Annotated in this window: 90 protein-coding genes, 1 tRNA gene and 1 pseudogene (1 of these 92 only partly in view); 50 read left to right on the plus strand and 42 right to left on the minus strand. The window is 57.6% G+C overall.

What is annotated here, in order from left to right; translation table 11 throughout:
- Positions 1-974 carry the 5' portion of a PTS mannitol transporter subunit IICBA gene (locus tag ACE3MN_RS00825; protein ID WP_024359732.1) on the minus strand. 937 nt of this gene lie to the left of the window's left edge, so the window shows 974 of its 1,911 coding nt (coding positions 1-974); the start codon lies at positions 972-974; the stop codon falls past the left edge of the window.
- A gap of 535 nt (positions 975-1,509) precedes the next feature.
- On the opposite strand from ACE3MN_RS00825, the gene ACE3MN_RS00830 reads away from it, so the two are divergent.
- From ACE3MN_RS00830 to selB, 5 genes are all read left to right on the plus strand, one after another.
- On the plus strand, positions 1,510-1,881 hold the full coding sequence (locus ACE3MN_RS00830) for a DUF3302 domain-containing protein (RefSeq protein ID WP_004137769.1): 372 nt from the start codon (positions 1,510-1,512) through the stop codon (positions 1,879-1,881).
- A gap of 3 nt (positions 1,882-1,884) precedes the next feature.
- Entirely contained in the window at positions 1,885-3,021 is a 1,137-nt protein-coding gene (locus tag ACE3MN_RS00835; protein WP_024359733.1) for an HlyD family secretion protein, read from the plus strand.
- Positions 3,022-3,112: 91 nt separating this feature from the next.
- Positions 3,113-3,721, plus strand: a complete 609-nt coding sequence (locus ACE3MN_RS00840) for a glutathione S-transferase (protein WP_024359734.1) — start codon at positions 3,113-3,115, stop codon at positions 3,719-3,721.
- 95 nt (positions 3,722-3,816) lie between these two features.
- Positions 3,817-5,205, plus strand: coding sequence for an L-seryl-tRNA(Sec) selenium transferase (gene selA, locus ACE3MN_RS00845; protein ID WP_024359735.1), 1,389 nt, complete (start codon positions 3,817-3,819; stop codon positions 5,203-5,205).
- On the plus strand, positions 5,202-7,043 hold the full coding sequence (selB, locus tag ACE3MN_RS00850) for a selenocysteine-specific translation elongation factor (RefSeq protein WP_024359736.1): 1,842 nt from the start codon (positions 5,202-5,204) through the stop codon (positions 7,041-7,043). Before selA ends, selB begins: the two co-directional genes overlap by 4 nt.
- A gap of 107 nt (positions 7,044-7,150) precedes the next feature.
- On the opposite strand, the gene ACE3MN_RS00855 is transcribed toward selB, so the two are convergent.
- A complete protein-coding gene (locus ACE3MN_RS00855; RefSeq protein WP_004137777.1) occupies positions 7,151-9,112 on the minus strand; it encodes a glycoside hydrolase family 127 protein in 1,962 nt (653 codons plus the stop codon).
- A 10-nt stretch (positions 9,113-9,122) separates the two neighbouring features.
- Positions 9,123-10,523 carry an MFS transporter gene (locus ACE3MN_RS00860; RefSeq protein WP_049099778.1) on the minus strand — a complete coding sequence of 467 codons (1,401 nt, stop codon included), beginning with the start codon at positions 10,521-10,523 and terminating at the stop codon, positions 9,123-9,125.
- 254 nt (positions 10,524-10,777) lie between these two features.
- Between ACE3MN_RS00860 and ACE3MN_RS00865 the strand changes: the two genes are divergently transcribed.
- Positions 10,778-11,581: an AraC family transcriptional regulator gene (locus tag ACE3MN_RS00865; RefSeq protein WP_024359739.1), complete on the plus strand. Its 804-nt coding sequence runs from the start codon at positions 10,778-10,780 to the stop codon at positions 11,579-11,581.
- A gap of 106 nt (positions 11,582-11,687) precedes the next feature.
- On the opposite strand, the gene araD is transcribed toward ACE3MN_RS00865, so the two are convergent.
- From araD to yiaK, 8 genes are all read right to left on the minus strand, one after another.
- Entirely contained in the window at positions 11,688-12,386 is a 699-nt protein-coding gene (gene araD, locus ACE3MN_RS00870; protein WP_004137783.1) for an L-ribulose-5-phosphate 4-epimerase, read from the minus strand.
- Positions 12,380-13,240, minus strand: coding sequence for an L-ribulose-5-phosphate 3-epimerase (locus ACE3MN_RS00875; protein ID WP_024359740.1), 861 nt, complete (start codon positions 13,238-13,240; stop codon positions 12,380-12,382). The genes araD and ACE3MN_RS00875 overlap by 7 nt, the downstream gene beginning before the upstream one ends.
- Positions 13,233-13,895 carry a 3-keto-L-gulonate-6-phosphate decarboxylase UlaD gene (gene ulaD, locus ACE3MN_RS00880; protein WP_004137786.1) on the minus strand — a complete coding sequence of 221 codons (663 nt, stop codon included), beginning with the start codon at positions 13,893-13,895 and terminating at the stop codon, positions 13,233-13,235. Before ulaD ends, ACE3MN_RS00875 begins: the two co-directional genes overlap by 8 nt.
- Entirely contained in the window at positions 13,892-15,397 is a 1,506-nt protein-coding gene (locus ACE3MN_RS00885; RefSeq protein ID WP_049099781.1) for an FGGY-family carbohydrate kinase, read from the minus strand. Before ACE3MN_RS00885 ends, ulaD begins: the two co-directional genes overlap by 4 nt.
- Before the next feature lie 77 nt (positions 15,398-15,474).
- The gene (locus tag ACE3MN_RS00890; protein WP_004137789.1) at positions 15,475-16,794 is read right to left on the minus strand and encodes an MFS transporter; all 1,320 of its coding nucleotides are present in this window, start codon (positions 16,792-16,794) and stop codon (positions 15,475-15,477) included.
- Between the two features lie 51 nt (positions 16,795-16,845).
- On the minus strand, positions 16,846-17,775 hold the full coding sequence (locus ACE3MN_RS00895) for a DUF4862 family protein (protein WP_049130406.1): 930 nt from the start codon (positions 17,773-17,775) through the stop codon (positions 16,846-16,848).
- A 13-nt stretch (positions 17,776-17,788) separates the two neighbouring features.
- Positions 17,789-18,253 carry a YhcH/YjgK/YiaL family protein gene (locus ACE3MN_RS00900; RefSeq protein ID WP_024359744.1) on the minus strand — a complete coding sequence of 155 codons (465 nt, stop codon included), beginning with the start codon at positions 18,251-18,253 and terminating at the stop codon, positions 17,789-17,791.
- Positions 18,254-18,264: 11 nt separating this feature from the next.
- Entirely contained in the window at positions 18,265-19,263 is a 999-nt protein-coding gene (gene yiaK, locus ACE3MN_RS00905; RefSeq protein ID WP_049099782.1) for a 3-dehydro-L-gulonate 2-dehydrogenase, read from the minus strand.
- Positions 19,264-19,465: 202 nt separating this feature from the next.
- Here yiaK and yiaJ point away from each other — a divergent pair, with 202 nt between their 5' ends.
- A complete protein-coding gene (gene yiaJ, locus ACE3MN_RS00910) occupies positions 19,466-20,299 on the plus strand; it encodes an IclR family transcriptional regulator YiaJ (RefSeq protein WP_128804969.1) in 834 nt (277 codons plus the stop codon).
- A 118-nt stretch (positions 20,300-20,417) separates the two neighbouring features.
- On the plus strand, positions 20,418-20,906 hold the full coding sequence (locus ACE3MN_RS00915) for a 4Fe-4S binding protein (RefSeq protein WP_024359746.1): 489 nt from the start codon (positions 20,418-20,420) through the stop codon (positions 20,904-20,906).
- Between the two features lie 101 nt (positions 20,907-21,007).
- Here the strand turns inward: ACE3MN_RS00915 and avtA are convergent, their stop codons facing one another.
- Both avtA and ACE3MN_RS00925 read right to left on the minus strand, forming a co-directional pair.
- Positions 21,008-22,267: a valine--pyruvate transaminase gene (gene avtA, locus ACE3MN_RS00920; RefSeq protein WP_004137799.1), complete on the minus strand. Its 1,260-nt coding sequence runs from the start codon at positions 22,265-22,267 to the stop codon at positions 21,008-21,010.
- Positions 22,268-22,440: 173 nt separating this feature from the next.
- Positions 22,441-24,474 (minus strand): alpha-amylase, encoded by a 2,034-nt coding sequence (locus ACE3MN_RS00925; protein WP_004137801.1) that lies wholly within the window; start codon positions 24,472-24,474, stop codon positions 22,441-22,443.
- 315 nt (positions 24,475-24,789) lie between these two features.
- Between ACE3MN_RS00925 and ACE3MN_RS00930 the strand changes: the two genes are divergently transcribed.
- Complete coding sequence (locus ACE3MN_RS00930) at positions 24,790-25,617, plus strand: protein bax (RefSeq protein ID WP_071530269.1); 828 nt, start codon at positions 24,790-24,792, stop codon at positions 25,615-25,617.
- 60 nt (positions 25,618-25,677) lie between these two features.
- Here the strand turns inward: ACE3MN_RS00930 and xylR are convergent, their stop codons facing one another.
- The 4 genes from xylR to xylF form a co-directional block, all read right to left on the minus strand.
- Positions 25,678-26,856: a D-xylose utilization transcriptional activator XylR gene (xylR, locus tag ACE3MN_RS00935; protein WP_004126484.1), complete on the minus strand. Its 1,179-nt coding sequence runs from the start codon at positions 26,854-26,856 to the stop codon at positions 25,678-25,680.
- 122 nt (positions 26,857-26,978) lie between these two features.
- Complete coding sequence (xylH, locus tag ACE3MN_RS00940; protein WP_004137802.1) at positions 26,979-28,160, minus strand: xylose ABC transporter permease XylH; 1,182 nt, start codon at positions 28,158-28,160, stop codon at positions 26,979-26,981.
- Entirely contained in the window at positions 28,138-29,679 is a 1,542-nt protein-coding gene (locus ACE3MN_RS00945) for a xylose ABC transporter ATP-binding protein (RefSeq protein ID WP_102650149.1), read from the minus strand. The genes xylH and ACE3MN_RS00945 overlap by 23 nt, the downstream gene beginning before the upstream one ends.
- Positions 29,680-29,743: 64 nt before the next feature.
- The gene (xylF, locus tag ACE3MN_RS00950) at positions 29,744-30,736 is read right to left on the minus strand and encodes a D-xylose ABC transporter substrate-binding protein (RefSeq protein ID WP_024359748.1); all 993 of its coding nucleotides are present in this window, start codon (positions 30,734-30,736) and stop codon (positions 29,744-29,746) included.
- Between the two features lie 374 nt (positions 30,737-31,110).
- On the opposite strand from xylF, the gene xylA reads away from it, so the two are divergent.
- The 3 genes from xylA (at position 31,111) to yiaB (ending at position 34,512) form a co-directional block, all read left to right on the plus strand.
- Positions 31,111-32,433 (plus strand): xylose isomerase, encoded by a 1,323-nt coding sequence (gene xylA / locus ACE3MN_RS00955; RefSeq protein WP_219192370.1) that lies wholly within the window; start codon positions 31,111-31,113, stop codon positions 32,431-32,433.
- Positions 32,434-32,508: 75 nt separating this feature from the next.
- Positions 32,509-33,963, plus strand: a complete 1,455-nt coding sequence (xylB, locus tag ACE3MN_RS00960) for a xylulokinase (protein WP_375364231.1) — start codon at positions 32,509-32,511, stop codon at positions 33,961-33,963.
- A 168-nt stretch (positions 33,964-34,131) separates the two neighbouring features.
- A complete protein-coding gene (yiaB, locus tag ACE3MN_RS00965) occupies positions 34,132-34,512 on the plus strand; it encodes an inner membrane protein YiaB (protein WP_082237894.1) in 381 nt (126 codons plus the stop codon).
- Here yiaB and ACE3MN_RS00970 read toward each other — a convergent pair.
- Positions 34,509-35,504, minus strand: a complete 996-nt coding sequence (locus ACE3MN_RS00970; RefSeq protein ID WP_049130418.1) for an acyltransferase — start codon at positions 35,502-35,504, stop codon at positions 34,509-34,511. The genes yiaB and ACE3MN_RS00970 overlap by 4 nt on opposite strands.
- Positions 35,505-35,684: 180 nt before the next feature.
- Between ACE3MN_RS00970 and ACE3MN_RS00975 the strand changes: the two genes are divergently transcribed.
- From ACE3MN_RS00975 to ACE3MN_RS00995, 5 genes are all read left to right on the plus strand, one after another.
- Positions 35,685-35,990 (plus strand): YsaB family lipoprotein, encoded by a 306-nt coding sequence (locus ACE3MN_RS00975; protein ID WP_004137809.1) that lies wholly within the window; start codon positions 35,685-35,687, stop codon positions 35,988-35,990.
- Between the two features lie 127 nt (positions 35,991-36,117).
- Complete coding sequence (gene glyQ, locus ACE3MN_RS00980) at positions 36,118-37,029, plus strand: glycine--tRNA ligase subunit alpha (protein ID WP_004126458.1); 912 nt, start codon at positions 36,118-36,120, stop codon at positions 37,027-37,029.
- A 9-nt stretch (positions 37,030-37,038) separates the two neighbouring features.
- Positions 37,039-39,108, plus strand: coding sequence for a glycine--tRNA ligase subunit beta (gene glyS / locus ACE3MN_RS00985; protein ID WP_024359752.1), 2,070 nt, complete (start codon positions 37,039-37,041; stop codon positions 39,106-39,108).
- 329 nt (positions 39,109-39,437) lie between these two features.
- Positions 39,438-39,590 carry a type I toxin-antitoxin system toxin HokA gene (hokA, locus tag ACE3MN_RS00990; protein WP_004137811.1) on the plus strand — a complete coding sequence of 51 codons (153 nt, stop codon included), beginning with the start codon at positions 39,438-39,440 and terminating at the stop codon, positions 39,588-39,590.
- Positions 39,591-39,893: 303 nt separating this feature from the next.
- Positions 39,894-41,513 (plus strand): ATP-binding cassette domain-containing protein, encoded by a 1,620-nt coding sequence (locus ACE3MN_RS00995; protein ID WP_203260170.1) that lies wholly within the window; start codon positions 39,894-39,896, stop codon positions 41,511-41,513.
- A 98-nt stretch (positions 41,514-41,611) separates the two neighbouring features.
- Here the strand turns inward: ACE3MN_RS00995 and cspA are convergent, their stop codons facing one another.
- The 3 genes from cspA to ACE3MN_RS01010 form a co-directional block, all read right to left on the minus strand.
- Positions 41,612-41,824: an RNA chaperone/antiterminator CspA gene (gene cspA, locus ACE3MN_RS01000; protein ID WP_004126446.1), complete on the minus strand. Its 213-nt coding sequence runs from the start codon at positions 41,822-41,824 to the stop codon at positions 41,612-41,614.
- 262 nt (positions 41,825-42,086) lie between these two features.
- The gene (locus ACE3MN_RS01005; RefSeq protein WP_004126445.1) at positions 42,087-42,380 is read right to left on the minus strand and encodes an HTH-type transcriptional regulator; all 294 of its coding nucleotides are present in this window, start codon (positions 42,378-42,380) and stop codon (positions 42,087-42,089) included.
- A 236-nt stretch (positions 42,381-42,616) separates the two neighbouring features.
- Positions 42,617-43,975 carry an MFS transporter gene (locus ACE3MN_RS01010; protein WP_049130421.1) on the minus strand — a complete coding sequence of 453 codons (1,359 nt, stop codon included), beginning with the start codon at positions 43,973-43,975 and terminating at the stop codon, positions 42,617-42,619.
- 441 nt (positions 43,976-44,416) lie between these two features.
- Between ACE3MN_RS01010 and ACE3MN_RS01015 the strand changes: the two genes are divergently transcribed.
- The gene (locus tag ACE3MN_RS01015; RefSeq protein WP_004126443.1) at positions 44,417-45,127 is read left to right on the plus strand and encodes a DUF3053 domain-containing protein; all 711 of its coding nucleotides are present in this window, start codon (positions 44,417-44,419) and stop codon (positions 45,125-45,127) included.
- A 50-nt stretch (positions 45,128-45,177) separates the two neighbouring features.
- Here the strand turns inward: ACE3MN_RS01015 and ghrB are convergent, their stop codons facing one another.
- From ghrB to ACE3MN_RS01045, 6 genes are all read right to left on the minus strand, one after another.
- Positions 45,178-46,149 (minus strand): glyoxylate/hydroxypyruvate reductase GhrB, encoded by a 972-nt coding sequence (ghrB, locus tag ACE3MN_RS01020; protein WP_004137815.1) that lies wholly within the window; start codon positions 46,147-46,149, stop codon positions 45,178-45,180.
- A gap of 24 nt (positions 46,150-46,173) precedes the next feature.
- Positions 46,174-47,454, minus strand: coding sequence for an MFS transporter (locus tag ACE3MN_RS01025; RefSeq protein ID WP_116944349.1), 1,281 nt, complete (start codon positions 47,452-47,454; stop codon positions 46,174-46,176).
- A 101-nt stretch (positions 47,455-47,555) separates the two neighbouring features.
- Positions 47,556-48,494, minus strand: coding sequence for a sugar kinase (locus ACE3MN_RS01030; RefSeq protein ID WP_064343312.1), 939 nt, complete (start codon positions 48,492-48,494; stop codon positions 47,556-47,558).
- Positions 48,495-48,497: 3 nt separating this feature from the next.
- Positions 48,498-49,247 (minus strand): sugar phosphate isomerase/epimerase family protein, encoded by a 750-nt coding sequence (locus ACE3MN_RS01035; RefSeq protein WP_004137816.1) that lies wholly within the window; start codon positions 49,245-49,247, stop codon positions 48,498-48,500.
- 108 nt (positions 49,248-49,355) lie between these two features.
- Complete coding sequence (locus ACE3MN_RS01040; protein WP_004137817.1) at positions 49,356-50,372, minus strand: LacI family DNA-binding transcriptional regulator; 1,017 nt, start codon at positions 50,370-50,372, stop codon at positions 49,356-49,358.
- 93 nt (positions 50,373-50,465) lie between these two features.
- Positions 50,466-51,128 carry an OmpA family lipoprotein gene (locus tag ACE3MN_RS01045; RefSeq protein ID WP_004126414.1) on the minus strand — a complete coding sequence of 221 codons (663 nt, stop codon included), beginning with the start codon at positions 51,126-51,128 and terminating at the stop codon, positions 50,466-50,468.
- Positions 51,129-51,295: 167 nt separating this feature from the next.
- Between ACE3MN_RS01045 and ACE3MN_RS01050 the strand changes: the two genes are divergently transcribed.
- Positions 51,296-53,626 carry a molybdopterin guanine dinucleotide-containing S/N-oxide reductase gene (locus ACE3MN_RS01050; RefSeq protein WP_082237891.1) on the plus strand — a complete coding sequence of 777 codons (2,331 nt, stop codon included), beginning with the start codon at positions 51,296-51,298 and terminating at the stop codon, positions 53,624-53,626.
- Here the strand turns inward: ACE3MN_RS01050 and ACE3MN_RS01055 are convergent.
- Both ACE3MN_RS01055 and tag read right to left on the minus strand, forming a co-directional pair.
- Positions 53,589-54,035, minus strand: coding sequence for an N-acetyltransferase (locus ACE3MN_RS01055; protein ID WP_102650193.1), 447 nt, complete (start codon positions 54,033-54,035; stop codon positions 53,589-53,591). The two genes, ACE3MN_RS01050 and ACE3MN_RS01055, sit on opposite strands and share 38 nt — an antisense overlap.
- Complete coding sequence (tag, locus tag ACE3MN_RS01060) at positions 54,013-54,594, minus strand: DNA-3-methyladenine glycosylase I (protein ID WP_004137820.1); 582 nt, start codon at positions 54,592-54,594, stop codon at positions 54,013-54,015. Before tag ends, ACE3MN_RS01055 begins: the two co-directional genes overlap by 23 nt.
- A gap of 159 nt (positions 54,595-54,753) precedes the next feature.
- On the opposite strand from tag, the gene ACE3MN_RS01065 reads away from it, so the two are divergent.
- From ACE3MN_RS01065 to ACE3MN_RS01145, 17 genes and pseudogenes are all read left to right on the plus strand, one after another.
- Positions 54,754-55,398: a hypothetical protein gene (locus tag ACE3MN_RS01065; RefSeq protein WP_049086997.1), complete on the plus strand. Its 645-nt coding sequence runs from the start codon at positions 54,754-54,756 to the stop codon at positions 55,396-55,398.
- A 305-nt stretch (positions 55,399-55,703) separates the two neighbouring features.
- Complete coding sequence (locus tag ACE3MN_RS01070) at positions 55,704-56,906, plus strand: MFS transporter (protein WP_064343309.1); 1,203 nt, start codon at positions 55,704-55,706, stop codon at positions 56,904-56,906.
- A 241-nt stretch (positions 56,907-57,147) separates the two neighbouring features.
- Positions 57,148-58,836: a kdo(2)-lipid A phosphoethanolamine 7''-transferase gene (gene eptB, locus ACE3MN_RS01075; protein ID WP_004137822.1), complete on the plus strand. Its 1,689-nt coding sequence runs from the start codon at positions 57,148-57,150 to the stop codon at positions 58,834-58,836.
- A gap of 89 nt (positions 58,837-58,925) precedes the next feature.
- Positions 58,926-59,002: transfer RNA gene (locus ACE3MN_RS01080), tRNA-Pro, on the plus strand.
- 649 nt (positions 59,003-59,651) lie between these two features.
- Positions 59,652-61,259 carry a dipeptide ABC transporter periplasmic-binding protein DppA gene (gene dppA, locus ACE3MN_RS01085; RefSeq protein WP_024359760.1) on the plus strand — a complete coding sequence of 536 codons (1,608 nt, stop codon included), beginning with the start codon at positions 59,652-59,654 and terminating at the stop codon, positions 61,257-61,259.
- A 107-nt stretch (positions 61,260-61,366) separates the two neighbouring features.
- Positions 61,367-62,386, plus strand: a complete 1,020-nt coding sequence (gene dppB / locus ACE3MN_RS01090; RefSeq protein ID WP_004126390.1) for a dipeptide ABC transporter permease DppB — start codon at positions 61,367-61,369, stop codon at positions 62,384-62,386.
- Between the two features lie 9 nt (positions 62,387-62,395).
- Positions 62,396-63,298: a dipeptide ABC transporter permease DppC gene (gene dppC, locus ACE3MN_RS01095; RefSeq protein ID WP_004126388.1), complete on the plus strand. Its 903-nt coding sequence runs from the start codon at positions 62,396-62,398 to the stop codon at positions 63,296-63,298.
- 10 nt (positions 63,299-63,308) lie between these two features.
- Positions 63,309-64,292, plus strand: a complete 984-nt coding sequence (gene dppD, locus ACE3MN_RS01100; protein ID WP_004126385.1) for a dipeptide ABC transporter ATP-binding protein — start codon at positions 63,309-63,311, stop codon at positions 64,290-64,292.
- Entirely contained in the window at positions 64,289-65,302 is a 1,014-nt protein-coding gene (gene dppF / locus ACE3MN_RS01105) for a dipeptide ABC transporter ATP-binding subunit DppF (RefSeq protein WP_024359761.1), read from the plus strand. Before dppD ends, dppF begins: the two co-directional genes overlap by 4 nt.
- 711 nt (positions 65,303-66,013) lie before the next feature.
- The gene (locus ACE3MN_RS01110; RefSeq protein WP_102650195.1) at positions 66,014-66,571 is read left to right on the plus strand and encodes a cellulose biosynthesis protein BcsO; all 558 of its coding nucleotides are present in this window, start codon (positions 66,014-66,016) and stop codon (positions 66,569-66,571) included.
- A gap of 1 nt (position 66,572) precedes the next feature.
- Positions 66,573-67,365: pseudogene (gene bcsQ, locus ACE3MN_RS01115) on the plus strand (cellulose biosynthesis protein BcsQ).
- A 20-nt stretch (positions 67,366-67,385) separates the two neighbouring features.
- Positions 67,386-69,497 (plus strand): UDP-forming cellulose synthase catalytic subunit, encoded by a 2,112-nt coding sequence (gene bcsA, locus ACE3MN_RS01120; protein ID WP_004132651.1) that lies wholly within the window; start codon positions 67,386-67,388, stop codon positions 69,495-69,497.
- Positions 69,494-71,896, plus strand: a complete 2,403-nt coding sequence (gene bcsB / locus ACE3MN_RS01125) for a cellulose biosynthesis cyclic di-GMP-binding regulatory protein BcsB (protein ID WP_375364233.1) — start codon at positions 69,494-69,496, stop codon at positions 71,894-71,896. The genes bcsA (ACE3MN_RS01120) and bcsB (ACE3MN_RS01125) overlap by 4 nt, the downstream gene beginning before the upstream one ends.
- Complete coding sequence (locus ACE3MN_RS01130; RefSeq protein ID WP_375364234.1) at positions 71,893-75,945, plus strand: cellulose synthase subunit BcsC-related outer membrane protein; 4,053 nt, start codon at positions 71,893-71,895, stop codon at positions 75,943-75,945. Before bcsB (ACE3MN_RS01125) ends, ACE3MN_RS01130 begins: the two co-directional genes overlap by 4 nt.
- A complete protein-coding gene (gene bcsD / locus ACE3MN_RS01135; RefSeq protein ID WP_024359766.1) occupies positions 75,945-76,421 on the plus strand; it encodes a cellulose biosynthesis protein BcsD in 477 nt (158 codons plus the stop codon). The genes ACE3MN_RS01130 and bcsD overlap by 1 nt, the downstream gene beginning before the upstream one ends.
- Before the next feature lie 11 nt (positions 76,422-76,432).
- On the plus strand, positions 76,433-77,431 hold the full coding sequence (locus tag ACE3MN_RS01140) for a glycosyl hydrolase family 8 (RefSeq protein ID WP_032711096.1): 999 nt from the start codon (positions 76,433-76,435) through the stop codon (positions 77,429-77,431).
- 265 nt (positions 77,432-77,696) lie between these two features.
- Positions 77,697-77,804: a type I toxin-antitoxin system toxin Ldr family protein gene (locus tag ACE3MN_RS01145; protein ID WP_004132660.1), complete on the plus strand. Its 108-nt coding sequence runs from the start codon at positions 77,697-77,699 to the stop codon at positions 77,802-77,804.
- A gap of 83 nt (positions 77,805-77,887) precedes the next feature.
- Here ACE3MN_RS01145 and bcsG read toward each other — a convergent pair whose 3' ends face one another.
- The 3 genes from bcsG to bcsE are packed head-to-tail and all read right to left on the minus strand — an operon-like array spanning position 77,888 to position 81,311.
- Entirely contained in the window at positions 77,888-79,564 is a 1,677-nt protein-coding gene (gene bcsG, locus ACE3MN_RS01150) for a cellulose biosynthesis protein BcsG (protein ID WP_004132662.1), read from the minus strand.
- Positions 79,561-79,758: a cellulose biosynthesis protein BcsF gene (gene bcsF / locus ACE3MN_RS01155; protein WP_004106715.1), complete on the minus strand. Its 198-nt coding sequence runs from the start codon at positions 79,756-79,758 to the stop codon at positions 79,561-79,563. The genes bcsG and bcsF overlap by 4 nt, the downstream gene beginning before the upstream one ends.
- Positions 79,755-81,311 (minus strand): cellulose biosynthesis protein BcsE, encoded by a 1,557-nt coding sequence (gene bcsE, locus ACE3MN_RS01160; protein ID WP_024359768.1) that lies wholly within the window; start codon positions 81,309-81,311, stop codon positions 79,755-79,757. Before bcsE ends, bcsF begins: the two co-directional genes overlap by 4 nt.
- Positions 81,312-81,478: 167 nt before the next feature.
- Between bcsE and bcsR the strand changes: the two genes are divergently transcribed.
- The 9 genes from bcsR (at position 81,479) to ACE3MN_RS01205 (ending at position 97,566) form a co-directional block, all read left to right on the plus strand.
- Positions 81,479-81,667: a cellulose biosynthesis protein BcsR gene (bcsR, locus tag ACE3MN_RS01165; RefSeq protein WP_004126335.1), complete on the plus strand. Its 189-nt coding sequence runs from the start codon at positions 81,479-81,481 to the stop codon at positions 81,665-81,667.
- Between the two features lie 11 nt (positions 81,668-81,678).
- The gene (gene bcsQ, locus ACE3MN_RS01170; RefSeq protein WP_375364235.1) at positions 81,679-82,416 is read left to right on the plus strand and encodes a cellulose biosynthesis protein BcsQ; all 738 of its coding nucleotides are present in this window, start codon (positions 81,679-81,681) and stop codon (positions 82,414-82,416) included.
- A complete protein-coding gene (gene bcsA / locus ACE3MN_RS01175) occupies positions 82,413-85,031 on the plus strand; it encodes a UDP-forming cellulose synthase catalytic subunit (protein WP_024359770.1) in 2,619 nt (872 codons plus the stop codon). The genes bcsQ (ACE3MN_RS01170) and bcsA (ACE3MN_RS01175) overlap by 4 nt, the downstream gene beginning before the upstream one ends.
- A gap of 10 nt (positions 85,032-85,041) precedes the next feature.
- Positions 85,042-87,375 carry a cellulose biosynthesis cyclic di-GMP-binding regulatory protein BcsB gene (gene bcsB / locus ACE3MN_RS01180; RefSeq protein WP_221026768.1) on the plus strand — a complete coding sequence of 778 codons (2,334 nt, stop codon included), beginning with the start codon at positions 85,042-85,044 and terminating at the stop codon, positions 87,373-87,375.
- Between the two features lie 3 nt (positions 87,376-87,378).
- Entirely contained in the window at positions 87,379-88,488 is a 1,110-nt protein-coding gene (gene bcsZ, locus ACE3MN_RS01185; protein ID WP_024359772.1) for a cellulose synthase complex periplasmic endoglucanase BcsZ, read from the plus strand.
- The gene (gene bcsC, locus ACE3MN_RS01190) at positions 88,470-91,955 is read left to right on the plus strand and encodes a cellulose synthase complex outer membrane protein BcsC (protein WP_375364236.1); all 3,486 of its coding nucleotides are present in this window, start codon (positions 88,470-88,472) and stop codon (positions 91,953-91,955) included. Before bcsZ ends, bcsC begins: the two co-directional genes overlap by 19 nt.
- A 436-nt stretch (positions 91,956-92,391) precedes the next feature.
- Positions 92,392-94,398 carry a biofilm formation regulator HmsP gene (hmsP, locus tag ACE3MN_RS01195; protein ID WP_049090205.1) on the plus strand — a complete coding sequence of 669 codons (2,007 nt, stop codon included), beginning with the start codon at positions 92,392-92,394 and terminating at the stop codon, positions 94,396-94,398.
- A 154-nt stretch (positions 94,399-94,552) separates the two neighbouring features.
- Positions 94,553-95,839 carry a dicarboxylate/amino acid:cation symporter gene (locus tag ACE3MN_RS01200; protein ID WP_004126321.1) on the plus strand — a complete coding sequence of 429 codons (1,287 nt, stop codon included), beginning with the start codon at positions 94,553-94,555 and terminating at the stop codon, positions 95,837-95,839.
- A gap of 221 nt (positions 95,840-96,060) precedes the next feature.
- A complete protein-coding gene (locus ACE3MN_RS01205; RefSeq protein ID WP_098066182.1) occupies positions 96,061-97,566 on the plus strand; it encodes a pitrilysin family protein in 1,506 nt (501 codons plus the stop codon).
- A 186-nt stretch (positions 97,567-97,752) separates the two neighbouring features.
- Here the strand turns inward: ACE3MN_RS01205 and ACE3MN_RS01210 are convergent, their stop codons facing one another.
- A complete protein-coding gene (locus ACE3MN_RS01210; protein WP_004134245.1) occupies positions 97,753-98,688 on the minus strand; it encodes a sugar kinase in 936 nt (311 codons plus the stop codon).
- 195 nt (positions 98,689-98,883) lie between these two features.
- On the opposite strand from ACE3MN_RS01210, the gene ACE3MN_RS01215 reads away from it, so the two are divergent.
- On the plus strand, positions 98,884-100,935 hold the full coding sequence (locus tag ACE3MN_RS01215; protein ID WP_154975480.1) for an AsmA family protein: 2,052 nt from the start codon (positions 98,884-98,886) through the stop codon (positions 100,933-100,935).
- A gap of 49 nt (positions 100,936-100,984) precedes the next feature.
- Here ACE3MN_RS01215 and ACE3MN_RS01220 read toward each other — a convergent pair whose 3' ends face one another.
- From ACE3MN_RS01220 to ACE3MN_RS01230, 3 genes are all read right to left on the minus strand, one after another.
- Positions 100,985-102,307, minus strand: a complete 1,323-nt coding sequence (locus ACE3MN_RS01220) for an MFS transporter (RefSeq protein ID WP_004134247.1) — start codon at positions 102,305-102,307, stop codon at positions 100,985-100,987.
- A gap of 270 nt (positions 102,308-102,577) precedes the next feature.
- Positions 102,578-103,609, minus strand: a complete 1,032-nt coding sequence (gene yhjD / locus ACE3MN_RS01225) for an inner membrane protein YhjD (RefSeq protein WP_004134249.1) — start codon at positions 103,607-103,609, stop codon at positions 102,578-102,580.
- A gap of 250 nt (positions 103,610-103,859) precedes the next feature.
- On the minus strand, positions 103,860-104,759 hold the full coding sequence (locus tag ACE3MN_RS01230; RefSeq protein WP_064343303.1) for a LysR family transcriptional regulator: 900 nt from the start codon (positions 104,757-104,759) through the stop codon (positions 103,860-103,862).
- A gap of 119 nt (positions 104,760-104,878) precedes the next feature.
- Between ACE3MN_RS01230 and ACE3MN_RS01235 the strand changes: the two genes are divergently transcribed.
- Together ACE3MN_RS01235 and ACE3MN_RS01240 are read left to right on the plus strand one after the other, a co-directional pair.
- The gene (locus ACE3MN_RS01235; RefSeq protein ID WP_024359778.1) at positions 104,879-105,637 is read left to right on the plus strand and encodes an SDR family NAD(P)-dependent oxidoreductase; all 759 of its coding nucleotides are present in this window, start codon (positions 104,879-104,881) and stop codon (positions 105,635-105,637) included.
- Between the two features lie 359 nt (positions 105,638-105,996).
- Positions 105,997-106,605 (plus strand): DNA-binding response regulator, encoded by a 609-nt coding sequence (locus ACE3MN_RS01240; protein ID WP_024359779.1) that lies wholly within the window; start codon positions 105,997-105,999, stop codon positions 106,603-106,605.
- Here the strand turns inward: ACE3MN_RS01240 and ACE3MN_RS01245 are convergent.
- The 4 genes from ACE3MN_RS01245 to ACE3MN_RS01260 form a co-directional block, all read right to left on the minus strand.
- On the minus strand, positions 106,602-107,030 hold the full coding sequence (locus tag ACE3MN_RS01245; protein ID WP_024359780.1) for a lysozyme: 429 nt from the start codon (positions 107,028-107,030) through the stop codon (positions 106,602-106,604). The two genes, ACE3MN_RS01240 and ACE3MN_RS01245, sit on opposite strands and share 4 nt — an antisense overlap.
- A 75-nt stretch (positions 107,031-107,105) precedes the next feature.
- Positions 107,106-107,633, minus strand: coding sequence for a GNAT family N-acetyltransferase (locus tag ACE3MN_RS01250; RefSeq protein WP_189095100.1), 528 nt, complete (start codon positions 107,631-107,633; stop codon positions 107,106-107,108).
- A 68-nt stretch (positions 107,634-107,701) separates the two neighbouring features.
- A complete protein-coding gene (locus ACE3MN_RS01255; protein ID WP_004134262.1) occupies positions 107,702-109,354 on the minus strand; it encodes an alpha,alpha-trehalase in 1,653 nt (550 codons plus the stop codon).
- A gap of 266 nt (positions 109,355-109,620) precedes the next feature.
- The gene (locus ACE3MN_RS01260) at positions 109,621-110,769 is read right to left on the minus strand and encodes an iron-containing alcohol dehydrogenase (RefSeq protein ID WP_224232922.1); all 1,149 of its coding nucleotides are present in this window, start codon (positions 110,767-110,769) and stop codon (positions 109,621-109,623) included.
- 121 nt (positions 110,770-110,890) lie between these two features.
- Between ACE3MN_RS01260 and ACE3MN_RS01265 the strand changes: the two genes are divergently transcribed.
- Positions 110,891-111,514 (plus strand): glutathione S-transferase family protein, encoded by a 624-nt coding sequence (locus ACE3MN_RS01265; RefSeq protein ID WP_189095102.1) that lies wholly within the window; start codon positions 110,891-110,893, stop codon positions 111,512-111,514.
- A 51-nt stretch (positions 111,515-111,565) separates the two neighbouring features.
- Here ACE3MN_RS01265 and gorA read toward each other — a convergent pair whose 3' ends face one another.
- Together gorA and ACE3MN_RS01275 are read right to left on the minus strand one after the other, a co-directional pair.
- The gene (gene gorA, locus ACE3MN_RS01270) at positions 111,566-112,918 is read right to left on the minus strand and encodes a glutathione-disulfide reductase (protein WP_024359784.1); all 1,353 of its coding nucleotides are present in this window, start codon (positions 112,916-112,918) and stop codon (positions 111,566-111,568) included.
- Positions 112,919-112,989: 71 nt separating this feature from the next.
- Positions 112,990-113,832, minus strand: coding sequence for a 23S rRNA (adenine(2030)-N(6))-methyltransferase RlmJ (locus tag ACE3MN_RS01275; protein ID WP_009651758.1), 843 nt, complete (start codon positions 113,830-113,832; stop codon positions 112,990-112,992).
- A gap of 185 nt (positions 113,833-114,017) precedes the next feature.
- On the opposite strand from ACE3MN_RS01275, the gene ACE3MN_RS01280 reads away from it, so the two are divergent.
- On the plus strand, positions 114,018-115,289 hold the full coding sequence (locus ACE3MN_RS01280) for a phosphatase PAP2 family protein (protein ID WP_224232923.1): 1,272 nt from the start codon (positions 114,018-114,020) through the stop codon (positions 115,287-115,289).
- Positions 115,290-115,343: the final 54 nt, after the last annotated feature.

The raw sequence follows: 115,343 nt of genomic DNA on the forward strand, positions 1-115,343 counted from the left end.
ACGGCCATCGCGGCGACAATCGCGGCGATGTTAGCGAAGTAGGCGCCCTTCGGCGTCATTGCCAGCACGGCCAGGATGGAGCCCGGAGAAGCCGGAGAGACCAGACCACCGTTGAGGATGGTCAGCGTGAACACGCCGGTCATCCCGCCGAGGATAACGGCCAGAATCAGGCGCGGGTTCATCAGCACGTACGGGAAGTAAATCTCGTGGATACCGCCGAGGAAGTGGATGATTGCCGCACCGCCCGCGGACTGTTTGGCGCTGCCGCGGCCGAAGAACATATACGCCAGCAGGACGCCCATCCCCGGACCCGGGTTAGCTTCGATCAGGAAGAAGATGGATTTGCCCAGCTCGTGGGATTGCTGAATACCCAGCGGCGAGAAAATACCGTGGTTAATGGCGTTGTTGAGGAACAGGATTTTCGCCGGTTCAACAAAGATAGACGCCAGCGGCAGCATCTCGTGTGCCACCATGAAGTTAACGCCTGCGGCCAAAATTTTCGACAGGATTTCAACCGCCGGGCCAATGCCGAGGAACGCCAGAATGGCGAGGATCATACCGATGATGCCTGCGGAGAAGTTATTCACCAGCATCTCAAAACCGGATTTAATCTTACCGTCTACCCAGACGTCGAATTTTTTAATTGCCCAGCCGCCCAGCGGGCCGGCGATCATGGAGCCGAGGAACATCGGCATATCCGCGCCGACGATAACGCCCATGGTGGTAATCGCGCCGACTACGCCGCCGCGCTCGCCGCCAACCAGCTTACCGCCGGTATAACCGATCAGCAGCGGCAGCAGATAGGTGATCATCGGACCAACCAGCTTCGCCAGCGTTTCGTTCGGTAACCATCCTGTCGGAATGAATAGAGCGGTGATAATACCCCACGCGATAAACGCGCCGATATTTGGCATCACCATATTGCTGAGGAAACGACCAAAGCTTTGCACTTTGATCTTGATATCGGATGACATAAAACACCCCTTCTTCTGTTTTTGCTATCGGCAGGCTGAAAGCCCGAGGCTTGTTGTTAATAAGGCGGCAGAGGTAGCCGGGCCCTGAGTGATAGTGCGAAATCTGGCACTGAATCGTTAAGCTGTCCAGTCGATGGATTTTTATGTGATACAGATCACATGAATATAGGGCGATGATGGTCTTTTGTGGTGATCTTCATCACAAAATAGGTGTGTAAAAAAACAACAGACCGGGTTTTTAGGGGGTGTTATGCATTTTTATGTGATGAAAATCACAAATTTACTTTGGCATTTTGTTATTTGTTTGTGATGTATATCACAAAATATTTTCACCCGGATTTAACCTGGTGTGATCTCGCGCAGGTTATGCCGCGTTCCGCTTGCCGATGCGTCATTCAGCAACGCGATCTGCTCAAGAACATTTTAGTCGTCAATGGCGAAAATGAAACGGGTGAATTATGCTCAGTTTGTCGGCCATTTTTTTATCCGGCCCGACACACATCTTAAAAATAATTAGCGTAAATCCGAGGAAATTATGTTTCTCAATTATTTTGCGCTCGGCGTTCTGATCTTTGTATTTCTGGTGATTTTTTATGGAATCATCATTCTCCATGATATTCCTTACCTGATCGCGAAGAAACGTAATCACCCGCATGCCGATGCGATTCACGTCGCAGGCTGGGTGAGTCTTTTTACGCTGCACGTCATCTGGCCGTTTTTATGGATCTGGGCCACGCTTTATCGGCCTGAACGCGGCTGGGGCATGCAGCACGGGCGGGATGGGGCGCCGTCTGAGGCGGCGGAAGAGGAGGGCGAAATCAGCGAACTGCGCCAGCGGGTTATCGCGCTCGAGCAGCAAATAACCGGTCTTCGACTGTCAGCTCAACCTCCTTCGGTGGAGAAATAACTCATGGATCTACTGATTATTTTGACCTATGTGGCGATTGCCTGGTCGATATTTAAAATATTTAAGATCCCGGTAAATAAATGGACGGTTCCCACCGCGGCGCTGGGTGGCGTATTTATTGTTAGCGCGCTTATCTTATTAATGAACTACAACCACCCATATACCTTTACCGCGCAAAAAGCGGTTATTTCTATTCCTATTACGCCGCAGGTCACCGGGGTGGTCAGCAGCGTCACGGATAAAGCCAATCAACGGGTTAAAAAGGGAGAGGTGCTGTTTACCATCGATCCGGCGCGTTATCAGGCCCGGGTGGACAGGCTACAGGCCGACCTTGTTACCGCGCTGCACAGTATTAATACCCTTAAAGCCCAGCTTTCTGAGGCTCAGGCCAATACCACCCGCGTTTCGGCGGAGCGCGATCGCCTGTATAAGGATTATCAGCGCTACCTGAAAGGAAGCCAGGCGCGGGTCAATCCGTTTTCGGAAAGCGATATCGATAATGCCCGGCAAAATTATCTGGCCCAGGATGCGATGGTGAAAGGGTCGGTCGCGGAGCAGGCGCAGATCCAGAGCCAGCTCGATAGCATGATAAACGGTGAGCAGTCGCAGGTGGTTAGCCTGCGCGCACAGCTGGCGGAGGCGAAATATAACCTCGATCAGACGACCGTGCGCGCGCCCAGCGACGGCTATATCACCCAAGTGTTAATTCGTCCCGGAACCTATGCCGCCTCGCTGCCGCTGCGCCCGGTGATGGTCTTTATCCCCCAGCAAAAACGGCTGATTGTGGCGCAGTTCCGGCAAAATTCGCTGCTCAGGCTGGAGAAGGGCGACGATGCCGAAGCGGTGTTCAACGCGCTGCCGGGCCAGGTCTTTCGCGGCAAGCTGGTGAGCATCCTGCCCGTCGTGCCGGGGGGAACGTACCAGGCGCAGGGCACGCTGCAGGCGTTGACGGTGACGCCGGGCACCGACGGCGTGCTGGCGACCATTGAGCTGGAGCCCGACGCCGCCGTAGATGCCCTGCCTGACGGTATTTACGCCCAGGTGGCAGTCTACTCCGATCATTTCACCCATGTTTCAGTGATGCGCAAGGTGCTGCTGCGGATGACCAGCTGGATGCACTATCTCTATCTGGACCATTAGCGGGGTCGGTCTGGCATGAGGTGATTTCTCTCTCTGCTATTTGCCTGCGACTGCGCCATACTGACTACTTTGTTGGCGAAAGGAGCAGGCAATGAAACTGATCGGCAGCTACACCAGTCCCTTTGTGCGCAAAATTTCCATCATACTGCTGGAAAAAGCGATTCCCTTCGAGTTCGTCAACGAATTCCCTTACCACGAGACCAACGGCGTGGCGCAGTACAATCCGCTGGGAAAAGTACCCGCGCTGGTCACCGATGACGGTGAATGCTGGTACGACTCGCCCATTATTGCGCAATATCTGGAGCAGCTCGGCATCGCGCCGGATATGCTGCCTGCGGCGCCGAAGGCTGCGCTGAAATTGCGTCAAATTGAAGCGCTGGCTGATGGCGTGATGGAAGCTGCGCAAATGCTGGTACGGGAGAAAACGCGCCCTGCGGCCCAGCAGTCGGAAAGCGAACTGCTGCGCCAGCGTGAAAAAATCGCGCGCGGTCTTGATGCGCTGGAAGGGTATGCGAATGACGGCACGTTACGTCCTGAGGAGGTCAATCTGGCGACCATTTCGACCGCCTGCGCCATCGCTTATCTCAACTTCCGCCGCGTCGCGCCGGGCTGGTGCGCCACCCGACCGAAGCTGGTTCGGCTGGTGGATTCCCTCTTTCAGCGCGCCAGCTTTGCGCGCACCGAACCGCCGGTGAGTTGACCCAGACGGGTAACAGTTTTTGCGCGGAGGTATTACAATTGCCGCTCATTTGTTGACTCCCTCTCCCGGCGGGAGGGGGGAAAATAGGTTCATTCATGACTAGCGAAATTCGTGCGCTTTATACCCGGCTTCCGGCCATCGACCGTTTACTCCGCGACCCCGCATTTTCACCGCTGCTGATGCAATATGGTCACTCCCAGACGGTGGCGCTGCTGCGTCAGATGCTGGACGAGGCGCGGGAATATATCCGTCTGAACCAGGCGCTGCCGGGCTGGTGCGAAGCGTGGCTGATGGAGACCTCGCGTCGTTTGAGCCAAACGCAACAGAGCGCGCTGCGCCCGGTGTTCAACCTGACCGGCACCGTGCTGCACACCAATCTTGGCCGGGCGATTCAGGCGGAAGCGGCGGTGACGGCGGTTGCCCAGGCGATGCGCGCGCCGGTGACGCTGGAATACGATCTTGATGATGCCGGACGCGGCCACCGCGACCGCGCGCTGGCCGATCTGCTTTGCCGGATCACCGGCGCGGAGGATGCGTGTATCGTCAACAACAATGCTGCAGCAGTGCTGCTGATGCTGGCGGCAACCGCCAGCGGCAGCGAGGTGGTGGTGTCGCGCGGCGAGCTGGTGGAGATCGGCGGCGCGTTCCGTATTCCTGACGTGATGCGCCAGGCGGGCTGCGTCCTGCATGAAGTCGGAACCACGAACCGCACCCATGCGAAAGATTATCGTCAGGCCGTTAATGACAATACCGGCCTGCTGATGAAGGTGCACACCAGCAACTACAGCATCGAGGGCTTTACTAAAGCAGTCGATGAGGCGGCGCTGGCGGAGATTGGCCGCGAACTGAATATCCCGGTGGTCGCCGATCTTGGTAGCGGCTCGCTGGTGGATTTAAGCCAGTACGGCCTGCCGAAAGAGCCGATGCCGCAGGAGATGATTGCCGCCGGCGTCAGCCTGGTGAGCTTCTCCGGCGATAAGCTGCTGGGCGGCCCGCAGGCGGGAATTATTGTCGGAAAGAAAGCGCTGATCGCCCGTTTGCAGAGCCATCCGCTCAAGCGCGCCCTGCGGGCGGATAAAATGACCCTCGCGGCGCTGGAGGCCACGCTGCGCCTCTATCTGCACCCGGAAAAGCTGGCCGCTGAACTGCCGACCCTGCGGCTGCTGACCCGCCAGGCGGAGGCGATCCGCCAGCAGGGCGAGCGCATTCAGGCCGCGCTGGCTGCGCATTATGCTGATTTTGACCTGCAGGTTGAGCCATGTCTGTCGCAGATCGGCAGCGGTTCGCTGCCGGTAGACCGCTTGCCCAGCGCGGCGTTGACCTTTACTCCGCGCGATGGCCGCGGCAGCCGGCTGGAAGCCCTGGCGGCGCGCTGGCGTCTGTTGCCCGTGCCGGTTATTGGCAGGATCTACGATGGCCGCCTGTGGCTGGACCTGCGCTGTCTTGAGGATGAACCCCGGTTTATGGAGATGTTATTGAGATGATTATTGCCACCGCCGGACACGTTGACCACGGCAAAACCACGCTGCTACAGGCGATTACCGGCATCAACGCCGATCGCCTGCCGGAAGAGAAAGCGCGCGGGATGACTATCGACCTGGGCTACGCCTACTGGCCGCAGCCCGACGGGCGGGTGCTGGGTTTTATCGACGTCCCCGGCCACGAAAAATTTTTGTCCAATATGCTGGCCGGCGTCGGCGGTATCGATCACGCGCTGCTGGTGGTGGCCTGCGATGATGGGGTGATGGCGCAGACGCGCGAGCACCTGGCGATCCTCCAGCTCACGGGGAAGCCGACGTTAACCGTGGCGCTGACCAAAGCGGACCGCGTAGAAACGGCGCGGGTTGAGGAAGTGAAGGCGGAGGTCGAGGCGGCGCTGGCGGAGTTCGGCTTTACCGGCGCGACCCTGTTTACCGTCGCGGCGACGGAAGGCCTGGGTATCGCCGGGCTGCGCGATCATCTCCTGCAGCTTTCCGCGCGCGCTCACCCACAGCATCAGCGTTTTCGCCTGGCGATCGACCGGGCGTTTACCGTCAAAGGCGCGGGGCTGGTGGTCACCGGGACGGCGCTTTCCGGCGAAGTTAACGTTGGCGATACGCTGTGGCTGACCGGCGTCGATAAACCGATGCGCGTGCGCGGGCTGCACGCGCAGAATCAGCCGGTGGCGAAAGCGTGGGCCGGTCAGCGCATCGCGCTGAATATTGTCGGCGATGCGCAAAAGGAGGATCTTAACCGCGGCGACTGGCTGCTGGCGGTACCACCGCCGGAAGCCTCTGAACGGGTCATTGTCGAACTCCAGTGCCATACGCCGCTTAGCCAGTGGCAGCCGCTGCATATCCACCACGCCGCCAGCCATATTACCGGCCGCGTATCGCTGCTCGAAGGCGCGCTGGCGGAGCTGGTTCTCGATACGCCGCTGCGGCTGGCGGATAACGACCGTCTGGTGCTGCGCGATATTTCCGCGCGCCTGACGCTGGCCGGCGCGCGAGTGGTGACCCTCAATCCGCCGCGCCGGGGCAAGCGTAAGCCGGAGTATCTACAGTGGCTGCGCGCGCTGGCCGCCGCGCAGGGCGATGACGTCCAGGCGCTGGATATTCATCTGCAGCGCGACGCGGTGCGCCTCGATGATTTCGCCTGGGCGCGTCAGCTCAGCGACGAGGGGCTGAAGGCGCTGATTAACCGTCCTGATTACCTGCAGGCGGGCAATAGTCTGCTGAGCGCCCCGCTTGCCGCGCGCTGGCAGCGGAAACTGCTCGACGCCCTGGCGCGTTACCACGACCAGCATCGCGATGAGCCCGGGCCGGGCCGCGAGCGGCTGCGGCGTATTGCGCTGCCGATGGAAGATGAGGCGCTGGTGCTGCTGTTGATTGAGCAGATGCGCGAAAGCGGCACTGTTCACAGCCACCACGGATGGCTGCATCTGCCGGAGCATAAAGCGGGCTTTACCGACGAGCAGCAGGCCATTTGGCAGCGGGTGGTCGGGCTGTTTGCCGATGAGCCATGGTGGGTGCGCGATCTGGCGCGGGAAGCCAACGTGGAAGAGTCGTTAATGCGAGCGGTATTACGCCAGGCGGCGCAGCAGGGGATGATTACCGCGATCGTCAAAGATCGCTACTATCGCAACGATCGGATTGTGGCGTTTGCCAAAATGATCCGCGAGCTGGATCTGGAGAGGGGATCAACCTGCGCGGCGGATTTCCGCGATACGCTGAACGTCGGGCGCAAGCTGGCGATTCAGATCCTCGAGTATTTCGACCGTATCGGCTTTACCCGCCGTCGCGGTAATGACCATATCCTGCGCGATAAGGCGCTGTTTCTTTAGCATAAGCAGGTTGTCCCGGGTCGCGGCGTGAACGCCTGACCCGGGCTACGATAAGGCACAAACCTTGTTGCCCCGGTAAGCGCAGCGCCACCGGGGAATCCTCACACTTACGCTTCCGCTTCGTTCACCCAGATACGCATCTCGCCTTCGCCGCGGTTGGCCCAGCTAAACCACGGGATGAAGGTCAGCAGGTGCGGCTGACGGCTGGACGGCGCGCGATCGTAACGCCACAGCGCCTGCTGCTCGGCATCTTCCGCCGTTTGCTTATAGCCCGGCGCCTGGAGAAGTATCTTGCGGGCAAAAATCCCTTTGCCTTCTACAGTGATAAATCGGGCGTCGCGCGGCAGCTGCAGGTTATGCAATTGCTCGCCGTTATCCGCCTGCTCCAGGCAGTAAACCAGCGGGCCGCGCTGGACGGCGACCTGACCTGCCTGGTGGCGCACCAGCGGGTTACCATAAATGCGGCGCACCGGCATCGGCAGGGTTAACAGCAGCGTGTCGCCCTCCTGCCAGAGATGGCTGATGTACAGATACCCTTTGCGTACGTCCTGCGTAACCGGCGCGCCGTTGAGCGTCACCTGCGGCTTATCGCACCAGTCCGGCAGGCGCAGGGCCAGGGTATGATGCACAGGTGACGATGAATCGATGACTATCTGCACCTGTTCCTGCCACGGATAGTTGCCGCTGATGCGCAGGCGCAGCGCCTCATTGCCCACCGGGATCTCCGCGCTATTGCCGATATACAGGTTGATGTACAGGGCATCGTCGTGCGGCGTGTAGATATAGTGTCCCAGCGAGGTCAGCACGCGGGCAATATTCGGCGGGCAGCACGCGCAGCCGAACCAGCGCTGGCGGACGGGCTTAACGTGATCGTAAATATGGTTGAATTTTAAGGATTTTGGATGCACTTCCAGCGGATTGACGTAGAAGAAGTGCTTGCCGTCGAGCGCCATGCCGCCCAGCACGGTGTTATACAGCGCGCGCTCCATCACGTCGGCATATTGGCTGTCGGCTTCCATCTCCAGCATCCGGCGGGCAAACATCATCAGGCCAATGGAAGCACAGCTTTCGGCATAGACCGTGTCGTTTGGCAGGTCATAGTCGCTGCTGAAGGCCTCCCCGCTGCTCTGCGAGCCGATGCCGCCGGTGATATACAGCTGACGCTGGGCCATATTTTTCCACAGGCGCAGGCAATCCTGGCGCTTGCCCTCGTCCTGACTTAAACGGGCGAGGTGGGCAACGCCGGCCATCAGATAGACGAAACGCACCGCGTGGCCGATGGCGACCGGCTGTTCGGAAATCGGCTGATGCGCCTGGCTGTAGGGCTTATCCATCACCATCCACGCCGGACCGTAGGTGTTCCAGTAAGAGGTTTTGCCGCGCTTCTCATATTCGATATCGTAAAAATGCGGCTGCGTGCCGCGCGCCTCAACGAAGTACTTCACCAGCGCGATATAGCGTGGCTCCTGAGTGACGTCGTACAGGCGCATTAACGCCAGCTCGATTTCCGGATGGCCAGGGTAGCCGTGCAGCTGGTTCTCTCCGGGGCCAAACACGCTATCGATGTGGTCAGCGAGGCGGCAGACGACTTCCAGCAGACGACGCTTGCCGGTGGCCTGGAAGAAGGCGACGCCCGCTTCAATCATGTGGCCGGCGCAGTACAGTTCGTGGCATTCGGCGAGGTTAGTCCAGCGCTCCTCGGGCGCTTTGACCGTGAAATATGTATTCAGATAGCCATCTTCACACTGGGCGGCCGCGACCAGTTCAATTACCTCGTCGGCGGTTTTTTCCAGCTCGGCGTCCGGCTTCTGGCACAGCGACCAGGCCACCGCCTCCAGCCATTTCGCCACGTCGCTGTCCTGAAAGACCATGCCGTAGAATTCGCCCTCCTGTCGCCCGGCGGCGATGCGGAAGTTCTCTATTGCATGGCTAGGATCCGCCTCTTCGATGCGGTCGTTAAGCGCATCCCACTGGTAGGGGATCACCACATCGCGCACCAGCTGCTGGTACTGGCCGAGGAACGGATCGTTGATTTTCAGTTTGTGCAGATCGACTTCCATAACGGGCATGACGGACTCCTTAAGGCTGAACGTGACGCGTGCGCAGGTCGCTGGCAATGCGCGCCATCATCGGATTGTTAAGCTTGCAGGCGCGAATAGTGAAGGCCAGCAGTAGATGGAACAGGGCGGGCAGCAGGGTCTCCATTGAGGAGATGCCCGCCAGGGATGAGGCCGTTTGGTTTTCCACGCCCGGCTGGTAAGCCACGTAGATAAACACGACGCTGATAATGCCGGCGCTGGAGGCCCATGCCAGCTTGATAAAGAACAGGTTAAAGGCGAAGTTCATACCGGAAGAGCGCACCCCGGTTTTCCATTCGCCGTAGTCGTCGGAGAAGGCCATCAGCGAAAAGTGCAGCGGCAGGGTGAAGCCGAGAATAATGCCGTTGCCGAGGATGACGATCAGCCACAGGGTCTGGTATGCCGCCCCGGTTGGTAAAAACCACATCGCGACGGCCAGCGCAGCCAGCGCCAGGTTGGTGTAATAGTAGAGTTTGACGGTATCGAAGCGGCGCGACAGCATATTGATGATCGCGGAGCCCGCAATCGAGGCGAAGGTCACCATGGTGAAGAACAGCGAGGTGTAGCCGGTGGAGCCGCCCAGCACGTAGGTGATGAAGTACATATAGCCGCCGCCGCGGATATTAAAAACGTTAATCAGCAGGAACGACATCACCAGCATCAGCAGCAGCTGGTCATTATTGCGCAGGCCGGCGATGTGCTCGCGCAGGGTAAATTTTCCCATCACATCCAGCGAGACGCGTTCGCGAACCCAGAAAAAGCAGCACAGGAACATCGCCACCGCGATGGCGCAGAGTACGGCGACGCCGTACTGATAGCCCTGCGCGGTATCGCCCTTGCCGAGCGCTTTCACCAGCCACGGCAGCCCAACGGAGACTAAGAAACCCGCCACGCCGCACAGCACAAAACGCCATGCCTGACATGAGATAACCTCGGTATGGCGCGTGGTCATGGTGTTGATCAGCGCGCAGTAGGGGACGTTAATCGCGGTGTAGCTCACCGAGAGCAGCAGATAGGTGCCGAACGCCCAGGCGATTTTTACCCCCATGCTGGCATCGGGCACGGTAAACGTCAGAACGCCGATAACGCCGATCGGCACGGCAATCCACAGCTGCCAGGGACGAAAGCGCCCCCAGCGGCTTTGGGTACGGTCGGCCAGCACGCCCATGATAGGATCGGAAACGGCGTCAAAAACGCGCAGGGCCAGAAACAGGGTTCCGACCAGCGCGGGCGTCAGGCCGAAGACATCGGTATAGAAAAAAGTCAAAAAGTTCATGATCAGGCAGGTAATCACCGTCCCGCCCGCGTCGCCAAGTCCGTAGCCTATTTTTTCCCGTAGGGATAGTTTGTCGTCCTGGACGCGCCGTGCTAAATCGCTTGTAGTAATCGGAGCCGAAGTCATAAATAACTCCCGGAGATGATGTGCGGAATAATATCCCGCTGAGGCGCGGGCTTTAATTGTGTTATTTGCAAATTACGTTATTTATTCTGCACGAAATATGGGGGGCAACAAGGGAATGAAAAAGTATAAAAAGAGGACGATTCCGACCTGATGATAAAAATGTGATTTCGATCCGGCAGAACCCTATTTTATCGTGAATAATCAATGGCAATGAGAGGTTATTTATGATGAAAAAAGCGGAATGTTGAATATCTATGCTTGAATTATCCATGTCACTTCCGATTAAGGTGCAGAACGGCGGGTTGTTTATTTCCCGCGGCGTCGGCAGCCATCCGGCTCGTCAGCTTCACTCCTGGGAAATAATCTTTGTGGAAAAAGGGACATTAACGATTCGCGAAAACAACAAAGTTTTTAGCGTGAATGCCGGGGAAAGTTTGCTGCTCTGGCCGCAGCGATTACATGTGGGGATCGGACTGTTTCCGTCAGATTTAAAATTCTACTGGCTGCATTTTGAAGTGACGTCGGGTGAGGGTGATGCGCTGCTTTCTATTCCACAACATATGCGCGTTAATGACCCGCAGTATATTATTTCACTGTTTCGTCAATTCTTACGCGAGCAGGAAAATATTCATCGTAGCGTGGCGCTGGAGCTGATCCTGCTGCTGATTTTGCAGCAAATTTCGGCGGCAGCAGGCGAACAGCCCGCCGACAGTCCCGGCAACGCGCTGGCGTGGAGAGCGCAGCAAATCATTCGTACCCGGTTTCATTTGCCCCTTTCCGCATCCACGCTGGCGCAGGAGCTGCACTGCAACGCGGATTATCTGGGGCGCGTTTATCGCCATGCTTTCCGGCTGACGTTAACCGAAGCGCTGCACCGTCAGCGGGTAAGGGCGGCGGAAAAGCTGCTTATCAGCGATTCCCTGTCGCTTACCGAGGTGGCGATGAAATGCGGGTTTAACGATGTCGGCTATTTTCGCAAGATTTTCCGCAAGCACACCAGCCTGACGCCGGCGGCGTGGAAGCGTCGTTACTGCAAGGAACATATTAATTCGGCGTAGGGTTGATGGGTTTTTCCCGTCGGCGCTGTGCTGCCCGGGCTACGGGACCGCAGACGGCCGGTAGCCCGGATAAGGCGTTAGCCGCAATCCGGGGAGTTCCGCGGGACTAGTTTTGCCCGTAATAGGCGTTCGCGCCGTGTTTACGCAGATAGTGTTTATCGAGCAGTTCAGACTGCATATCCGGCAGCTGTGGCGCCAGCTGGCGCGAGAAGAGGCCCATGTAGGCGCACTCCTCCAGCACCACGGCGTTATGTACGGCGTCGGCGGCGTCTTTACCCCAGGCAAAGGGGCCGTGTGAATGGACCAATACCGCCGGGATTTGCGCCGGATCCAGGCCGCGCTGTTCAAAGGTTTTGATAATCACCTCGCCGGTCTGATACTCATACTCGCCGTTAATCTCCTCAACGGTCATCCGTCGGGTACAGGGGATCGCGCCATAGAAGTAGTCGGCGTGGGTGGTGCCCCAGGCGGGGAGATCGAGCCCGGCCTGCGACCAGATCGTCGCGTGGCGGGAGTGGGTATGCACGATCCCGCCGATCTGCGGATAGCGGCGATAAAGCGCCAGATGCGTTGGCGTATCTGAAGAGGGTTTTTTACCGCCTTCAACGACTTTACCGCTGGCCATCTCTACGACCACCATATCGTCGGCGGTCATCACCTCATATTCGACGCCGGAGGGCTTAATGACCATCAGCTTGCGCGTTTCATCGACCGCGCTGACGTTGCCCCAGGTAAAGGTGACCAGGCCGTGTGCGGGGAGGGCCAGGTTTGCCGCCAGTACCTCGGCTTTCAGTTGTTCTAACATGTGAATCCCCCTTCCTGCATCCGTGATTCGATCCAGCGCCGGGCCTGGATAATCTCCAGCACCGGCTCGCTGGCTTTCTCCGTCCACATCTCAATCAAAAATGAACCGCGGTAGTTCAGCTCGCGCAGCGTCTTAAAAATGCCGACAAAATCGACGCATCCTTCGCCGAACGGCACGTCGCGGAACTGGCCAGGGCTATCGTCGGTCACGGGCAGCGTATCTTTCAGGTGGATGGCGGCGATACGATCGATGCCCAGCTTCAGCTCGGCGGTGACGTCGTTTCCCCAGGCGCTGAGGTTGCCGACGTCCGGGTAGACGGTAAACCACGGTGACGAAAGCATCTCGTCCCACTTTTTCCATTTGCTGATGGAGTTCATAAAGGCGGTGTCCATGATCTCCACCGCCAGCATTACCTGCGCGGCGGCGGCCTGTTCTACCGCCCAGGCCAGCCCTTCGGCAAAACGCTGCCGGGTGCCTTCATCATGCTCTTCGTAATAGACGTCGTAACCCGCCAGCTGGATGGTGCGGATCCCCAGATCGCGCGCCAGGCGGATGGCTTTGGTCATAATCTCTCGCGCCCGATCGCGTACCGCTTCATCGCGGCTGCCAAAGGGGAAACGGCGATGGGCGGACAAGCACATCGAGGGAATGGCGACGCCGGTTTCCAGCATCGCGCTCACCAGCGATGCGCGCTGGGCCGGGGTCCACTCCAGGCGCGAAAGGCGTTCATCGGTCTCGTCCACCGACATTTCGACAAAATCAAAACCGCAGCTTTTGGCCAGTACCAGCCGCTCAGGCCAGCTGAGATCCTTCGCCAGCGCTTTTTCATAAATACCTAACGGGTGGTTACGCATGCTGTTCTCCCCAGATAGCGTCGATTTGCGCGTGGAATTCGGCGGCAACCCGCGCCGGATGGGCGGCGCCTGCCAGCGCGCGCCCGGCAATAAAGGCTTTGACGTTGATATCTTTGAACAGCGGTAGATCGGCTGGGGTAATGCCGCCGGTAATCGACAGCTCAAGGCCAATATCGGACAGCGCTTTCATGCGCGCCAGATCCGCCTCCCCCCACTGCTGCCCGCTGGCCTGGGCATCGCGTCCGCGATGGTAAATTGCCTGATGGACGCCGGTACGGTACCAGGCGCGGGCGTCATCCAGGGTCCAGTTGCCGAACAGCTCCATCTGAATTTCACCGCCGCAGGCCTGGGCCACGGCGTGGCCTTTCTCGACCGTGGCGAGCGGTGCGGCGCAGATGATGGTCATCCAGTTGGCGCCAGCGCCAAAGGCCTGCTGCGCCAGGGTTTCACCGGCGTCGGCGACTTTCCAGTCGGCGACGATGATCTTCCCCGGACACTGGGCGCGCAGGGCTTTAACCGCGCTAAGCCCTTCGGTTAAGCAGAGGATGGTTCCCGCCTCCACAATATCAACGTGATCCTGTAGCAGGGCGACATCGCGCTGCGCAGCCTGAAGGCTGGTGTGGTCGAGCGCCAGCTGCAGTAATGGTCGGCTCATAATGCGTGCTCCTTAATACGGGCGTGATAGCCCTGTAGTGCTTCAATCAAATGCAGGTAGTGGCGGTATTTGCGCTGATAGCGCGCGTGGGCGGTCATATCGGGTAGCAGCGTGCGTACCGGGTGCTGCCGGGCGCGCCGGGCTTCGCTAAAGCTGCGGTATACGCCGGTGCCGACGCGAGCGGCGAGGGCCGCGCCAAAGCAGCCGGTCTCTTCCACCTGCGGGAGTTCAATGCGTAAGCCGCTGACGTCCGCCAGCATCTGCATCCAGACGTCGGAGTGCGCCGGGCCGCCGGTGACGCGCAGGGCCTGAACGTTTGTAAAGCGTTCGCGCATACGGTTGAGGTGGGTCATATGGCTAAATACCACGCCTTCATAAACCGCCTGCAGCAGGTGCGCGCGGGTATGCAGCGCCTGCATGCCGTAAAAGCCGCAGGTCATCTCCAGCCCGGCGTTGCTGCCGTAGAGAAACGGCAGAAAAAACAGCTCGCTCCCGGCTTTCGGCAGGCTGGCGACGGCCTGATTGATCTCATCGAACGAGAGATCGCCCCACTGGGCGGTAAACCATTCGAGGTTGCCGGACGAGGTCGGGCTGGCTTCGTGAACGATATACTGGCCGTCATTGACGTAGCGGCCATAGACGTAAGGGTGGGCCTCATGGTCGCGCAGGCCGTGAGCGATACCGCTGGTGACGGCCCAGGTCCCCATCACCGCATTGAGGGTCGACTCATCCTCAATCCCGGCGCAAAGGGCGGTGGAGACCACGTCAAACAGGCCGCCAACGACGGGAGTACCCGCCGCCAGACCGGTTAAAGCGGCTGCCTGAGCGGTGATCTCCCCGCAAATTTCGGCTGACCCTACAACGGGGGGCAGCGCGCTATCGATTTCACCGATGCCCAGCCACTCGGTCAGGCGCGGGTCGTACTGGCCCATGGCCATGTTGTAGAGGTTGGACTCGGAGATGTTGCTCTCCTCGCAGCCCTTCGCGCCGGTTAAGCACCAGCGCAGATAGTCATGCCCCATCATCACGCAGCCAATTTGCGCGTAGCGCTGGGGTTCATTCTCTTTTACCCAGCGCAGCAAAGAAGCCGGATGTCCGGTCCATAGCGTCTGGCGGGTAACGGGATAGAGCCGTTCGGGAATACGGTCCCGCTGCCAGCGCTGAACGATTTTCAGCGCCCGACGATCGGAGGAGAGGATGGCGTTACCCAGCGGCCGATCCTGCTTATCGAGGAGAAAGAGGCCCTTACCCTGAGCGGAGATGCCCACGCCTTTAATCTGTTCGCCGGATACACCTGCCTGCTGTAATAGCCCGGCAATGGTCGCCGCGCAGTGTTGCCAGAGCTGGCGCATGTCGCGTTCGGCGTAACCCGGCAGGGGCGACATCGTCCGTAGCGCTTGCCGCACAATGCCATGTTCATGACCTTCGGCGTCATATAAACCGGCTTTCAGATAGGTGCCGCCGCAATCAATACCCAGCCAGAAGGCCTGTTTCTTGCTCATCTTTCGCATCTCATTGTTACCGGTTGAACCCGGCATATTTCGCAGGCCCGGCAGGCGCAGCGCCGCCGGGCTCGAGTTTACGCAGTGCGTTTATGTGGATTTATCGTCTTTACCGGCGCAGCACCGGCATCGCATTTCGCCGGCAGCAGCAGCGCCATCAGCGCGGCCAGCGCCAGGGAGATCGCCAGGCAATAGACGCCGGCGTCTTTGCTGTACAACGTGATCAGCACCCCGACCGCATAAGGGCCACAAAATCCGCCGAGGTTGCCAAGCGCGTTGATAACCCCGCGCGCGCCGCCCGCCATTTCCGCGCTGAACAGACGTGCCGGGATGGTCCAGAACACGCCAGCCGCCGATTGCAGGAAGAATCCGCAGCCGACCAGCGCGGCATAGGAGAGCCAAATTTGGTTTTTCAGCGCCACCGACAGGAACATGCACAGAGCGAAGCCAATCAGCGGCAGGCAGACGAACAGCTTGCGTTTACCGGTTCGGTCTGAAAGGGAGGAAAACAGGAACATCCCGGCAATGGCGCCGACGTACGGCAGAATGGCGAGCATGCCGACCTGCCCCATGCTGCTATGGGTCAATTCTTTCAGAATGGTGGGTAGCCACAGGGTGTAGCCGTAAATGCCGGTCTGGTAGAAGAAGTTCAGGGCGATAAGCTGCCACATGGTTTTGTCGGAGAGAACGGCGCTCAGAGAGGCGTTTTTCACCTCGGTGCCGGCAATGGCTTTTTGCTCCGCGGCCAGCGTCTCGACCAGATAGCGCTTCTCTGCTTCGGAAATCCAGCGCGCTTCCTGCGGACGGTCATAGATGGTGTATGCCCACAGAACCAGAACAACCAGCGAGAGCAAACCTTCGATAATAAACAGCCAGCGCCAGTCGAGAACCGTGATAATCCAGCCTGAGAGCGGGGCGGTGATAATCCCGGCAATCGGCACAAACATAATGACAATCGCGTTGGCGCGACCGCGTTCAGCGTCGGGGAACCAGTTACTGATCATCGTGAGAACGACCGGCAGCATACCGCCTTCCGCCACGCCCAGTAAGAAGCGCAGGGCCAGCAGCTGGTACTGATTGGTAATTAACCCCGTCAGCACGGAGATGACCGCCCAGGCGACCAGCGACCAGCCGATAAATTTCTTACCGCTACCGTGAACGGCAATTTTCCCGCCGGGAACCTGTAAAAATAGATAACCGATAAAGAAAATACCGCCCGCCAGCCCCGCCATGGTGGCGGAAATACCTAAGTCGGCATCCATACCTCCGGGCATCGCAAAGGCAATATTGACCCGGTCCATATAAGAAATAATACAAGTGATCAGTATAGGCGGAATGATTCTTAACCAGCGCTGGCGCGGTATATCTTTGGTTGTAGAGTTAGAGGTTATATTCATCTTTATAGTCTCGTAATATTAAAAATATTCTGGTGATGAAGGTGATTATTATTATTGTGCTTGTTTTAGCGCGGAGATGCCGTCGCGTAATATCGCGATGCGATGATCAACGTTTGCGCTGGCATTAATTTCCAGTAATTTAATGCCTGAAAATTGCAGGGGGGCGGTTCCTGCGCAGGCAAATAATTCACGAGCGTGTTCGGTGGTCATCAGGCTCTGCGGGCAGAAAGGCGCGAACGGCGCGTGTAAATCCTGCCATTCGCCGTACTCGCCGGTTTGCGTCGTGCCAGAAAACATCAGCGCGCCGAGCTTTCCTGCCCGTTTTACCTGCTGCGTATGGGTGAGCGGTAGCACGGTATTCCGCCCTTCAATGGCCGAACGCGCCCAGTTAATACAAATGCTAACGTCATAATCGGCAATGGCTTCCAGCACGTTTTCTAACGGCAAAAATCCTTTGCGCGGCGCGCTGCCGGTCATCGCGTCGCAGTGCTCCAGCACCAGCTCGCAGGACCAGTCCCAGCGGGTAATTTCTTTTAATGAACGGGCAAAGGCGTCGGTAGCCTGAGCCACGTTGGCATTGCCCGCCAGCGGGGCGGCGTGAAGCTCAAGGGCAATGACCTTTCCGGCGGTAGTGCCATTGATTTTAGCGATCTTCTGCTGCAGGTGGCGATAGTACTCCACGCAGGCTTTGCGCTGCGTTTCGTCGCTGGACGCCAGCCCAAAGCCGCCGTTTTCACCGCGGCGGCGCATGGTTTCCATGATGGCGGTAACGACAATCTGCCAGTGTCCCGGGGTATGGCGCAATAACCACTCGTCGCCGAGCGGATGAAGATGTTCAAGGCAGGGTTGCTCCAGCCCGCGAATATCCGGGGTGTCGGAGAGCTGCCGCCAGAATTCCGTCTCTTCCTCTTCACTCTTTTGGTGAAATGAGGGTGCACAGGGGTACGCACCGATAATGTAACCGGTATTATTCGAATTCATTTTGTGCTCCTTCTTATAAAACTGAAATAGCGACCTTAACGACTATTTTGCGGATCGGCGTGGCTACAGTTTTATTACATCCAGGACGATGAACATCTTGTGGGAAAAATATCGCATAGTTGCCTGGCGTCATTTCAAAGAACGATTCATGTTCGCTGTCGTGATAGAAAATAATATCGCGCTGTTCTAACAAAGATTCGCTGATTTGATTATTGCCGGTATCAATGGCGATACCGATTTTTTCTTCGCCCGATGCCAGAAACTGGATATCCAGATAGCGACGGTGGACCTCCGGACGATTTTCAGCGGCATCGCGAGTGGTTAAGTCGATAACCTGCGCGAAGATGTTTTGGCCGTCGATTTCCACGACGCCGGGTGCTAGCGCGTGGAAATCCGTCGTGCGCAGGAACTCAAGCGCCCGCTCAATGGCCGCGGGCAGACGACACGGATTAGGTTGAGCAATATGACCAAAAATCATGGGTGAGCTCCTTACAGCGCCTGAATTTTGGCCCATACGCTGTCATCGACGGTAATGCCGTTGCGGCGGTTTTCATCCAGCAGACGGGTAAATTCATGGCCAGGAAGACGGACCGCCACATTTTCATCGGCGCGCTCGGCGGTGGTGATGAAATCCATAATCCGTTGCAGCTTGGCGTCGCGGGTTGCGCCGTCGATCAGCTTATCCACTTCAATAGCGATGAAGATCTGCGAAACGCCATATTCATCGCTGTTTTCCTGGGTCACTTCGGCAACCGACGATCCGTTGGAGAGGAGGGTGGCAATCATATCCAGCACGATCGACAGGCCGGAACCTTTCCAGTAGCCCATGGGTAATATGCGGCGATTTTTCTCGATCGTCCCCGGCTCTTTGGTCAAACGACCGTCATCGTCGAATCCGCCGTCCACGGGCAGTTCGCGGCCGGCAAGGCGGTTAACCTCCAGCATGCCGTAGGAGAACATCGACATCGACATATCCACCATGGTGATCGGCGTCGACGGAATGGCGACGATCAGCGGGTTGGTACCGATACGGCACTCTTTAGCGCCCCACGGCGGCATAACGGCGATGGAGTTGGTCCAGCAGATACCGATGTAGCCTTTTTCCGCCGCCTGCCAGCCGTAGCTGCCGCCGCGCATCCAGTGGTTAGCATTACGTAAGGCGACCAGGCCGATACCGTGATCGGAGGCCAGCTCAATGGCCCGATCCATCATCTTTTTCGCCGTCAGGTTGCCGATGGAACGCTGAGCATCCCACTGTTCGATGGCGCCGAGGCTGGTCACCCGCTGCGGTTTGGCTTCAGGAATAATGTCGCCGTTATCCAACTGCTGGATGAAGCGAGGAAAGCGGTTCACGCCGTGAGAATAGACGCCGGATTCGGTGGTGCGGGCAAACATTTCTGCGCAGGCATCGGCGGTTTCCGCGGCGACGCCACGCGCCAGCAGTACCCGATTGAATGCCTCTTTTAACTGCTCAAACGTGACTTTCATTGCTGTTTCCCTGGTCAGAGTTGATCGCTTTTTTATCTCTAAATTTCACTATGCGAAATCTGATTTCAAATATAGCGATCAATTTTTGTCAGATCAACGGGCAGCGTTATTTTTAAAAATCATAAAAATCATAAAGTTGTGTTTTTTCGGTTCAGATCGTGAACTGAAACACACTTTGCGCTACCATCTGAACGCGACAAAAATGGGAGCGGAAGCGATGGGCACAAAAGAGAGCGAGAACACGCAAGATAAAGAGAGGCCTGCCGGAAGTCAGAGCCTTTTTCGTGGGTTGATGCTAATTGAGATCCTGAGTAATTATCCAAATGGCTGTCCACTGGCGCATCTGTCGGAACTGGCGGGACTGAACAAAAGTACCGTTCATCGCTTATTACAGGGGCTGCAGTCCTGCGGGTACGTGACGCCTGCCCCGGCGGCGGGGAGCTATCGTCTGACGACAAAATTTATCGCCGTTGGCCAAAAGGCGTTGTCGTCGCTGAATATTATCCACGTCGCGGCGCCGCATCTTGAGGCGCTTAACCTGGCCACCGGCGAGACGGTGAACTTCTCCAGCCGTGAAGATGACCACGCGATCCTGATTTATAAGCTGGAGCCGACCACCGGTATGCTGCGTACGCGCGCCTATATTGGCCAGCACATGCCGCTGTACTGCTCGGCAATGGGCAAGATTTATATGGCGTTTGGCCATCCTGACTACGTTGAGAGCTACTGGAATTCACACCAGGAGATTATTCAGCCGCTGACCCGCAATACCATTACCGGCTTGCCTGCGATGCATGATGAACTGGCGCAGATCCGCGAGCGAAATATGGCGATGGACAGGGAAGAGAACGAGCTGGGCGTGTCGTGCCTGGCTGTCCCCGTTTTCGACATTCATGGGCGCGTGCCTTATGCCATTTCTATCTCCCTATCAACATCGCGCCTCAAGCAGGTGGGAGAGAAAAATTTACTCAAGCCGCTGCGCGATACGGCAGAGGCGATTTCTCGCGAACTGGGCTTTTCCGTGCGGGAAGGTTAAGGCAAATGACCAGATAATCCCGGACATCTGAGAGAAAACGCCGCTGACTCCATTCAGGATCAAGGCGCGGAAGCGGTTTTTTCTGGCACTCTGCGTTTTTATCCCCAATGGAGCAAGGATGAATCGGTTTATTCTCGCGGATGCGGAAAAGTGCATCGGCTGCCGTACCTGTGAAGTCGCCTGCGTGGTTTCCCATCAGCAGGACCAGGACTGTTCTGGCGTCTCCGCCGCGCGCTTTGCGCCGCGGATCCGCGTGGTGAAAAATGATGAACTCTCGACGGCGACGCTGTGCCGCCAGTGCGAAGATGCGCCCTGCGCCAACGTCTGCCCCGAGGGCGCAATCCGCCGAGAAAATTCGGTCTGGCGCGTAGATCAACGCCGCTGCATCGGATGCAAAAGCTGTATGGTAGCGTGCCCCTATGGCGCGATGACCGTGATGCGGGTGGAGGAGGGCGTACAGGCGCTGAAGTGCGATTTATGCAGCCATCGCGACGAAGGCCCGGCCTGCGTGGCGGCGTGCCCGACCCAGGCGCTGCGCTGCATGGAGCCGATGGAGCTGGAAAGAATAGCCGCTGAACGTCGCCAGCGGATGGCGCTGGCGATGTAGCGTGTTTCCCGGAGGCGGCGCTGGCGCGCGTGTTCGGGCTATGGGACGTGTAGCCCGGCTAAACGCAGTGCGAGCCGGGAATAGATCTGGCTTATTCGGGCCTATGACGGGTCCTGTTCACGCCAGGCGCGTTCAACTTCTTCGGCGAGAATCCTCACGCCCGCTTCAATTTTCTCCGGGTCCGGCACGTAGTTCATGCGCATGCATTGATGCGTGTGTGGCCATGGCTTATCCAGGCCCGGGAAGAAGTAGTCGCCCGGCACCATCAGGACGCCGCGCTTTTTCAGGCGCTGGTACAGCAGCTCGGTAGAAATCGGCAGATCCTTAAACCACAGCCAGAGGAAAATCGCCCCTTCCGGCTTATGAATCAGGCAGCGATCTTCCGGCAAATAGCGGCGAATAATGGCGATAGTCTCCTGCACGCGCTGATAATAGAACGGCTTTATCACCGTTTCTGACAGGCGCAGAAGATCGTTGCGCTTAATCATCTCGCACATCATGGCCGGCCCCATTCCACCGGGGGCGAGGCTGATAATGCCGTTCATATTGCTGATGGCGGTGATGATTTTTTCGTTAGCGATGATAATCCCGCAGCGGCTGCCCGGCAGGCCCAGCTTGGAGAGGCTCATGCACAGCACGATATTCGGATTCCACAGCGGCCTGGCGTCGCTGAAAATAATCCCCGGGAACGGAACGCCGTAGGCGTTATCAATCACCAACGGGATGCCGTGCTGGTTGGCCAGCGCATCCAGCTTGATCAGCTCATCGTCGGTGATCACGTTACCGGTTGGGTTGGTGGGGCGGGAAACGCAGATCATTCCCGTCTCGTCCGTGACCTGCAAATGTTCGAAATCCACGTGGTATTTAAACTGTCCCTCCGGCAGCAGTTCAATGTTCGGGCGAGTGGCGACAAACAGATCTTCTTCGAGGCCGGAATCGGCGTAGCCAATGTACTCAGGCGTCAACGGAAACAGCACTTTACGGGTGGTTCCATCCGCACGACGGCCTGCGAAGAGGTTAAACAAGTAGAAAAACGCGCTCTGGCTGCCATTTGTCAGTGCAATATTCTGTGGTTCGATCTCCCATCCCAGTTCGTCGCGCAGCATTTGTGCCAGCAGGGTCAGCAGCTCGCTTTTACCCTGCGGACCGTCATAATTACAAAGCGCATCAAGGGCTTTGCCGCTGTTCAGCATATCGGCCAGCAGGCTATGGAAGTAATCATTCATTTCCGGAATCTGCGCGGGATTGCCGCCGCCCAGCATGATGGCGCCCGGCGTACGCAGGCCGTCATTGAGGTCTTCCATCAAGCGGGTGATGCCCGAATGACGGGTAAATTTGTCGCCAAAAAGTGAAAATGTCATCGCGATTAGTCTGTCGGTATTCCAGGAAAGTGGGTAACCATAACGCCAGCGCAGATAGGGTGCAAATCGAGGTATCAGGAAGATATTTTGTTTTTATTCTGTGAGAGAAAACATTTTTGGATGTTTATCCTGAAAAAGCTCCCCGGACGCCAGGGGAGCCGTGGGTCAGAAAGCTACTGCTGACCTGCCCATACCACCATCACTTTGTCATCGCCGTTCTCGCGAATAAAGCCGTAGCCTTTCGCCATCGATAGCGTGGTTTGTTTACCCATGCCGATCGCCGGGTGACGGGCGCGGAACTGGCCCAATTTCTCCCAGTGGGTCACGCTGCGCGCGGCTTTTCCGCTGACGTCCTGCCAGTTCATATCTGAACGCGTACCCTGAAGCGGATCGGAACCTGTCGGGCCGAACGGCCGTGAGGATTCATCGCCGTAGAAGATCTGCACTGCGCCGGGCGCGAGCAGCAGCAGTTCCGCCGCCGTGCTGCCGCCTTCGCGGAACAGGCTGGTATCATGCGAGGAGAGATAGCTTAACACGTTGAAATCCTGAAGCTTATCCGCCATATGTTGCCAGGTCAGGTCGATATTCGCCAGGCAGCTTGTCGCTTTTGCCGCCTGATCCTGATAATCAAAGTTCAGCATGGCGTCAAAGCCGTGGCGATAGTAGTCGCTCTGCATCACGCCGTGGCCCCAGGCTTCGCCGGTCATCCAGAACGGCGCGTTATCCAGCGCTTTGTCCGGGTTCGCTTTCTTCCATTCCGCCAGCGCTTCGGTGGCCTGAGTTTTTAACTGCAGCCAGGCCGCCTGCTCGACGTGCTTGGCGGTATCGACGCGGAAGCCGTCGATGCCGTAGTCGCGTACCCATTGGCTCAGCCAGTGGGTCAGATAATCGCGCGGCGTGTAGCCTGGGATCGCTTTGGCCGCGGTATCCGGCTTATGGCGATAGAAGTTCGGCAGGCCCGATGGCTCCGTGGATTCGGTTTTCAGATCCGGCAGGAAGGCCAGCGACATGGTCAGGTCGTCAAAGCCGGGGTTGTCGTAGTCGCCGATATCGGTGCGGATCCATTTTTTACCCCACCATTTCTCCCATCCGGCTTTATCGCTAAAGTTGATGTAATCGTTAAAGCTGTGCCAGCTTTGTCCCGCGCGGGGCTTCCAGTCTGTCCAGCGCTCTCCGAGGGTCTTTTTCAGTTCATCCCCCTGGATGTACAGCGAGCCAAACTGAAACTCCTGCATATCGGCCAGGGTCGCGTAGCCGGTGTGGTTCATCACCACGTCGAACAGAATGCGGATCCCACGCTTGTGGGCCTCATCGACGAGGCGGCGCAGATCGTCTTCCGTCCCCATATTGGCATCCAGCTTCGTCCAGTCCTGGATGTAATAGCCGTGATAGGCGTAATGCGGGAAATCGCCTTTCGTACCGCCGCCGACCCAGCCGTGGATTTGTTCCAGCGGCGAACTGATCCATAGCGCGTTAACGCCGAGCTGCTGGAGGTAATCCAGTTTGCTGGTCAGGCCCTGGAGATCGCCGCCGTGGAAGGTGCCAATTTCCTGCATGCCGTCTTTATGGCGACCATAGCTATTGTCGTTGGCCGGGTTGCCGTTGACAAAGCGATCGGTCAGGACGAAATAGACGGTGGCGTTATGCCAGTTGAACGGCGCGGCGGCTTCCGTATCCGCGCGTTCAAGCAGCAGCAGACCATTGCTATTAAACGCCGGCTGGAGGGTAATTTTACCGCCGCTGACGGTCGCGATATTGCCGCTGTAGAAGTCGCGAACTTGACTGCCTTCGGCAAAGGATTTGCTGACGTCAATGGTGAGCGGCTTGCCATCCCATTTCGGGCACTGCTTGATCTGCGGCGCGGCGGCGGTGGAGGTCTGTTTCTCTTCCAGAGAGACCATCAGGGTTGGCGTACCTGAACGGGTATCGACTTCCAGGGTATAGCGGCCATCGCGGAAGACGCGCCACTGCGGCGCCGGATCGCGGCAAGGCTCCATAGAGAGCATCTGGTTGAGCTTGATCGCGCCGGCAGGCTGCCAGCACTGTTGGTCAAACGTAATCCGCAGAGGGCGCGTACCCTTTGCTACCTCGTTTTGACTGATAAATCTGCCGGTGCCTTCTTCGGTAAAGGCGGGGAAATCTGCGGTAGTCCAGGCGGCGAAGGCCATCCCAGGCACCAGCAGCGACGCAAGCGCAGCGAGTTTCATTCCGGAGTCCTGTGTGCGGTTTTTTGTTCAGTTTGCGCGTCCGGTAGTCCCATGAACTCATCCCAGCGGCGCTTTTCCAGGGAGGATGGAAAAGGGTGAGTGATCGCGTTCAAAAAATGAGCAAAAAATGAGAGGGTAGTCGCATTTTTGTACTGTTGTCAGGAGGCGGAAACCGATTTCAGATGACAGCTTTTCGGAATTGGACTATTTCTGTGGGTGCGTCATCTGGGTATTTTTGATACTATTCGCGATTCAACTATCGATTTTTTGTGAAAAACAAGGCGTTGGAATGATTGCATCCGACCAGGAGACCTAATGATATCGACTCCCATTCGACGATATGGGGCCGCGATACTCATGTTACTTACCTGCATATTTTCAGGTAGTGTGCTGGCAACAACACACACAGCAACAACGAGTCATAAAGCCCCAATCGTTAAGAAGAAAAGTACCGTTAAAGTAAGCAAGGTAAGCAGTAAACAAGAGTATTCTCGCAATAGTGTAAAGAGCAGTTCACTTCCTGATTTGCGAAAATACCCTTCCGGGACACCAAGGAAAAAAGCGTTTCTCCGGACGGTAATGCCTTATATTACGAAACAGAATCAGGTGATTACCGCCGATCGTAACTGGCTTGTTTCCAAACAGTACGATGCGCGCTGGTCGCCGAGCGAGCGTACGCGGCTGAAAGAGATCGCCTCTCGCTATAAAGTGAAGTGGTCCGGCAATACTCGCCATATTCCATGGAATTCGCTGCTTGAGCGCGTCGACATTATCCCGAATAGCATGGTCGCTACCATGGCAGCGGCGGAAAGCGGCTGGGGAACGTCAAAGCTGGCGCGGGTGAACAACAATCTGTTTGGTATGAAGTGTGGCGGTGGAAACTGCCGCGGCGCGGTGAAGGGCTACTCCCAGTTTGATTCGGTGGAAGAGTCCGTTCAGGCCTATGTCAGAAATCTGAATACGCATCCGGCCTACTCGTCGTTCCGTAAATCGCGTGCGCAGCTGCGTAAAGCCGATCAGGAAGTGACCGCCAGCACGATGATTCATAAGCTGAAGGGCTATTCGACCAAAGGGTCAAGCTATAACAACTATCTCTTCGCGATGTATCAGGATAACCAGCGGTTGATAGCCGCACACATGTAATTGCTCTTGCATGTCACCATTAATGCCCGGCGCGTAAGCCCGGGCATTTTTCTTTGCGCGCTACATCATCACTTCGCTGTGCCGGTCGCGGTACTCCTTCGGCGTCACGTCGTACTCTTTCTTAAACACTGAGTAGAAATACTGCAGCGAGGGATAGCCGCACATCTGCGAGATTTCGTTAATCGAAAGGGTGGTCGATACCAGCAGGCTACGGGCTTTTTCCAGTTTTTCGCTGTGGATCACCGTATGAATGGTCTCGCCCACTTCTTCTTTGAAGCGCTTTTCCAGATTCGAGCGGGAAATGCCTACGGCGTCCAGCACCTGCTCTACCTTAATCCCTTTACAGGCGTGGTTACGAATATAGTGCATCGCCTGAATAACCGAGGGATCGGTGAGCGAGCGGTAGTCGGTGGAGCGGCGCTCAACCACGCGCATCGGCGGGATAAGCTGGCGCTGAAGCGGTAGCTCTTCATTCTCCAGCAGGCGATGCAGCAGCTTTGCCGCCTGATAGCCCATCTGGCGTGTGCCCTGCGCAACGGAAGACAGCGCCACGCGCGACAGGTAGCGAGTAAGCTCTTCGTTATCTATGCCAATAACGCACAGCTTTTCCGGTACCGGAATATGCAGGCGCTCGCAGGCCTGTAATACGTGGCGGGCGCGGGCGTCGGTAACGGCGATGATGCCGGTTTGCGGCGGCAGGGTTTGCAGCCAGTCGGCGAGGCGGTTTTGCGCATGCTGCCAGTTTTCGGGCGCCGTCTCGAGACCCTGATAGACCACGCCGCGATATTTCTCTCTGGCGACCAGCTGGCAAAACGCGTGTTCGCGCTCGGCGGCCCAGCCCTTACAGCTGGAAGCGGGCAGGCCGTAAAAGGCGAAGCGGTTGATGCCTTTTTCTTTGAGGTGCAGAAAGGCGCTCTCGACCAGCGCGGCGTTGTCGGTGGCGATATAGTGAACCGGCGGATAGCATTCCGGCCGGTGGAAGGAGCCGCCAACGCCGACAATCGGCACATTGACGTCGATCAGCAGATTTTCAATTTCCGGATCGTCATAATCAGCAATGACGCCGTCGCCTAACCACTCCTTAATGTTTTCAATCCGCGCCCGAAAATCTTCCTCAATGAAGATATCCCATTCCAATTGCGATGCCTGGAGATATTCGCCAACGCCCTCAACGACCTGACGGTCATAGGCCTTGTTGGCGTTGAATAACAGCGTAATACGGTGACGCTTTTCAAACATAGTGTTGTTCCTGGTCTCTCTTGCAGGCCATACAATACCGGCCAATGCCCGGATTATTTCAAGTTACTTGTGCCTAAGTTTGGCTGTAGCGCAAATAATTCGGGCATTTTTTTTCACTGTCCTCAGTTCCGACGTTTAGTGGCTGAATCCATCCACACCGCGAGCAATAAAATGACCCCTTTGACGATGTACTGCCAGAAGGTGGCGACATCCATCATGCTCATGCCGTTATCCAGCGCGGACATGATGAAAGCGCCCATGACCGCGCCCGCGACGCTGCCGATGCCGCCGGCCAGGCTGGTACCGCCGATCACGCAGGCGGCGATGGCGTCCAGTTCGGCGATGTTGCCGGCGGAAGGGGAACCGGCGCCCAGGCGCGAGCTGAGAATCAACCCGGCGATCGCCACCATCAGGCCGTTAATGGCGAACACCGCCAGCTTGGTGCGCTCCACGCTGATACCGGATAAACGCGCGGCCTCCAGATTGCCGCCGATGGCGTAGATGCGCCGCCCGAACGCGGTACGGGTGGCCATAAACATGCCCGCCAGCAGCAGCGCGGTGAGAATCAGTACCGGCGTCGGGACGCCGCGATAGTCGTTTAACAGCCAGATGGCGCCCAGCACGATAACGGCGGTGATCGTCTGGCGGCCGACGGTTGAGGCGGAGGCGGGCGTGGAGAGGCCCAGAGCCTGGCGTCGCATACGGCCGCGCCACTGCCAGATAATAAACGCCGCCATACCCAGCACGCCGATGCCAAAGCCAATACCATCAGGCAGATAGCTCTGGCCGATTTGCGACATCGCCGGACTGGTGGGAGAAACGGTGGTGCCGTTGGTGATGCCTATCAGAATACCGCGAAATGCCAGCATCCCGGCGAGCGTCACGATAAACGAGGGGACCTTACGATAGGCAACCCACCAACCGTTCCAGGCCCCCAGCAGCAGACCCAGGACCAGGGTAACCACAATCGTCAGCGGTAGCGGCCAACCGAGCCAGACGTCAAAAATCGCCGCCGCGCCGCCGAGCAGGCCCATCATTGAGCCCACGGAGAGATCGATTTCGGCGGAAATAATCACAAACACCATGCCGACCGCGAGAATGCCGGTGATAGCGGTCTGGCGCAGCAGGTTGGAGATATTACGCGCGCTCAGATAGGCGCCTTCGGTGGTCCAGGTGAAAAACAGCATAATGGCCACGATAGCGGCGATCATCACGAATACCTGGAGGTTCATCCCCTTCAGCCCTGACAGCGCGCCGGCGGCAGGCGGGGTGAGTTTCATTTCAGACGACGTGTTCTTCGACATGGCGTTCGCTCCTCAGTGCGGCTTCCATTACCTGTTCCTGGGTCAGGCCCTGGTTGATCAAATTAGCCTTCAGTTTGCCCTCATGCATCACCAACACACGGTCGCTTAGGCCAAGCACTTCGGGCAGCTCGGATGAAATAACAATGACGGCGATCCCCTGCTGCACCAGCTGATTAATCAACTTGTAGATTTCGTACTTGGCGCCGATATCGATGCCGCGAGTCGGCTCATCGAGTATCAGAATGCGCGGGTTCAGCAACAGGCAGCGGGCGAGGATCGCCTTTTGCTGATTGCCGCCGCTCAGACGACCGATCGCCAGCTCCGGCGACGAGGTTTTGATCTTCAAACGCTGGATGGATTGCTGAATACAGTGCTGCTCTCCGGCATCGTCAAGGCCGCTTAGCGGACCGGTAAACTGGTTTAACGCGGCGAGGGTGATGTTTTTACCCACCGCCATAACCGGCACGATGCCGTCTTTCTTTCTGTCTTCCGGCACCATGGCAATGCCCTGGGCGATAGCCTGCTGGCAGGTGTGAATCGTCACCGGTTGACCATCAATAAAGATTTTTCCCTGCCAGCGGCCCGGCCAGACGCCGAACAGACACTGCACCGCTTCGGTTCGGCCCGCGCCGACCAGCCCGGCGATCCCCAGAATTTCGCCGCGCCGCAGCGAGAAGGAGACGTCATTGACGCGCTTAATGTGGCGATTCACCGGATGCCAGGCCGTCAGGTTCTCCACCCGCAGGATTTCATCGCCGCAGCTGTGGGCTTCGCTCGGGTAGAGGGCGGTAAGCTCGCGGCCGACCATCATGGTGATAATGTCATCTTCGCTCATGCCGTCAGCGTTGCGGGTGCCGATATGCTGCCCATCGCGGATCACGCAGATGGTGTCGGAGATGGCTTTGACTTCATTGAGCTTGTGGGAAATGTAAATGCAGGCAATACCGTGATTTTGCAAATCGCGAATAATATTCAGCAGAATTGCCGTCTCTTGTTCCGTTAATGAGGCGGTGGGTTCGTCGAGAATTAACAACCGCACCTGCTTGTTCAGCGCTTTTGCTATTTCAACCAGCTGCTGCTGACCAAGGCCTAAATCGCCGACGCGGGTGTCGGGTGATATGGCTAAATTGACCTGGGCCAGCAGCTTCTCGCAGCGCAAAGTCATGGTTTCATAATCCAGCAGACCGTGGCGGGAGATCTCCGCGCCGAGAAAAATGTTCTCCAGCACGGTCAGATGTTTTACCAGCGCCAGCTCCTGATGAATGATGGCGATACCTTTGCGCTCGGTATCGCGAATATGGCCCGGCTGCAAAGTTTCCCCGGAAAAAATAATTTCCCCCTCATAGCTACCGTGCGGATATATTCCGCACAGTACCTTCATGAGCGTCGATTTCCCGGAGCCGTTTTCTCCGCACAGCGAGACGACTTCCCCGGCGTTAAGCCGCAGACTGACATTATCAATCGCCTTCACCGTACCGAAGGTTTTAGTTATGTTTTTCATTTCGAGTAACCAGGACATAGAGGCTCCGCATAAGCGATATCCGGCTGGATGGGGCAACGCCCCCGGAAGAGGGCGTCAGAGATTACAGCTCGCTTTTTTTGTGGAAACCGTCCTTGATCACCGTCTGGTCAATATTGTCTTTATTGACCTCAATGGGGGTCAGCAGCCGTGACGGGACATCTTTCAGCCCGTTGTTGAGCGTTGAGTCGGCCTGCGGCTGCCTGTCGTTGCCCAGTTCGACGGCGATTTCAGCCGCGGTGGTGGCAAGGGTGGTGATAGGTTTATAGACGGTCATCGTTTGGGTGCCGGCGATAATGCGCTTCACGCCGGCGAGGTCGGCATCCTGTCCTGATATAGCGACTTTGCCTGCGAGTCCCTGGGCGCTTAATGCCTGGATGGCGCCGCCGGCGGTGGCGTCGTTGGAGGCGACGACCGCATCAATTTTGTTGTTGTTGGCGGTCAGGGCGTTTTCCATAATTTTCAACGCATTTTCCGGTAACCATCCGTCGACCCACTGATCGCCGACGATTTTAATTTTCCCTTCATCAACATAAGGCTTGAGGACTTTCATTTGTCCGGCGCGGAAAAGCTTGGCATTATTGTCTACCGGCGAGCCGCCCATTAAGAAATAGTTACCCTGAGGCACTTTATCGACCAGACTTTGCGCCTGCATTTCACCCACTTTTTCATTATTAAATGAAATATAAAAATCAATATCGGCATTATTGATAAGACGATCGTAGGCGAGAACTTTAATTCCCTCCTGTTTGGCCTCTTTTATGACGTTGCTCAGCACCTGGCCGTTATAGGGAATAATCACCAGAACGTCGACGCCGCGGTTGATCATATTTTCGATTTGCGACATTTGCGTTTCTTCGTTGCCATTGGCTGACTGGACGAATACTTTTGCACCTAATGATTCAGCTTTGTTGACAAAAATATCGCGATCTTTTTGCCAGCGTTCAAGACGCAGGTCGTCAATCGCCATGCCAATTTTAACTTCTTTAGCAATGCCCGACAGGCTGGTGAGGAGGAGTGAAGCGCAGAGCGTTAGGCAAAGGTTCTTTATCTTCATAATAATAACACCTTTTTTGTAAAGTGCAGGATAAGACGAACGATAAAAATAAACGGCCTGATACGTAGCAGATTTTTAACGCGGAAAGGAGCGCTGGCAATTATCTATGCTTATTTTGCCGTTATGAAATTTTGTTTATTTGTTAATTTATGACCGCGATCGTACTTTAATAATTAGTTCTCACCGTATTTCATTGATCTCTCGTGGCGGAAGCGGCGGAATGAGGCCGCTGACGTATTATTTTTGCGACCTGGCGCACGTTTGTGGATTCTCTCAATCACGGTGTGAAATAACGTAATTGAGGAAACTAAAAAGAGAATTCTATATTGGCTTATGACTTATTACTCGCCGCATCCCTGAATATGGAGTTCATTATGCAGACCTATTTTGATCAGCTCGATCGCGTTCGTTATGAAGGCCCGAAATCCGCTAACCCACTGGTTTTCCGTCATTACAACCCGGATGAGCTGGTGCTGGGCAAACGGATGGAAGACCATTTACGCTTTGCGGCCTGCTACTGGCACACCTTCTGCTGGAACGGTGCCGATATGTTCGGCGTGGGCTCCTTTAACCGCCCGTGGCAGCAGCCGGGTGAAGCAATGGAAATGGCGAAACGTAAAGCCGATGTCGCTTTTGAGTTTTTCCACAAACTGAACGTACCGTACTACTGTTTCCACGACGTTGACGTTTCTCCTGAAGGGGCATCGCTGAAAGAGTATGCCAATAACTTCGCGCAAATGGTTGATGTGCTGGCGGAAAAACAGCAGCAAAGCGGCGTCAAGCTGCTGTGGGGCACGGCAAATTGCTTTACGAACCCGCGTTACGGCGCCGGTGCGGCAACCAACCCGGATCCGGAAGTGTTCAGCTGGGCGGCGACCCAGGTGGTGACCGCGATGGATGCGACCCACAAACTGGGCGGTGAAAACTACGTCCTGTGGGGCGGTCGCGAAGGCTATGAAACCCTGCTGAACACCGACTTGCGTCAGGAACGCGAGCAGATTGGCCGCTTTATGCAGCTGGTCGTTGAGCATAAACATAAAATCGGCTTCCAGGGTACGCTGCTGATTGAACCGAAACCGCAGGAGCCCACCAAGCATCAGTACGATTACGACGCGTCTACCGTCTACGGCTTCCTGAAACAGTTCGGCCTGGAAAAAGAGATTAAGCTGAACATCGAAGCGAACCATGCGACGCTGGCTGGCCACACGTTCCACCACGAAATTGCTACCGCCATCGCCCTCGGCCTGTTTGGTTCCGTTGACGCTAACCGCGGCGACCCGCAGCTGGGCTGGGATACCGACCAGTTCCCGAACAGCGTTGAAGAGAACGCGCTGGTGATGTACGAAATCCTTAAAGCGGGCGGCTTCACCACCGGCGGCCTGAACTTTGATGCTAAAGTGCGTCGTCAGAGCACCGACAAATACGACCTGTTCTACGGCCACATCGGCGCGATGGACACCATGGCGCTGGCGCTGAAAGTTGCTGCCCGTATGATTGAAGGCGGCGAGCTGGATAAACGCGTTGCCAAACGCTATGCCGGCTGGAACGGCGAGCTGGGTCAGCAGATCCTTAAAGGCCAGATGAACCTGGCGGACATCGCCCAGTATGCCACTCAGCATAACCTGGCGCCGCAGCACCAGAGCGGCCATCAGGAACTGCTTGAAAACGTGGTTAACCGCTACCTCTTTGATCGCTGATGATGGCGAAAATGCCCGGCGGGTCCGGGCATGGGTTTAACCGATGCTTTATTCCCGTCAGTAAGGAGAGGCCGTATGTATATCGGGATTGATCTGGGCACCTCGGGCGTTAAGGCTATTCTGCTCAACGAGCAGGGGGAGGTCGTGGCTTCGCACACCGAAAAGCTCAACGTGTCGCGTCCGCACCCTTTATGGTCTGAACAAGATCCAGAGCACTGGTGGCTGGCGACGGACAGCGCGATGAAAGCGCTGGGGGCGCAGCACTCTTTGCGCGCGGTTAAAGCGTTAGGCATTGCGGGTCAGATGCACGGTGCGACGCTGCTCGATAAGCAACAGCGCGTCCTGCGCCCGGCGATCTTGTGGAATGATGGCCGCTGCGGCGAGGAGTGCGCGCTGCTGGAAGAGAAAGTCAGCCGTTCACGACAGATCACCGGCAATCTGATGATGCCGGGATTTACCGCGCCGAAGCTGCTGTGGGTGCAACGTCACGAGCCCGAGATTTTTAGGCAAGTCGATAAGGTTCTGCTGCCAAAAGATTATTTACGTTTGCGTATGACTGGCGAATTTGCCAGCGATATGTCCGATGCCGCCGGAACGATGTGGATGGACGTGGCGCGCCGCGACTGGAGCGATGAAATGCTCGCCGCCTGTGGGTTGAGCCGCGATAACATGCCCGCGCTTTTCGAAGGCTGCGAAGTAACGGGCTCGCTGCGCCCGGCCGTCGCGCAAGCGTGGAATATGCCGGAAGTATTGGTGGTGGCCGGCGGCGGCGACAACGCGGCGGGAGCGGTTGGCGTGGGTATGGCGGATGCGGGCCAGGCGATGCTGTCGCTGGGGACCTCAGGCGTCTACTTTGCCGTCAGCGACGGCTTTCTTAGCAAACCGGAAAGCGCCGTTCACAGCTTCTGCCACGCGTTGCCCGGGCGCTGGCATCTGATGTCGGTCATGCTGAGCGCGGCTTCCTGCCTCGATTGGGCGGCGACCTTAACCGGCCTCGGCACGGTTCCGGCGCTAATTGCGGCGGCGGAAGCGGCGAACGACGATGCCGATCCGGTCTGGTTTTTGCCTTACCTCTCGGGTGAACGCACGCCGCACAACAATCCGCAGGCGAAAGGCGTCTTTTTCGGCCTGACTCATCAACACGGTCCGGCGGAGCTGGCGCGGGCGGTGCTGGAGGGAGTCGGTTATGCCCTGGCGGACGGCATGGATGTGGTTCACGCCTGCGGCGTCAAACCGGAGAGCGTCACGCTGATTGGCGGCGGCGCGCGCAGCACCTACTGGCGGCAAATGCTGGCGGATATTAGCGGCCAGCAGCTTGATTTCCGCACCGGCGGCGATGTCGGACCGGCGCTTGGCGCGGCGCGGCTGGCGCAGCTGGCGCTGCATCGAAATGTCGCGTTTTCCGATCTGCTCCCGCAGCTCCCGCTGGAACAGGCTCATCTTCCGGATGCCGAGCGCTTTGCGCGTTACGCCCCCCGTCGGGAAACTTTCCGCCAGATTTATCAGCAGCTTTTACCGTTGATGTCCTGAAACATTCGCCCCTGTTCATGGGGCGAATTCATCTAATGAATGTTTTTAAAAACATCTAGTTATCGAGTGTATTGATATATTCCGAATTTGTCGTTTCAGATGTGAAAAGTGCGGATAATCACGTTCTGGCAGTACACAATGGGGCCTGTCTTATGCCAGGGAGGCTTCATGAAAAATAATATTATTCCTAAGCTATTGATGTCCCTTGGGGCACTGGTTTATCTGCTGGGGATCTGGCGCACCTGTCCGTTATTTAGCGGCAAGGGCTATTTCCTCGGCGTTCTGGTGATGGGCATGTTCGCGATTTTAGCGCATCAACGCACGTTGCGGGAGAAGGCGCCAGACGATGGTTTTGCTTCGCTATGTCGCCTTGTGCTCCTGCTGTCGGTCGGTTTACTGATGGTCGGCGCCTGGTTCGTACCCGCCGGATGGGATGAGAAGATCATCTACGTGGCGGCCTGGTTTGTGTGCTTATACGGCGTTTCCGCGATGCCTCATAAGGCGCTGGCCGCACAGATGGCGCAGAAAGATTCCTCAGAACGGCCTTAACTGACAAAGCGGCGGACATCAAAGCGCTGAACCAGCATCGAGAGCAATAAACTTCCCAGCAGCGCAGCGCTGAATATCCAGACAATATCCAATAATGGCCAGCGGGACAGCGCCAGTCCGCTGGCGCGGAGCGCGTGGATAATCAGCGCATGAAAGCCGTAAATACCTAACGAATGGCGTGCAATCAGCGCAATAAGCGGCAACTCACGCCTGGTCAGCGTATTTTTTACCAGCGTCAGAAGCGCTATCGCGCAGACAAAAACCGCGGGGCCGCAGTATAAATACCAGGTATCGCCAAAGTCGCCGCGCCAGCGCAGTTCGTGCAGCGTGCCGCGTGATATGACCCATACTCCCGCGATGAATAGGCCAGCGCAGAGCGCAGTCAGCCATTTTTTATCACTATTCATCATGCCGATTGCCCGCCCTAACACGCCGTACATCACATAGTAAAACGTATCCCCGTTGATATAGAGATTGACCGGCAGCCACTCGACTCCTCCCGCTTTCACCGTCACCATATTAGGGTTCGCCAAAAGCCCGACGATCGCCATCAGCGCTAGCAGCATCTTGCCGCTCACCGGTTTGACCTGAACCAGCGGCGAAAGCAGGTAAATGACAACGATAGCGAAGAAGAACCACAGATGATAGAACACCGGTTTTTGCAGCAAATTCTTCAGCGATAGCTCAACGTTGATGTGGGTAAACAGGGTGATATAGAGCAGCGACAGCGCGCTGTAAAAGAGGATGCACAGCGCGATGCGCAAAAAATGCCGGGGCTGAGCGCTGCGCTCGCCGAAAAACAGATAGCCTGAAATCATGAAAAACAGCGGCACGCTGACGCGAGACGCGGAGTTGAGGATATTGGCAACATCCCACGTCAGCAGGCTGATGGTGTGCGGGTGCGTGATATACCAGGCGGTGCTATGAATCATGACGACCATCAGGCAGGCAATACCGCGCAAATGGGTAATCCAGTGTATTTTTTCCTGCATCAGTACCTCTGTTTCTCTTTCTCAGACAGGGTCTGACTGCCCTTATCCGCTTGTATCGCAGTGGAATAATCCGAGTTTTTCGTCATAGACTTGTCGAGGTGTGGTCCAATTCGCACAATGAGCCGGTTATTTAACGTAACCTGCACGATAACAATTTACTAACAAGGCGGTCGAGAAAAAATGGTGATGAAATATGCGTTTTCTGGACTGCTGCTGTGCATGCTTGCGGGCTGTAGCGCACCGCCGCCTCAGCCAGCGCAGAAGGCGCAAAAAGCGCGGATAACGCCGCAGGCGACCCTCAATATGGCGCAGCTGTGCAAGGATAATGCCGCCGTACGTTACAGTACAGGCGCGCGTCAGATTGACGTCAGCCATTTCGAGCAATTCCGGGGGAGCTACGAGCTTTCGGGCAAGACTGCGCGGAATGAACGCTTTATCTGTTCTTTTGATCCGGACGGGCAGTTTTTGCATCTTTCCATGCGCTAAATGCGCCCGCGGTGGCGCTTATTTCCGCAATTTTCCCTAAACAATCCCGTTTCATACTGTATATCTCGCAGCCAGCGGGTATACTGGCTCCTTCCTTTAAATCCACACGTATCCAGCACGAAATCATATGCAAAAGTTTGATACCAGGACCTTCCAGGGCCTGATCCTGACCTTACAGGATTACTGGGCTCGCCAGGGCTGCACCATTGTTCAACCACTGGACATGGAAGTCGGCGCAGGCACTTCTCACCCAATGACCTGCTTACGCGCATTGGGCCCAGAGCCGATGGCAACCGCCTACGTGCAGCCTTCCCGCCGTCCGACCGATGGTCGCTACGGTGAAAACCCGAACCGTTTACAGCACTACTATCAGTTCCAGGTGGTGATAAAACCCTCTCCGGATAATATCCAGGAGCTGTACCTTGGGTCTCTGAAAGAGCTGGGTATGGATCCGACCATCCACGACATTCGCTTCGTCGAAGACAACTGGGAAAACCCGACGCTGGGCGCCTGGGGTCTGGGTTGGGAAGTGTGGCTGAACGGTATGGAAGTCACGCAGTTCACCTACTTCCAGCAGGTTGGCGGCCTGGAGTGTAAGCCGGTAACCGGCGAGATCACCTACGGTCTGGAGCGCCTGGCGATGTATATCCAGGGTGTCGACAGCGTTTACGATCTGGTCTGGAGCGATGGCCCGCTGGGTAAAACTACCTACGGCGACGTGTTCCATCAGAACGAAGTGGAGCAATCCACCTACAACTTCGAATACGCCGACGTGGACTTCCTGTTCTCCTGCTTCGAGCAGTATGAGAAAGAAGCCCAGCAGCTGCTGGCGCTGGAAAACCCGCTGCCGCTGCCTGCTTACGAACGCATTCTGAAAGCCGCCCATAGCTTTAACCTGCTGGACGCGCGTAAAGCCATCTCCGTCACCGAGCGTCAGCGCTATATTCTGCGCATTCGCACCCTGACCAAAGCAGTGGCTGAAGCTTACTATGCTTCCCGTGAAGCCCTTGGCTTCCCGATGTGCAACAAGAATAAATAAGAGGCGGCCATGTCTGAGAAAACTTTCCTGGTGGAAATCGGCACTGAAGAGCTGCCACCAAAAGCCCTGCGCAGCCTGGCTGAATCCTTCGCTGCGAACGTGACCGCGGAGCTGGATAACGCCGGCCTCGCGCATGGTAAAGTTGAATGGTTCGCCGCGCCGCGCCGTCTGGCGCTGAAAGTGGCGAATCTGGCGGCTGCGCAAGCAGACCGTGAAGTCGAAAAACGCGGCCCGGCGATTGCCCAGGCGTTTGACGCAGAAGGGAAACCGAGCAAAGCGGCTGAAGGCTGGGCGCGCGGCTGCGGTATTACCGTCGATCAGGCTGAACGTCTGGCGACCGATAAAGGCGAATGGCTGCTGTATCGTGCCCACGTGAAAGGCGAGAGCACCGAAGCGCTGCTGCCGAACATGATCGCCACCTCGCTGGCGAAGCTGCCGATCCCGAAACTGATGCGCTGGGGCGCGTCTGACGTGCACTTCGTGCGCCCGGTTCACACCGTGACCCTGCTGCTGGGCGACAAAGTGATCCCGGCAACGATTCTGGGCGTACAGTCCGACCGGATTATTCGCGGTCATCGCTTTATGGGCGAAGCGGAATTCACCATCGATTCTGCCGATCAATACCCAGAAATCCTGCGTGAGCGCGGTAAAGTAATTGCGGATTACGCTGAGCGTAAAGCCAAAATCAAAGCCGATGCCGAAGAAGCGGCGCGCAAAATTGGCGGCAACGCCGATCTGAGCGAAAGCCTGCTGGAAGAAGTCACTTCCCTGGTGGAATGGCCGGTGGTGTTGACCGCGAAGTTCGAAGAGAAATTCCTTGCGGTACCTGCCGAAGCGCTGGTTTACACCATGAAGGGCGACCAGAAGTACTTCCCGGTTTACGACAACGCGGGCAAGCTGCTGCCGAACTTTATCTTCGTGGCCAACATCGAGTCGAAAGATCCGACCCAGATTATTTCCGGTAACGAGAAAGTCGTGCGTCCGCGTCTGGCGGATGCTGAGTTCTTCTTCAATACCGACCGTAAAAAACGTCTGGAAGATAATCTGCCGCGTCTGCAAACCGTGCTGTTCCAGCAGCAGCTGGGTACGCTGCGCGACAAGACCGATCGCATTCAGGCGCTGGCCGGCTGGATCGCCGGGCAGATTGGCGCAGACGTTAACCACGCAACCCGCGCGGGCCTGCTGTCCAAGTGCGATCTGATGACCAACATGGTCTTCGAATTCACCGATACTCAGGGCGTGATGGGGATGCACTACGCGCGCCATGATGGCGAAGCGGAAGATGTGGCGGTTGCCCTGAATGAGCAGTATCAGCCGCGCTTTGCCGGTGACGCCCTGCCGTCAAATCCGGTAGCCTGCGCGCTGGCGATTGCCGACAAGATGGATACTCTGGCGGGTATCTTCGGGATTGGTCAGCACCCTAAAGGCGACAAAGACCCGTTCGCGCTGCGCCGCGCCGCGCTGGGCGTGCTGCGCATCATTGTTGAGAAGAACCTCAATCTGGATCTGCAGACTCTCACCGAAGAAGCGGTGCGCCTGTACGGCGATAAGCTGACGAACGGCAACGTAGTCGATGATGTTATCGACTTCATGCTGGGACGCTTCCGCGCCTGGTATCAGGACGAAGGCTACACCGTCGATACCATTCAGGCGGTACTGGCGCGTCGTCCGACCCGTCCGGCAGACTTCGATGCGCGCATGAAGGCAGTTTCGCACTTCCGTACCCTCGAAGAGTCCTCCGCGCTGGCGGCGGCGAACAAGCGCGTTTCCAATATTCTGGCGAAATCGGACGTTACGCTGAACGATATCGTTCACGCCTCCGTATTGAAAGAAGCGGCTGAAATCAAACTGGCAGGCAATTTAGTCGTGCTGCGCGATAAGCTGCAGCCGTACTTCGCCGAAGGGCGTTACCAGGATGCGCTGATCGAGCTGGCGTCCCTGCGCGAGCCGGTTGATGAATTCTTCGAGAACGTGATGGTCAACGCCGAAGACCAGAACGTGCGCGTGAACCGTTTGACGCTATTGTCCAAATTGCGCGATCTGTTCCTGCAGGTAGCGGATATTTCCCTGTTGCAGTAAGCGTATCGCTAATAATAAAAAAAACCTGCCTCAGAGCAGGTTTTTTTATGCGTAAACTATAAATAAGCGAACCATTAATAATTCTCTAAGTAATATTTTAGATCAATATATAGCTTCAGGAAAAATATTTTAGGAATATGCCAACGTAGTCTGGTCAGATATTTACGGTAGAATGCTGGCGGGTGCTTGAGACTGTTTGTCTCAGGCGTTTAGCGGGAGACAGACAGAGAAAAGCCCCACCTGATGATAAATCAAAGTGAGGCTTCCCTATGCATGAACACCATAAGAGTAGCCTCTTACCTGTTGGAAATCAACACCGGAGGCGAGGAGTGCCGCAAAAGTATCTGTTGTTTGGCTTAATGGTGATTTGCTTCACTATTTTATTATTCACCTGGATGGTTCGTGATTCACTGTGTGAATTACAGGTCAGACAGGGGAATATCGAGCTGGTGGCATTCTTAGCCTGTGAAATTAAACGGTAAGAGCATCTGGCGGGGAGCGATTCCCGCCAGACTTACGGCGTTAGGCATTTTCAATGCACCCTTTCGTTTTTCATCAAATAAATATTTTGCCTCCTGATATCAGGAGGCTTTTTTTTCGCTTTTATGGAATGTTGAAAAAACAGGCTTGAAATTTGCACCGGTGTGTGGCTATCCTATGCCCCGACGAATTCCTCGTCTTACCGGAGAGCACGCGCCAAATGAACAAACACGACTGATGAATCTCATGCCTTGCTTCGCGCTATTGGCGAGCAGGGGAAGTATTGATTTCATTCAGGAGTGCTTATGGCTCATTGTGCCCAATCCCCCTCTTTTCTTTTGCATCAGGTCACCTGTCAGTTTGCGACGGGAGATTCGCTTTTTGGTCCGCTGAATTTATCGCTGGAAGGCTCCCTCTGCGGGCTTGTCGGGCGCAATGGCGTCGGTAAAACCCGGCTGTTGCGTTTGCTGGCGGGCCTGGACTCGCCGTCGAGCGGCCATATCGAACGTATGGTTTCGGTAAGCTACGTTGCTCAGCAGCATGCTTTGACTCCTGATACGACGCTGGCGGAATGGCTAAGCTTCGAATTCGTTTTTTCTGCTCTGGCGCGTCTTGAACGAGGCGAAGGGCGAGTTGACGATCTCGAACGTCTTGATGGCCTTTGGGATCTTCCGGATCGTTTGAATGCAGGCTTCCTGGCCGCTGGCTTAGGGGAATTTTCTCCCGCACGGCCCGCCTCTTCGCTGAGCGGCGGCGAAAGAGTGAAGGCGCAGCTCTGCGCGGCATTTTTGTCCGGTGCGGATTTTCTCCTGCTTGATGAACCCACCAACCATCTCGACCGACAAGGCCGGGCGTGGTTCTATCAGCAGCTTGAGCAATGGCGCGGTGGCGCGCTGATCGCCAGCCATGACCGCGAGCTGCTGGCCCAGATGCCGCGCATCCTCGAGCTGACGCCTGCAGCTTTGCGTAGCTACGGCGGCAACTATGCGGATTATCAGCAGCAGCGTGAGCTGGAGCAGCAGGCGGCTCGCGCCGCGCTGGAGCATGCTGTCATTGAACGGCGGCGTACTCGCGCAAGGATGCACAAAGAGCACGATGCCTGTCTGCGGCGCTCCGCGCAGACGTTGCGTACTATCGACACGCTAAATATCGCTTCATTCGAGCGGGTAGCTTACAAAGGCGCGGCAAAAGAGCGCCCCGGAACCCTTAAGCGCCAGCATCGTGAACAACGTAGCGCGCTAAATGATGCGGTGGTTCAGGCGCGTGAGCGGGTAGAAGAGGACAATCCGGTGATGTTTACTCTGCCCGGTAGCCAGGTCGCTGCGGGAAAACAGGTGCTGGAGCTGGAAGCGTTGCGGCTGGCGTATGCGCCTATGGCGCCGCTGGACTGGCGCATGGATGGGCCGATGCGCGTGGCGCTACGGGGTCCCAACGGCTGCGGTAAGACGACGTTGCTTAAAACGCTGCTGGGCCTGGAGCCGCCGCTTTCAGGACGCTGCCGCTTATCGGTAAACGCGGCGTATCTGGACCAGCATCTGACCCAGCTTGATCTGTCATTATCCGCAATGGCGCACCTGAATCTCGGCGATACGCCTTTGGAAGAGGGCGTGCTGCGCAGCCAACTGGCGCAGCTACAGCTGGGGACGGACAAAGTCCATCTGCCGCTATCGGCCCTTAGCGGAGGAGAACGCCTGAAGGCGGCGCTGGCCTGCGTGCTCTGGCGGCGGGAAGCCACGCAGCTACTGCTGCTGGATGAGCCCACCAATCATCTCGACCTGGCGTCCACGCAGGCAATTGAAACAGCGCTGGCGCAATTTCCCGGCGCGATGCTGGTGGTGTCGCATGATGACGCCTTTTTACAGGCGCTGAAGCTGACCCACTGTCTGGAATGGCGGGAAGACGGATGGCGCTTTGAGCGGCGATAAATGCAAAACCGCCATCCGTGGGATGGCGGTTTCTTGTCGCACAAATAAAAAAATCCCCGCCGTTTGGCAGGGACTTAAGAATTTTGAGCTTTTTAAGCTTACAGGCTGGTTACGTTGCCAGCTGCCGGGCCTTTAGCGCCGCTTTCGATAGTGAAGGAAACTTTCTGACCTTCGTCCAGAGATTTGTAGCCTTCGTTCTGGATGGCAGAGAAGTGTACGAACACGTCTTTAGAACCATCGTCAGGAGTGATGAAGCCGAAGCCTTTGTCAGCGTTGAACCATTTTACGATACCAGTCATTTTACCGGACATAGTGAATTACCTTTAAAAAAAATAAATGAGCCTTTCGGCGTTACGGTCTGGACTACAGATTTGAAGCGATAAAGGGAAAGTTCACTACCGGGGTATCAACGGATAACCTTTGAAGGACTGCTCTATTCGAATGCTCTGTGGTCTTTACATCAAACCTGCGAGCATTAACGCATGTTCACGTTGTGATAGCAAACTTTTTTTTTCGTTGGCATGAAAACGGTCCTTTATCAGGACCGTTAGCCGAAACCAATAAACGCTAAAATTATGAGTCGATAAGCTGTCTTGAAAGCTGCGGATTCGCCTGTATCAGGCGCATCAGCTTAAGCTCTGTGGGAGAGGGCTTCACGCGTCTCGATTCCCACTCTTGTACCATTGCTACACTGACGCCCATGGCGCTGGCAAAATCATCTATCTTCAGCCCGGTACCTTTGCGTAGCTGGTCAAATTCAATGCTTGCGGCGGGCTTACGCGTCAGCGAGGCCGCCTGGGCCTGATCTTTAAAAATAATTTGTTCAAGGTTGCTCAGCAGTTCAAATGCAGGATCTTTATATTCCATTGAGAACTCCTCTCTTTCATACGGCGGAGGGTGAATTGTGTAGAGCCTCTTAAGAATAGTCGGAAAAAAAAGTGAGGAATGATTACCGTGGTAATTATTTATGACCTGGGGTTCTTTACGTCCGTTTCAGGCGGTATAACGTGCTGAAAAGTAATAGACAGAGCCGTTAAGCAAATTATTGTAAACAGATAAGAAGAAAAGCGGAAAAGGCCAGCGCGCGCCCGCTGGCCGGTGTATTACGCCTTTTGCAGCTTCTTCACATCGCCTTGCGAAGCCGCGGGTTGCCGCTGGCCCAGCTTATATTTGACCAGCAGCGCGATGGCCGACAGGAAGGCCGGGATAGCCAGCAAAGAGAAAATCGTTTCGAAAGAGAGCTGGGCCTGCATCAGGAATGCGCCGCTAAAGGCGCCGAGGATACCGCCAAAGCGGCCAATCCCTAACATCCAGGCCACGCCGGTCGCGCGTCCCTGGGTGGGGTAGAAACCGGCGGCCAGCGCAGGCATTGATGATTGCGCGCCGTTCATAATGCTGCCGGCGATAAAGACCATTATTCCCATCAGCAGCAGGTTATGGGTTGAGAAACCAACCAGGCAAACGAATACTCCGGTCAACAGCCAGCCCACGGCAACCACTTTGTTTGGGTTGAGCTTATCCATCAGCGCGCCGAGGATGAGCACGCCAATACCGCCGCCCAGCGGGAACAGCGCGGTGATAATGGAGGCCTGGCTCATCGTCGCGCCGGTTTCGCGTATCAGCAGCGGCAGCCAGCTGGTCAGCAAATAGAAGATCAGCAGGCCCATAAAGTAGGTCAGGCAGAGCATGACGGTGCCGACGGCGTAGCGCGGAGAGAAAATCACGCCGATGGATGATTTCTCTTGTATCTGGCCCGCTTCGCGTAGCTCAAATTCAGCCTGCTCGGGAACCGGCGCGATACGGCGCAGAATCGCGGCGATACGCTGGGCAGGCTGGCGTTTGACCACCATATAGCGCGCGGATTCCGGCAGAAGAAAGATCAGCACTACCGCCAGCAGCAGCGGCATCACGCCGCCAAGCACCAGTACGCTTTGCCAGCCGTAGTGGGGGATCATCCAGGCGGAGAGGAAGCCGCCCAGCGAGGAGCCCATCGGAAAGCCGACGAACATCAGGTTAACCATCAGCGCCCTACGCCGCTCAGGGGCATATTCGCTCATCAGCGTCGCGGCGTTCGGCATGGCGGCGCCCAGCCCAAGGCCGGTGAGAAAACGCAGCAGCGTCAGCTGGTTAAGGCTGGTAGCAAAGGCGGTCAGCAGGCTGAAGCCGCCGAAAACCACGATGGACATAATCAGAACTTTTTTCCGCCCAACGCGGTCGGCGAGCGGTCCGGCGGTCAGCGCGCCGACCGCGAGCCCGACTAAGGCGGCGCTCATCACCGGGCCTAACGCCGATTTTTCGACGCCCCATTCCTGCACCAGGTCAGAGGCGATAAAGCCGATTATCGCGGTATCGAATCCGTCCATCGCGACGGTGATAAAACATAAGGCCAGAATCATCCACTGGTATTTCGTGAAGGGATGTTCATTGATAAAAGCCTGAATATCGATGGTTGTTTTCTTCATGCGGCATTCCTGGCAGGCAGTGCGGGGGACAGAGATAGATTATTGTTATCTCCCTCGCGGTCGTTGATGTTGTTTGTGCGATTATCGAACAAAGAGCCGTTAATCGCTCATTTAATAAAATCATCGAACGGCGGTTCAGGCAATGTGGGGGAAAAGGGAAGCGTGCGATTATCGTCCGCTTTACGGGCAGTTCGGGAGTAAGGTTAAAGTAATCGTAGTAAAATCAGCTTATTAGATAAATCCGCTGCGCGCTGAACGATGGTGGTAATTGTGATGAACTTAACAGAGGGTACCGCCGCGCGCTAAAACGTCGAAAACCCGGTTTTAAAGGCGGAAGATTATCAGGAAAAGGTATCCTGCAAGGCCGACCTGGACTATCCTTGTCAGCGTCTGACACGTGTGTGTCTGTTTGCGCTTTTTTTGGCTGAAAGGAGTAAAAAAATGGCGACAGGAAAGTCCTGCTCTCGCTGGTTTGCGGCTATTGCAGCCCTGTTAATGGTGGTTAGCCTGAGTGGGTGTTTTGATAAAGAAGGCGATCAGCGCAAAGCGTTCATCGACTTCCTGCAAAATACGGCAATGCGTAGCGGCGAACGTCTGCCGACGCTGACCGCCGATCAGAAAAAACAGTTTGGGCCTTTCGTTTCCGATTACGCGGTGATTTACGGTTATTCACAGCAGGTGAGCCAGGCGATGGATGCGGGTTTGCGTCCGGTGGTTGATAGCGTGAACGCGATTCGCGTACCGCAGGATTATGTTACCCAGCGCGAACCGCTGCGTCAGGCAAACGGCGCTTTGGGCGTACTGAGCCAGCAGCTGGAGAACGCAAAAATACAGGCGGATGCCGCCCACGGCGCGCTGAAACAGGGTGACGATCTCAAGCCGGTCTTCGACCAGGTCTATAATAAAGTCGTGACGGCCCCGGCGAATGCGCTACAGCCGTTAATCCCGGCAGCGCAGGTATTTACCCAGCAGCTGGTGCAGGTGGGTGATTTTATCGCGCAGCAGGAGACTCAGGTCAGCTTCGTGGCGAACGGTATTCAGTTCCCGACTTCGCAGCAGGCCAGTCAGTATAATACGCTGATTGGGCCGCTGGCCGCTCAGCACCAGGCCTTTAATCAGGCGTGGACAGCGGCAGTTAACGCGACTCGTTAACCGTTCTGACAACCCGGGCAAGGCTTCACCTTAGCCCGGGTTTTCTTTTCTTATTTCACCTGCGGGTTCACGCAGTTCTTCTCAACGCTGCCGTTCAGGGCATCAATCAGATTATCCACCGCGCAGGCCGCCATATTGTAGCGAGTCTCATGCGTGGCCGAGCCAATATGCGGCAATGCGACGACGTTCGGCATGCTCAGCAGCGGGGAGTCTTTCGCCAGCGGCTCTTGTTCAAAAACGTCCAGCCCGGCAGCATAAATTTCACCTTCCTGCAGCGCCGCAATCAGCGCCTTCTCATCCACCACCGGGCCGCGCCCGGCGTTAATAAAGATGGCGGAGGACTTCATTTTGGCAAACTGCGCTTTGCCGAACAGGTGATGAGTCTCTTCGGTCAGCGGCAGGATCAGACAGACAAAATCTGCTTCCTGCAGCAGGGTATCGAGATCGCAGTAGCGGGCGTTAAAGCGCTCTTCCGCCTGCGGGTGCTGGCGGCGGGCGTTGTAGAGAATGGGCATGCCGAAGCCCGCGTGGGCGCGCTGGGCAAGCGCCATCCCGATACGCCCCATACCGACGATGCCGAGGGTTTTATGGTGCACATCGTTGCCAAACCAGTCCGGACCGATGCTTTTGGTCCACTCGCCGGCCTTCACGCGGTTAGCCACTTCAACCACCCGACGCGCGGTGCTCAATACCAGCGCCATAACGGTATCGGCGACGGTTTCGGTCAGTACGGTCGGGGTGTGCATCAGCAGCACTTTACGCGCATTCAGCGCATCGACGTCGAAATTATCGTAGCCGACGGAAATGGTCGAAGTTGCACGAAGCTTGGGCATTTTCTCCAGTAACGCAGTATCGACTTTTTCGCTGGAACCCAGCAGACCTACCGCCTCAGCAAACGCGGCGGCGTGCTGTGAAACGGTCTCCGGACGCAGGTTTTTCACCTGCGTGACGGTAAAGTGTTGTTCCAGACGCTGTTGCAGGTCGTCGGGAAGCGTTTTGTAGAGAATGACTGACGGCTTCATGCGGTTCTCCGTTGCGTTAATGTTTCAGGCGTGACGTGCGCCGAGCGGAAGTTTTTGATTATTAGCAGGCTTAACAATCAAAGTAAGCCATACCGAGACGAAAAGCGCCACTCCCATAAAAATGTACGAGGCTGACGGGCTGCCGGTGGTGCCGTTCAGGTAGCCGACAAACCATGAGCCAAAGAATGAACCCAGCGCGCCCATGCTGTTAATCAGCGCCATGGCGCCCCCGGCGACGTTACGCGGCAGCATCTCGGGAATGATGGCGAAGAACGGCCCGTAGGGGGCGTACATCGCCGCGCCGGCAATGACCAGCAGGGTATAAGAGACCCAGAAATGGTTAGCGCCGACGGCCCAGGAGCCAATAAACGCGAAGGCGGCAATCAGCAGCAGCGGCCAGACGAATAGCTTGCGGTTCTGCATTTTATCGGAGGCCCAAGAGACCACGATCATGGCGATGGTTGCCGCCAGGTAGGGGACGGATGAGAGCCAGCCGACCTCGACCATGCCCATATTCTCGCCGGCGCTGCGGATAATTGACGGCAGCCACAGCACGAAACCGTAAACCCCGATGCTCCAGGCGAAATACTGCATGCACAGCAGGACCACGTTACGCGAGCGGAAGGCCTCACCGTAGTTGCGCACCGGTTTGATACCCTGCTGTTCGCGCTCCAGCTGCTCCTGCAATGCGGCCTTTTCGCTTTCCGCCAGCCAGTTGACCTGAGACGGTTTATCTTTTACCAGCACCCACCAGCAGAAGGCCCAAATCACCGCCGGAACGCCTTCAATAATAAACATCTCCCGCCAGCCGAAAGCCTGAATCAGGTAGCCGGAGACCACCGACATCCACAGCACCGTCACCGGGTTGCCGAGGATCAGGAAGGTATTGGCGCGCGAGCGTTCGGATTTGGTAAACCAGTTGCTGATGTATATCAGCATCGCCGGCATGACTGCGGCCTCGACCACGCCAAGGATAAAGCGGATCGCCGCCAGCGCGGGAATATTGTGCACCATCCCGGTCAGTGAGGCGCAGGCACCCCACAGGATCAGGCAGATGAAAATGAGTTTACGTACGCTGCGGCGTTCGGCATAAATCGCGCCGGGGATCTGAAAGAAGAAGTAGCCGAGGAAGAACAGCGCCCCCAGCAGGGAGGAGATACCTTTGGTGATCCCCAGGTCTTCAGTAATTCCGGCCGCCGAAGCGAAGCTGAAGTTAGCGCGGTCGAGGTACGCCAGGCTATACGTGATAAACACGATAGGCATGATGTACCACCAGCGTTTTGTTGCATTCGTTGAACTATTCATAGGTTTGCCTCTGTGAGTGAGGTGACGCTCATCATAGAAAAGATCCGTTACGCCGCGCTGCTGGTAGGGTACAGAACGGCCTGACGTTGTGCTGAATCGACTTACTCGCCCAGCGCCTCGCGCGTGGGTAATCCTTCGCTATCGCCCTGAACCTGAATGGCCAGTGAGCCGATTTTGTTTCCGCGTTTCACCGCCTGCCGCAGCGGTTTTCCTTCCAGCAGGGCGCTAATCACGCCGACGGCGAAACCATCGCCCGCGCCGACGGTATCGACGACGTTATCCACTTTTATCGCCGCCACGGCTCCCTGTTCGCCGTCGGCGGTTTTATACCAGGCGCCGTCGGAACCGGTTTTAATGATGACCGCACGCACGCCGTGGCCGAGGTAAAAGTCGGCGATGGCTTCCGGCGTTTGTAGGCCGGTCAGAATCATGCCCTCTTTTAAACCCGGCAGAACCCAGTCGGCCTGAAACGCCAGCTGGTTAAGCTTCTCGACCATCTCGGCTTCGCTTTTCCACAGCGTGGGCCGCAGGTTGGGGTCGAACGAAATCGTTTTTCCCTGCGCTTTCATCGTGCGCGCCGCGCGCTCCAGCAGGGCGTATGAGCTTTCCGACAGCGCGGCGGCCACGCCGCTTAAGTGCAGATGCCGGGCGCCGGCGAAGTATGATTCATTAAAATCCTCCGGCGAAAGATGGCTGGCGGCGGAGCCTTTGCGGAAATACTCCACAATGGGATCGGTTCCATTTTCGACTTTAGATTTCAGCTGAAAGCCGGTAGCGTAGCGGTCATCGATGCTCACGCCGCGGGCGTCGATTCCCTCTTTCGCCAGCGCGTTGAGGACGAAGCGGCCAAAGCTGTCCTTGCCGACGCGGCTTACCCAGCCGACGCTCAGGCCGAGGCGGGCCAGTCCGGTCGCCACGTTCAGCTCCGCGCCCGCGACGCGCTTCATAAAGTGCTCTACAGCAGACAGCTCGCCGGTCTCGGTGGCGACAAACATCGCCATGGCTTCGCCTATCGTGATGACATCTAACGCTTTTTGCATAACTTAATCCTCGCGCAGCAGGTTGACGTAGCGGCGGGTCACGGCCGTCAGGTCATGGCCAGTCAGCGGAAATTCAATCCCGCGCGGGGCATCGGCGGGCAGGTTATCGAGCAGCGCCAGCCAGCGCCCGGAGGCTTCATCCGGCGGCACGGCGCGAAAGTGCGAATGGTGCGGCTCTGCCGCCTTAACATGAATATAGCTGACGGCCGGGGCCAGGTGGCGCGCGGCCTCTTCCGGCGAGTCGCCGACCCATAGCCAGTTGCCCATATCAAAGGTGAGAGTGATCGGCAGCTGGTTAACCCGGCAGGCGGCTTTGAAGCGCTGCATCGGCGCCAGCTGGCCGCAGTCGGTTTGATCGTTTTCCACCACCAGCGCCATGCCGCTCTCGCGCAAAATATCGCGCAGGGTTTCCAGGCCATGGTGGTGGGTAAAATGGCCCAGCGAGAGCTTTAGCCACAGCGCGTTAAGGGTTTGCGCTTCCTGTAAAAGATCGGAAAGATGGGGGTTAAGCGCTCCGTCTGCGGCAAACAGGGCTTCCGGCGCGGAATAGCAAACCAGCAGGCCGCGGCGCTCAATATCGGCGGCCAGCTCCGCCAGGCGGTTCAGCTCATCCGCGCTGAACAGTTCCCGGCGGATCTCTACGCCGTCGGCGCCGGAACCGGCGATAAAGGGCAGTACGGCGGACTGCCCGCCCAGCGCTTTAACATGGTCATTCCCGTACGCGGCGGTCACGACAATAATCTTTCTGGCCATTCCAATACTCCCGACGATAATCTGATGCGTTGTTTATTACGCTAGATGGTATCGGTTCCAAAGCAAAGGCCAGGATGTCTAATTTATGATCGCCATCACGAAGGATCGTTAGCGGGAGGTGGAGCCTCTGACGATCAGCTCGCCGGAAAACACCCGTTCGCGGACCGGGTCGTTGCTGCCTTCAATCCGGCGCACTACCTGTTCGACGGCGGCGAAGCCAATCTGCCAGGTCGGCTGTTTAAGGGTGGTGATCCCCACGCCCGCCAGTTCGGCCCACTCCAGTTCATCGAAGCCCAGCAGGCCGATATCGCTGCCCCAAATCAGGCCAACGCGTTTAAGCGAGCGCGCCACCTGCAGGGTCAGCGCGCCGTTGGCGGAAATCACCGCCTTGCGCATGCCGCGATGGTGGGAGTGGAAATGGCGCAGGACGTTATCGAGCATCGCGCCATCATTCAACGGTACTTCGGCGTTTTCCGCGATGATACCGCTGTGGCGCTGTAGTGTCTGGCGAAAGGCGCTCAGACGCTCGCGGCGGGTATTGACCGAGCCAAGGGGTTCGCTGAGGAACAGCAGGGCTTCGAAACCTTTTTCCACCAGGTGTTCGGTGGCGGTAGTGGCGGCCTGAGTATTATCGAGGCCGACGACATCGCAGGCGAATTCCGGAATCTTGCGGTCGATAAGCACCATCGGCAGCGCCGACTGCTGCAGGCGGTTCAGGCCGTCCTCGCGCATCCCGACGGCGTTGACCACGATCCCTTCCACCTGGTAGCTGCGCAGCAGATCGAGGTAGTGCAGCTCCTGGTCCAGCTCGTTGTTGGTATTACATACCAGCAGGGTGAAACCCTTTTCGCGACAGGCGGCTTCAATGCCGCTGAGCACGTTGACCGAGTAGGGGTTGGTGATATCGGCGATGATCAGGCCAATCAGCCGGGTGCGGCCATGCTTCAGGCCGCGGGCCATCAGGCTGGGACGATAGTCGAGCTCGGCAATGGCTTTTTCAATCCGCCCCAACAGATCGTCGGAAAGCAGATGCTTTTCGCCGTTCAGATAGCGTGAAATGCTGGTTTTGCCGGTCTGTGCGGCTTTCGCCACATCGCTAATGGTTGCTCGCGCCGCTTTCGCCATGGTGGCTTCCTTTGCTGAAATCTGCACACACCTTAGCGCGAAAATTCGCTATATCAAGCATTTTGCCCGGCGACTCACCGGGCAAAGCGGGCATTACTGCAGCGGGCTGAGGGTAATTTCGACGCGGCGGTTCTGCGCTTTACCTTCCGCGGTGCTGTTGCTGGCGATCGGATTCGCCGGACCCATGCCGGTAGTGCGGATGCGGTTAGCCGCTACGCCCTGAGTGATAAGCGCGCTGGCGACGCTCTCCGCGCGCTGCTGAGAAAGACGCATATTCAGATCCTGGCTGCCGGTGCTGTCGGTGTAGCCAACCACGTTAACGGCGGTTTTCTCATACTCTTTTAGCACCATCGCTACCCCGGTCAGGGTATTGGCGCCCGCCGGTTTCAGGTTGGCGCTGCTGCTGTCAAAGGTCACATTGTTTGGCATGTTCAGCACGATATTGTCGCCGTTTCGCGTCACGCTGACGCCGGTTCCCTGCATTTTCTCGCGCAGCTTCGCTTCCTGCACGTCCATATAGTAACCAATGCCGCCGCCCAGCGCCGCGCCGGCCGCCGCGCCGATCAGCGCGCCTTTGCCGCGGTCATGTTTGGAAGAAGAGAGCACCCCTACGCCTGCGCCGACTAACGACCCAATGCCCGCGCCGATCCCGGATTTACCCGCTTCGCGCTCCCCGGTGTAGGGGTTGGTGGTACAGCCAGAAATAGCCAGTGCGCCGCTAACGACAGCCGCAATCATGAGTACGCGTTTTTTCATCTTATTTCCTTAATCCTTTTTATTCTTTGCCACAGCGACCGTGACGGTTGATTATGACGCGCGAAACCGGAGAAAATTCCGCAGAGAGCATCTCAATTTGTAAATAACATTGAACGGCTGAATAACGTGCCGTCACCACACCTGCTATCGCTGACCAGGAGCCCGCATTGCCAACCTCATCCGCCACCAAAACTATCCTCACCGCAGCCCACTGGGGGCCCATGCTGGTCGAAACCGATGGCGAGAACGTCATCTCATCGCGGGGGGCGCTTGATACCCCTTTCGCCAACTCGCTGCAAAGCGCCGTGCGCGATCAGGTGCATAGCAAAACCCGCGTACGGTACCCGATGGTGCGTAAGGGGTTTCTCGCCTCGCCTGAAAACCCGCAGGGCGTGCGCGGGCAGGATGAGTTTGTGCGGGTAAGCTGGGATCGGGCGCTGGATCTGATTCACGCCCAGCACCGCCGAATTCGCGAAAGCTACGGCCCGGCGTCGATTTTTGCGGGCTCCTACGGCTGGCGCTCAAACGGCGTGCTGCACAAAGCGGCGACCCTGCTCCAGCGCTATATGAGTCTGGCGGGCGGCTATACCGGACATCTGGGCGATTATTCCACCGGCGCGGCCCAGGCGATCATGCCGTACGTGGTTGGCGGTAATGAGGTTTATCAGCAGCAGACCAGCTGGCCAATGGTGTTGGAACATAGTGATGTGGTGGTGCTGTGGAGCGCTAACCCCTTAAATACGTTAAAAATCGCCTGGAACGCTTCCGACGAACAGGGTATTCCGTGGTTCGACCGTCTGCGCCAGAGCGGGAAACGGGTGATCTGCATCGATCCGATGCGATCGGAAACGGCGGAATTCTTTGGCGACGCGGCGGAGTGGATCGCCCCGCATATGGGCACTGACGTCGCCCTGATGCTCGGTATCGCCCATACGCTGGTCGAAAACGGCTGGCAGGATGACCCATTTTTGGCCCGCTGCACCAGCGGCTATGACGTTTTCGCCCGCTATCTGACCGGCGAGAGCGACGGAACGGCAAAAACGGCGGAATGGGCGGCGGCGATCTGCGGCGTCAGCGCGGATAAAATTCGCGAACTGGCAAAACTTTTCCACGAAAACACCACCATGCTGATGTCCGGCTGGGGCATGCAGCGCCAGCAGTTTGGCGAACAAAAACACTGGATGCTGGTGACCCTTGCGGCCATGCTCGGCCAGATCGGCACCGAAGGCGGGGGTTTTGGCCTTTCCTATCACTTTGCCAACGGCGGCAACCCTACGCGGCGTGCGGCGGTGCTGGGCTCAATGCAGGGTAGCGTGGCGGGCGGTACCGACGCGGTAGAGAAAATTCCGGTCGCGCGCATCGTTGAAGCGCTGGAGAACCCCGGCGCCGCTTATCAACATAACGGGATGGAGCGTAGCTTCCCGGATATTCGCTTTATCTGGTGGGCGGGCGGCGCCAACTTTACCCACCATCAGGATACCAACCGGCTGATCCGCGCCTGGCAAAAACCGGAGCTTATTGTGATTTCAGAATGCTTCTGGACCGCGGCGGCGCGCCATGCCGATATCGTCCTGCCCGCGACGACCTCGTTTGAACGCAACGATATGACCATGACCGGGGATTACAGCAACCAGCACCTGGTGCCGATGAAGCAGGTGATCGCGCCGCGCGATGAAGCGCGCGATGATTTCGCCGTTTTTGCCGACCTCAGCGAGCGCTGGGAAGCGGGCGGGCGGGAGCGCTTCACCGAGGGTAAAAACGATCTGCAGTGGCTGGAGACGTTTTACCAGATTGCCGCCCAGCGTGGGGCGCAGCAGCAGGTTACGCTGCCGCCGTTCGCCCAGTTCTGGCAGGATAATCAGCTGATAGAAATGCCGGAGGAGCCCGCAAACGCACGCTTTGCCCGCTTTGCCGCCTTCAGGGCCGATCCGCAGGCGAACCCGTTGAAAACCGCCAGCGGTAAAATTGAGATTCACTCGCCGACCATCGCCGGGTATGCCTATCCGGATTGCCCGCCGCATCCGATGTGGCTGGAGCCGGACGAGTGGCATGGCAATGCGCAGGAAGGTCAGCTTCAGGTGCTGTCAGCGCATCCGGCGCACCGCCTTCACAGCCAGCTCAACCATACGTCGCTGCGCGAGCGCTACGCGGTGGCGGGCCGTGAACCGTTAACCCTTCATCCGCGCGATGCGCAGGCGCGCAATATCGCCGATGGCGATCTGGTACGGGTATGGAATTCACGCGGTCAGGTGCTGGCTGGCGCGGTAGTGACCGACGGTATCCGCCCTGGGGTTATCTGCCTGCATGAAGGAGCATGGCCCGACCTTGACCCTCAGGCGGGGATCTGCAAAAACGGTGCGGTGAACGTGCTGACCAACGATATTCCGACATCGCGGCTGGGCAACGGCTGCGCCGGAAATACGGCGCTGGCCTGGCTGGAAAAATATACCGGTCCCGAGCTTACGCTGACGGCATTTGATCCGCCGACCAATGCATAATCCAGGTCGGATGCTGGGTTTCATCCTGCCATGCGCAGTCTTCAATGCGGAAGCCTTGCGCATGGTAGAAATTCACCGCCTGAACGTTTTTCTGGTACACCTCAAGGGTTAGCCAACCGTAGTGTTTTTTGACTTCGCCAATCAGCGCGCTGCCGATACCCTGCCTGGCGGCATCCGGCGCGACGAACAGCGCGCCGATGAAGCGAGACTCCATCACGCTGATAAAGCCCTTCAGCACGCCGTCCTGCTCCCATACCCAGGTTTGGGCGGAGGGCAGGTAAACGTCGCGCACTATCGCCAGACTGTCATGCCAGTAGCTTTCGGCGATAAACGGGTGGGCTTGGATCGTACTCTCCAGCCACAGTTCAAGCAGCGGGCCGGTTTCGTTAGCGTCCCAGTTGCGGATCATCCTGGCCTCCTGAGCGACAGAAACAGCCGGTGACGTGGTCGTTGACCAGACCGCAGGCCTGCATAAAGGAGTAGCAGATCGTTGAACCGACAAACTTAAACCCCCGTTTTTTCAGCGCTTTTGACAGCGCGTCAGAAGCCGGAGTGGTTGTCGGGATCTCCGCCAGCGCGGCGGCGGTCGTCACCTGGGGATGATTATCGACGAATGACCAGACGAAATCTGCGAAAGGCTCGCCATTTTCCTCCATCGCCAGAAAGGCCCGGGCGTTGCCGATGATGGCCTGAATTTTCCCGCGATGGCGAATAATACCGGCATCGAGAACCAGACGTTCAACATCTTCTTCGTCCATTGCCGCGACGCGAACCGGGTCAAACTGGTGAAAGGCGCTGCGGTAGTTTTCACGCTTTTTCAGTACGGTGATCCACGACAGTCCGGCCTGCTGGCCCTCAAGACAAATCATCTCAAACAGCTTGCGGGGATTCTTTTCAGCGACGCCCCACTCGTTATCGTGGTACTCAATGTATAAAGGATCCTGACTGACCCATCCGCAACGTTGCATCTGCCTCTCCCTTTTGTCATAAAAATCAGCCGGGCAACTTGACGGCTGAAAGATAAAGATAATAGTTAATACAGGGTTATTATCCCCAAAACAGGGATAGGGCACCCCATAAAAAAACACAGCAACCTTGCCGTTTCGGCTCTTTTTGGAGTCGCATTAATGATAATAAAGAAATGCAATGGCCTCCGGGGATTCCTGGTCCCGGCGTACGTATCCGTCTGGGCGTCGTGTGTTGCCGGTGCGAATGCCTGGCAACAGGAATATATCGCTATCGATACAAAAAGTAATACTGCGGAACGCTATACATGGGACAGCGATCACCAACCGCGCTATGAAGATATTCTCGCGGAGCGGATAAATGCGTCCGACGATCCTTCCGGGCTGGCGTTTAACCAGGCGGTATCGCCGCCGGACAGCGCTCGCGGCATGAGCGTGGGCTGGAATTTCTCCTTGGTCGACGGCGTGACCTCCGGCCCGGTAGCCAGTTTACATTCCGACCTGACGTCCCCCCCGTTTACCCGTAATGCGGCCGGAACCGGCTACGTGAATACGCTGGGCTGGCGGGTAGATTATCAGAAGCTATGGGGTGTACATCCGTGGGCCCAGGTGAGCTATAACCAGGGATTTACGGCTGATGCCGGCGGGCAGAATCGCGCGCAGGACGGCGCCTGGCGGGACGTGACTTTTGGCGCCGATATGTCGCTCAACTCTCATCTTGCCGCCTGGGCGGCGCTGTCGCAGGCGGACAATCTGCCCACTGGGGCAAATTATCTCTACTTAATGGGCGTGAGCGCCAATTTTTAATTTATTCGTCATGCTTCAAGCGGCAGATGCGTTGGCCGCGCTTGAAGCAACTCGAATTATTTAGGCTAAATATGTAGCATATTTGATACGTTTAATTTACTTCATCATTACAGTAATGACGCATCTTCCGGCGGTAGCAGGTACTCACTTTTCAATGAATATTTAAGGCGTGAATATTTTTCACTGTCATTCATTCCGCCTTTAGTGCATTTCATTCCGCGGTGACGGCAGTTCATGCCTTTTTTCCCCAGCCTTAAAGGGGACTTCGTTATGGTGGCGGCAGTTAATTATTCAGGACAACTGCTATGAACGCTGCAAACCGTCAATACACCCGCTGGCTTACGCTGCTTGGCACTATCATTACGCAATTTGCGCTGGGATCGGTTTATACATGGAGTTTGTTCAATAGTTCGCTTTCCGCCAAGCTGGACGAACCGGTCAGCCAGGTGGCGTTCTCATTCGGCCTGTTAAGCCTCGGCCTGGCGCTCTCCTCATCCGTGGCGGGCAAATTACAGGAACGTTTCGGCGTCAAACGCGTCACCATGGCGTCCGGCGTTCTGCTGGGCCTCGGATTCTTCCTGACCGCGCATTCAAACAGCCTGATGATGCTGTGGCTGAGCGCGGGCCTTCTGGTCGGGCTGGCCGACGGCGCCGGCTATCTGCTGACGCTGTCGAACTGCGTCAAATGGTTCCCGGAACGTAAGGGGTTGATTTCTGCTTTCTCTATCGGTGCTTACGGGCTTGGCAGCCTGGGTTTCAAGTTTATTGATTCCCATCTGCTGGCGACGGTCGGTCTGGAAAAAACTTTTATTATCTGGGGCGCAATCGTGCTGGTGATGATCGTTTTTGGCGCGACGCTGATGACAGACGCGCCGAACCACACCGCCTCCGCGAACAATGGCGTGGTCGAAAACGACTTCACCCTCGCCGAATCGATGCGTAAACCTCAGTACTGGATGCTGGCGGTGATGTTCCTGACCGCCTGCATGAGCGGCCTGTACGTGATTGGCGTGGCGAAAGATATTGCCCAGGGGATGGTGCATCTCGATGTGGCGACGGCAGCCAACGCGGTGACGGTGATTTCTATCGCTAACCTGAGCGGCCGTCTGGTTCTGGGCATTCTGTCGGATAAAATGTCGCGCATCCGGGTGATTACCATCGGACAGGTCGTTTCGCTTATCGGTATGGCAGCGCTGCTGTTCGCGCCGCTGAACGCCACGACTTTCTTCGCCGCCATCGCCTGCGTGGCCTTTAACTTCGGCGGCACGATTACCGTCTTCCCATCGCTGGTCAGTGAGTTCTTTGGCCTCAATAACCTGGCGAAAAACTACGGCGTGATTTATCTCGGTTTCGGTATCGGCAGCATCTGCGGTTCGCTGATTGCTTCCCTGTTCGGCGGTTTCTACGTGACCTTCTGCGTCATCTTTGCGCTGCTGATTCTTTCCCTGGCGCTGTCGACGACGATTCGCCAGCCGAAAAGCGAAATTTACCACCAGGCTCATGCCTGAAAGCGGGCGTTATCACGGCCCCGATGATTAATTACCTAAGCTAATAGTGCCAATCCAACCAAATGTTTTGTAAATGTTTGGTTGGATCACATTCCCTCCTGATACTTTTTCCTTCCGCTGTGGTCTACTTATCGCGCTTTGTAGAGGTTTCTTATAACCAAGCTAAACGCACTTTATTAACCTGCTTACTTATATCGCTTAAGTCGGGCGGTTTTATCTCTTCGTTTTCCAGGTTTTTTGCATGAAATACATTAAAACGATGACGCAGCTGAAGCTCAGTATCTGGCTGGCGCTGTACATCGGCTGGTTTATGAACGCTGCCGTATTCTTCCGCCGCTTTGAAGGGTACGCTCAGGAGTTTACCATCTGGAAAGGACTCTCAGGTGCAGTTGAGCTGATTGGGACCTTTCTGGTCACCTTCTTTCTGCTGCGTATTTTGTCGCTGTTTGGCCGCCGGGTCTGGCGCATCCTCGCGACCATCGTCGTACTATTCTCCGCCGCCGCCAGCTATTACATGACCTTCCTGAACGTGGTGATCGGCTACGGGATTATTGCCTCGGTGATGACCACTGACATCGACTTGTCCAGAGAAGTTATCGGCTGGCACCTGATTCTCTGGCTGGTGTTGATGAGCGCGCTGCCGCTGGTGCTTATCTGGAGCAACCGCTGCCGCTTCACGCTGCTGCGTCAAATTCGTACGCCCGGCCAGCGGATGAAGAATATTACTATCGTGCTGCTGGCTGGCCTGATGGTTTGGGGGCCAATTCGTCTGCTGGAGGTTCGCCAGAAGAACTTCGAGCGCAGTTCCGAAGTCGATCTGCCAAGCTATGGCGGGGTGGTGGCTAACTCCTACCTGCCGTCTAACTGGCTCTCAGCGCTGGGGCTTTACGCGTGGGCGCAGGTGGATGAGTCTTCCGATAATAAATCCCTGATCAATCCGGCGAAAAAATTCACCTACGTTGCGCCGCAAGGCCTGGATGATACTTACGTGGTGTTTATCATCGGCGAAACCACCCGCTGGGACCATATGGGCATCCTGGGCTATAACCGCAATACCACGCCTAAGCTGGCGCAGGAGAAAAACCTGGTCGCTTTCCGCGGATACTCCTGCGATACCGCCACTAAGCTGTCGCTGCGCTGTATGTTCGTTCGTCAGGGCGGGGCGGATGATAACCCGCAGCGGACGCTGAAAGAACAGAACGTCTTTGCCGTCCTCCACCAGCTTGGCTTTAGCGGCAACCTGTACGCCATGCAGAGCGAGATGTGGTTCTACAGCAACACGATGGCGAACAACATCGCCTATCGCGAGCAGATTGGCGCTGAGCCGAGTAACCGCGGCAAGAGCGTTGACGACATGCTGCTGGTAGATGAAATGAAGCGCGGGCTGGCGAAGAATCCCAGTGGTAAGCACCTGATTATTCTGCATACCAAAGGGTCGCACTTTAACTATACCCAGCGCTATCCGCGCAGCTTTGCCCAATGGAAGCCGGAGTGCGTTGGCGTCGATAATAAATGCTCGAAGGCTGAGCTGATTAACTCGTACGATAACAGCGTGACCTACGTCGATCACTTTATCGTCAGCGTGCTGGATCAGCTGCGGGATAAGAAGGCGATTGTTTTCTATGCAGCCGACCACGGCGAGTCCATCAACGAGCGCGAACACCTGCACGGGACGCCGCGCAAGATGGCGCCGCCGGAGCAGTTCCGCGTGCCGATGCTGGTGTGGATGTCGGATAAGTATCTGGAGTCGCCTGACCACGCAGCCTCCTTTGCGCGCCTGAAACAGCAGGCGGCAATGAAGGTACCGCGTCGTCACGTCGAGCTGTATGACACCATTATGGGCTGTCTTGGCTATACCTCGCCGGACGGCGGGATTAACCAATATAACAACTGGTGCCACGTTCCTGACGCTGCGGCGAAGAAGGAGTAGCAGAGTGGCGAGTTTCTCGCCGCTTGAGCGAATTTTTCATAATAAGGCATTGACGGGTGTGTATCGCAGCAGTAAGATGCGCCCGCATTCGGTGATTGGCGCAGCCTGGTAGCGCACTTCGTTCGGGACGAAGGGGTCGGAGGTTCGAATCCTCTATCACCGACCAAATTCGAAAAGCCTGCTCAACGAGCAGGCTTTTTTGCGTCTGTCGCCGGTACAGGTGCCCAGCACCGCCTCCGGGAAAATGCGCTCTACCTAAGAGTGTCAGAAAACTCGCCCATTACCCTTTCCTGCCGCCAATTCCCTGTTTTGTGACATCTTCCATTGTATTTTTTTATATATACTCCGATCTTTTTTCGCGAAGCTTATGGATAACTTCAGCATTTTCCGCTGTGCGTTTTAACGTTCACGCTATTTATCGCTCACATATTGGTCACATCGCAAGAAATTTTTACCATTTGGCATAATTGCTTATCACTGGCTGCCGGAAAATATTAAGGCGTTTATTCTGCGTACTGGCCGCTAGCATAAATTTCTCTGCTGGAAATAGCGCTTTGCACTTTTTTTAATCTTTGCCTGCCGATTCTCACCCCGGATGTAAAACCAGGTTGGCTGTATTGACGTTTCCCCATTCTGTTGACAGATTGTAGGGCATGAGGGGCATTTCATGGAGAATCCGTACTGCAACTCAGTCGTTTTTGCGAAAGGAATCCCCATCTCTCTCAATGCCTTCGGGCACCACCGACCGGACCGGGTAAAACATAAATAAAGGTCTGGCGGATATATGCAAACAACATCACATTTGGAGCAGAATAATGAGTATTTCCTTGAAAAAATCAGGGATGCTGAAGCTTGGTCTGAGCCTGGTTGCCATGACCGTTGCAGCAAGCGTACAAGCGAAGACCCTGGTTTATTGTTCAGAAGGTTCGCCGGAAGGCTTTAACCCGCAGCTCTTCACCTCTGGTACCACCTATGACGCCAGCTCAGTGCCGATTTATAACCGCCTGGTAGAATTCAAAACCGGCACCACGGAAGTGATTCCGGGCCTGGCTGAGAAATGGGAAGTTAGCGAAGACGGGAAAACCTATACCTTCCATCTGCGTAAAGACGTGAAGTGGCAGGATAATAAAGATTTTAAACCGACTCGCACGCTGAACGCCGATGACGTTGTCTTCTCTTTCGACAGACAAAAAAATACCAACAACCCTTACCATAAAGTGTCTGGCGGCAGCTATGAATACTTTGAAGGCATGGGGTTACCTGACCTGATTAGCGAAGTGAAGAAAGTGGACGATAATACCGTCCAGTTCGTGCTGACCCGTCCGGAATCGCCGTTCCTTGCCGATCTCGCCATGGACTTCGCCTCTATTCTGTCAAAAGAGTATGCCGACAACATGCTGAAAGCCGGTACGCCGGAGAAAGTGGACCTCAACCCAATCGGTACCGGCCCGTTCCAGCTGCTGCAGTACCAGAAAGACTCCCGTATTCTTTATAAAGCCTTCCCGGGCTACTGGGGCGCCAAGCCGAAAATCGATCGCCTGGTCTTCTCCATCACCCCTGATGCTTCCGTGCGCTACGCTAAGCTGCAGAAAAACGAATGCCAGATTATGCCGTACCCGAACCCGGCAGACATCGCGCGCATGAAGCAAGACAAGAACATCACTCTGCTGGAGCAGCCGGGCCTGAACGTGGGCTACCTCTCTTTCAATACCGAGAAGAAGCCGCTGGATGATGTCAAAGTTCGCCAGGCGCTGACCTACGCGGTAAACAAAGAAGCGATTATCAAAGCCGTTTACCAGGGCGCAGGCCAGGCCGCGAAGAACCTGATCCCGCCGACCATGTGGGGGTATAACGACGACATTAAAGATTACACTTACGATCCAGAGAAAGCGAAAGCGCTGCTGAAAGAAGCCGGTCTGGAAAAAGGCTTCACCATCGACCTGTGGGCAATGCCGGTACAGCGTCCGTATAACCCGAACGCGCGCCGTATGGCTGAGATGATTCAGGCTGACTGGGCTAAAGTTGGCGTCCAGGCCAAGATCGTCACTTACGAGTGGGGTGAATACCTGAAGCGCGCGAAAGCGGGCGAACACCAGACCGTCATGATGGGCTGGACCGGCGACAACGGGGATCCGGATAACTTCTTCGCCACCCTGTTCAGCTGCGCGGCGGCAAAAGACGGTTCTAACTACTCCCGCTGGTGCTACAAGCCGTTTGAAGATCTGATTCAGCCGGCTCGCGCCACCGATGACCACAACAAACGCATTGAGCTGTACAAACAGGCTCAGGTCGTGATGCACGATCAGGCTCCGGCGCTGATTGTCGCTCACTCCACCGTCTATGAGCCGGTGCGTAAAGAGGTCAAAGGCTACGTGGTCGATCCATTAGGTAAACACCACTTCGATAACGTCTCTATCGAATAATAACAGCGTGTTTCCCCTCTCCCCGCCTTGGGGAGAGGGAATTGACATTTGTGAGCAATACAGACGTCCTGTCACCAGGCGGGCCGTCTCCAGAGAGAATCCGGGTTATGTTGCAGTTCATTCTCCGACGTTTGGGACTTGTCATCCCAACATTTATCGGTATTACCCTTCTCACTTTCGCCTTCGTTCATATGATCCCCGGCGACCCGGTGATGATTATGGCGGGCGAACGTGGTATTTCCCCTGAACGTCACGCGCAGCTGCTGGCCGAAATGGGCCTCGATAAGCCAATGTGGCAGCAGTACGTCAACTATATTTGGGGCGTGATGCACGGTGATTTGGGCATCTCGCTGAAAAGCCGTATTCCCGTCTGGGAAGAGTTCGTGCCGCGCTTTAAGGCCACCATGGAGCTGGGCGTCTGCGCGATGATTTTTGCCATCATCGTCGGGATCCCGGTGGGAGTGCTGGCGGCGGTCAAACGCGGCTCTATCTTCGACCACACCTCCGTAGGCCTCGCGCTGACCGGCTATTCCATGCCTATCTTCTGGTGGGGGATGATGCTGATCATGCTGGTGTCGGTACAGCTTAACCTGACGCCGGTTTCCGGACGTATCAGCGATACCGTCTTCCTTGACGATACCCTGCCGCTGACCGGATTTATGCTGATCGATACCGCGATTTGGGGCGAGCCGGGCGACTTTATTGATGCGGTGATGCATATGATCCTGCCCGCCGTGGTGCTGGGGACGATTCCCCTGGCGGTGATCGTGCGTATGACCCGTTCGTCGATGCTGGAAGTGCTGGGCGAGGATTATATCCGTACCGCGCGCGCGAAAGGCCTGACGCGAATGCGGGTGATCGTCGTTCATGCTTTACGCAACGCGATGCTGCCGGTGGTCACGGTTATCGGCCTGCAGGTCGGTACGCTGCTGGCGGGGGCTATCCTGACCGAAACCATCTTCTCCTGGCCGGGCCTTGGCCGCTGGCTGATTGATGCGCTGCAGCGCCGCGACTATCCGGTGGTGCAGGGCGGGGTGCTGCTGGTGGCGACGATGATTATTCTCGTCAACCTGCTGGTCGACCTGTTGTACGGCGTGGTGAACCCGCGTATCCGGCATAAGAAGTAAGGGGCCATCATGTCACAAGTTACTGAAAATAAAGTTGTCGCCGCACCGGTGCCAATGACCCCTTTGCAGGAGTTCTGGCACTATTTTAAACGCAACAAAGGCGCCGTCGTGGGGCTGGCCTACGTCGCGGTGATGATTATCATCGCCGTCTTCGCCAACTTCATCGCGCCCTATAACCCGGCGGATCAGTTCCGCGATGCGCTGCTGGCCCCGCCGTTCTGGCAGGAAGGCGGCAGCGTAACCCACCTGCTCGGCACCGATGACGTCGGTCGCGATATCCTGTCGCGCCTGATGTACGGCGCGCGCCTGTCGCTGCTGGTTGGCTGTCTGGTGGTGGTGCTGTCGCTGATCCTCGGCGTGGTGCTCGGCCTGATTGCTGGCTATTTTGGCGGCGTGGTTGACTCGGTCATTATGCGCGTTGTCGATATTATGCTGGCCCTGCCGAGCCTGCTGCTGGCGCTGGTGCTGGTGGCCATCTTCGGCCCATCCATCGTCAACGCCTCGCTGGCGCTAACCTTTGTCGCCCTGCCGCACTACGTGCGTCTGACCCGCGCCGCGGTGCTGGTGGAAGTCAACCGCGACTACGTGACCGCTTCTCGGGTGGCGGGCGCGGGGGCGATGCGTCAGATGTTCATCAACATTCTTCCCAACTGCCTTGCGCCGCTGATTGTTCAGGCGTCGCTGGGCTTCTCTAACGCCATTCTCGATATGGCCGCTCTTGGCTTCCTTGGCATGGGTGCGCAGCCGCCGACACCGGAGTGGGGCACGATGCTCTCCGACGTGTTGCAGTTCGCGCAGAGCGCCTGGTGGGTCGTCACCTTTCCGGGTGTCGCTATCCTGCTGACGGTGCTGGCATTTAACCTGATGGGTGACGGTCTGCGTGACGCGCTCGATCCCAAACTGAAGCAGTAAGAGGTTCGAGATGGCGTTATTAAATGTAGATAAACTCTCGGTGCACTTCGGCGACGAAGGGACGCCGTTCCGCGCCGTAGACCGCGTAAGCTACAGCGTAAACCAGGGCGAAGTGGTCGGTATCGTCGGCGAGTCCGGCTCGGGCAAATCGGTCAGTTCGCTGGCGATTATGGGGCTGATTGACTATCCCGGCCGGGTGATGGCGGAAAAGCTGGAGTTTAACGGTCGCGACCTGAAGCGCATTTCCGAAAAAGAGCGTCGCCAGCTGGTGGGCGCGGAAGTGGCGATGATCTTCCAGGACCCGATGACCAGTCTGAATCCGTGCTATACCGTCGGCTACCAGATTATGGAAGCCATCAAGGTCCATCAGGGCGGTAATAAGAAAACGCGTATTCAGCGGGCGATTGACCTGCTGACGCTGGTGGGGATCCCCGACCCGGCTTCACGTCTCGATGTCTATCCGCACCAGCTTTCCGGCGGCATGAGCCAGCGCGTGATGATCGCGATGGCGATTGCCTGTCGGCCAAAGCTGCTCATTGCCGATGAACCCACGACGGCGCTGGATGTCACCATTCAGGCGCAGATCATCGAGCTGCTTCTGGAGCTGCAGCAGAAAGAGAATATGGCGCTGATCCTGATTACCCACGATCTGGCGCTGGTGGCCGAAGCGGCGCACAAAATCATCGTCATGTACGCCGGCCAGGTAGTGGAAACCGGCGATGCGAAGGATATCTTCCGCGCCCCGCGCCACCCCTATACGCAGGCGCTGCTGCGCGCGCTGCCGGAGTTCGCTCAGGATAAAGCTCGCCTCGCCTCGCTGCCGGGCGTGGTGCCGGGTAAATATGACCGTCCGAGCGGCTGCCTGCTCAACCCGCGCTGCCCGTATGCAACGGACAAATGCCGCAGTGAAGAACCTGAACTGAACCTGCTTAACGGCGGTCGTCAGTCAAAATGTCATTACCCACTTGATGATGCCGGGAGGCCAGGGCTATGAGTACGCATGAGGCCACCACGCAACAGCCTCTGTTGCTGGCCACCGATCTGAAGAAATACTATCCGGTGAAGAAGGGGCTATTTGCGCCGGAACGCCTGGTCAAAGCGCTGGACGGCGTCTCGTTTACCCTTGAACGCGGTAAAACGCTGGCAGTCGTGGGGGAGTCCGGCTGCGGTAAATCGACGCTCGGCCGTCTGCTGACGATGATTGAAATTCCTACCGGCGGCGAGCTCTATTATCAGGGACAGGATCTGCTTAAGCACGATCCGCAGGCGCAGAAGCTGCGCCGGCAGAAAATCCAGATTGTGTTCCAGAACCCCTACGGTTCGCTGAACCCGCGTAAAAAGGTGGGGCAGATTCTGGAAGAGCCGCTGCAGATCAACACCAGCTTAAGTAAGGAGCAGCGCCGGGAGAAAGCGCTGGCGATGATGGCCAAAGTGGGCCTGAAAACGGAACACTACGACCGCTATCCGCATATGTTCTCCGGCGGCCAGCGTCAGCGTATCGCCATCGCCCGTGGTCTGATGCTTGACCCGGACGTTGTAATCGCTGACGAACCGGTCTCCGCGCTGGACGTTTCGGTGCGCGCGCAGGTGCTGAACCTGATGATGGATCTGCAGCAGGATCTGGGGCTTTCTTACGTCTTTATCTCCCACGATCTGTCGGTCGTGGAGCACATTGCAGATGAAGTGATGGTGATGTACTTAGGCCGCTGCGTGGAAAAAGGGTCGAAGGATCAAATCTTCAACAACCCGCAGCATCCGTACACTCAGGCGCTGCTGTCGGCAACGCCGCGCCTGAACCCGGATGACCGCCGCGAGCGCATCAAGCTGACCGGCGAGCTGCCGAGCCCGCTGAATCCGCCGCCGGGCTGCGCGTTTAACGCCCGCTGTCGTCGCCGTTTTGGCCCATGCACCCAGCTTCAGCCGCAGCTGAAGGATTACGGCGGCCAGCTGGTGGCCTGTTTTGCCGTCGATGAAGATCAAAACGGCGAGAAGCCGCTGAGCTGATTGACACCGCTGATAACCAAAGCCGAAGCCTGCGCATCGGCTTTTTTTTAGCCATTATTCAGCGCCGATGGAACAATCTACAACGAACAATGACGCTGCCGTACGCCAGAGGAAATGTTATCGCTGAAAGTTAAGCTAACTCCATGAATATATTTTATTTTATCATCATTATTACTTTTCTGGTTGCGCATAAGCGGCAAGAGTGATTCACAAAACTGTTCTTTGTTGTTCGGTCAACGCTTTATATTCCTGGTTTTTAGATAACATCCTGAGCTATTTATTTTACGGCGGAACATTATTTATTATTTTAATTAAGCGCGGGGAGTGATTTCTAAACGCCTTAAAAAATATTAAAATGTATTCTCTTTAGCCGTCGGCTGGCGTGTATTACGCCGTTTTTTAAAATTAAGGCAGTATAAAAAACTACTCTCTGCGAATAGCCTGGCAGGCTGCGGGGGGAATGACGGCGTCGCCGCCCAAAAAATGGGGCTATCATTTTGAAAAAGAGCTGTTAGTGTAGCCGCACTATCCCTATGGAATTACACCAACCTGACTTATCCAAATAATCAAATCGCGACTAAAGTTAGCGTATTGTGACGGTCGTAACGCCGGGTAAATGCCCAAAAAACAACAAATTAAACTATGCTTTAGCGGCGTAGAATGACAATTAAAACAGATTAAATATGATGTATTTAAATCATGAGGTTATCTATGAACCATTATGATGATTTGCAGCGCTTCAAGGAAAAGACGCGGACACACAGTCTAAAATTCAAGGACCTCTCATCAGAAGCCACCGCCGGTGAAAAAGGGGATTGGGTTATTCTCAATCAACTTATTCCCGCGGAGGAAGAGTCTTCTTTGGCAATGGGGGGATCGGTCTCCCTACCTGTGCCGCAGCGGGTTCCTGCCGATATGTTTCATCAGGTGGAGCGCGCTGTCGTTCAAACCGCCCCTGCGCCATCTGCGCCGGCGCCAGCGTTGAGTATCCCGCCTTCCGCGCCGCAGCCTGTTCCCGTGACGGACAGGATGGTCGTAGTGCCCGCGGCGCCGGAAAGCGCGCCCGCGGCTGAACCCGCTTCCCTGGCGACGGTTTCTCGACCTGCTGCTCAGCCGATACCTGTCCCTCCGGCCAGGCCTCGTCCGGCGATAGCGCCGACGGCGGAAGGGTTTGCCCATCTCTTTGCGACAAAAACCGCAGAGCCGGTAGCAAAAGATAAAGATCAGTCACTGAAATCACTCCTGGAGAGGATCGCGACATGCCGTTGATCTGCGTGTGTTCACCGAAAGGCGGCGTAGGAAAGACGACCCTGGCGGCAAATCTGGCCTGGGCGCTGGCCCGCGCAGGCAGCAAAGTTCTGGCCCTCGATTTTGATGTGCAGAACGCCCTGCGCCTGCATTTTGGCGTCCCGCTTAGCGATGAGCGCGGCTATGTCGCGAAAGCGCTGGAGCTCCATGACTGGAGCCAGTGCGTATTAAGCGCCGGCAGCAATATTTTCGTCTTGCCCTACGGCGACGTGAGTGAAGCCCAGCGGCAGTCCTTTGATGAACGTTTGACCCACGACGAGCATTTCCTGACGCGCGGCCTGGCGGCATTACTCAACTATCCGGGGCTGATTACCATCGCCGACCTGCCGCCGGGCCCTTCGCCCGCGCTGAAGGCGCTCACTTCGCTTGCCGACCTGCATCTGGTACCGCTGCTGGCGGATACCGCTTCAATGTCCGTGCTGTCGCACGTCGACAATCAGCGGTTGACCGGGGGTGAGCTCAACCATAAACACGGACACTATTTTGTGATTAACCAGAGCGATAACCGTCGCCAGGTGAGTCGCGATGTCACGGCGTTGATGGAAGAAAAGCTGGGCGATCGTCTGCTGGGCATCATCCATCGTGATGAAAGCGTGGTGGAAGCGAATGCTTCCCAGAAGTCGATCCTTGACTTTAATTCATCCTCCGCAGCCGCCTTTGATATTGAAATTATTGCCAAAAAAATTTCTGCGCTGTTGGGTATCAATATTGGTGACGGCAAGGTGCATAGCCAGCCTCGCAGGTCAGGGCTTTAATTTAATTGCAGGGCTGCTGAATGAAAAAGACGCTTTTCTGGTTGCTGGTACTGGTGCTTTCGCCGATTGCCGTGCTGGTGGTGATCACCCCGATGGACAGTCAAAAGCAGTATATTTTTGGCCTGCTGAGCATCGGTATTCTTTTCCTGATGGGATTCAGTAAAAATCGCAGCGTTTCCGTCATCATGGTGGTGACATCGCTGCTGATGTCGACCCGTTATATGTATTTCCGTCTGACGCAGACCCTGCATTTTAACTCCACCATCGAAGCGATTCTGGGGATGGGGCTGTTTCTGGCGGAAGTCTATATCTGGGTGATGCTGCTGCTTAACTACCTGCAAACGGTCTGGCCGCTAAAACGTGAAATCGTCCCGCTGCCGGATGATATGAGCAAGTGGCCGACGGTCGATATCTATATTCCCAGCTATAACGAACCGCTTGAAGTGGTGCGTGATACCGTACTGGCCGCACAGTGTATTGATTATCCTAAAGATAAATTAAAAATCTATTTACTGGATGACGGGAAGCGCAATGAATTTGCGGTCTTCGCCGCCGACGTTGGGGTTGGGTATATCACCCGTAACGACAACAAACACGCCAAGGCGGGCAACCTCAACCACGCGATGACGCTGACCCACGGCGAGCTTATCTGCGTGTTTGACTGCGACCACGTGGCAACCCGCGTCTTCCTGCAGGCGACGGTGGGCGGATTCCTCAACGACCCGATGCTGGCGCTGGTGCAGACGCCGCATTATTTCTACTCGCCGGATCCCTTTGAGCGCAACCTCTCCGTTGGCCGCAATATTCCTAACGAAGGGATGCTGTTTTATGGCCCGATTCAGCAGGGGAACGACAACTGGAACGCGACCTTCTTCTGCGGCTCCTGCGCCGTCATTCGCCGCGCCGCGCTGGAGCAGATCGGCGGCTTTGCGGTTGAGACCGTGACCGAAGATGCCCATACTGCGCTGAAGTTCCAGCGTCTGGGCTGGAAGTCGGCATTCCTCGATATCCCTCTGGCGGCGGGTTTAGCTACCGAACGCCTGGTGGTGCACGTCATTCAGCGTACCCGCTGGGCGCGCGGGATGACGCAAATTTTCCGTCTGGATAACCCGCTGCTGGGCCGCGGGCTGACCTTTCAGCAGCGCCTGTGCTACCTCAGCGCCATGCTGTACTACCAGTTCGCCCTGCCGCGCGTGGTCTTTGTCACCGCGCCGCTGGCCTACCTGCTATTTAACCTCAATATTATCTACTCCTCGGCCAGCCTGATCGTCTCTTACGCGCTGCCGCATCTGTTCCTCGCGATCTATGTCGGCTCGCGCATGAACGGTCGCTATCGCTACAGCTTCTGGGGGGAAATCTACGATATCGTGCTGGCGTTCCACCTGGTGCTGCCGACGCTGGTGACGATGATTTTCCCCAAACGCGGGAAATTCAACGTGACCGATAAAGGCGGCCTGCTGGACGTGGGCTACTTCGACTTTACCGTCGTCAGGCCGCACCTGGTCGTTGCCTGTCTGCTGGGCCTGGGCGTGATATTCGGTATTGTCCGCGCCATCGGCCATGACTACTTTGGCTCAGACCCGAACGTTATCGCGCTGAACGTCGGTTGGGGGATTTACAGCCTGATCTTCCTGCTGGCCGCGATTGCGGTGGCGCGCGAAACCCGTCAGGTGCGAAAAACGATTCGTATTGACGTCGATATCCCGGTGCTTATCCACTACGCCAGCGGCATTGTCTCCCGCAGCCACACCGCGGACCTGTCAATGGGCGGCTGTCGCGTTAGCGCGCCGGATAACCGTCACCTGCAGGATGAAATTGAAGAGATTGAGCTGATCCTCCAGTCCGGGGCGATCTCGATTCCGGTACGCCAGATCACCGCCGACGAGCGCTTTATCCGCCTGCAATTTGATGAAAATATTCAGCTTTCCCGCCGCCGCGAACTGGTGCGCGTGGTGCTGGCTCGCGCCGATGCGTGGATTAACCCGCCGCGTCCGCAGGATAACCCGTTCCGCTCTTTTGCCACCATTTTGCGCTGCGTGTTTGAACTGTTCTGGCTGACGTGGAAAACGCGCCGCAGCCAGCGTCGCCAGCCGCCTGCGGCCAATCCCGCGCAGGAGGATGGTAGCTTATGAAACGCTTAACGACGCTTGCGCTGCTGGCCGGGATGCTCTCTGCGCCGACGCTGCATAGCGAGGAAACGCCCGCTGACGCATTGCCGCAGCTTAACTTTCCGCTATCCGGGGCGGAAGCCGACGGCGCATCGGCGGCCGAGGCGAATTCGCCCGCCGCAACGGAGCCCGCGCCGGCAAACGTCGATCAGCCGGCTTCGCTGCCCGCGATGCCGCCGTCGGTCGCAGCCGGCATTCCTGATACGGTACCGCTAACGCCGATTGTCGGCGGTAATCTGAACCTGACGCAGATGGGTATGCCGGACGGTATCATCCTTAGCGGCGGACAAAACCAGGGCGGCGCCAGCTTTACGCTGCCCTCCGATCAGGTGGTGACCCACGCCCAGCTGATGCTGGAGGTTAAGGTCTCGCCGGAGATGGTGGCCCGCAACGCCACGCTGCAGTTAATGCTCAACGGCCAGCCGCTCGGCACGCTGCCGCTGGGCGCGGACGGCGAGGAGATCTCGCACTATCAGCTGGATATTCCGGCGGCGCTGATGGTCTCCAGCAACAACCTGAGCTTTAAGATTAACGACGGCGATGCGATGCAGTGCCGGCTCGATATTCACGACACCTCGCGGGTGACTATTTTGCCCGCCTCGCACTTTAGCTGGGAGAGCCAGCAGCTCAATATCAGCAACGATTTAAGCCACTTCCCGCGGCCATTTTTCGACAGTATGCAGATGACGCCGGCGGATATCGCTATCGCTTATCCGGAGAAATCGACGGCGGACATCTTTAGCGCTGCGGCGCTGGTGTCGTCGTGGCTGGGTATTCAGGCCGATTATCGCGGTATCGCCTTTGACGCGCTGCGCGATCGCCTGCCCGAGAAGCACGGCATTATCATCGGCCACCCCGGCGATCGGGTGGGCGGCCTGACGCTGCCGCAAACCGACAAGCCGCTGCTGCGGATCGTTGAGAATCCCGGCAACCCGGCCTATAAGCTGCTGCTGATCGTCGGGCAGAATGACGCCGCGCTGCGGATGGCCGCCTGGCGCCTGACCCGCGGTGATTTCGCCCTGCAGACGGCCAGTATGGAGGTTGATCCGCAGGCGATTCCCGTCGGCAAGCCGTACGATGCCCCGCGCTGGATCGCCACCGATCGGCCGGTAAAAATCAGCGAGCTGATCCGCCAGGATCAAAGTATGACCGTCAGCGGCGTGTGGCATGAGCCGCTGCGCGTCGCCTTCCGCGCCGCGCCGGATCTCTATCTGTGGGATGGCGAAACCATTCCGTTGCAGATTGGCTATCGTTTCCCGTCGGAGAGCTGGATTAACGAGGACAAGTCGCTGCTGAGCGTGACGCTCAACAACACCTTCCTCAACAACCTGCCGATGAACAAACAGGGGCCGCTGGAGAAGCTCTGGCGTCACCTGGGCGGCGATGCGCGTCAGGAGCGTTTTACGATCCCGCTGGCGCCGTATCTGATTTACGGCGATAACCAGCTGTCGCTCTATTTTAATCTGGTGCCGAAGGATAGCGCTCCCTGTTCAGTGCTGCTGAACAGCACGATCAAGAGCCGCATTACCGACGACTCGTGGATCGATTTGAGCGGCACGCGGCACTTCTCGCTGTTGCCGAATCTCTCCTACTTTGTCGGCGCGTCGTTCCCGTTCTCCCGGCTAGCGGATTACTCGCAAACCACGCTGCTGCTGCCGGAGCGGCCTTCGGAAACCCAGGTCGCGATGATGCTGAATCTGGCCGCCCGCTCGGGGAACTCGACCGGCAAAGCGCTGGCCAATAACCGCGTGATGCTGGGCGTTCCTGACGACGCCGCCAATTCGCCTTTCCTGCGCGATCGCGATGTGCTGGCGGTGAGCGCGCTTGACCAAAAAGTGTTTAACCAGCGCCTGCTGGCCGACTCTCCCTATAATCCGGTCGAAAACCTGCTGAGCGTGCGTGAACCGGCGCTATGGGCGAAAATTCAGCGCCGGCTGAGCGGCGACTGGGCCTCCGACGGCGTGGATGCCGATCGCTATTTCTCCTCCAGCAGCGCCTGGCGAGGGTTTATCAGCTATCGCTCGCCGTGGAATCCGCAGCGAGTGGTGGTGGTGGCGATGGCCAGCAGCGACGATCAGCTGGCGAAACTCGAAGACGACCTTAATTCACCGCGCATCAATGCCGGTATTCGCGGCGATACGGCGGTGATTACCAGCGATAACGGCGTGCGTAGTTTCCAGGTCAGTACGCCGTTCCCCAGCGGCCAGATGCCGTGGTACATGATGGCGGTTTGGTACGCCAACCAGCACTCCGGACTGCTGGCGGTGCTGGGGTTAATCGCCACATCGATTCTGGGACTGGCGCTGACCGCCATGTTTAAACGTCATGCCCGTAAGCGCCTGGAGTCGGGAGAGAGCCAATGAAAAGAGTCAGCAGAATGAATAATAAGGCGGCCCGTCAATTTTCCACGCTGTGCCTGTCCGGCGCGCTGACGCTGGGCGCGTTTGGCGAGGCGCAGGCGGCGGGTAACGATGCGGCGCTACAGGCGCTTTTTGCCCAGGCCAACTACTGGCATGAAAAATCCCACGATGAGCTGGCGATGGAATCGCTGCAAAAAGTGTTATCGGTGGATGCCAATAACGCTCAGGCGCTGTACCTGATGGCGCTGTGGGCGCAGCAGGGGGGCAACCTGCAGGCCGCGGCCCAGTGGCGGGCGCGGCTGGAGAAAGCGGCGCCCAACAGTCCCGGCTTGCAGGATCTGGATAGCGCCAAAAAAATGGCCCAGGTCCCCCAGGGACAGCTAAACCTGGCAAGACAGCAGGCGCGCAGCGGCAACGTGCCCGCCGCGCTGGCGACCTGGCGGAGTATGTTTAACGGTAACGTTCCGCCTTCCGGTCTGGCGGCGGAATACTACATGACGATGGCCAGCGACAAGTCGCTCTATTCGCAGGCGGTGAGCGAACTGCGTCAGTATGTCGCTCAGCATCCGCAAGAGAACGGGCCGCGCGTAGCCCTGGGTAAGGCGCTGACCTGGCGCGAAGAGACCCGGCGGGAAGGGATCGCTATGCTGGAGCCGATGGCCAGCGGCAGCAAAGAGGCCGATGCCGGGCTGCGCCAGGCGCTGCTGTGGATGGGGCCGCAGCCGGGGGATGAACCGTTTTACGATACCTGGATGCAGCGCCACCCGCAGGATAGCGAAGTGCAAAACTACTTCCGTGAACGGCGCAGCGGCCAGGCGCGCGGTCAGGGCTACTCTGACCTGAACAGCGGCAATACCGCCGCGGCGAAGCAGCAGTTTGAACAGGTCCTGCAAACCAATCCGCAGGACGCTGACGCGCTTGCCGGGATGGGCTATATCGCCCAGCGCAGCGGCGATTTTCAGGCGGCCTCTCAATATTTGAGCCGGGCGGCGGATCTCGGCGGCGAGAGTTCTGAAACCCGGCGCCAGCAGGCGGCGGATGCGCTGTTTTACGGCCAGCTCGCGCAGGCGCAGCAGGCCTGGAAGCAAGGCAATATTAGCCAGGCGCTGGCGCTCTCCGCGCCGCTGGCGCAGCAGAGCGGGGCCCAGGGCTCGGCGGCGAAACTGTTCCGCGCCGACGTTCTGCGGCACAACAAAGATCTGCCCCAGGCCGAACAAACGCTGCGGGCGCTGCTTAACGACCAGCCGCAAAATGGCCCCGCCCGGGAGAATCTCTATTACGTTTTGCGTGAACAGAATAAAACCGCGGAAGCCCAGGCGATGCTGCGAACGCTGCCGGAAAGCCTGCAGCAAAAACTGCAGCCGCGCGTGGTCACCGGGACGCCCGGAGACTCGCTGCGTCGGCAGGCGCAGGAGCAGGCCAGCGGCGGAAACGTGACCGGGGCAATCGCCACGCTGCGCCAGGGCGTTTCTCGTTATCCGGACGATGCGTGGATGCGCCTCGATCTGGCCCGACTGCTGCAAAAGTCCGGTAACGACGGCGAGGCGAACGCGATCATGGGCGCCGCGTATCGTCCCGGCGCCAGCAGTAACTCCTTATACGCCGCGGCCCTTTTCGCCAGCGAGAACGGCGGCTGGCAGCAGGCGCAAACGCTGCTGGCGAGAATTCCTCCCGCCAGCCAGACCAGCCAGATGCGCGATTTACATCAGCGGGTGAACTACAACCTGCAGCTGGCGACGGCGCAGGGCTATCTGGCGCAGGGGAATACCGTCGCGGCTTCCAATACGCTAAGGGCGATGGCCGCGACGCCGCCAAAAGCCCCGGCGGATGTGGGTAAACTGGCGCGCCTGCTGGCCCAGAGCGGCGATGTGACCACCGCGGTATCGCTGGTGCGCAACAGTATTAACGGCGGTATCTCGGGCAATGCCGGGGATTACGCAGACCAGGTGACGGTGCTTAACCAGGCAGGCCTGACTAACGAAGCGCAGAGTCTGCTCACCAACCCGCAGCTGCAGGCGAGCAGTACGCCGACGCAGCTGGCCAGTATCCGCAACGGCTATGTGATTAACGAAGCGGACCACCTGCGCGAGCAGGGCAACTACGCGGCGGCGTATGACAAGCTGATGGGCGCGATGCAAAGCGACCCGCAAAATACCGACCTGATGTTCGCCATGGCGCGTCTCTATCAGAGCGGCAAAATGAATAAAGAGGCCGGGGTCGTCTATGACTACCTGATGACCCGCGATACGCCGACCCAGGACGCGCGCAGCGGAGCTATTGATGTCGCGCTGTCGGCGGGCGATAACGACCGGGCGGCGCAGCTGGCAGGCGGGCTGCGGCCGGATAATTCGCCGGACCGTTTGCTGCTGCTGGCGCGCGTTGCCGAATCGCAGGGGCATCATCAGCAGGCGATGACCTATCTGCGCAGCGCTCGCGGAAGGCTGCTGGGGTTACAGAGCAGCAACGGCACGCAAACGCCGACCGTGGGCGGCGTGCTGGCGGCGGATAATCCGTTTGTCGGCGTCTCGCGTACGCCGGCGGCGACGCGTACCGCTTCCACCTACGGGCAATATATGCCGTGGCAGGTTTCTCAGGTATCGACGGGCGATGGCAGCACGCTGCCGGGGATCCAGCGCACCGATCTGCCGGTCGAAACCGCGCAGACCCGAATGCTGCGCCAGGTGGACACCATGATGGAGACCTTACAGGAAAAAACCGGCACCTGGCTGCAGGGGGGTATGGAGGTTCGCGGCCGCGATGGCGAATCCGGCACCAGCAAGCTGAGCGAAATTAAAACCCCCCTGACCTGGTCCTCCTCGCCGTTCGGTGATTCGCGTTTCGACTTTACCGTGACGCCAATTACGTTGAACGCAGGGACGGCAACCGGCGACGCCTGGCGGCGCTATGGCGCGAATCCGCTATCAAACGCGGTCTCCAATATGATCTCCACCGCCACCAGCGAGCAGGCGGCAATTGCGGCGATGACCCCTACCGAGCGCACGACGTACTTTGCCAACAATCCGGGGGCGGAGACATTGAGCGGTCTCGGCACGCTGAATGCTTCAGACTTTAACGCCACCACCAGCAGCGGCATGGAGAATCTGGCGAAGCTCGGCACCTATGACTCCGGGCAGGTCGCCAGCTATCTGGCTTCTTCAAATCTGAAACCTAACGTTGATCAGGCCAGCGGCTCAACCGATTCGCAGAAAGCCAACGGCGTGGAGCTGGCGCTGGCGCTGAGCGGCGACGATTATCGCGTCGATATCGGCAGCACGCCGCTGGGTCAGGATCTGAATACCGTGGTGGGCGGCGTGAAGTGGTCGCCGAAGCTGACCAACTACCTGTCGCTGATTTTTACCGGCGAGCGTCGTTCGCTGACCGATAGCCTGCTCTCCTGGGTGGGGCTGAAGGATTCCTACTCCGGCAAGACCTGGGGACAGGTGACTAAAAACGGCGGTACCCTGCAGCTAAGCTATGACGACGGCGACGCCGGTTTCTACGTCGGCGGCGGGGGCTATAGCTACCTGGGACAAAACGTCGCCAGCAACACCAGCATTAACGCCAACGCCGGGGTTTATCTGCGGCCATACCACGATGAGTATCGTCAGCTGCAGACCGGGTTGAGTATGAGCTACATGGATTACTCGAAAAACCTCAGCTACTTCACCTACGGGCAAGGGGGTTACTTCAGTCCGCAGAACTACGTTAGCGTGTCGCTGCCGGTCAGCCTGACGGAGAAATATGATAACTGGACGATGAAGCTTGGCGGTTCGGTGGGGTATCAATCGTACAGTCAGGATAAGAGCGCCTATTTCCCGACCAACGCCGAGTGGCAGCAGACGCTCGAGACCGCTGTGAGCAACGGTTTTGCCAAAGAGGCGTACTATTCAGCCACGTCGAAGAGCGGCATCGGCTATACGCTGCGCGCCGGTGCGGATTACAAAGTGAATAAACAGATGACGCTCGGCGGCCAGGTGGGCTATGACACCTTTGGCGATTATAACGAGAGCACCGCCGGCCTTTATATCCGCTACATGCTGGGAGATCGCTGATCATGACGGACAATAATAATGCGCTGGTGACGGCCTGGTTTCAGCAGCAGCAAACGCCTGCCGGGTGGTTCGATCTGCTGCTGATTATGGTTGATGGCATGGTCAACAACGCGGGCGAACTGGAGAGTCAGCCCTTTCTGCGGCAAATGGGTGAGGCGCTGGCCGATGAGCATCCGCTGCCGGAGTCGGAGACGATCGGTGAGCTGGAAGCCCATATTAATGCGCAGCTCAGCCGCTTTCAGTGGGGACTGGTGAGCGTTGAGGTGAGCGATGATGGCCTGCGGTTACGCCATCAGGCGCTGCCGGTGAGCCGCGATGAAGCGCGCCGCGTACGCTGGTGTAATGCGTTTTGTGCCATACTCGAGGGGCTTTATTCCCGCTGGCTACAGGGACAGGGCGGCGCGGCGCATGTGGTTTTACAGCGCGAGCGGCTGTTTTCGGTCTCTGACGTTCAGTTTCTTTACTTCCATCCCTGAAGGGTGAATTTATGTCCTTGCGTGCTTTAGCGACAGTCGTGGTGACGACGATGATGATGCTTCCCCACGCGTGGGCCGATACGGCGTGGGAAAGCTATAAATCGCGTTTTATGATGCCGGACGGGCGCATTATTGATACCGGCAACGGCAACGTCTCTCATACCGAAGGGCAAGGTTTTGCCATGCTATTAGCGGTGGCCAATAACGATCGCCCCGCCTTTGACAAGCTATGGCAGTGGACCGATAAAACGCTGCGTAACAAAGAAAACGGGCTATTTTACTGGCGCTATAATCCGGTGGCGCCTAATCCGGTGGCGGATAAAAACGATGCCACCGATGGCGATACCCTGATTGCCTGGGCGCTGCTGCGCGCGCAGCAGCAGTGGCATGAAAAATCCTACGGCAGCGCGTCGGATGCGATAACCGCTTCGCTACTGAAGTCCACGGTGGTCACCTTCGCCGGCCGTCAGGTCATGCTTCCGGGCGCGAAGGGATTCTATCTTAACGATCATCTGAACCTTAATCCCTCCTACTTTATCTTTCCGGCATGGCAGGCCTTCGCCGCGCGGACGCATTTAACCGCCTGGCGAAAGCTGCAGAGCGATGGTCAGGCGCTGCTGGGGAAAATGGCGTGGGGGACATCTCAGCTTCCCAGCGACTGGGTCGCCTTAAGAGCGGACGGCAGGATGGAGCCGGCAAAAGAGTGGCCGACGCGGATGAGCTTCGATGCGATCCGTATTCCGCTGTATGTTTACTGGAACGACCCGAAAAGCAGCCTGCTGACGCCATGGAAAAACTGGTTCCAGCGCTATCCGCGTCTGCAAACGCCGGCGTGGATCAACGTCAATACCGATGAAGTGGCGCCGTGGTTTATGACCGGCGGGCTACTGGCGGTACGCGATTTAACCCTTGGCGAAGCGCAGGCCGAGCCGCAGATTAGTGCCCAGGACGACTATTATTCCGCCAGCCTGAAGCTGCTGGTATGGCTGGCAAATAAAGACCAGTCGTAAACTGTGGAAGGCGCCTCGAATAACGCGCCAGGGCCGGGTGCTGAAATCGGAAGAGCGCCGTAGAATCATCGGCAAGCCGGGTTCGCCCGGTGAGGCGCAATGTTGCGGGGGCTTGAACCCCGGCGGCATAGAGAGATGGGTTGCTGGAAAGAGAAAACCCCCGCACGTTGTTTGGTATCAACCTGGCAACGTATCGGGGGCTAACCTCGCATCTAGACCATTCGAGGATAGCCGCGAACGGTTGCCATTGCAACAAGGCGGCTGTATGACGCTCGCTCAGTTGGGCATGGTGCTGTGGGACGATCTGGCGGCTCCGGTGATTGCTGGCATTCTGGTCAGCATGATCGTGAGCTGGATGGATAACCGCAAGTAGCCAGCCGGTGGGTATCTGCCTGCCTTAGTGGCAGCATACGCCCGAACGGGGCCGCAGGGGTAAAATCCTGCGGCCTTTTTCGTTTACTGCGGATAAGGTACCCAGCTGCCGCCGTTCAGCTGAACATACGGTTTCCCCTGGTACTGAATGACGATGGCGTTGGAGTTTTCCGACACCGCCGCGCTCTGCGGCAGGTTGGCAATATACTGCTGCCAGTTGATGTCGTTTTCGTCAAACATCTTGCCGTCGAGGGCGCGAACCACCAGCTCCGAAATCGCCAGGTAGCTGCTTGGCTGGTTGATGATTATCGGCGCATCGGGATGTTGCGCTTTAATGCCGAAGAATTTCACCGCCGCCGGAACGTTGGTGATGGAAGGACTGGGAATATCGCGCAGGCCGGAAACCTGCATTTTGTCGCCTTTCAACGCCGCGCCGTGTTCCGGTACAACGATGACCAGCACCTTACGGCCCGATTTCTCCAGCTCGGTGAAGAAACTGTCCAGCTCATCGAAGAACTTCTGCGCACGGGCTTTATAGTCCGCAGTTTTGCTCTGGCCCGGATAGTGGTTGCCATCATGCAGCGGCAGCGTGTTGTAGAAGGTCGCCGTACGCGGTGTATTCAGCTTATCCAGCGTCTGCAGCCAGCGGTTCAGCGTTGCCTGGTCATCATAGACCGGGGAGCCGTCAAAGCCCTGCAGAATCACCGGCAGGCCGGATTGATCCATCAGCGGGCTCTGGATACCACCCAGCGAGCGCAGCTCTTTCAGGAAGTCGCCGAAGATACCGTTGTGACCGAGCATCAGCTGCTGGGTAAAGCCCAGCTTCGCGAGGTTTTCAAACAGATAGCATTCGCTGCCTGACGGCTGGTAGAGGTTGGCGTGCGAGAGCTGGCCGCAGCTGGCGCGCAGCAGACGCGCCGCCGCCGGGCCGCTGTAGGAGGTCGCCGAGTTAAAGTTTTTGAACAGCAGGTCGAAATGCTTCCACAGCGGATGGTCCGTCAGCCCGGCCGATTCAATATCTGACCATGAGAGCGAGCAGATATTGATAATCAGGACATCGAACGGCTGAGCATCGGCCGGAAGCGCGTCCGGGAAAGTGGTTTTACGTTTCTGCTCGGAAGCATAAAAGGCGTTCAGCCAGTTGGTCAGATTGGCTGACGTCGGCGGCTCGGTTTGCGGCGGAATATCGTTATTCGCCGGCGCGGTATTGGTCGCGATGGCCGTACCGCCGGTCGTATTCGCGGCGGTGTTCGCCGCCGCTGCCGTTGGCTGACCTGCCGGCCAAAGAGTGAAAGAGGGCAGCAGCGGGCTGACGACCAGCCAGACCATGATTGCGGAGACGAAAACCGTCACCCGCAGCCACTGGCTGATAAACAGCCACAAAACCAGCAGCACGAAGAACGCGCCGACCATATTCCAGTTAATAAAGCGGGTCACCAAATCCCAGATATAGTCGGCGCTAAAGCCGGCAATCTGCGAGCCCTGGCTGGCAATACTTTCCGGTCCGGGCAGCCAGGTGTCGTGCCAGAACAGCATAAAGCCCAGCGGGATCGCTATCCAGTGGCGGATGCGGTGCAGCTTATACTGTGGAATCGGCACCAGCAGGAAGGCCAGAAACACCAGGTTTAACATGGGATGAAAATTGAGGTATCCCGCCCATAGCAAAGCGAACTTCACCAGAAAGTAGAAGTTCCAGCCAGATAAGCCTCGCCAGTACCGCCAGAGCGGAAGCGACGCGGTGGGTGTTTTGGGTTTGGTCATTTCGTTGATTTGCCTTGCCTGGATGCCGCTTCCCGGCGCAGCACGCCAGCCGGTTTGACATAACGGGGTTTAAAGAACATCAGTCTTAAGGTGGTGCGAATACGCCGCTGGTAGTGGCGCGTCAGGTATCCCAGCGGGAAGAACAGCAGGGCGCACAGGACGACCAACTGAATAATATCGGCGATTGACATCATAAGGTTGGCTCCCCATCAATGGACAGACGGTGCGGCTCGGGATTTCGCCGCCAGCTTCGCCCGTCATGGGTCGCGTTGATGGTTTCATTTTTGCCAAGCGAGACAGGCAGCGGCGTATTCCAGTTCTCCGGCAGAATTCCGCGCATCTGCATGATTTCAGCCGTTATCTGTTTATCTTCGAACCAAATCATACGGTTAGAAAAAATATCGCCGGTTGGTAAAGGGAAAATATGGTTTAACGCGGTGTCCAGGTCGTTCACCCGGCAAAATGACAGGAACAGCACCAGGCGATTGTTACCGATGGTCATAATGTCGCCCATGCGGTTGGGCTTACACAGGGTCAGCGCCTGCTCTACGCGCAGGCCGGGCGCCGGGCGCAGGGCCACCATCACGCCTTTGCCATCGGCGGGCAGCATGGTGTTGGCCATAATATTGTGCACCGCTTCGCAGAAGGCCTCCCATTTCTGGTAGCCGCGCAGTTTTAGCGGCTGGCTCCAGGTCAGCAGAGTATTAAAATCTTCCGGGATATGGCGGGTAAATTGCTGTTTCTGAACGCTTTCTATAAGCGTAAGGCAGCGGGATAGCGGCGCGCCGCTGGGAATAACCATATTGGCGCCGCTGCTCAGCAGCAGGCGTTCATCGGTGGCGCGCAGGCTTGGCGTTTGTTCGCGGACGACAATTTTTAGCGCGCTGCCGCGCTGGCGGCGCAGGGTATGGATATAGCGTCCCAGCTGTTCAATCTGCTCATTCTGGGTAATGGAGAAGATCAGCGTTGCCGCCTGCGCCATCCTCCCGGCGTTGAAAACGGCGTCGTTGGTATCGAACAGCGTCCAGTATTCAGAAAGCGCGGGCGCCCCCTCCAGTACGCGCAGATTGCTGAGAATGACTTTCTCATCGCTGCGCGGCTGCACCACCGTTTCTTCATCCTGCGCCAGCCGCCAGCCGTTCTCATCCTGGAGAATAATGAGCTGCTGCCGGGCGCTGATGCCTTTTTCACTCCCCCACCAGGCGATATCGAACAGGTGGTTATCCCCCTGGAAACGAATACTTGCCAGGCCGGAAAGCGAGCGGTACTCGCGTAGTAAAGGGGAGAGTTGCTTATCGATATCGTGCCCGGAATTAAGTACTAATAATGAACAACGATGATAATTAGTCCAGCGATATGATTTTTCAACCCAATTGCATAGATCTTCGCTTTTTATATTCTGCCAGGCATTTTCAGCGCATAGCAGAATAAACAAATAATTGCCAGGTTCGAGAGAGCAAACTAAATCACGGTGCATTTCTGCCAGCCCCTCAAAGCGGTTCGGCATGCTAAATAATGCGATCTTTTCTGGGCCGCGATCTTTCCCAGGTGCAATGATTTTATTGGGGTTCTCGCCCATGACTATCGCTGCAACCTGGCTCTGTTTATCCTGGGCAGCCAGCGTATGGTTGAGCAGGCTTACCGCGTCGGCATGGCGGTCGACATTCAGCCACCATACTCCACCCACGGGCATATGGCATACTTCGTCCCATAATGATGAAATACCCAAAGAATATACGATATCCACGGCGTCCCTCGTGAGACTTGATTTACACTTGATTAGTTTACTAGCGAAAGCGTCAGAGTAAACCTAACATTGAAATTAAAGGACATCAGTTTTAGCATGTAAACATATTTTAAGGATGAACTTACGCCTCTCGGTTTAATTTATTGTATTTTCCAACGGACAGAGAAATGCCAGCAAAAGAGCCTGCTGTACCCACCGATGCGACTTTGGGCTACACGTTTCAAAATGATTTCCTGGCGTTAAGCCGGGCATTTTCCCTGCCTGATATTAACTACCACGATATTTCCCGACGCGAGCAGTTAACCGCGGCGCTAAAACGTTGGCCATTACTGGCTGAATTAGCAGAGAAAAAGTAAGGAAGCCATCGATGGCGATTCTGGGATTACAGGGCGTGCGCGGCGGTACTGGCACCACGTCGATTACCGCTGCGCTGGCCTGGGCGCTGCAGTTACTTGGTGAAACCGTACTGGTGGTGGACGCCAGCCCGGACAACATGCTGCGCTTCTTTTTCAACGTCGATTTCAGCCACAAAGCGGGCTGGGCGCGCGCCACGATCGACGGCACCGACTGGCGCGACGCCGGGCTGCGCTATACTTCGCATATCGATCTGTTGCCTTTTGGTCAGCTGACGCCGGGCGAGCGCGAAAATATTGAGCGGCTCCAGCCGACGCTGGCGCCGATGGCCGGGATCGTGCAGAAGCTCCACCAGCAGGGCGATCACCGCTGGCTGCTGATTGACCTGCCGGACGGTTATTCCCCGCTGACCCGCTCCTTGATCAACGTCTGCGACCGCACGCTGGTCGTGGTCCACCCGGACGGCAATAGCCATATTCGCCTCCATCAGCAGGCGCTGCCGGTCAATAGCGATATTTTGATTAACGAACTGCGCGTCGGCAGCCAGCTGCAGGAGGATTTGTATCAGCTGTGGCTGGAGAGCCAGCGGCGCATTTTGCCGGTGACTATCCATCGTGATGAGGCGATGGCGGAGTGTCTGGCGGCCAAGCAGCCCCTCGGCGAATACCGCCAGGACTCGCTGGCGGCGGAGGAGATACTGACGCTTGCCAACTGGTGTCTGCTGCACTACGCCGGGAAGGGGGCGGAATGATTCGCCTGAGCGCGCTGCTGCTGGCGCCGCCGGTCGGGAAACGGCTGAGCGAGCGCTATCTTGATTACCGCCAGCACGGCGCCTCGTGGCTGTCGGCCGCGCTGGGCTGCCTGTGGGCGTCATTGGCATGGGCGTTTATGCCGCTGGAAACGCCGCGCTGGCAGGCTATCCGCGAACGTCACGGCGAGTTTTTCCCGCATATTAATCCGCATCGGCCGCGCCCGCTGGACCCGATTCGCTACCTGCTGCAAGCCGTGTGGCTGCTGGCGACGCGGGTGCCGGAGCCGGATAAAAAGATTAACTGGCGTTCCCTGGCGGCGCTGGAAGGCGTCCAGGGGCGCTACGCCCAGTGGCTGGAAAAGCTGCCGGAAAAGGTCAACGCCCGTACCGGCCATCTGGATAAGCATAAAGAGCTGGGGCACCTGAATCCGAAGATACGGCGGCTTATTCTGGGCGCAATAACCTTTTTCTCGTTGATCCTCGCGCTGCTCTGCATTACCCAGCCGTTTAATCCGCTCTCGCAGTTTATTTTCCTGTTGCTCCTGTGGGGCGTAGCGCTGCTGGTGCGGCGCATTCCTGGGCGCTTTTCGGCCCTGATGCTGATCGTGCTGTCGCTGACTGTCTCCTGCCGCTACATCTGGTGGCGCTACACCTCGACGCTCAACTGGGATGACCCCGTGAGCCTGGTGTGCGGGATAATTCTGCTGTTTGCTGAAACCTACGCCTGGGTGGTGCTGGTGCTGGGCTATTTCCAGGTCGTGTGGCCGCTGAACCGTCAGCCGGTCCCGCTGCCGGAGGATATGGCGCAGTGGCCGACGGTCGATATTTTCGTGCCGACCTATAACGAAGACCTCAACGTGGTGAAAAACACCATTTACGCTTCGCAGGGGATCGACTGGCCGAAGGACAAGCTTAATATCTGGATCCTCGACGACGGCGGGCGCGAAGAGTTCCGCCAGTTCGCCAAAGACGTCGGGGTGCACTACATTGCGCGCACCACCCATGAGCACGCGAAAGCCGGCAATATCAACAACGCGCTGAAGTACGCCAAGGGCGAGTTCGTGTCGATTTTCGACTGCGACCACGTGCCGACCCGTTCGTTTCTGCAGATGACCATGGGCTGGTTCCTGAAAGAGAAGAAGCTGGCGATGATGCAGACGCCGCACCACTTCTTCTCCCCGGACCCGTTTGAGCGCAACCTGGGGCGATTTCGCAAAACGCCGAACGAAGGCACGCTGTTTTATGGCCTGGTGCAGGACGGGAACGACATGTGGGATGCGACCTTCTTCTGCGGCTCCTGCGCGGTGATCCGCCGCGGCCCGCTGGATGAAATCGGCGGCATTGCCGTGGAAACGGTGACGGAAGACGCCCACACTTCTCTACGCCTGCACCGCCGCGGGCACACTTCAGCCTACATGCGTATCCCGCAGGCGGCTGGTCTGGCGACGGAGAGCCTGTCGGCGCATATTGGCCAGCGCATCCGCTGGGCCCGCGGGATGGTACAAATTTTCCGCCTTGATAACCCCTTGTTTGGCAAAGGGCTGAAGCTGGCGCAGCGCGTCTGCTACGTCAACGCGATGCTGCACTTTCTATCCGGTATTCCGCGGCTGATCTTCCTGACCGCGCCGCTGGCGTTTCTGCTGCTGCACGCCTATATCATCTATGCGCCTGCCCTGATGATCGCCCTGTTCGTGCTGCCGCATATGATTCACGCCAGTCTGACCAACTCGAAGATTCAGGGCAAATACCGCCACTCTTTCTGGAGTGAAATTTATGAAACGGTGCTGGCGTGGTATATCGCGCCGCCGACCTTTGTCGCGTTGATTAACCCGCATAAGGGTAAATTCAACGTGACGGCGAAAGGCGGACTGGTGGAGGACGAGTACGTCGACTGGGTGATTTCGCGTCCCTATATCTACCTCGTGCTGCTGAACCTGGTCGGCGTCGGGGTAGGGATCTGGCGCTTTATGTACGGCCCGGAAAACGAAATCCTGACCGTCTGGGTGAGCATTATCTGGGTGTTCTATAACCTGATTATCCTCGGCGGCGCGGTGGCGGTCTCGGTTGAAAGCAAGCAGGTGCGGCGATCGCACCGCGTGGAGATGTCGATGCCGGCGGCGATTGCCCGCGAAGATGGGCACCTGTTCTCCTGTACCGTCCATGATTACTCCGACGGCGGCCTCGGCGTCAAAATTCACGGCGAGGCGCAGGTGCTGGAAAGCCAGCACGTCAAGCTGCTGCTGAAGCGCGGGCAGCAGGAGTACGCCTTCCCGGTGCGGGTTGCGCGGGTCAACGGCAGCGAGGTTGGGCTACAGCTGCTGCCGTTAAGCAATCAACAACATATCGATTTTGTACAGTGTACGTTTGCCCGCGCAGATACGTGGGCGCTTTGGCAGGATAGCTTCCCGGAAGATAAGCCGATGGAAAGCCTGCTGGATATCCTGAAGCTGGGGTTCCGTGGATATCGTCACCTGGCGGAGTTCTCCCCGCCGTCGGTGAAGGGTATTTTCCGCTCGCTCACCATGCTGGTGGCCTGGTTTGTTTCGTTTATTCCGCGCCGTCCGGAACGCGCTGCGGCGACACTCTCGGCAGAACCGGCGATGGCTCAACAATGATGATAATGCGATGAACAGAAAACTCTCTTTGATTTGTGCAGTAGCGGTGGGCATTGGCGGCTGGTCCTCCTTCGCATCGTATGCGGAACCGACGGCGCAGGCCGTGCAGACGACGACGGTACCCGGTATCGCCGGTACGGTGGCGGACAGTCAGCCCACGGCGACGCTTGCCGACCCGGCGGCGCCGGTGGTGGTGCTGGATAACGCCCCGACCCGCGACGTGAAGCTGACCTTCGCTAAAATCGCCCCGCCTCCGGGCAGCATGGTGCTGCGGGGCGCGCGCCCTGAGGGTTCGGTAGAGTTCGGCATGCGCAGCGATGAAGTGGTGGCGAAAGCGCTGCTGAATCTCGACTACACGCCCTCTCCGTCGCTGCTGCCAGTGCAGTCGCAGCTGAAGGTGTATCTTAACGATGAGCTGATGGGCGTGCTGCCGGTCACCAAAGAGCAGTTGGGCAAAAAAGTCAGCGCGCAGATCCCTATCGATCCGCTCTATATCACCGACTTTAACCGCGTGCGTCTTGAGTTTGTCGGCCACTATCGCGATGTGTGTGAAAACCCAGCCAGCAGCACCTTGTGGCTGGACGTCGGTCGCGAAAGCTATCTGGATTTAACCTACCAGTCGCTGAACGTGCGCAACGATCTTTCGCATTTCCCGGTGCCGTTCTACGATTCGCGCGATAACCGCCAGCTGACGCTGCCGATGGTTTTCGCCTCCGCGCCGGATGTCCTGCAGCAGCAGGCGGCAGCCATTATCGCCTCCTGGTTCGGCAGTAAGGCGGGCTGGCGCGGCCAGCAGTTCCCGGTCCAGTTCAACCAACTGCCGGACCGTAACGCCATTGTTTTCGCGACTAACGATAAGCGCCCGGACTTCCTGCGCGAGCACCCGCCGGTTAAGGCGCCGACGATTGAAATGATCGACCACCCGGATAATCCGTACGTCAAGCTGCTGGTGGTCTTCGGGCGGGATGACAAAGACCTGCTGCAGGCGGCGAAGGGGATAGCCCAGGGCAATATTCTGTTCCGCGGCAGCAGCGTGACGGTTGACGATGTCAAACAGCTGCAGGCGCGTAAACCGTACGATGCGCCAAACTGGGTGCGTACCGATCGGGCAGTGACCTTTGCCGAGCTGAAAACCTACGAACAGCAGCTGCAATCCAGCGGCCTGGTGCCGGATTCCATCAACGTGGCGCTGAACCTGCCGCCGGACCTCTACCTGCTGCGCGCCAACGGCATCGATATGAACCTGAACTATCGCTACACCATGCCGCCAATTAAGGACAGCTCGCGCATGGATATCAGCCTTAACGATCAGTTCTTACAGTCCTTCAGCCTCAACAGCTCGCAGGATGTGAATAAGCTGATACTACGCCTGCCGGTGCTGCAGGGGCTGCTGGACGGCAAAACGGAAGTGACGATCCCGGCATTGCGCCTCGGCGCCATGAATCAGCTGCGCTTCGACTTCCAGTATATGAACCCGATGCCGGGCGGCTCCATCGATAACTGTATTACCTTCCAGCCGGTGCAGAACCACGTAGTGATTGGCGATGATTCGACCATCGACTTCTCGAAGTACTATCACTTTATGGCGATGCCGGATCTGCGCGTCTTTGCTAACGCGGGCTTCCCGTACAGCCGGATGGCCGATCTCGCCGATACCCTGGTCGTGGTGCCCAAATCGCCGACCGAGGGCCAGGTTGCCACGCTGCTGGAGACGGCCGGCGGCATTGGCGCGCAAACCGGCCTGGCGGCCATTAACCTGCGCATGACCGACGACGGCGGCCAGATTAAGGACAAAGACGCCGACCTGCTGCTGATTGGCTCCATTCCGCAGGCGCTGAAGGACGACACGAAAATCAACCTGCTGGTTGAAGCGGCCAAAAGCTGGGTGAAAATGCCGATGCGCCACTACGATCTGGCCAGCATCTATCCCGATACCGAGGCCAGAACGCCGAATACCCGCACCGACGTCACGTCGACTGGGCCGATGGCGGCGATTATTGGCTTCCAGTCGCCGTACAACGATCAGCGCAGCGTCGTGGCGCTGCTGGCCGACAGCCCGCGCGGCAACGAACTGCTGACCCAGGCGCTTAACGACAGCGGTAAACGCGCGGCGATGTTTGGTTCCGTTGCGGTCATTCGTGAGTCGGGCGTTAACAGCCTGAGGGTGGGCGATATTTACTATATCGGCCACCTGCCGTGGTTCGAACGCATCTGGTTTGCACTCTCCAGCCATCCGGTGCTGCTGGCGATTCTGGCGGCGGTCAGCATCGTCCTGCTGGCATGGGTACTGTGGCGCATGCTGCGTATTATCAGCCGTCGCCGCCTCGATCTTGATGATGAGTAATTGATGATGAACGCGGTACGTAGTGTGGTGTTATCGGTATTGATGCTGGCGGCGGCGCAGGTGAGCGCCGCCTGCCAGTGGCCGGCCTGGGAGCAGTTTAAAAAAGAGTACGTCAGCGCCGAAGGTCGGGTTATCGATCCCAGCGATGCGCGAAAAATCACCACCTCGGAAGGGCAAAGCTACGGGCTGTTCTTTGCTCTGGCGGCTAACGATCGCGACGGTTTCCGCAAGCTGTTCGAGTGGACGCAAAACAACCTTGCCGAGGGCGACCTGCGCGCGCACCTGCCGGGCTGGCTGTGGGGGAAAAAGAGCGATGACCAGTGGACGGTGCTGGACAGCAACTCCGCCTCGGACTCCGACCTGTGGATAGCCTGGGCGCTGCTGGAAGCCGGACGTCTGTGGCAAACGCCTCACTATACGGAAGTCGGTAAAGCGCTGCTGGCGCGCATTGCCGCCGAAGAAGTGGCCACGGTGCCGGGGCTGGGGCCGCTGGTGCTGCCGGGAAAAGTCGGCTTTGTCGATGACGGCGGCTGGCGTTTTAATCCCAGCTACCTACCGCCGCAGCTGGCAACCTATTTTGCCGCGTTTGGCGCGCCCTGGCCGAAAATACGCGACAACAATCTGCGCCTGCTGCTGGAGACCGCGCCAAAAGGCTTCTCGCCTGACTGGGTGCGCTACCAGAAAGGGAAAGGCTGGCAGCTGAAAGCGGATAAACCGATTATCGGCAGCTATGACGCCATCCGCGTCTATCTGTGGACCGGTATGCTCGATGACGGCGATAAGCAAAAAGCCCCCCTGCTGGCGCGCTTTAAACCGATGGCGGCTCAGACGGTTTCACAGGGCGTGCCGCCGGAAAAAACCAACATCGCGACCGGTAAAACCACCGGCAATGGCCCGGTCGGCTTCTCCGCGGCGTTACTGCCGTTCTTGCAGAAGGAAGATGCCCGCGCCATTCAGCGCCAGCGCGTCGCCGATGACTATCCCGGGGCGGATGCATACTACAGCGCGGTCCTGACCCTTTTCGGCCAGGGATGGGATCAACACCGTTTTCGTTTCACCGCCGGCGGTGAATTACGGCCTGACTGGAACCAGGAATGCACAAGTTCTCACTAAGCTTATTCACTCTCTCCCTGGGCGTCGCGCTGATGCCGCTGGCGCATGCCGCGACTACCCCTGTTCAGGAGCATCTACTGGAGCAGGTCCGCCTCGGCGAGGCCAGCAAACGTGAGGATTTGGTGCGCCAGTCGCTCTACCGCCTGGAATTGATCGACCCCAATAACCCGGACGTTGTCGCCGCGCGGATGCGTTATCTTCTCCGCCAGGGCGATACCGCCGGCGCGAAGCAGCAGCTGGAGCGTCTGGCGAAGCTGGCGCCGGAATCGCCTGAGCTGAAAGCCTCGCGCGACGAGATGAAAAGCAGCACCGGCGATGGTCGCCAGGAGCTGCAGCAGGCGCGCCTGCTGGGCGTGGCCGGGAAGGTTGATGAGGCCATCGTCGCTTACGAGAAGCTGTTTAACGGCGTTCCTGATGATGATGATGCGGCGATTGAGTACTGGACGCTGGTGGCGCGGCTGCCCGCCCGTCATAACGAAGGCATCAATCAGCTGAAAAAACTTAACGCCCGCTTGCCGGGCAACGTCTCGCTGCAAACGGCGCTGGCGAAACAGATGTTTGGCGATAATAAGCCGGAAGAGGGATTTGCTTATCTGGAGCAGATGTCGCGCTCGGCGGCGGGCCGCGGTATCGCGGCGGATATCTGGTTTAACGAAGTGAAAAGCATGCCGGTCAGCCGGGCCAGCGTGCAGGCGCTGCAGCGCTTTCTCATGCAGTTTCCCACCGGTTCCACCTCGGCGAATGCCCGCGTCCTGCTCGCTCAGCAGCAGACGCAGCTAAAAGACCCGACGTTCCGCGATCGCGCGGAGGGGCTGGCGGCGGTGAAGGCCGGGAAAGGTTCGGTGGCCGTGGCCGATTTGCAGCAGGCCGTACGGGCGGATGCCAAAGACAGCGACGCGGTTGGCGCATTAGGGCAGGCGTACTCTCAGCGCGGCGATCGGGCGCGGGCGGTCGCCCAGTTGAGTAAAGCCATCAAAATGGACCCGGATAGCCCGAGCCGCGATAAGTGGGACAGCCTGCTCAAGACTAACCGCTACTGGCTGCTGATTAAGCAGGGCGATAGCGCCCTGAAAAGCGGCCGGCTGGCGCAGGCGCAAAATCATTACGCCCAGGCGCAGCGTATAGACAATACCGATAGCTATGCGGTGCTGGGGCTGGGCGACGTGGCGGCGGCGCGTAAAGAAAATGCGGCGGCGGAGCGTTACTACCAGCGCGCGCTGCGTATGGATCGCGGCAACAGCCTGGCGGTGCGCGGTCTGGCGAATCTGTATCGCGGCGAATCGCCGGAAAAAGCCAGCGCGTATATCGCCAGCCTGTCGCCGGGCCAGCGGCGCAGCATTGATGATATTGAACGCAGCCTGACCAACGATCGCCTGGAGAAACAGGCCGAAGCGCTGGAGAGCCAGGGCAACTGGGCGCAGGCGGCGGAAGTGCAGCGCAGACGGCTGGCGCTGGACCCGGATAGCGTGTGGATCGCCTACCGCCTGTCGCGGGATCTGGTCAGCGCGGGCAGCCGCAGCGAAGCCGATGCGATCATGCGCGCGATGGTCAACCGCCAGCCCGGCGATGCCGACCGGGTTTACGCCTACGGCCTCTATTTATCCGGGAATAATCAGGATGAGAGGGCGCTGGCGCAGATTAACGCCCTGCCGCGCGGGCAGTGGACGGACAATATCCGCGAGCTGGAGGCGCGCCTGCAAAGCGATAACGTATTGCGTCAGGCAAACCAGCTGCGCGACGACGGCCAGGAAGACCGGGCCATCGCGCTGATTCAACAGCAGCCGGCGTCGGTGCGCTACGCGCTGACGCTGGCGGACTGGGCGCAGCAGCGCGGCGACAGCCAGACGGCGATTGCTCAATATCAGCGGGTGCTGGGCCAGCAGCCGGATAACGGCGATGCGCGTCTGGGCCTGGCGGAAGTGTATCTTGCCGATGGCGATAAAAACGCCGCCCGCGCCCAGGTGGCGCAGCTCAAGGGCGAAGACATCGATTCTATCAATATGCAGCGGCGTATCGCCCAGGCGCAGGCCGGGTTGGGCGATCGCGCTCAGGCGCAGCAAACCTTCGCCCGCATCGTGCCGCAGGCGAAAGCGCAGCCGCCGTCAATGGAAAGCGCGCTGGTGCTGCGCGACGCCGCGCGTTTTCAGGCGCAGAACGACGAGCCGCAGCAGGCGCTGGAAGGCTATAAAGATGCAATGGTGGCCTCCGGCGTTGCCCGCGAGCGCCCGCAGGATAACGACACCTTTACGCGGCTGACGCGTAACGATAGCAGCGATGACTGGCTGAAACGCGGGATCCGCAGCGACGCCGCCGATCTTTATCGTCAGCAGGATCTTAATGTCACCCTCGAACATGATTACTGGGGCTCCAGCGGTACCGGCGGCTATTCCGACCTGAAAGCGCATACCACCATGCTGCACGTGGACGCGCCGCTGGCCGACGGGCGCATGTTCTTCCGTACCGATCTGGTGAATATGGACGCCGGGAGCTTTTCGACGAAGAGCGACGGCAGCTATTCGCCGAGCTGGGGTACCTGCGGCGAAATCGCCTGTACCGGCGGCAGCAAACACCAGAGCGATAGCGGCGCCAGCGTCGCGGTGGGCTGGAAGAACGAGACCTGGAGCGGCGATATCGGCACTACGCCGATGGGCTTTAACGTCGTTGATGTGGTGGGCGGCCTGAGCTATAGCAGCGACGTTGGCCCGGTGGGCTACACCGTTAATCTCCACCGACGCCCCATCTCCAGCTCGCTGCTGGCCTTTGGCGGGCAGAAAGATAATCCTAACGACGGCCATACCGGCAAGACCTGGGGCGGAGTGCGCGCCGACGGCGGCGGTGTGAGTCTGAGCTACGATAAAGGCGAAGCCAACGGCGTCTGGTCTTCGCTGGGCGTCGACCAGTTGACCGGGAAAAACGTCGCCGACAACTGGCGCGTGCGCTGGATGACCGGCTACTACTATAAAGTGGTTAATGAAGATAACCGCCGGGTCACCGTCGGCCTGAACAATATGCTCTGGCACTATGATAAAGACCTGAGCGGCTATACCCTGGGTCAGGGCGGTTACTACAGTCCGCAGGAATATGTCTCCTTCTCGGTGCCGGTCACCTGGCGTCAGCGGACGGAGAACTGGTCATGGGAGCTGGGAGGCTCGGTGTCGTGGTCCCATTCGCGCACCAAAACCGAGGCGCGCTATCCGCTGCTCAATTTGCTTCCCTCGCAGTATCGCCATGATGCCAGCCAGCTTACGGAAGAGGGCAGCAGCAGTTCCGGCGTCGGCTATACCGCGCGGGCGCTGATTGAGCGACGGGTCACCAGCAACTGGTTTGTCGGGGCGGCGGTGGATATTCAGCAGGCGAAGGATTACACCCCGAGCCACGCGCTGCTGTACGTCCGCTATTCAGCTTCCGGCTGGCAGGGCGATATGGATATGCCACCGCAGCCGTTGGTGCCTTACGCCGACTGGTAGCAGATTAGACTGAATTATGCGACAGGGCGCCACTCCACGGCGCTCTTCGCGTATACTCGTTGCCTTCGGTCAGGCACGCAGATTTCCCTTCCGGTGGCGCTGAAGCTGCACTGCGCGCTGCATCCCGGAGGCGGCGCGAGGGGCGCCTGTCCAGGCTACCGGCCCGATGGCGGTGGTGAACTTGTCGCCCGGACGGTTTTGTAGCCCGGGTAAGGCGTCAGCCGCCACCCGGGAATGCCCCCGGTTACGGGTCCGTGCGGTTTTGGGTTTTGTAGCCCGGACAGGCGCACCGCGCCGTCTCCGGGAAAACGTCCCGAAGGCATGGCTTTGCGCCCTCGGGCGCGGGCGAACAATTTGAGTATATAATCAGCCTGAAAATGACCGGCGTGGATGGATTTTCGTCGGATATACGTTCAGTTTCAGTGGAGAACCCCCGTTGCGCGTCAGCCGTTCACTTACAATTAAACAGATGGCGATGGTCGCGAGCGTGTCCATGGCGTTTGTACTGGTCTTCTGTTCTATTCTGCTGTTCCACTTCGTTCAGCAGAGTCGCTTTACCACGGCCACGCAGTTAGAAAGCATCGCGCGTTCCGTTCGCGAACCGCTGTCAGCGGCTATCCTGAAAGCCGATATCCCTGAGGCGGAAGCCATTCTGAGCCGTATTCAGCCCGCGGGCATTGTCAGCCGGGCGGATGTCGTGTTGCCCAACCAGTTCCAGGCGCTGCGGATGCGTTTTATTCCCGAACGCCCGGTGCCGGTGACGATCACCCGCATGTTCGAACTGCCGGTGCAGATTTCACTGCCAATTTACTCCCTTGAACGTCCGGCGAACCCGCAGCCGCTGGCCTATCTGGTGCTGCAGGCCGATTCCTACCGCATGTATAAATTCGTCATGAGCGCGCTGGCAACGTTAGTGACTGCTTACTTACTCTTGGTGCTGATTCTGACGGTGGCGATCACCTGGTGTATCAACCGCCTGATCGTCCGCCCGCTGCGTAAAATCGCCCGTGAGCTGAACGATGTCCCGCAGCATGAGCGTTTGGGCCATCAGCTCACGCTGCCGCGTTTACATCATGATGATGAAATCGGCATGCTGGTGCGTAGCTACAACCGCAATCAGCAGACGCTGCTGCGCATGCACGACGAGCTCTCTTTGCAGTCGACCCGTTTCCCGGTATCCGAGCTGCCGAACAAAGCCTTTCTGATGGCCATGCTGGAGCAAACCGTCGCCCGTCCGCAGCCGTCTGCACTGCTGATCGTCGCCTGCGAAACGCTGCAGGATACCGCTGGCGTACTTAAAGAGACGCAGCGCGAAATGCTACTGTTGACGCTCGTCGAAAAGCTGCGGGCGGTTATCCCGACGCAGATGGTGCTGGCCCAGGTGAGCGGCTACGATTTTGCGATTCTGGCCCACGGAATTACCGAACCCTGGCAGGCGGTGACGTTAAGTAAGCAAGTACTTACTGTCTTAAGCGAACGTTTACCGCTGCACGGCATCCAGCTGCGCCCCTGCGCCAGCGTCGGCATTGCGATGTTTCACGGTGAAATTAACGGCGAACAGCTCTATCGCCGGGCGTTTTCCGCCGCCGTCACCGCGCGGCGTAAAGGTAAAAATCAGATTGAGTTCTTCGATCCAGAACAGATGGAAAAAGCGCAGCGCCGCCTGATGGAAGAGCACGATATTTTAACGGCGCTTGATAATCAGCAGTTTGCCATCTGGCTGCAGCCGCAGGTGGATACCGCCAGCGGCGAGGTCTGCGGTGCAGAGGCGCTGCTGCGTCAGCGTCAGGCTGACGGGAGCTGGTCGCTGCCGGGCGATCTGATTGAGCGTATCGAAGCCTGCGGCCTGATCGTCCCGGTCGGCTACTGGGTGATGGAAGAGGCCTGCCGACAGCTTGCCGCCTGGCAAAACCAGGGGATCATGTTGCCGCTATCGGTCAACGTGTCGCAGCTACAGCTGCTGCATCACGATCGCGGCGCGGAAATGCTGGCGCTGCTCGCGCGCTATCGTATCGCGCCAGGGACGCTGATACTCGAAGTCACCGAAAGTCGTCGAATAGACGACCCGCAGGCCATGATTTCCCTGCTGCGTCCGCTACGTGAAGCGGGCGTGCGGATCGCGTTGGATGACTTTGGTATGGGCTATGCCGGCCTGCGTCAACTGCAGCATATTAAATCGCTGCCGGTGGATATCCTGAAAATCGATAAAGTCTTTATCGATATGCTACCTGATGACATCAGCATGGTGCCCGCGATTATCCAGCTGGCGCGAGGGCTGAATCTGCACATCGTCGCGGAGGGCGTCGAAACCGATGAGCAGTATCGCTGGCTGCAGGAGGCGGGCGTCGAGACGGTGCAAGGGTATCTTTTTGGCTGCGCCATGCCGCCTGAGGCTTTTATCGCTCGCTTTTTACCCGCCGCCGTAGAGGATGCAAGTTTGTAAACGTATTGTTAGCTTACGCGAGTCAGTTCAAATAAATTAACAATTACATTGCAATTTCATCACTCGTTATTTCTGAAATGTTTCATGGGTGTTATTTTTAAGCCACGGACGCAATACCCCCTCACGGTCTGTGGTTATATCCAAAGGACACCCTATGAAAATCTCTTTCTTTAAAAGCCTCTATGTCCAGGTTCTCTCGGCCATAGCGATCGGTATTCTGCTGGGCCATTTTTACCCGGAACTGGGTGCGCAGATGAAACCCCTCGGCGATGCCTTCGTTAAGCTGATTAAAATGATTATTGCCCCGGTTATCTTCTGTACCGTCGTGACGGGGATTGCCGGGATGGAGAGCATGAAGGCCGTCGGTCGCACCGGCGCGGTGGCGCTGCTCTACTTTGAAATCGTGAGTACCATTGCGCTGATCATCGGCCTGATTATCGTTAACGTGGTGCAACCCGGCGCCGGAATGAACGTTGACCCGGCGACCCTCGACGCGAAGGCCGTGGCGGTTTACGCCGAACAGGCGAAGGACCAGGGGATCGTGGCATTCTTGCTCGATATTATCCCCGGCAGCGTGATTGGCGCTTTCGCCAGCGGCAACATTCTGCAGGTGCTGATGTTTGCGGTGCTGTTTGGTTTCGCGCTGCACCGCCTCGGCAGCAAAGGCCAGCTGATTTTTAACGTTATCGAAAGCTTCTCACAGGTGATCTTCGGCATCATCAATATGATTATGCGCCTGGCGCCGATTGGCGCTTTCGGAGCCATGGCCTTTACCATCGGGAAATACGGCGTCGGTACGCTGGTGCAGCTCGGCCAGCTGATCGTCTGCTTCTACATCACCTGCATCCTGTTTGTGGTGGTGGTGCTGGGGTCAATCGCCAAAGCCACCGGCTTCAGCATCTTTAAATTTATCCGCTATATCCGCGAAGAGCTGCTGATCGTGCTGGGCACCTCTTCATCCGAGTCGGCGCTGCCGCGTATGCTCGATAAGATGGAAAAGCTGGGCTGCCGTAAGTCGGTGGTGGGGCTGGTGATCCCGACGGGGTACTCCTTTAACCTCGATGGAACCTCAATCTACCTGACGATGGCGGCGGTGTTTATCGCTCAGGCCACGAACAGCCATATGGATATTTTCCATCAGATAACCCTGCTGGTGGTGCTGTTGCTCTCCTCGAAGGGCGCGGCGGGGGTAACGGGCAGCGGCTTTATCGTCCTGGCGGCGACGATTTCCGCCGTCGGCCATTTGCCGGTCGCCGGTCTGGCGCTCATCCTCGGCATCGACCGTTTTATGTCCGAGGCGCGCGCGCTGACCAACCTGGTAGGTAACGGCGTAGCGACTATTGTGGTCGCGAAATGGGTTAAAGAGCTGGACTCACAGCAGCTCGATGATGTGCTGAATAACCGTACGCCGGTAAACAAATCGCACGAATTATCCTCATAAATCCATCTGTTAGGCCCATAGTTCCTTGCTGGACTATGGGCTCCTGCGCATAATTAGGGGTCGCTGCCGCATGCGCGGCGGTGACCCTTATGATTATTTCACGTCAACATGCGACATTTTCATCTCCGTGTGGTCTAACCGACGTACTTAACTCACCATATTTTTTCGGCGGCCCTCCCGTGGGCCGCTGTTGTAACCAGGAATGTTCATCAGGGGTTCACATGCAGGGCACAAAAATTCGACTCTTAACCGGTGGTTTGCTGATGTTGGCGACGGTCGGTTATGTGCAGGCAGAAGCGCTCCAGCCGGACCCGGCCTGGCAACAGGGGACACTGGCGAACGGGTTTCAGTGGCAGGTTCTGGCCACCCCGCAGCGTCCCAGCGATCGTATCGAAGTTCGCCTGTCCGTGAATATTGGCTCGCTGAGCGAAAGCACTCAGCAGAGCGGCTTTAGCCACTTTATCCCGCGTCTCGCGCTGACGCAAAACGGCGGCCTTCCGACCATGCAGGCCCGCTCGCTATGGCAGCAGAGTATTGACCCGAAGCGTCCTCTGCCGCCCGCCATCGTCTCTTATGACTACAGTTTGTTTAACCTGAGCCTACCGAATAACCGTAACGATCTGCTGAAAGAAGCGCTGAGCTGGCTGGCCAGCGCCAGCGGTAAAATGTCGATCACCCCGGAAGCGGTCAACCACGCGCTGCAGGGCGAAGATATGGTGGCGACCTGGCCTGCGGATACCAAAGAAGGCTGGTGGCGCTATCGGCTGAAAGGGTCCACCATGCTGGGGCACGATCCGGCGGCGCCGCTGAAGCAGCCGGTGGATATTGCCCAGCTAAAAGACTATTACCACAAGTGGTACACGCCGGATGCCATGACCCTGATTGTGGTCGGCAACGTGGACAGCCGCAGCGTCGCGGAGCAAATCAACAAAACGTTCGGCGGCCTGAAGGGCAAGCGCGAAACGCCGGTGGCGGTTCCTACGCTGTCGCCGTTGCCGACGACGCCGGTCAGCATCATGACCGATGCGGTGCGCCAGGATAAGCTGTCGCTGATGTGGGATGCGCCGTGGCAGCCGATCCGCGACTCGGTAGCGCTACAGCGCTACTGGCGTGACGATCTGGCCCGGGAAGCGCTGTTCTGGCACGTACAGCAGAATCTGAGCAAAAGTAATATTAAGGATATCGGCCTGGGCTTTGACTGCCGCGTCCTCTATCAGCGCGCCCAGTGCGCGATCAATATCGAATCGCCGGGCGAGCGCCTGAACGCCAACTTAACCACCGTAGCGCGCGAGCTGGCGAAAGTACGCGATAACGGCCTGCCGCAGGAAGAGTTTGATGCCCTGATCGCGCAGAAAAACCTCGAGCTACAGAAGCTGTTCGCCACCTATGCGCGCACCGATACCTGGATCCTGATTAGCCAGCGGATGCGTTCGTTGCAAAATCAGGTGGTGGATATCGCGCCCGAGCAGTATCAGAAGCTGCGCCAGGAGTTTCTCAATTCGCTGACGGTCGACATGCTGAACCAGTATCTGCGGCAGCAGCTGTCGCAGGATATGGCGCTGGTATTGCAGCAGCCGCAGGGCGAGCCGGAATACAACATGAAGGATCTGCAGGCGACGTGGGAAAAGCTGATGGCGCCAGCGCCGGTGGCCGCAGCGACGTCCAGCAGCACCAGTGACGTTGCGCAAGGGCGTAACGAAGCGACGGATATTCCGCCCGTACAGTAAAGCAAAACCGGATAGCGTGGCTATCCGGTGATTTAATGGCAAATCTGTTTTACGTATTGCTCGGGGTTGGCCCGGTGATTTTCCCGGCGGCGGCGCTGGCGCGCTTTGTCCGGGTTAATGCCAGCGCCAGACAGTAGCCTGGCTAAGCGCAGCGCGAGCCGGGAAGCAGCAGCGCCGATTCTTCTGCTACCGTGACTGCGGCATCGCTTCACGCGGGATAATCGCGCCGCGATACTGGATCACCGTGCTGGCGGTCAGGTGCCCGCGTTTGGCCGCCGACTCAGCATCGCCGCCGGTCAGGCGCACGGCCAGGTAGCCAGCGCTGAAGGAATCGCCCGCCGCGGTGGTATCAACCACTTTCTCTTTCGGCAGCTTAACGGCCGGGACGTCCAGCTGCGGCTGTCCGGCAATCGCCACCAGGCAGGAGTCGGCGCCGCGCTTAACCACCACTTCTTCCACGCCGGCGGCGTGGGTGCGGGCAATCACTTCCGCCACAGGCTTCTCGCCCCACAGCGCGTCTTCGTCATCGAGGGTCAGGAAGGCGATATCGGTGCAGCTCAGCATCTGCTGATAAACCTGCTGCGTCTCCTCTTTGCTGCTCCACAGGCGCGGGCGATAGTTGTTATCAAAGATAACTTTGCCGCCGTTCGCCCGGCACTCGCGCAGCAGGGTCAGCAGCTTCTCGCGGCTGGTTGGGTTAAGGATCGCCAGGCTGATGCCGCTGAGATACAGATAATCAAAGGTCGCCAGCTCTTCACAGATGGCCGCGGACTGCTCGCTCTCCAGCCAGAACTTCGCCGCGGCTTCATTACGCCAGTAGTAAAAGGTGCGCTCGCCGGTATCGTCGGTTTCGATGTAGTAGAGGCCCGGTAGCCGGTCGGCCATGCGCTGAATCAGGTCAGTCTGGACATTCTCGCTCTGCCAGGATTCAAGCATTTGCTGGCTGAAGGTGTCCGTTCCCAGGGCGGTTACGTAGTGCACGCCCAGCGCGCTGGCGTCGGTCTGACGCGCAATGTAGACGGAAGTGTTTAAGGTATCGCCGCCAAAGCCGCGATTTACCGCCGCGCCTTTCTCTGACAGCTCAATCATGCATTCGCCGATGACGGCAATTTTCTTAGACATAGTGATGACCTGAAATTAAATCAATATTAACCCTAGTGTGCGCTGGGCCGCTTTTATGGTCAATGATATTAAAACAACGTTCCATTATTTTTTTGACCTGGCGCGGATTATGTGACGAAAACCTCATTCGGCGGAGCAACTGGCGTTTCTCAACTATATTCAGGACTGGCGATACGCAAAAGGAGTGCAGAAGGGATGAGCAGAACCCGAAAAACCGTTGCTATTATTCTTGGAACGATAGTCATACTGATCGTTTTGTTTTTTATCGTGCTGGCGACCTTTGACTGGAACCGCCTGAAGCCGACGATTAATCAGAAAGTGTCGGCCGAGCTGAACCGCCCGTTCGCGATTCGCGGCGATCTGGGCGTCGTCTGGGAACGCCAGCCCGGCGAAAGCGGCTGGCGAAGCTGGATCCCCTGGCCGCACGTTCACGCCGAAGATATCGTCCTCGGCAACCCGCCTGATATCCCACAGGTCACGATGGTGCACCTGCCGCGCGTTGAGGCGACGCTCGCCCCGCTGGCGCTGCTCAGCAAAACGGTCTACCTGCCGTGGATAAAGCTTGAACAGCCCGACGCGCGACTGATTCGACTGTCGGAGAAGACCAACAACTGGACCTTCGACCTGGCCTCGGCGGGGGCGTCTGAGAAAGATGCGCCGCCTTCCAGCTGGTCTTTCCGTCTCGACAATATTCTTTTTGACCGCGGCAAGATTGCTATCGACGACAAGGTGTCGCGCGCAGACCTGACGATTGTGGTTGACCCGCTCGGTAAGCCGCTGGCGTTTAGTGAAGTGACCGGTGAAAAGGGGAAAGGGCAGTCGCAGAAAGTGGGCGATTACGTCTTCGGCCTGCAGGCGAAAGGCAGCTACAACGGACAGCCGCTCGCCGGTAACGGAAAAATCGGCGGTATGCTGGCGCTGCGCAGCGAAGGTACGCCGTTCCCGCTGCAGGGGGATTTTCGTTCCGGCACTACCCGGGTCGCTTTTATCGGCACGGTCAGCGACCCGCTTAACCTCGGCGGCGTCGATCTACGGTTGAAGTTTTCCGGCGATTCGCTGGGCGATCTCTACGACCTGACCGGCGTGCTGCTGCCGGATACGCCGGCGTTTTCGACCGACGGGCATCTACGGGCCACCTTCAAGGATAAGGCCGGTTCACGCTTCGCCTATCAGGATTTTAATGGCCGTATCGGCGAGAGCGATATCCACGGTTCGCTGACCTACACCACCGGCAAACCCCGGCCTAAGCTGGAGGGCGATCTCGAGTCCAGGCAGCTAAGGCTGGCGGATCTGGGGCCGCTAATCGGCGTCGACTCCGGCGGCAAAGGGAGCAAAACCGAACAGCGTAAAGGCGAGTCTTCTCCGCAGCCAGCCGGAAAAGTGTTGCCGTATGACCGCTTTGAAACCGACAAGTGGCAAGTGATGGATGCCGATGTGCGCTTTAAAGGGCGGCGCATTGAGCACGGCGGCACGCTGCCCATCAGCGACCTCTCCACCCACGTGATCCTCGAACGGGGCGACCTGCGCCTGCAGCCGCTGCGTCTGGGGCTGGCCAACGGCACCATTGCCGGCAGCATTCATCTGGAGGGGGATAAAAAACCGCTGCAGGGGACGGCGAACCTGCAGGCGCGCCGCCTGAAACTGAAAGCGCTGATGCCAAACGTGGAGATGATGCAGAAAACCCTCGGCGAAATGAACGGCGATGTGCAGCTTCGCGGTACCGGCAACTCCGTCGCCGCGCTGCTGGGCAACAGTAACGGTAACCTGAAGCTGCTGATGAACGACGGGCTAATCAGCCGCAACCTGATGGAAATCCTCGGTCTGAACGTCGGTAACTATATCATCGGGCAGATCTTTGGCGACGATGAGGTGCGGGTAAACTGCGCGGCGGCCAATATCGACGTGGTCAACGGCGTCGCCCGGCCGCAGGTGTTCGCGTTTGATACCGAAAACGCGCTGATCAACGTCACCGGGACCGCCAGCTTTGCATCGGAGCAGCTGGACCTCACTATCGATCCGGAGAGTAAGGGCTTTCGTATTATCACCCTGCGTTCCCCGCTGTACGTTCGCGGCAGCTTTAAGTCGCCGAACGCGGGCGTGAAGGCGGGTCCGCTGATTGCGCGCGGCGCGGTAGCGGCAGCGCTGGCGACGCTGGTGACGCCAGCCGCCGCGCTGCTGGCGCTGATCTCACCCGCCGAAGGCGAGGCGAATCAGTGCCGGACCATACTGTCGCAGATGAAAAAATAGTCGGAAAGGAGACTCCCCTGGCCGGATGGTCAGGGGAGCGAGCGGAGAATTACAGCGACTGGTGGCGCGTTTCGTGGGTCAGCAGCAGCGCGATCATCGTCAGCGCCGCCATGGCGGCCAGATAGAGTCCGACCGCAGGCAGACCGTAGTTGCCCTGCAGCCAGGCGGCGATATACGGCGCCACGGACGCCCCGAGGATCGACGAGACGTTGTAGGAGAACGATGCGCCGGTATAGCGAACTTCCGTCGGGAACAGCTCCGGCAGCAGCGCGCCCATTGGGCCAAACGTCAGCCCCATCAGGCTCAGGCCAATCAGCAGGAAGGCAAAGACCAGCAGCGGGTTGCCGGAACCAAGCAGCGGTTTAAAGGCAAACAGCGCGAAGAGGATGATCAGGGTAGTGATCACCACCATGCTCTTACGACGACCAAACGCATCCGCCAGCAGGCCGGCAACCGGCACCATCACGCCAAAACCGATAACCGCCATCATCAGCATCCACAGCACTTCGTTACGCGGCAAACCGAGGCCAATCGGCGCGGCGGCGGTACTGAAGGTCATGGAGTAGACGGTCATGATGTAAAACAGCGTGTAGGTCGCCAGCATGATAAAGGTGCCGAGCACCGTCACGCGGACGTGTTTGGTCAGCAGCGTGCCCAGCGGGATTTTGACCTGTTTCTTCGCGGCGGCAACCTTAGCGAATACCGGCGATTCGTGCAGCGAAACGCGGACGTACAGGCCGATAATCACCAGCACGGCGGAGAAGATAAACGGCATACGCCAGCCCCACTCCATAAACTGCTGGTCGGTCAGCAGCCAGGAGAGCAGCAGGAAGGTGCCGTTAGCGAAGAAGAAGCCAATCGGCGCGCCCAGCTGCGGGAAAGAGCCGTACAGCGCGCGCTTGCGCGGCGGAGCGTTTTCCGTCGCCAGCAGCGCCGCGCCGCCCCATTCGCCGCCAAGGCCGAGCCCCTGGCCAAAGCGCGCCAGCGCCAGCAGCACCGGTGCCATAATGCCAATGGTTTCATAGCCGGGCAGCAGGCCGATAACCACGGTAGAGATCCCCATCGTCAGCAGCGAGGCCACCAGAGTCGTTTTACGGCCTACGCGGTCGCCGAAGTGGCCAAATACCGCGGAGCCGATAGGGCGGGCGATAAAGGCGATAGCGAAGGTGGCCAGCGATTGTAGCGTCGCGGCGGCGGGATCGCCCTGCGGGAAGAAAATATGTGGAAATACAATAACTGCCGCGGTGGCGTAGATATAGAAGTCGAAGAACTCGATGGCGGTGCCAATGAGTGAGGCGACGACGACTTTATTGCGTGAGTTAACCGGAACGGTGTCCTGCGCGTTGTCGAGTGTGGTGGCTGTGGCTTGCATAGATCTTTCTTATTTTTTGCGAACGAAAGGCCATATAGCCACAGCCTTGGGGACATTTCAATCTGTAACAAGGGGCGGGGGAGGTTAAAAAATAGGCAAAAAGTGAATAATTTCTGTGCCAGAAAAATAACTTCTATGAAATGCTTCACATAATTCAAATAATGGTCAATAAAACCAGGTTCAGGTTAAATAAAAGTTACATGTTGGATTTATATGCTGAAATGCCAGGTTGGGCTGAATTTTGCGTCTTTTATTCAGCCCAATAATGATTCAGTCGTGGGCTTTACCCGGCATCCGGCGGTCGTCTTTATATTCGGCGGTGGCAATCCATGCGGCGCAGAACAGCGTCAGGCGGGCAAAGAAATAGAAGAAGGCCATTATCCCTAACACCGAGCCGAACGCCGCCCCGGAGGGGGATTTCACCAGCGCCGGCAGCGTCCAGGTCATGATGATTTTGATTATCTCAAAGCCGACGGCCGCAATCAGAGTGCCGCGAATCAGCGCCTTGCGGCGAGGGCGGTGGCGCGGGAGCCGCCAGAAAATCCAGAAAAACAGCAGATAGTTAGCGAAGATGGAAATCGCCAGGCCAATCAGCCGCCACGCCGGTTTCAGCCACTCAATGTAATCAAGGTAAAGCGCCGAGATAATCATCTGCTGGGCCGAGCCGGCGATGGAGGTGATCGACAAGGTAATGACCAGCGCCACCAGCAGGCCGATCAGCGAGATAAAGTCGCGGAAATATTTGACCCAGATTTTCTCCTGATCCTGCGGCGTGCGCTCCCAGACGTCGCGCGACTGGGCGCGGATGGCCTCACGCAGGTTGCCCATCCAGTTAATGCCGGAGTAGAGCGCCACCAGCAGGCCGACGATACCGACGGCGGTACGCTGCTGTACGGCGGTATTGATGGTATTTTTCAGCGTTGCCGCCAGCGTCGGGTCGCTAACGTTCAGCAGGATTTTATCGAAGATGTCCTGTAGCAGCGTGGGATGCGAGGCGAGAACAAAACCGGCGGCCGCAAAAGAGACCATCAGAATTGGGATCATCGATAAAAACGAGAAGTAGGTGATTGCCGCGCCAAACTGATTACCCAGCCTGTCGTTAAAGCGCTCCGCGGCGCGGATGATATGGGCGACCATATGGTTACGCTGAACTTTTTCCGCCGTTCCGGTGACGCTTTTCAGCGCCTGGTTGGCTTTTTTCGCCACGGTAGAGTCGTTTATCGCAGCCATCGCGCTTTTGTTTTTATCCGGCTGCTGGCCCGGATCCTCGGTTGGGCGTTGAGCGTCGTTTTCCGGCGTCATAAATCATTTCTTCCTTTTTTACAGCGGTATTCATCAAAATTATATACGTAAAATCGCGGATAAGGCGTACCGGGGCCATCGGGTCTATGAATCCGAGAGCGGTTGAAGCGCGCTCTTCTGCCATTGTCCAGGCCTGCGGGAAGTTGATAATGCAATGATATAGTTGATTTTTTATTCTTATTCAGGCCTCATCCGCCATCCGGCAGAAAATATCGGCACCCTCTCAAATACGGATTTTTCATCATGCGGACTAATCAACGTAGTTTTTCATCAGCCCGCCGAGCCACTCCATAAACAGATGTACCCGCCGCGAGAGATTACGCCGGTGCGGGTAAATGAGCGACACCGGCAGCGGTTCGGCGCGGTAGTGGGGAAGAATTTCGATCAGTTCGCCGGTGCGCAGCATTTCGCGAACGCCTATCCGTGGAACCTGAATAATCCCCAGTCCGGCCAGACACGACGCCTGATAGGTCTCGGTACTATTGACCGTAAGCACGCCGCCCGCTTTAACCCAGCGAACCGCGCCATCGCTGACCACTTCAAATCCGAGCGGACGAACGCCCAGATTGCTGGCGTAGTGGATCAGCGCATGATCCGCGAGATCGTCCAGCGACTGCGGATAGCCAAAGCGCGTCAGGTACTGCGGACTGGCGCAGTTAATTTGCGTGAGCTTGCCTAGCGGCCGCGCGATCAGCCCGGAATCTTTCAGCGTACCGACGCGCACCACGCAGTCAAAGCCCTCGCGGACCACGTCGACTAACCGATCGCTGCTGCTGAGCTCCAGTTCGATGCCCGGATACTGCTGCAAAAACGCCGGCAGCTGCGGAATGACCAGCTTTTTCGCCACTGCGACGGGCATATCAACCCGCAGACGCCCGCTGATGCTGGAGGGGTCGAGCTGAAACATACCGTCGAGCTCCTCAAGATTGCTCAGCAGGTCTCTGGCGCGTTCGTAGTAGACCATGCCGTCCTGGGTCAGCTGCACCCGGCGGGTCGTGCGGTGCAGCAGGCGAGCGCCAAGGTGGCTCTCGAGCGCCTGAATCTGGCGCGATACGCTCCCTTTCGGCAGGCCAAGGGTGTCGGCGGCGCGGGAAAAACTTTCCAGCTCCGCTACCCTAATGAACAGCTGCATTGCGTGAATTTTATCCATCCCGGCGGCCTATTGTTGTTCTTCGGGAAACAGTAAAACGTAATTTGCCATATTTATTGTTTTTATAGCAGCTAATAAGCTCTTTAACTCTGCAAATGCAACCGAGAAGGGGTTTTCTGATGACACAACGTATCGCTTTAGTCACCGGCGGCAGCCGTGGATTGGGAAAAAACGCCGCATTGAAGCTGGCTGCGAAGGGAACTGATATTATTCTGACCTGGCGCAGCAACCAGCAGGCTGCGCTGGACGTGGTGGCTGAAATTGAGCGAACGGGCGTGAAAGCCGCGGCATTACCGTTAAACGTCGGTGATGTCGGCAGTTTCGACGCTTTTGCTCAGCAGGTGGCGGAGGTGCTGCAGGAGCGCTGGAAACGGGATACCTTCGACTATTTATTGAACAATGCCGGAATCGGTCTGAATATTCCTTTTGCTGAAACCAGCGAAGCGCAGTTTGATGAATTAATGAACATCCAGTTTAAGGGGCCGTTCTTCCTCACCCAACGCCTGCTGCCGTTATTGCAAGACGGGGGACGGATCCTCAATGTTTCCAGCGGGCTGGCGCGTTTTGCTCTACCGGGCTACGCGGCCTATGCCTCAATGAAAGGGGCGATGGAGGTGCTGACGCGCTATCAGGCGAAGGAGCTGGGGGCACGCGGAATTTCGGTCAATATCATCGCGCCTGGCGCGATTGAAACCGATTTTGGCGGCGGCGTCGTAAGGGATAACGCTCAGGTGAATCAGCATATTGCCGCGCAAACGGCGCTGGGAAGAGTAGGGCTTCCGGATGATATTGGCGATGCCATCGCCGCGCTACTGAGCGATGACCTGCGCTGGATGAACGCCCAGCGCGTAGAAGTGTCAGGCGGGATGTTTTTGTGATCGAGCGCCCCGCCATCGATGATGGCGGGGCAACGCGCATTTCATGCGTTTTCTTACTCCGTAACATACGTTCCTGATTTTGCCATCGCCTGCGTTTCCGGGTTCGTTTAAAATAGAAAAATTAATATTGTGTTTATTCTTTTCTTGCCCGGTAATTAAGGATTTCCTTAATTTAAGTGTAATAATTATTGTGAATGAGTAATGGTATCAACAAGGCCTGTAACTATTCATTGTTATGATATTTAGTTAATTCTCTCTATCGGTAAAATGCCCCGGGCCAAACAGCGAGCGCTTATTTTACTTGCTGATATTCCACTCCCCCTGATTAAATCGGGCATTTCTTTGATGGAGATAAATCCATGCAGGTAATCATGTTTGACAGGCAGTCGATATTTATTCATGGCATGAAAATTGGCCTTCAGCAATACATTCCCGAAATTGATCTTTTTGGCACCTGTCAGCCTGAACAGCTCTGGCAGATGCTGACGGCGCACCCTGACGCGCTGCTCATTCTGGATGGTGATATGCACAGCGAGTTTTGTTGTTGGTTGTTGCAGGAAAAACAGCTTCGCTTCCCGCAATCTCAGGTACTGCTGACTGTTTCTGACAATAATAAGAGCTGGCTACAGCGCGCGCTGCCTTACAATGTGCGGGGCATCGTGCAACGCGAGGAAGGTTTGCAAACTTTCGCTCAGGCGATCAACAGCGTCCTGCTGGGACTGCTCCGTCTACCGGGCGATTGGCTAATGACGGCGGAAGCGCGGGATAATAAATGGGTTCATTTAAGCCAGCGCCAGCGTGAGGTTTTACAGCTGCTGGCCGCCGGTGATTCAAATAAAGAGATTAGCCGTACGTTAAATATTAGCGTCGGCACGGTAAAGGCCCATCTTGAGTCGCTCTATCGCCGGCTTAACGTGAAGAATCGTACCCAGGCGGCGATGATTTTTAATAGCATTAGCGAAACTTAATCGGTGCAGGCTTTGAATCGTGCGCACTCTTCGCGCCGCTGTTCGCGGCCGCTGCGAATATTTCCCCATGCGTTCAACGCTTCAGCGAACCGCTGATGGTTAAGATGGGTCAAAACAATATTAAGCGCCGGAGACGCAGCCCCGCAGCTAAAGGCTAAAGAGACCAGCGCATCATATTGCGCTTGATTAAGCGTAACCCGCAGGCTGCGCTTAAGCTCGCGCTGGCATTGCAGTAGATCCACAGTAAGTAAGGTCTCCGCGACCTCGCGCGTGAAGTGGCTGAACGTTTCATAGTCGTTGAGAACATGGCCGTAGCCAATCACGCGCAGGCCGCTTTCGTCCCGATAGGGGACGAGCGCTAATCCCTGGGCGCGCTTAATAAACTCAAGGCCCTGCAGGCTTAGCGGCGGTATCGTTGGTGACATTTATTGCCTTCCTCTGTTGTCGGCCTGCAGTGTAGAGGAAAAGCCCGTCGCCCCCTATTCGCCAGATGGCCCAGGCTAGTTGTAATCGCGGCGCAGCAGGCCAAAAAGCCAATCGTTGTGCCAGCGACCGTTGAGCCAGTAGCATTCGCGTAGCTCGCCTTCCTGGTGAAAACCCACCTTCTGGAGCAGATTTTTGGATGCCAGGTTGCCCGCGGTGACGGTTGCCGTAAGCCGCCGGATACCGCCCGTGGAGAAGGCGTAATCGCATAGCGCGCGCAGAGATTCATAGCCGTAACCCTTGCCCTGTGCATGGGGAGCGAACAGAAAACCCGCTTCAGCGCTGTCGGGGGTATGGTGATGATAACCGGTGAGGCCAAGGGGGGCGTGGGTATAGCGGTCGCGCACCACCAGGCACAGCCAGTGGGGCGCCCCCGGCGACCACGCGGGAAGCCGCGAATCAAAAGCGTCGCGAATTTCCGCTACCGGGCGAGGATCCGCGACGTAGAGCATGACCTGGGGGTCTTGCTGTAGGCTGAGAAAAAAGGGCCAGTCGTCAAGCTGCAGCGGCGAGCAGCGCAGGCGTGGGGTAACCAGTTCGGGCATGGCAAGAGTTCCGGCGAAAGTCGATGCCATGAACATAGCAGGACATCGACCCCGGGAATAGCGCGCTTTTACAACGGCTCGCCGTACAGGCCGATAAGCCGGCGCACCACGCCGTTGGTCCAGCCGAAGCCGTCCTGGAGGGGATATTCACCCCCTCCGCCTTCGTGGGGCGTGGCGCTGGCGATATGGTACTTTTCAATCAGCTTGTAGTGCTGTTTATAGTAATGATTCACCGTTTGCAGCCAGCTCTGCGCTATCTCATCGCCGAGCGGATCCTGGCCGTACATTTTAAAACCCTGTACCGCCATCCACTGCAGCGGCGCCCAGCCGTTGGGTTTATCCCACTGTTCGCCGCTTTCATATTCGGTCGCCATAATACCGCCCGGAGTGAGCAGGCGGGCGCGTACCGCGTCGGCGAGCCTGTCGGCCTGTTCATGGGTCGCCATGCCGACGTAGAGCGCGACGATGCTGGCGGCGGAAAACAGCGCCAGCTGCTCGCGGCGCCAGTCGTAATCGCGAAAACAGCCGCTCTCGTCATCCCACAGATAGCGGGTCACCGCCGCCCGGCGGTCGCTGGCCTTCTGGCGAAACGCGGCCTCTGTTTCCCGATCGCCCTTGAGGCCGGAGAGGTTGGCGATGGTGTTCTCCAGCTTGAACAGGAAGGCGTTCAAATCGATGGGGATAAACTGGGTGGTACGGATGCTCGCCAGCCGGGTGATATCGCGCAGCCAGCGGCTGGAGTAATCCCAGCCGGATTCCGCTCCGGCGCGCAGGTCGCGATAGACCTCGTTCGGCGGGCGGCCGGAGTGTTTTGCCGTTTCGACATCTTCCCGCCATGACTCATCACGCGGCGTATCGCGATCGTCCCAGTAGCGGTTTAGCAGCGAGCCGTCCGGCATACGCACCACGTGGCGGTAGGCCTGATTGGGGATCAGCGATTCCGCGCCGTCCATCCAGAAGCTGTACTCCATCTGCAGATGGTCAAGGTACCGTTTAGCGCCGCGGACGCCATCTTCTTCAAACAGTTCAACCATCAATGCAAAGACCGGGGGCTGCGAGCGGCTGAGATAATAAGTGCGGTTGCCGTTGGGAATATGGCCGTAGATTTCAATCATCCACGCGAAGTTGTCGGCCATGCACTTCAGCAGATCTTCGCGGCCGCTTTCCGCCAGCCCGAGCATGGTGAAGTAGGAATCCCAGTAGTAGGTTTCGCTAAAACGGCCGCCGGGAACGATATATGACTGCGGCAGCGCCAGCAGCGACGACCAGGGAATATGATCCTGCGGCTCGCGGGTCAGCACGGGCCACAGGTTATCAATATGCTCTTTTAACGATCGATTAGGATCGGAGACGTAATCCTCGGCGCGGCTATCCGGCAGCCAAAAGTGATCTTCAACGAACTGGCGGAGATCGAATCCGGGAGTGCGCCTTACGCGACGGTAGTGAATCAAAATATCCAGCGGGTCCTGCTTCGGCGCGCAGTCAGGGAAGGTTTTGCTATCGGCGAAAATGCGTGACTTCTGGACGTGAGCGAACAGTTCCAGATAGCGATCGGCAGGGGTCAGGGCATCCGAGGCGGGCAGCCCTTCAATGATCTCCGGTTCGGGTTCGGCGTCGAACATTTCATCCAGCTTTAACTCATACGGATCGGCTTCGTAGCACGGATCGTTTTCGATCCTGAGCTCATCGTCATCAACGTTGCGTAATTTCTGGCTGAACATAGTGGTACGGACCTCCGGATTGCGTCAGTAGAGGATGCCGGGCGCGCCCGACCTGTCTATTAAGCTTAGACATTCGCAGCGGGAAACGAAAAGAGAAGTGTGCGGTAGATCACGCTTTGTTCTACGCCTTCAGCTCGAGGTTTCTGCTTTAACTATTTGACCTGGCGCATTAAAACCATTTTAACCGCTTCGTATTGCGCCAAAAAATTCGGAGATTTCGTTTTGCAACAAAATCTAAATTTCCGGGCGCTTTAGCAATAAAGCCATTACTCCCACGCGGCTTCCAGCATCTCCAGCAGCTGCTCGCTGGTCAGCATGACCGGGTTAGCCTTCATCGATGATGAACTGCTGGCGGCGAGGGCCGCGGGTTCCAGCGCTTCGCGGGGGACGCCGAGCTCGCGCAGGTTGCCCAGCCCGGCGCGCTGGCTCCACTCGCGCAGGCTCTCCCAGGCGTTGTTCGGGTCGACGTCCAGCCCCGCCGCCAGCCACTGGCGTACGTCGGCAAAGCGCTGGCGGATTTTTTCGTCGCTAACCTGGGTTTCATTGAGCGCCAGGCCGAAGGGAAGCAGGCTGCCGCAAAGCGCGCCGTGGGCGGCGTTGCTCAGACCGCCTAAGGGGCCTGCCAGACCGTGAATCACGCCGAGGCCGGCGTTGGCTAACGCCAGTCCGCCGCACAGGCTGACCCATGCCATCTCATCGCGGCTATCCGGGCACTCTTTTACCATCAGCGTTCTGAGCGCTTTGATGCCGCGCGGGATCGCCTCCCGGCAGAGCGCGTCGGTAAACGGATTGGCGCGGGCGCACAGCCACGGCTCAATCACCTGGGTGATGGCGTCGAGACCGGAGGCTAAGGTCACCGCGCGCGGCGCGTTGTCGGTGAGCGACGGGTCGATAATCGCCAGATCCGGCAGCATGCGGTCATCGCGCAGGCTGACTTTACGCTGCTGTTCAGGGACGTTGATCACCGCGTTCTTTGTGACTTCCGCCCCGGTACCGGCCGTGGTGGGAATGGCGACGAACGGCAGCGGATTGGCCTCTAACAGGCGTCCGGTGCCCACCACTTCCAGATATTCAATCGCGGGTCCCTGAGCGGGCACCAGCGCCGCAATGGCTTTGCCCGCATCAATGACCGCGCCGCCGCCGAGGCTGACCACCGCCCCGACGCCTTTTTCCCGCGCCAGACGAACGCCCCGTTCAATGTCCTGCAGGCTGGGTTCATGGGCGATAGAGAGCGTAGTGACGTGCAGCTGGCGCGCGTGGAGTTCGCTTAACAAAAACTCTGCGCGCGTCAGGCTGGCGCCGTGAACCAGCAGTATCTGTGCGGAGCGTCCGGCGAGCCATGGCGCGGCGCTACGAGCAAGGCCGCGCCCAAAGCGGATATTGCCCGGCGTTAAAACGTTAAAAGAGGTCAGCATGTCGGATAACCTGTTCTGGAGAAAAATCCTGCAATCCACTATACACATTATCCGGGTGTACATGCGTCGCCGATGCAGTATTGTGAAACAACCATCTCTTTTGATTGAGGAATTGCTGACAATGCTAAAAATACTGGGCAAACGCTCATCAATTAACGTGCGTAAAGCGCTGTGGACCTGCGAGGAAGCGGGACTTGAGTATCAGCAGGAGGATTACGGCAGCGGGTTTCAGTCCATCGAGACGCCTGAGTTTCGCGCCCTTAACCCGAACAGTCTGGTACCCGTGCTGCTGGATGACGACTTTGTGCTGTGGGAGTCGAACAGCATCTGCCGCTACCTGGCGCGCAAAGCCGGGCGGGAAGATCTGCTCCCCACGGCACCGCGGGCTGCCGCCGAGGTTGAGCACTGGATGGACTGGCAGGCAACGGAATTTAACACGGCCTGGCGCTACGCCTTTATGGGGCTGGTGCGCAAGGACCCGCGCTTCCAGGACCCGGCGGCTATCAAAGAGAGTATCGCCGCCTGGACCCGCTGCGTGCAGATCGTCAATACGCAGCTGCAGCAAACCGGGACATGGGTCGCCGGTAGCGAGTTTACGCTGGCGGATATTGTCCTTGGCCTGTCGGTGCATCGCTGGAAAATGACGCCGTTCGCCCATCCTGAAATGGCGGAAGTGGAGCGCTGGTATATGGCGCTGAATCAGCGGCCGGCGTTTAAGCGCCACGGCAATAATGGCGTGGCGTAGAGATAAAAAAAGAAGCTCCTGAGAGCTTCTTTTTCATGCGTGGTGCGCGTCTTAGCGCATGGTCACAAACTCTTCCGCCGCGGTTGGGTGGATAGCCACGGTATTGTCGAAGTCTTTCTTGGTTGCGCCCATTTTCAGCGCCACCGCGAAGCCCTGCAGCATCTCATCCATCCCGAAGCCGATACCGTGAATACCGACAATCTTCTCTTCCGGGCCGACGCAGACCAGCTTCATGCGGCACGGCTGGCGGTGTGAGGTCACGGCGGTATACATGGCGGTGAAAGAGGATTTATACACCTTCACCGCTTCATCGCCGTACTGCTCGCGCGCCTGCGGCTCGGTTAAGCCGACGGTGCCGATAGGCGGATGGCTGAACACCACGGTCGGGATGTTGCTGTAGTCCAGATGTTCGTCCGGCTTGTTGTTAAACAGACGCTCGGAGAGACGACGGCCTGCAGCGACGGCGACCGGGGTCAGCTCGACGGCGCCGGTATTATCGCCCACGGCGTAAATACCCGGAACGTTGGTGTTCTGGAATTTATCGACCACGATATAGCCTTTATCGTTGGTTTTTACCCCGGTAGCGGCGAGGTTGAAGTTATCAGTCGCCGGTTCGCGACCGATCGCCCAAATCAGGCAGTCCACGGTCTGGCTGCGGCCGTCTTCCAGTTCCAGGGTCAGGCTGCCGTCGGCATTTTTAACCACCGCTTGCGGAATGGCGTTGGTGTGCAGCTGCGGGCCTTCGGCGTTCATCACCTCAACCAGCGTTTCCACGATCAGCGGATCGAAGCTACGCAGCGGCGCGTGTTTACGCACGAACAGGTGCGTCTCCGCGCCCAGGCCGTTAATCACGCCCGCCAGCTCAACGGCGATATAGCCCGCGCCGACAACCGCAACGCGTTTCGGCAGCGCCGGCAGTTCGAAGAAACCATCGGAATCAATGCCGTATTCGACGCCGGGGATATTCGGATGGCTCGGGCGTCCGCCGGTGGCGATCAGAATATGATCGGCGGTTATCGTCTCGCCGTTCACTTCGATGGTTTTCGCATCGACAAAACGGGCGAAGCCTTTAATCACGTCGACCTTATTTTTGCCCAGCACGTTATCGTAGGAGGTGTGGATACGATCGATATAGGCGCTACGGCTGGCGACCAGTTTATCCCAGTCGAAGTGATTGATCGTGGTATCAAAACCGTAATCCGGGCCATACAGATGGATAGCTTCGCGAATCTGCGCCGCATGCCACATCACTTTCTTCGGTACGCAGCCGACGTTTACGCAGGTACCGCCCAGGTCTTTGGCTTCAATCAGCGCGCACTTCTGGCCGTACATAGCGGCACGGTTAATGGAGGCGATACCGCCGCTGCCGCCGCCAATGGCGATATAGTCATAATGCTTGCTCATGAGTCTTATCCTTAATGTCTGATTGGCGCGATTGTATACCTGAAATCAATAGTTTCCACCGATGACTGCGATTACTCAGGCACGATCCAACTGACGGTGGTATGGCCGATGCCGGTCGGCACCAGCTTTTTATGCAGCCAAGGCAGAACGTTGTTCATCTGCTGCTCCAGCTTCCACGGCGGGTTGATGACGATCATCCCGGAAGCGGTCATCCCGCGCTGGTCGCTGTCCGGGCGCACCGCCAGCTCGATTTGCAGAATTTTGCGAATGCCGGTGGCCTCTAACTCTTTGATCATGCGCTTAATCTGCGCCCGCAGCACCACCGGATACCACAGCGCGTAGGTGCCGGTGGCAAAGCGTTTGTAGCCTTCATGAATACCGGTCACGACCGCCTGGTAGTCGCTTTTGATTTCGTAAGGCGGGTCGATCAGCACCAGCCCACGGCGGGAAACCGGCGGCAGCTTAGACTTCAGCTGCTGATAGCCGTCGGTTTTTTCAACCCGGGCGCGGTCGTCTTTCTGAAACTCGGCGCGCAGCAGCGGAAAATCGCTCGGGTGCAGTTCGGTCATCTGCAGGCTGTCCTGCTCGCGCAGCAGCTGGCGGGCAATCAGCGGCGAGCCGGGGTAGTAGCGCAGCTGGCCGCTACGGTTGAAGTGCTGAACGACGGAGATATACGGCTCCAGCTCGGCGGGCAGGTCATCCTGCTGCCAGATGCGGGCGATGCCTTCGAGATATTCACCGGTACGTTCGGCGTGTTCGCTGCTCAGCTGATAGCGGCCAGCCCCGGCGTGGGTGTCCAGATAGAGAAACGGTTTTTCTTTCTCTTTGAGCGATTCAATGATCAGGCTCTGAACGGTGTGTTTAAGAACGTCGGCGTGGTTGCCTGCGTGAAAGCTATGACGATAACTGAGCATGGATACGGTGATTCCGGGATTTAGACAAGATTACCGATAGTTTACCGCAGATCGGCCTGGATTACCGCCGCGCTGTTTCCATTCCGCTTAAAGCGTTGCAAAACATAACCGTGTCATAAAAGCGTCAAACAGAGAGGCTAGCGTCACGTACAGGCAAGGTAATTGTTTGAATAAAAGGAAAAATAATGAAAATGCAAATCACGCTTCTCGCAACGGCGCTCGTGCTGGCGCTGCCGGTACTGGCGAAAGAGGTCCCTTTGAACCAGGCGGCAACAATGGCTAACGCCGTGACGCCAGCCGCCGCCAGCCCGGCGTTTGACGCGCTGGAGAGCCAAAGCCTGTCGCAGCTGCGCAACGCGCTGAAGGGCGATGCGGCGACCCTGACTCGCGACCAGCTTGAACACGCCAGACAGAATAAAACCCAGGCGGATACCGCGTGGCTGAAGGCCAGCGGGTACGACTTTCAGACCAAAGCCACCCAGCAGGCGGGAATCGAGCTGCTCTCGGCGTTCACTGCGCTGCCGCAGGCGGTGATTGAGCAAAATCTGGCGACGGTCACCGCCATTAACCGCGATGCCGTACAGACCTCCCGCCATCAGGCGCTGGCGGATGCCGAGGGCATCAGCTATCTCTACTTCCTCAGCGATGCGCTGGGGCCGCGTCTCGGTAAAGCGTTCCTCACCGCCTACGACAAAGGCGAGCTCGGTAAGGCGGCGGCGCTGATCAAAGCCTCTGAAGTGAGTACCGGGGCGGCGAAAAAGCACTTTAACAACCCGCGTCCGTTCCTGATTCAGGGCAATACCATCCATCTGGTGCCGGACGATGTGGTCGTTAAGGACAATAAGCCCTATACCGCAGACGGCGGCTCGTTTCCAAGCGGGCACACCAATACAGGCTATACCGACGCTCTGCTAATGGCGGAGATGATCCCGGAGCGCTTCGATGCGCTGGTTACCCGCGGCGCTCGCTATGGCTATTCGCGCATCGTGCTGGGCGTGCACTATCCGCTGGACGTGATGGGCTCGCGGATGGTGGCGCAGCGCAACGTCGCCCACTATTTGAATGACGCGAAGTATCGCGGGCTGTTTAATGAGGCCCGCGACCAGCTGCGCGCCGCGCTGGAGAAGGAGTGCGGCACGACGCTGGCGGAATGCGCGAAGATGCCTGCGAAAGACGATCCGTATCGCGACCCGGCGATGAAGGCGTTTTATCGTTTCACCATGACCTACGATTTGCCGCAGCAGAAGGGTGAAAAACAGAGCCTGAAGGTGCCGCAAGGGGCTGAAGTGCTGCTGGAGGCTGCGCTGCCGAATCTGTCCGCCGCGCAGCGTCGGGCGCTGATGGTCAAAACGGCGCTGCCCGCAGGGTATCCGCTCTCCGGTGAGAATGACGCTCAGCAGTTCTGGCAGCGGCTGAATCTGCCGGCGGCGTATCAGATGGCGAATAAAGCGCATTAAACCTGAAGCAGTCCGGCAACGTCCCGGAGGCGGCGCTTGACGCGCCTTGTCCGG

Source organism: Klebsiella grimontii, from assembly GCF_042137965.1.
Taxonomy (GTDB): domain Bacteria; phylum Pseudomonadota; class Gammaproteobacteria; order Enterobacterales; family Enterobacteriaceae; genus Klebsiella; species Klebsiella grimontii.

What these genes read in the sequence shown, in the direction of transcription:
- ACE3MN_RS00830 (WP_004137769.1), top strand. Translation starts at nt 1,510, where the DNA reads ATGTTTCTCAATTATTTTGCGCTCGGCGTTCTGATCTTTGTATTTCTG.
- ACE3MN_RS00835 (WP_024359733.1), top strand. Translation starts at nt 1,885, where the DNA reads ATGGATCTACTGATTATTTTGACCTATGTGGCGATTGCCTGGTCGATA.
- ACE3MN_RS00840 (WP_024359734.1), top strand. Translation starts at nt 3,113, where the DNA reads ATGAAACTGATCGGCAGCTACACCAGTCCCTTTGTGCGCAAAATTTCC.
- selA (WP_024359735.1), top strand. Translation starts at nt 3,817, where the DNA reads ATGACTAGCGAAATTCGTGCGCTTTATACCCGGCTTCCGGCCATCGAC.
- selB (WP_024359736.1), top strand. Translation starts at nt 5,202, where the DNA reads ATGATTATTGCCACCGCCGGACACGTTGACCACGGCAAAACCACGCTG.
- ACE3MN_RS00855 (WP_004137777.1), bottom strand. Translation starts at nt 9,112, where the DNA reads ATGCCCGTTATGGAAGTCGATCTGCACAAACTGAAAATCAACGATCCG.
- ACE3MN_RS00860 (WP_049099778.1), bottom strand. Translation starts at nt 10,523, where the DNA reads ATGACTTCGGCTCCGATTACTACAAGCGATTTAGCACGGCGCGTCCAG.
- ACE3MN_RS00865 (WP_024359739.1), top strand. Translation starts at nt 10,778, where the DNA reads ATGCTTGAATTATCCATGTCACTTCCGATTAAGGTGCAGAACGGCGGG.
- araD (WP_004137783.1), bottom strand. Translation starts at nt 12,386, where the DNA reads ATGTTAGAACAACTGAAAGCCGAGGTACTGGCGGCAAACCTGGCCCTC.
- ACE3MN_RS00875 (WP_024359740.1), bottom strand. Translation starts at nt 13,240, where the DNA reads ATGCGTAACCACCCGTTAGGTATTTATGAAAAAGCGCTGGCGAAGGAT.
- ulaD (WP_004137786.1), bottom strand. Translation starts at nt 13,895, where the DNA reads ATGAGCCGACCATTACTGCAGCTGGCGCTCGACCACACCAGCCTTCAG.
- ACE3MN_RS00885 (WP_049099781.1), bottom strand. Translation starts at nt 15,397, where the DNA reads ATGAGCAAGAAACAGGCCTTCTGGCTGGGTATTGATTGCGGCGGCACC.
- ACE3MN_RS00890 (WP_004137789.1), bottom strand. Translation starts at nt 16,794, where the DNA reads ATGAATATAACCTCTAACTCTACAACCAAAGATATACCGCGCCAGCGC.
- ACE3MN_RS00895 (WP_049130406.1), bottom strand. Translation starts at nt 17,775, where the DNA reads ATGAATTCGAATAATACCGGTTACATTATCGGTGCGTACCCCTGTGCA.
- ACE3MN_RS00900 (WP_024359744.1), bottom strand. Translation starts at nt 18,253, where the DNA reads ATGATTTTTGGTCATATTGCTCAACCTAATCCGTGTCGTCTGCCCGCG.
- yiaK (WP_049099782.1), bottom strand. Translation starts at nt 19,263, where the DNA reads ATGAAAGTCACGTTTGAGCAGTTAAAAGAGGCATTCAATCGGGTACTG.
- yiaJ (WP_128804969.1), top strand. Translation starts at nt 19,466, where the DNA reads ATGGGAGCGGAAGCGATGGGCACAAAAGAGAGCGAGAACACGCAAGAT.
- ACE3MN_RS00915 (WP_024359746.1), top strand. Translation starts at nt 20,418, where the DNA reads ATGAATCGGTTTATTCTCGCGGATGCGGAAAAGTGCATCGGCTGCCGT.
- avtA (WP_004137799.1), bottom strand. Translation starts at nt 22,267, where the DNA reads ATGACATTTTCACTTTTTGGCGACAAATTTACCCGTCATTCGGGCATC.
- ACE3MN_RS00925 (WP_004137801.1), bottom strand. Translation starts at nt 24,474, where the DNA reads ATGAAACTCGCTGCGCTTGCGTCGCTGCTGGTGCCTGGGATGGCCTTC.
- ACE3MN_RS00930 (WP_071530269.1), top strand. Translation starts at nt 24,790, where the DNA reads ATGATATCGACTCCCATTCGACGATATGGGGCCGCGATACTCATGTTA.
- xylR (WP_004126484.1), bottom strand. Translation starts at nt 26,856, where the DNA reads ATGTTTGAAAAGCGTCACCGTATTACGCTGTTATTCAACGCCAACAAG.
- xylH (WP_004137802.1), bottom strand. Translation starts at nt 28,160, where the DNA reads ATGTCGAAGAACACGTCGTCTGAAATGAAACTCACCCCGCCTGCCGCC.
- ACE3MN_RS00945 (WP_102650149.1), bottom strand. Translation starts at nt 29,679, where the DNA reads ATGTCCTGGTTACTCGAAATGAAAAACATAACTAAAACCTTCGGTACG.
- xylF (WP_024359748.1), bottom strand. Translation starts at nt 30,736, where the DNA reads ATGAAGATAAAGAACCTTTGCCTAACGCTCTGCGCTTCACTCCTCCTC.
- xylA (WP_219192370.1), top strand. Translation starts at nt 31,111, where the DNA reads ATGCAGACCTATTTTGATCAGCTCGATCGCGTTCGTTATGAAGGCCCG.
- xylB (WP_375364231.1), top strand. Translation starts at nt 32,509, where the DNA reads ATGTATATCGGGATTGATCTGGGCACCTCGGGCGTTAAGGCTATTCTG.
- yiaB (WP_082237894.1), top strand. Translation starts at nt 34,132, where the DNA reads ATGAAAAATAATATTATTCCTAAGCTATTGATGTCCCTTGGGGCACTG.
- ACE3MN_RS00970 (WP_049130418.1), bottom strand. Translation starts at nt 35,504, where the DNA reads ATGCAGGAAAAAATACACTGGATTACCCATTTGCGCGGTATTGCCTGC.
- ACE3MN_RS00975 (WP_004137809.1), top strand. Translation starts at nt 35,685, where the DNA reads ATGGTGATGAAATATGCGTTTTCTGGACTGCTGCTGTGCATGCTTGCG.
- glyQ (WP_004126458.1), top strand. Translation starts at nt 36,118, where the DNA reads ATGCAAAAGTTTGATACCAGGACCTTCCAGGGCCTGATCCTGACCTTA.
- glyS (WP_024359752.1), top strand. Translation starts at nt 37,039, where the DNA reads ATGTCTGAGAAAACTTTCCTGGTGGAAATCGGCACTGAAGAGCTGCCA.
- ACE3MN_RS00995 (WP_203260170.1), top strand. Translation starts at nt 39,894, where the DNA reads ATGGCTCATTGTGCCCAATCCCCCTCTTTTCTTTTGCATCAGGTCACC.
- cspA (WP_004126446.1), bottom strand. Translation starts at nt 41,824, where the DNA reads ATGTCCGGTAAAATGACTGGTATCGTAAAATGGTTCAACGCTGACAAA.
- ACE3MN_RS01005 (WP_004126445.1), bottom strand. Translation starts at nt 42,380, where the DNA reads ATGGAATATAAAGATCCTGCATTTGAACTGCTGAGCAACCTTGAACAA.
- ACE3MN_RS01010 (WP_049130421.1), bottom strand. Translation starts at nt 43,975, where the DNA reads ATGAAGAAAACAACCATCGATATTCAGGCTTTTATCAATGAACATCCC.
- ACE3MN_RS01015 (WP_004126443.1), top strand. Translation starts at nt 44,417, where the DNA reads ATGGCGACAGGAAAGTCCTGCTCTCGCTGGTTTGCGGCTATTGCAGCC.
- ghrB (WP_004137815.1), bottom strand. Translation starts at nt 46,149, where the DNA reads ATGAAGCCGTCAGTCATTCTCTACAAAACGCTTCCCGACGACCTGCAA.
- ACE3MN_RS01025 (WP_116944349.1), bottom strand. Translation starts at nt 47,454, where the DNA reads ATGAATAGTTCAACGAATGCAACAAAACGCTGGTGGTACATCATGCCT.
- ACE3MN_RS01030 (WP_064343312.1), bottom strand. Translation starts at nt 48,494, where the DNA reads ATGCAAAAAGCGTTAGATGTCATCACGATAGGCGAAGCCATGGCGATG.
- ACE3MN_RS01035 (WP_004137816.1), bottom strand. Translation starts at nt 49,247, where the DNA reads ATGGCCAGAAAGATTATTGTCGTGACCGCCGCGTACGGGAATGACCAT.
- ACE3MN_RS01040 (WP_004137817.1), bottom strand. Translation starts at nt 50,372, where the DNA reads ATGGCGAAAGCGGCGCGAGCAACCATTAGCGATGTGGCGAAAGCCGCA.
- ACE3MN_RS01045 (WP_004126414.1), bottom strand. Translation starts at nt 51,128, where the DNA reads ATGAAAAAACGCGTACTCATGATTGCGGCTGTCGTTAGCGGCGCACTG.
- ACE3MN_RS01055 (WP_102650193.1), bottom strand. Translation starts at nt 54,035, where the DNA reads ATGATCCGCAACTGGGACGCTAACGAAACCGGCCCGCTGCTTGAACTG.
- tag (WP_004137820.1), bottom strand. Translation starts at nt 54,594, where the DNA reads ATGCAACGTTGCGGATGGGTCAGTCAGGATCCTTTATACATTGAGTAC.
- ACE3MN_RS01065 (WP_049086997.1), top strand. Translation starts at nt 54,754, where the DNA reads ATGATAATAAAGAAATGCAATGGCCTCCGGGGATTCCTGGTCCCGGCG.
- ACE3MN_RS01070 (WP_064343309.1), top strand. Translation starts at nt 55,704, where the DNA reads ATGAACGCTGCAAACCGTCAATACACCCGCTGGCTTACGCTGCTTGGC.
- eptB (WP_004137822.1), top strand. Translation starts at nt 57,148, where the DNA reads ATGAAATACATTAAAACGATGACGCAGCTGAAGCTCAGTATCTGGCTG.
- dppA (WP_024359760.1), top strand. Translation starts at nt 59,652, where the DNA reads ATGAGTATTTCCTTGAAAAAATCAGGGATGCTGAAGCTTGGTCTGAGC.
- dppB (WP_004126390.1), top strand. Translation starts at nt 61,367, where the DNA reads ATGTTGCAGTTCATTCTCCGACGTTTGGGACTTGTCATCCCAACATTT.
- dppC (WP_004126388.1), top strand. Translation starts at nt 62,396, where the DNA reads ATGTCACAAGTTACTGAAAATAAAGTTGTCGCCGCACCGGTGCCAATG.
- dppD (WP_004126385.1), top strand. Translation starts at nt 63,309, where the DNA reads ATGGCGTTATTAAATGTAGATAAACTCTCGGTGCACTTCGGCGACGAA.
- dppF (WP_024359761.1), top strand. Translation starts at nt 64,289, where the DNA reads ATGAGTACGCATGAGGCCACCACGCAACAGCCTCTGTTGCTGGCCACC.
- ACE3MN_RS01110 (WP_102650195.1), top strand. Translation starts at nt 66,014, where the DNA reads ATGAACCATTATGATGATTTGCAGCGCTTCAAGGAAAAGACGCGGACA.
- bcsA (WP_004132651.1), top strand. Translation starts at nt 67,386, where the DNA reads ATGAAAAAGACGCTTTTCTGGTTGCTGGTACTGGTGCTTTCGCCGATT.
- bcsB (WP_375364233.1), top strand. Translation starts at nt 69,494, where the DNA reads ATGAAACGCTTAACGACGCTTGCGCTGCTGGCCGGGATGCTCTCTGCG.
- ACE3MN_RS01130 (WP_375364234.1), top strand. Translation starts at nt 71,893, where the DNA reads ATGAAAAGAGTCAGCAGAATGAATAATAAGGCGGCCCGTCAATTTTCC.
- ACE3MN_RS01140 (WP_032711096.1), top strand. Translation starts at nt 76,433, where the DNA reads ATGTCCTTGCGTGCTTTAGCGACAGTCGTGGTGACGACGATGATGATG.
- ACE3MN_RS01145 (WP_004132660.1), top strand. Translation starts at nt 77,697, where the DNA reads ATGACGCTCGCTCAGTTGGGCATGGTGCTGTGGGACGATCTGGCGGCT.
- bcsG (WP_004132662.1), bottom strand. Translation starts at nt 79,564, where the DNA reads ATGACCAAACCCAAAACACCCACCGCGTCGCTTCCGCTCTGGCGGTAC.
- bcsF (WP_004106715.1), bottom strand. Translation starts at nt 79,758, where the DNA reads ATGATGTCAATCGCCGATATTATTCAGTTGGTCGTCCTGTGCGCCCTG.
- bcsR (WP_004126335.1), top strand. Translation starts at nt 81,479, where the DNA reads ATGCCAGCAAAAGAGCCTGCTGTACCCACCGATGCGACTTTGGGCTAC.
- bcsQ (WP_375364235.1), top strand. Translation starts at nt 81,679, where the DNA reads ATGGCGATTCTGGGATTACAGGGCGTGCGCGGCGGTACTGGCACCACG.
- bcsA (WP_024359770.1), top strand. Translation starts at nt 82,413, where the DNA reads ATGATTCGCCTGAGCGCGCTGCTGCTGGCGCCGCCGGTCGGGAAACGG.
- bcsB (WP_221026768.1), top strand. Translation starts at nt 85,042, where the DNA reads ATGAACAGAAAACTCTCTTTGATTTGTGCAGTAGCGGTGGGCATTGGC.
- bcsZ (WP_024359772.1), top strand. Translation starts at nt 87,379, where the DNA reads ATGATGAACGCGGTACGTAGTGTGGTGTTATCGGTATTGATGCTGGCG.
- bcsC (WP_375364236.1), top strand. Translation starts at nt 88,470, where the DNA reads ATGCACAAGTTCTCACTAAGCTTATTCACTCTCTCCCTGGGCGTCGCG.
- ACE3MN_RS01200 (WP_004126321.1), top strand. Translation starts at nt 94,553, where the DNA reads ATGAAAATCTCTTTCTTTAAAAGCCTCTATGTCCAGGTTCTCTCGGCC.
- ACE3MN_RS01205 (WP_098066182.1), top strand. Translation starts at nt 96,061, where the DNA reads ATGCAGGGCACAAAAATTCGACTCTTAACCGGTGGTTTGCTGATGTTG.
- ACE3MN_RS01210 (WP_004134245.1), bottom strand. Translation starts at nt 98,688, where the DNA reads ATGTCTAAGAAAATTGCCGTCATCGGCGAATGCATGATTGAGCTGTCA.
- ACE3MN_RS01215 (WP_154975480.1), top strand. Translation starts at nt 98,884, where the DNA reads ATGAGCAGAACCCGAAAAACCGTTGCTATTATTCTTGGAACGATAGTC.
- ACE3MN_RS01220 (WP_004134247.1), bottom strand. Translation starts at nt 102,307, where the DNA reads ATGCAAGCCACAGCCACCACACTCGACAACGCGCAGGACACCGTTCCG.
- yhjD (WP_004134249.1), bottom strand. Translation starts at nt 103,609, where the DNA reads ATGACGCCGGAAAACGACGCTCAACGCCCAACCGAGGATCCGGGCCAG.
- ACE3MN_RS01230 (WP_064343303.1), bottom strand. Translation starts at nt 104,759, where the DNA reads ATGGATAAAATTCACGCAATGCAGCTGTTCATTAGGGTAGCGGAGCTG.
- ACE3MN_RS01235 (WP_024359778.1), top strand. Translation starts at nt 104,879, where the DNA reads ATGACACAACGTATCGCTTTAGTCACCGGCGGCAGCCGTGGATTGGGA.
- ACE3MN_RS01240 (WP_024359779.1), top strand. Translation starts at nt 105,997, where the DNA reads ATGCAGGTAATCATGTTTGACAGGCAGTCGATATTTATTCATGGCATG.
- ACE3MN_RS01245 (WP_024359780.1), bottom strand. Translation starts at nt 107,030, where the DNA reads ATGTCACCAACGATACCGCCGCTAAGCCTGCAGGGCCTTGAGTTTATT.
- ACE3MN_RS01250 (WP_189095100.1), bottom strand. Translation starts at nt 107,633, where the DNA reads ATGCCCGAACTGGTTACCCCACGCCTGCGCTGCTCGCCGCTGCAGCTT.
- ACE3MN_RS01255 (WP_004134262.1), bottom strand. Translation starts at nt 109,354, where the DNA reads ATGTTCAGCCAGAAATTACGCAACGTTGATGACGATGAGCTCAGGATC.
- ACE3MN_RS01260 (WP_224232922.1), bottom strand. Translation starts at nt 110,769, where the DNA reads ATGCTGACCTCTTTTAACGTTTTAACGCCGGGCAATATCCGCTTTGGG.
- ACE3MN_RS01265 (WP_189095102.1), top strand. Translation starts at nt 110,891, where the DNA reads ATGCTAAAAATACTGGGCAAACGCTCATCAATTAACGTGCGTAAAGCG.
- gorA (WP_024359784.1), bottom strand. Translation starts at nt 112,918, where the DNA reads ATGAGCAAGCATTATGACTATATCGCCATTGGCGGCGGCAGCGGCGGT.
- ACE3MN_RS01275 (WP_009651758.1), bottom strand. Translation starts at nt 113,832, where the DNA reads ATGCTCAGTTATCGTCATAGCTTTCACGCAGGCAACCACGCCGACGTT.
- ACE3MN_RS01280 (WP_224232923.1), top strand. Translation starts at nt 114,018, where the DNA reads ATGAAAATGCAAATCACGCTTCTCGCAACGGCGCTCGTGCTGGCGCTG.